General features: G+C 73.2%; 98 protein-coding genes and 1 riboswitch (2 of these 99 cut by a window edge). Of the genes, 46 read left to right on the top strand and 52 right to left on the bottom strand.

Going from position 1 to position 113,706, the window contains the following annotated elements; translation table 11 throughout:
• A protein-coding gene (locus AFM16_RS35745) for an NAD(P)-dependent alcohol dehydrogenase (RefSeq protein WP_078636463.1) crosses the window boundary here: on the bottom strand, nt 1-734 show its 5' portion. 256 nt of this gene lie to the left of the window's left edge; 734 of the gene's 990 nt are visible here — the first part of the coding sequence; it begins with the start codon at nt 732-734; its stop codon lies beyond the left edge, outside the window.
• Nucleotides 735-852: 118 nt separating this feature from the next.
• Nucleotides 853-1,551, bottom strand: coding sequence for a TetR/AcrR family transcriptional regulator C-terminal domain-containing protein (locus AFM16_RS35740; RefSeq protein ID WP_078637216.1), 699 nt, complete (start codon nt 1,549-1,551; stop codon nt 853-855).
• 287 nt (nt 1,552-1,838) lie between these two features.
• Here AFM16_RS35740 and AFM16_RS35735 point away from each other — a divergent pair, with 287 nt between their 5' ends.
• From AFM16_RS35735 to AFM16_RS35725, 3 genes are read left to right on the top strand one after another with little or no spacing between them, the layout of a single operon-like run.
• Nucleotides 1,839-7,352 (top strand): glutamate synthase-related protein, encoded by a 5,514-nt coding sequence (locus AFM16_RS35735; RefSeq protein ID WP_078636462.1) that lies wholly within the window; start codon nt 1,839-1,841, stop codon nt 7,350-7,352.
• 5 nt (nt 7,353-7,357) lie between these two features.
• A complete protein-coding gene (locus tag AFM16_RS35730) occupies nt 7,358-9,106 on the top strand; it encodes a sulfite reductase subunit alpha (protein ID WP_078637215.1) in 1,749 nt (582 codons plus the stop codon).
• Nucleotides 9,107-9,108: 2 nt separating this feature from the next.
• The gene (locus tag AFM16_RS35725) at nt 9,109-10,017 is read left to right on the top strand and encodes a hypothetical protein (RefSeq protein WP_078636461.1); all 909 of its coding nucleotides are present in this window, start codon (nt 9,109-9,111) and stop codon (nt 10,015-10,017) included.
• Nucleotides 10,018-10,084: 67 nt separating this feature from the next.
• Here AFM16_RS35725 and AFM16_RS35720 read toward each other — a convergent pair whose 3' ends face one another.
• Nucleotides 10,085-10,255, bottom strand: coding sequence for a DUF5670 family protein (locus AFM16_RS35720; RefSeq protein ID WP_078636460.1), 171 nt, complete (start codon nt 10,253-10,255; stop codon nt 10,085-10,087).
• Between the two features lie 162 nt (nt 10,256-10,417).
• Between AFM16_RS35720 and AFM16_RS35715 the strand changes: the two genes are divergently transcribed.
• Nucleotides 10,418-11,128: a vWA domain-containing protein gene (locus AFM16_RS35715; protein ID WP_078636459.1), complete on the top strand. Its 711-nt coding sequence runs from the start codon at nt 10,418-10,420 to the stop codon at nt 11,126-11,128.
• 1 nt (nt 11,129) lies between these two features.
• Here AFM16_RS35715 and AFM16_RS35710 read toward each other — a convergent pair whose 3' ends face one another.
• Nucleotides 11,130-12,005 (bottom strand): GntR family transcriptional regulator, encoded by an 876-nt coding sequence (locus AFM16_RS35710; protein WP_078636458.1) that lies wholly within the window; start codon nt 12,003-12,005, stop codon nt 11,130-11,132.
• A 229-nt stretch (nt 12,006-12,234) separates the two neighbouring features.
• Between AFM16_RS35710 and AFM16_RS35705 the strand changes: the two genes are divergently transcribed.
• Genes AFM16_RS35705 through AFM16_RS35685 form a run of 5 tightly spaced genes read left to right on the top strand, consistent with a single transcriptional unit; the run spans nt 12,235 to nt 18,416 of the window.
• Complete coding sequence (locus AFM16_RS35705) at nt 12,235-13,500, top strand: extracellular solute-binding protein (RefSeq protein ID WP_078636457.1); 1,266 nt, start codon at nt 12,235-12,237, stop codon at nt 13,498-13,500.
• 38 nt (nt 13,501-13,538) lie between these two features.
• Nucleotides 13,539-14,519 carry a carbohydrate ABC transporter permease gene (locus AFM16_RS35700; RefSeq protein WP_030782633.1) on the top strand — a complete coding sequence of 327 codons (981 nt, stop codon included), beginning with the start codon at nt 13,539-13,541 and terminating at the stop codon, nt 14,517-14,519.
• Nucleotides 14,516-15,355 (top strand): carbohydrate ABC transporter permease, encoded by an 840-nt coding sequence (locus AFM16_RS35695; RefSeq protein WP_078636456.1) that lies wholly within the window; start codon nt 14,516-14,518, stop codon nt 15,353-15,355. Before AFM16_RS35700 ends, AFM16_RS35695 begins: the two co-directional genes overlap by 4 nt.
• A gap of 39 nt (nt 15,356-15,394) precedes the next feature.
• A complete protein-coding gene (locus AFM16_RS35690) occupies nt 15,395-16,924 on the top strand; it encodes a beta-N-acetylhexosaminidase (RefSeq protein ID WP_078636455.1) in 1,530 nt (509 codons plus the stop codon).
• 58 nt (nt 16,925-16,982) lie between these two features.
• Entirely contained in the window at nt 16,983-18,416 is a 1,434-nt protein-coding gene (locus AFM16_RS35685; RefSeq protein WP_078636454.1) for a cellulose binding domain-containing protein, read from the top strand.
• A gap of 17 nt (nt 18,417-18,433) precedes the next feature.
• Here AFM16_RS35685 and AFM16_RS35680 read toward each other — a convergent pair whose 3' ends face one another.
• Nucleotides 18,434-19,339: a LysR family transcriptional regulator gene (locus AFM16_RS35680; protein WP_078636453.1), complete on the bottom strand. Its 906-nt coding sequence runs from the start codon at nt 19,337-19,339 to the stop codon at nt 18,434-18,436.
• Between the two features lie 100 nt (nt 19,340-19,439).
• Here AFM16_RS35680 and AFM16_RS35675 point away from each other — a divergent pair, with 100 nt between their 5' ends.
• Entirely contained in the window at nt 19,440-20,456 is a 1,017-nt protein-coding gene (locus tag AFM16_RS35675; RefSeq protein ID WP_078637214.1) for an NADP-dependent oxidoreductase, read from the top strand.
• Here AFM16_RS35675 and AFM16_RS35670 read toward each other — a convergent pair.
• Entirely contained in the window at nt 20,441-21,376 is a 936-nt protein-coding gene (locus tag AFM16_RS35670; protein WP_078636452.1) for an amidohydrolase family protein, read from the bottom strand. The two genes, AFM16_RS35675 and AFM16_RS35670, sit on opposite strands and share 16 nt — an antisense overlap.
• 145 nt (nt 21,377-21,521) lie before the next feature.
• On the opposite strand from AFM16_RS35670, the gene AFM16_RS35665 reads away from it, so the two are divergent.
• Nucleotides 21,522-22,403: a polysaccharide deacetylase family protein gene (locus AFM16_RS35665; protein ID WP_078637213.1), complete on the top strand. Its 882-nt coding sequence runs from the start codon at nt 21,522-21,524 to the stop codon at nt 22,401-22,403.
• A 46-nt stretch (nt 22,404-22,449) separates the two neighbouring features.
• Nucleotides 22,450-22,836, top strand: a complete 387-nt coding sequence (locus AFM16_RS35660) for a VOC family protein (protein ID WP_030782651.1) — start codon at nt 22,450-22,452, stop codon at nt 22,834-22,836.
• Here the strand turns inward: AFM16_RS35660 and AFM16_RS35655 are convergent.
• Nucleotides 22,829-23,722 carry an oxygenase MpaB family protein gene (locus tag AFM16_RS35655; protein ID WP_078636451.1) on the bottom strand — a complete coding sequence of 298 codons (894 nt, stop codon included), beginning with the start codon at nt 23,720-23,722 and terminating at the stop codon, nt 22,829-22,831. The genes AFM16_RS35660 and AFM16_RS35655 overlap by 8 nt on opposite strands.
• Before the next feature lie 12 nt (nt 23,723-23,734).
• Nucleotides 23,735-24,094 carry a winged helix-turn-helix transcriptional regulator gene (locus AFM16_RS35650; protein ID WP_030782657.1) on the bottom strand — a complete coding sequence of 120 codons (360 nt, stop codon included), beginning with the start codon at nt 24,092-24,094 and terminating at the stop codon, nt 23,735-23,737.
• Nucleotides 24,095-24,238: 144 nt separating this feature from the next.
• Here AFM16_RS35650 and AFM16_RS35645 point away from each other — a divergent pair, with 144 nt between their 5' ends.
• Nucleotides 24,239-24,889, top strand: a complete 651-nt coding sequence (locus AFM16_RS35645; RefSeq protein ID WP_030782661.1) for an FMN-dependent NADH-azoreductase — start codon at nt 24,239-24,241, stop codon at nt 24,887-24,889.
• A gap of 82 nt (nt 24,890-24,971) precedes the next feature.
• On the opposite strand, the gene AFM16_RS35640 is transcribed toward AFM16_RS35645, so the two are convergent.
• Together AFM16_RS35640 and AFM16_RS39720 are read right to left on the bottom strand one after the other, a co-directional pair.
• Nucleotides 24,972-26,030 carry an NAD(+)/NADH kinase gene (locus tag AFM16_RS35640; protein WP_030782664.1) on the bottom strand — a complete coding sequence of 353 codons (1,059 nt, stop codon included), beginning with the start codon at nt 26,028-26,030 and terminating at the stop codon, nt 24,972-24,974.
• Between the two features lie 46 nt (nt 26,031-26,076).
• Nucleotides 26,077-27,366, bottom strand: coding sequence for a TetR/AcrR family transcriptional regulator (locus AFM16_RS39720; protein WP_143648510.1), 1,290 nt, complete (start codon nt 27,364-27,366; stop codon nt 26,077-26,079).
• A 122-nt stretch (nt 27,367-27,488) separates the two neighbouring features.
• Here AFM16_RS39720 and AFM16_RS35630 point away from each other — a divergent pair, with 122 nt between their 5' ends.
• Nucleotides 27,489-28,652: an FAD-dependent oxidoreductase gene (locus tag AFM16_RS35630; protein WP_078636450.1), complete on the top strand. Its 1,164-nt coding sequence runs from the start codon at nt 27,489-27,491 to the stop codon at nt 28,650-28,652.
• Between the two features lie 39 nt (nt 28,653-28,691).
• Nucleotides 28,692-28,922 carry a hypothetical protein gene (locus tag AFM16_RS35625; RefSeq protein WP_078636449.1) on the top strand — a complete coding sequence of 77 codons (231 nt, stop codon included), beginning with the start codon at nt 28,692-28,694 and terminating at the stop codon, nt 28,920-28,922.
• Between the two features lie 15 nt (nt 28,923-28,937).
• On the opposite strand, the gene lexA is transcribed toward AFM16_RS35625, so the two are convergent.
• The gene (lexA, locus tag AFM16_RS35620; RefSeq protein ID WP_078636448.1) at nt 28,938-29,609 is read right to left on the bottom strand and encodes a transcriptional repressor LexA; all 672 of its coding nucleotides are present in this window, start codon (nt 29,607-29,609) and stop codon (nt 28,938-28,940) included.
• A 95-nt stretch (nt 29,610-29,704) separates the two neighbouring features.
• Complete coding sequence (cobN, locus tag AFM16_RS35615; protein WP_078636447.1) at nt 29,705-33,298, bottom strand: cobaltochelatase subunit CobN; 3,594 nt, start codon at nt 33,296-33,298, stop codon at nt 29,705-29,707.
• Nucleotides 33,299-33,351: 53 nt separating this feature from the next.
• Nucleotides 33,352-33,428, bottom strand: a riboswitch (cobalamin riboswitch).
• 101 nt (nt 33,429-33,529) lie between these two features.
• Between cobN and cobG the strand changes: the two genes are divergently transcribed.
• The 3 genes from cobG to AFM16_RS35600 are packed head-to-tail and all read left to right on the top strand — an operon-like array spanning nt 33,530 to nt 36,968.
• The gene (gene cobG, locus AFM16_RS35610) at nt 33,530-34,813 is read left to right on the top strand and encodes a precorrin-3B synthase (RefSeq protein ID WP_078636446.1); all 1,284 of its coding nucleotides are present in this window, start codon (nt 33,530-33,532) and stop codon (nt 34,811-34,813) included.
• Nucleotides 34,810-35,481 carry a precorrin-8X methylmutase gene (locus AFM16_RS35605; RefSeq protein ID WP_179123347.1) on the top strand — a complete coding sequence of 224 codons (672 nt, stop codon included), beginning with the start codon at nt 34,810-34,812 and terminating at the stop codon, nt 35,479-35,481. The genes cobG and AFM16_RS35605 overlap by 4 nt, the downstream gene beginning before the upstream one ends.
• On the top strand, nt 35,478-36,968 hold the full coding sequence (locus tag AFM16_RS35600) for a precorrin-2 C(20)-methyltransferase (RefSeq protein WP_078636445.1): 1,491 nt from the start codon (nt 35,478-35,480) through the stop codon (nt 36,966-36,968). Before AFM16_RS35605 ends, AFM16_RS35600 begins: the two co-directional genes overlap by 4 nt.
• A 23-nt stretch (nt 36,969-36,991) precedes the next feature.
• On the opposite strand, the gene AFM16_RS35595 is transcribed toward AFM16_RS35600, so the two are convergent.
• Entirely contained in the window at nt 36,992-37,753 is a 762-nt protein-coding gene (locus AFM16_RS35595) for a cobalt-precorrin-6A reductase (RefSeq protein ID WP_078636444.1), read from the bottom strand.
• Between the two features lie 20 nt (nt 37,754-37,773).
• On the opposite strand from AFM16_RS35595, the gene AFM16_RS35590 reads away from it, so the two are divergent.
• Complete coding sequence (locus AFM16_RS35590; RefSeq protein WP_245177890.1) at nt 37,774-38,910, top strand: cobalt-precorrin-5B (C(1))-methyltransferase; 1,137 nt, start codon at nt 37,774-37,776, stop codon at nt 38,908-38,910.
• Between the two features lie 13 nt (nt 38,911-38,923).
• On the opposite strand, the gene cobM is transcribed toward AFM16_RS35590, so the two are convergent.
• The 7 genes from cobM to AFM16_RS35555 form a co-directional block, all read right to left on the bottom strand.
• Nucleotides 38,924-39,673, bottom strand: a complete 750-nt coding sequence (cobM, locus tag AFM16_RS35585; RefSeq protein ID WP_078636442.1) for a precorrin-4 C(11)-methyltransferase — start codon at nt 39,671-39,673, stop codon at nt 38,924-38,926.
• Complete coding sequence (gene cbiE, locus AFM16_RS35580) at nt 39,670-40,926, bottom strand: precorrin-6y C5,15-methyltransferase (decarboxylating) subunit CbiE (RefSeq protein WP_078636441.1); 1,257 nt, start codon at nt 40,924-40,926, stop codon at nt 39,670-39,672. The genes cobM and cbiE overlap by 4 nt, the downstream gene beginning before the upstream one ends.
• Nucleotides 40,927-41,046: 120 nt before the next feature.
• The gene (locus AFM16_RS35575) at nt 41,047-41,415 is read right to left on the bottom strand and encodes a cytochrome C oxidase subunit I (protein ID WP_245177888.1); all 369 of its coding nucleotides are present in this window, start codon (nt 41,413-41,415) and stop codon (nt 41,047-41,049) included.
• Nucleotides 41,415-43,106, bottom strand: coding sequence for an aa3-type cytochrome oxidase subunit I (ctaD, locus tag AFM16_RS35570; protein WP_078636440.1), 1,692 nt, complete (start codon nt 43,104-43,106; stop codon nt 41,415-41,417). Before ctaD ends, AFM16_RS35575 begins: the two co-directional genes overlap by 1 nt.
• A gap of 200 nt (nt 43,107-43,306) precedes the next feature.
• A complete protein-coding gene (locus AFM16_RS35565; RefSeq protein WP_370628122.1) occupies nt 43,307-44,176 on the bottom strand; it encodes an RNA polymerase sigma factor SigF in 870 nt (289 codons plus the stop codon).
• Between the two features lie 153 nt (nt 44,177-44,329).
• Complete coding sequence (locus AFM16_RS35560) at nt 44,330-45,208, bottom strand: YegS/Rv2252/BmrU family lipid kinase (RefSeq protein ID WP_078636439.1); 879 nt, start codon at nt 45,206-45,208, stop codon at nt 44,330-44,332.
• A gap of 145 nt (nt 45,209-45,353) precedes the next feature.
• Nucleotides 45,354-46,949, bottom strand: a complete 1,596-nt coding sequence (locus tag AFM16_RS35555) for an FAD-binding oxidoreductase (RefSeq protein ID WP_078636438.1) — start codon at nt 46,947-46,949, stop codon at nt 45,354-45,356.
• A 153-nt stretch (nt 46,950-47,102) separates the two neighbouring features.
• Here AFM16_RS35555 and AFM16_RS35550 point away from each other — a divergent pair, with 153 nt between their 5' ends.
• Both AFM16_RS35550 and AFM16_RS35545 read left to right on the top strand, forming a co-directional pair.
• Nucleotides 47,103-47,765 (top strand): TetR/AcrR family transcriptional regulator, encoded by a 663-nt coding sequence (locus AFM16_RS35550; protein ID WP_107419218.1) that lies wholly within the window; start codon nt 47,103-47,105, stop codon nt 47,763-47,765.
• Nucleotides 47,762-49,375: a glycerol-3-phosphate dehydrogenase/oxidase gene (locus AFM16_RS35545; protein ID WP_245177887.1), complete on the top strand. Its 1,614-nt coding sequence runs from the start codon at nt 47,762-47,764 to the stop codon at nt 49,373-49,375. Before AFM16_RS35550 ends, AFM16_RS35545 begins: the two co-directional genes overlap by 4 nt.
• Before the next feature lie 33 nt (nt 49,376-49,408).
• On the opposite strand, the gene AFM16_RS35540 is transcribed toward AFM16_RS35545, so the two are convergent.
• A complete protein-coding gene (locus AFM16_RS35540) occupies nt 49,409-50,272 on the bottom strand; it encodes an oxygenase MpaB family protein (protein WP_078636436.1) in 864 nt (287 codons plus the stop codon).
• A 171-nt stretch (nt 50,273-50,443) separates the two neighbouring features.
• On the opposite strand from AFM16_RS35540, the gene AFM16_RS35535 reads away from it, so the two are divergent.
• The 4 genes from AFM16_RS35535 to AFM16_RS35520 are packed head-to-tail and all read left to right on the top strand — an operon-like array spanning nt 50,444 to nt 54,265.
• On the top strand, nt 50,444-52,567 hold the full coding sequence (locus AFM16_RS35535; RefSeq protein ID WP_078636435.1) for a SpoIIE family protein phosphatase: 2,124 nt from the start codon (nt 50,444-50,446) through the stop codon (nt 52,565-52,567).
• A 42-nt stretch (nt 52,568-52,609) separates the two neighbouring features.
• Nucleotides 52,610-53,566 (top strand): YihY/virulence factor BrkB family protein, encoded by a 957-nt coding sequence (locus AFM16_RS35530; protein WP_078636434.1) that lies wholly within the window; start codon nt 52,610-52,612, stop codon nt 53,564-53,566.
• A 37-nt stretch (nt 53,567-53,603) separates the two neighbouring features.
• Nucleotides 53,604-54,032, top strand: coding sequence for a phage holin family protein (locus AFM16_RS35525; RefSeq protein WP_107419217.1), 429 nt, complete (start codon nt 53,604-53,606; stop codon nt 54,030-54,032).
• On the top strand, nt 54,029-54,265 hold the full coding sequence (locus AFM16_RS35520) for a DUF3618 domain-containing protein (RefSeq protein ID WP_078636433.1): 237 nt from the start codon (nt 54,029-54,031) through the stop codon (nt 54,263-54,265). Before AFM16_RS35525 ends, AFM16_RS35520 begins: the two co-directional genes overlap by 4 nt.
• An 84-nt stretch (nt 54,266-54,349) precedes the next feature.
• Here the strand turns inward: AFM16_RS35520 and AFM16_RS35515 are convergent, their stop codons facing one another.
• Nucleotides 54,350-54,676 (bottom strand): plasmid stabilization protein, encoded by a 327-nt coding sequence (locus tag AFM16_RS35515; RefSeq protein ID WP_078636432.1) that lies wholly within the window; start codon nt 54,674-54,676, stop codon nt 54,350-54,352.
• A 238-nt stretch (nt 54,677-54,914) separates the two neighbouring features.
• Between AFM16_RS35515 and AFM16_RS35510 the strand changes: the two genes are divergently transcribed.
• Nucleotides 54,915-55,118 (top strand): cold-shock protein, encoded by a 204-nt coding sequence (locus tag AFM16_RS35510; RefSeq protein ID WP_007502648.1) that lies wholly within the window; start codon nt 54,915-54,917, stop codon nt 55,116-55,118.
• Nucleotides 55,119-55,205: 87 nt separating this feature from the next.
• Entirely contained in the window at nt 55,206-56,915 is a 1,710-nt protein-coding gene (locus tag AFM16_RS35505; RefSeq protein ID WP_078636431.1) for a DEAD/DEAH box helicase, read from the top strand.
• 598 nt (nt 56,916-57,513) lie between these two features.
• Here AFM16_RS35505 and AFM16_RS35500 read toward each other — a convergent pair.
• The 6 genes from AFM16_RS35500 to AFM16_RS35475 form a co-directional block, all read right to left on the bottom strand.
• Complete coding sequence (locus AFM16_RS35500; protein WP_078636430.1) at nt 57,514-58,338, bottom strand: L-histidine N(alpha)-methyltransferase; 825 nt, start codon at nt 58,336-58,338, stop codon at nt 57,514-57,516.
• A gap of 110 nt (nt 58,339-58,448) precedes the next feature.
• The gene (locus AFM16_RS35495; RefSeq protein WP_078636429.1) at nt 58,449-58,922 is read right to left on the bottom strand and encodes a carboxymuconolactone decarboxylase family protein; all 474 of its coding nucleotides are present in this window, start codon (nt 58,920-58,922) and stop codon (nt 58,449-58,451) included.
• Nucleotides 58,923-59,011: 89 nt separating this feature from the next.
• Nucleotides 59,012-59,461 carry a response regulator gene (locus tag AFM16_RS35490; protein ID WP_078636428.1) on the bottom strand — a complete coding sequence of 150 codons (450 nt, stop codon included), beginning with the start codon at nt 59,459-59,461 and terminating at the stop codon, nt 59,012-59,014.
• Nucleotides 59,458-60,999, bottom strand: coding sequence for a sensor histidine kinase (locus tag AFM16_RS35485; RefSeq protein WP_107419345.1), 1,542 nt, complete (start codon nt 60,997-60,999; stop codon nt 59,458-59,460). The genes AFM16_RS35490 and AFM16_RS35485 overlap by 4 nt, the downstream gene beginning before the upstream one ends.
• Nucleotides 61,000-61,076: 77 nt before the next feature.
• Nucleotides 61,077-62,348 (bottom strand): PP2C family protein-serine/threonine phosphatase, encoded by a 1,272-nt coding sequence (locus AFM16_RS35480; RefSeq protein ID WP_051780217.1) that lies wholly within the window; start codon nt 62,346-62,348, stop codon nt 61,077-61,079.
• A gap of 141 nt (nt 62,349-62,489) precedes the next feature.
• Nucleotides 62,490-63,893 (bottom strand): DHA2 family efflux MFS transporter permease subunit, encoded by a 1,404-nt coding sequence (locus tag AFM16_RS35475; RefSeq protein ID WP_209313258.1) that lies wholly within the window; start codon nt 63,891-63,893, stop codon nt 62,490-62,492.
• A gap of 168 nt (nt 63,894-64,061) precedes the next feature.
• Between AFM16_RS35475 and AFM16_RS35470 the strand changes: the two genes are divergently transcribed.
• Nucleotides 64,062-64,493 (top strand): MarR family winged helix-turn-helix transcriptional regulator, encoded by a 432-nt coding sequence (locus AFM16_RS35470; RefSeq protein ID WP_030782764.1) that lies wholly within the window; start codon nt 64,062-64,064, stop codon nt 64,491-64,493.
• Nucleotides 64,494-64,512: 19 nt separating this feature from the next.
• Here the strand turns inward: AFM16_RS35470 and AFM16_RS39610 are convergent, their stop codons facing one another.
• On the bottom strand, nt 64,513-64,689 hold the full coding sequence (locus tag AFM16_RS39610; RefSeq protein ID WP_167797312.1) for a hypothetical protein: 177 nt from the start codon (nt 64,687-64,689) through the stop codon (nt 64,513-64,515).
• A gap of 310 nt (nt 64,690-64,999) precedes the next feature.
• Here AFM16_RS39610 and AFM16_RS35465 point away from each other — a divergent pair, with 310 nt between their 5' ends.
• Nucleotides 65,000-67,546, top strand: a complete 2,547-nt coding sequence (locus tag AFM16_RS35465; RefSeq protein ID WP_030782766.1) for a discoidin domain-containing protein — start codon at nt 65,000-65,002, stop codon at nt 67,544-67,546.
• A gap of 152 nt (nt 67,547-67,698) precedes the next feature.
• Nucleotides 67,699-68,538 (top strand): DUF1206 domain-containing protein, encoded by an 840-nt coding sequence (locus AFM16_RS35460; protein ID WP_078636427.1) that lies wholly within the window; start codon nt 67,699-67,701, stop codon nt 68,536-68,538.
• A gap of 66 nt (nt 68,539-68,604) precedes the next feature.
• On the opposite strand, the gene AFM16_RS35455 is transcribed toward AFM16_RS35460, so the two are convergent.
• The 3 genes from AFM16_RS35455 to AFM16_RS35445 form a co-directional block, all read right to left on the bottom strand.
• A complete protein-coding gene (locus AFM16_RS35455) occupies nt 68,605-68,925 on the bottom strand; it encodes a hypothetical protein (protein ID WP_078636426.1) in 321 nt (106 codons plus the stop codon).
• 12 nt (nt 68,926-68,937) lie between these two features.
• On the bottom strand, nt 68,938-69,189 hold the full coding sequence (locus AFM16_RS35450) for a hypothetical protein (RefSeq protein WP_143648507.1): 252 nt from the start codon (nt 69,187-69,189) through the stop codon (nt 68,938-68,940).
• Nucleotides 69,190-69,301: 112 nt separating this feature from the next.
• Complete coding sequence (locus AFM16_RS35445) at nt 69,302-69,844, bottom strand: hypothetical protein (RefSeq protein WP_143648505.1); 543 nt, start codon at nt 69,842-69,844, stop codon at nt 69,302-69,304.
• A gap of 130 nt (nt 69,845-69,974) precedes the next feature.
• Between AFM16_RS35445 and AFM16_RS35440 the strand changes: the two genes are divergently transcribed.
• Nucleotides 69,975-71,531: a serine/threonine-protein kinase gene (locus AFM16_RS35440; RefSeq protein WP_078636424.1), complete on the top strand. Its 1,557-nt coding sequence runs from the start codon at nt 69,975-69,977 to the stop codon at nt 71,529-71,531.
• Between the two features lie 8 nt (nt 71,532-71,539).
• On the opposite strand, the gene AFM16_RS35435 is transcribed toward AFM16_RS35440, so the two are convergent.
• Entirely contained in the window at nt 71,540-72,136 is a 597-nt protein-coding gene (locus tag AFM16_RS35435) for a DUF305 domain-containing protein (protein ID WP_078636423.1), read from the bottom strand.
• Nucleotides 72,137-72,191: 55 nt separating this feature from the next.
• Complete coding sequence (locus tag AFM16_RS35430) at nt 72,192-73,145, bottom strand: DUF1996 domain-containing protein (protein ID WP_370628153.1); 954 nt, start codon at nt 73,143-73,145, stop codon at nt 72,192-72,194.
• Between the two features lie 306 nt (nt 73,146-73,451).
• Between AFM16_RS35430 and AFM16_RS35425 the strand changes: the two genes are divergently transcribed.
• The gene (locus tag AFM16_RS35425; protein WP_030782789.1) at nt 73,452-74,453 is read left to right on the top strand and encodes a LacI family DNA-binding transcriptional regulator; all 1,002 of its coding nucleotides are present in this window, start codon (nt 73,452-73,454) and stop codon (nt 74,451-74,453) included.
• 17 nt (nt 74,454-74,470) lie between these two features.
• Here AFM16_RS35425 and AFM16_RS35420 read toward each other — a convergent pair whose 3' ends face one another.
• The 4 genes from AFM16_RS35420 to AFM16_RS35405 all read right to left on the bottom strand — a co-directional run bounded on the left by AFM16_RS35420 (nt 74,471) and on the right by AFM16_RS35405 (nt 78,652).
• Nucleotides 74,471-75,679 carry a cysteine desulfurase-like protein gene (locus AFM16_RS35420; RefSeq protein ID WP_030782792.1) on the bottom strand — a complete coding sequence of 403 codons (1,209 nt, stop codon included), beginning with the start codon at nt 75,677-75,679 and terminating at the stop codon, nt 74,471-74,473.
• 112 nt (nt 75,680-75,791) lie between these two features.
• Nucleotides 75,792-76,673 (bottom strand): universal stress protein, encoded by an 882-nt coding sequence (locus tag AFM16_RS35415; RefSeq protein WP_078636421.1) that lies wholly within the window; start codon nt 76,671-76,673, stop codon nt 75,792-75,794.
• 129 nt (nt 76,674-76,802) lie between these two features.
• Nucleotides 76,803-77,690, bottom strand: coding sequence for a universal stress protein (locus AFM16_RS35410; protein ID WP_078636420.1), 888 nt, complete (start codon nt 77,688-77,690; stop codon nt 76,803-76,805).
• A 128-nt stretch (nt 77,691-77,818) separates the two neighbouring features.
• The gene (locus tag AFM16_RS35405) at nt 77,819-78,652 is read right to left on the bottom strand and encodes a helix-turn-helix transcriptional regulator (protein WP_245177886.1); all 834 of its coding nucleotides are present in this window, start codon (nt 78,650-78,652) and stop codon (nt 77,819-77,821) included.
• 120 nt (nt 78,653-78,772) lie between these two features.
• On the opposite strand from AFM16_RS35405, the gene AFM16_RS35400 reads away from it, so the two are divergent.
• Genes AFM16_RS35400 through AFM16_RS35385 form a run of 4 tightly spaced genes read left to right on the top strand, consistent with a single transcriptional unit; the run spans nt 78,773 to nt 82,834 of the window.
• Nucleotides 78,773-79,822: a FecCD family ABC transporter permease gene (locus AFM16_RS35400; protein ID WP_078636419.1), complete on the top strand. Its 1,050-nt coding sequence runs from the start codon at nt 78,773-78,775 to the stop codon at nt 79,820-79,822.
• A gap of 5 nt (nt 79,823-79,827) precedes the next feature.
• The gene (locus tag AFM16_RS35395) at nt 79,828-80,958 is read left to right on the top strand and encodes a FecCD family ABC transporter permease (protein ID WP_245177884.1); all 1,131 of its coding nucleotides are present in this window, start codon (nt 79,828-79,830) and stop codon (nt 80,956-80,958) included.
• A complete protein-coding gene (locus tag AFM16_RS35390) occupies nt 80,955-81,785 on the top strand; it encodes an ABC transporter ATP-binding protein (protein ID WP_078636418.1) in 831 nt (276 codons plus the stop codon). Before AFM16_RS35395 ends, AFM16_RS35390 begins: the two co-directional genes overlap by 4 nt.
• Nucleotides 81,779-82,834, top strand: coding sequence for an ABC transporter substrate-binding protein (locus AFM16_RS35385; protein WP_245177883.1), 1,056 nt, complete (start codon nt 81,779-81,781; stop codon nt 82,832-82,834). The genes AFM16_RS35390 and AFM16_RS35385 overlap by 7 nt, the downstream gene beginning before the upstream one ends.
• A gap of 71 nt (nt 82,835-82,905) precedes the next feature.
• Here the strand turns inward: AFM16_RS35385 and AFM16_RS35380 are convergent, their stop codons facing one another.
• Complete coding sequence (locus AFM16_RS35380) at nt 82,906-84,591, bottom strand: ABC transporter ATP-binding protein (RefSeq protein WP_078636417.1); 1,686 nt, start codon at nt 84,589-84,591, stop codon at nt 82,906-82,908.
• Nucleotides 84,584-86,281, bottom strand: a complete 1,698-nt coding sequence (locus AFM16_RS35375) for an ATP-binding cassette domain-containing protein (protein WP_051780219.1) — start codon at nt 86,279-86,281, stop codon at nt 84,584-84,586. Before AFM16_RS35375 ends, AFM16_RS35380 begins: the two co-directional genes overlap by 8 nt.
• 184 nt (nt 86,282-86,465) lie before the next feature.
• On the opposite strand from AFM16_RS35375, the gene AFM16_RS35370 reads away from it, so the two are divergent.
• The 6 genes from AFM16_RS35370 (at nt 86,466) to AFM16_RS35345 (ending at nt 92,585) form a co-directional block, all read left to right on the top strand.
• Entirely contained in the window at nt 86,466-88,364 is a 1,899-nt protein-coding gene (locus tag AFM16_RS35370) for a siderophore-interacting protein (RefSeq protein WP_245177880.1), read from the top strand.
• Nucleotides 88,365-88,542: 178 nt separating this feature from the next.
• Nucleotides 88,543-89,433, top strand: coding sequence for a glycoside hydrolase family 19 protein (locus AFM16_RS35365; protein WP_078636416.1), 891 nt, complete (start codon nt 88,543-88,545; stop codon nt 89,431-89,433).
• Between the two features lie 109 nt (nt 89,434-89,542).
• Entirely contained in the window at nt 89,543-90,160 is a 618-nt protein-coding gene (locus AFM16_RS35360; protein ID WP_078636415.1) for a dihydrofolate reductase family protein, read from the top strand.
• A gap of 93 nt (nt 90,161-90,253) precedes the next feature.
• Entirely contained in the window at nt 90,254-91,039 is a 786-nt protein-coding gene (locus AFM16_RS35355; RefSeq protein ID WP_078636414.1) for a sulfite exporter TauE/SafE family protein, read from the top strand.
• Between the two features lie 202 nt (nt 91,040-91,241).
• Nucleotides 91,242-91,700 carry an SRPBCC family protein gene (locus AFM16_RS35350; protein WP_030782833.1) on the top strand — a complete coding sequence of 153 codons (459 nt, stop codon included), beginning with the start codon at nt 91,242-91,244 and terminating at the stop codon, nt 91,698-91,700.
• 30 nt (nt 91,701-91,730) lie between these two features.
• Entirely contained in the window at nt 91,731-92,585 is an 855-nt protein-coding gene (locus AFM16_RS35345; protein WP_078636413.1) for a hypothetical protein, read from the top strand.
• Between the two features lie 25 nt (nt 92,586-92,610).
• Here the strand turns inward: AFM16_RS35345 and AFM16_RS35340 are convergent, their stop codons facing one another.
• Nucleotides 92,611-93,315, bottom strand: coding sequence for a DUF2470 domain-containing protein (locus AFM16_RS35340; RefSeq protein WP_030782837.1), 705 nt, complete (start codon nt 93,313-93,315; stop codon nt 92,611-92,613).
• Nucleotides 93,316-93,587: 272 nt separating this feature from the next.
• Here AFM16_RS35340 and AFM16_RS35335 point away from each other — a divergent pair, with 272 nt between their 5' ends.
• The 3 genes from AFM16_RS35335 (at nt 93,588) to AFM16_RS35325 (ending at nt 95,921) form a co-directional block, all read left to right on the top strand.
• Nucleotides 93,588-93,902: a hypothetical protein gene (locus AFM16_RS35335; protein ID WP_078636412.1), complete on the top strand. Its 315-nt coding sequence runs from the start codon at nt 93,588-93,590 to the stop codon at nt 93,900-93,902.
• A gap of 89 nt (nt 93,903-93,991) precedes the next feature.
• Nucleotides 93,992-95,365, top strand: a complete 1,374-nt coding sequence (locus tag AFM16_RS35330; protein WP_078636411.1) for a pyridoxal phosphate-dependent decarboxylase family protein — start codon at nt 93,992-93,994, stop codon at nt 95,363-95,365.
• Nucleotides 95,366-95,387: 22 nt separating this feature from the next.
• Nucleotides 95,388-95,921, top strand: coding sequence for a putative immunity protein (locus AFM16_RS35325; protein ID WP_078636410.1), 534 nt, complete (start codon nt 95,388-95,390; stop codon nt 95,919-95,921).
• On the opposite strand, the gene AFM16_RS35320 is transcribed toward AFM16_RS35325, so the two are convergent.
• The 9 genes from AFM16_RS35320 to betA all read right to left on the bottom strand — a co-directional run bounded on the left by AFM16_RS35320 (nt 95,918) and on the right by betA (nt 110,924).
• Nucleotides 95,918-96,511, bottom strand: coding sequence for a sarcosine oxidase subunit gamma (locus AFM16_RS35320; protein ID WP_078636409.1), 594 nt, complete (start codon nt 96,509-96,511; stop codon nt 95,918-95,920). The genes AFM16_RS35325 and AFM16_RS35320 overlap by 4 nt on opposite strands.
• Nucleotides 96,504-99,689, bottom strand: a complete 3,186-nt coding sequence (locus tag AFM16_RS35315; RefSeq protein ID WP_078636408.1) for a sarcosine oxidase subunit delta family protein — start codon at nt 99,687-99,689, stop codon at nt 96,504-96,506. Before AFM16_RS35315 ends, AFM16_RS35320 begins: the two co-directional genes overlap by 8 nt.
• Nucleotides 99,690-99,714: 25 nt before the next feature.
• Nucleotides 99,715-100,947 carry a sarcosine oxidase subunit beta family protein gene (locus AFM16_RS35310; protein ID WP_078636407.1) on the bottom strand — a complete coding sequence of 411 codons (1,233 nt, stop codon included), beginning with the start codon at nt 100,945-100,947 and terminating at the stop codon, nt 99,715-99,717.
• A gap of 16 nt (nt 100,948-100,963) precedes the next feature.
• Complete coding sequence (locus tag AFM16_RS35305; protein WP_078636406.1) at nt 100,964-103,402, bottom strand: GcvT family protein; 2,439 nt, start codon at nt 103,400-103,402, stop codon at nt 100,964-100,966.
• A 201-nt stretch (nt 103,403-103,603) separates the two neighbouring features.
• On the bottom strand, nt 103,604-104,581 hold the full coding sequence (locus tag AFM16_RS35300; RefSeq protein WP_078636405.1) for an ABC transporter substrate-binding protein: 978 nt from the start codon (nt 104,579-104,581) through the stop codon (nt 103,604-103,606).
• A 13-nt stretch (nt 104,582-104,594) separates the two neighbouring features.
• The gene (locus AFM16_RS35295) at nt 104,595-106,589 is read right to left on the bottom strand and encodes an ABC transporter permease (RefSeq protein WP_078636404.1); all 1,995 of its coding nucleotides are present in this window, start codon (nt 106,587-106,589) and stop codon (nt 104,595-104,597) included.
• Nucleotides 106,586-107,674 (bottom strand): quaternary amine ABC transporter ATP-binding protein, encoded by a 1,089-nt coding sequence (locus AFM16_RS35290; protein WP_078636403.1) that lies wholly within the window; start codon nt 107,672-107,674, stop codon nt 106,586-106,588. Before AFM16_RS35290 ends, AFM16_RS35295 begins: the two co-directional genes overlap by 4 nt.
• Nucleotides 107,675-107,694: 20 nt before the next feature.
• A complete protein-coding gene (locus AFM16_RS35285; protein WP_078636402.1) occupies nt 107,695-109,164 on the bottom strand; it encodes an aldehyde dehydrogenase family protein in 1,470 nt (489 codons plus the stop codon).
• Nucleotides 109,165-109,250: 86 nt separating this feature from the next.
• Entirely contained in the window at nt 109,251-110,924 is a 1,674-nt protein-coding gene (gene betA / locus AFM16_RS35280; RefSeq protein ID WP_078636401.1) for a choline dehydrogenase, read from the bottom strand.
• Nucleotides 110,925-111,075: 151 nt separating this feature from the next.
• On the opposite strand from betA, the gene AFM16_RS35275 reads away from it, so the two are divergent.
• The gene (locus tag AFM16_RS35275) at nt 111,076-111,873 is read left to right on the top strand and encodes an IclR family transcriptional regulator (protein WP_179123346.1); all 798 of its coding nucleotides are present in this window, start codon (nt 111,076-111,078) and stop codon (nt 111,871-111,873) included.
• A gap of 4 nt (nt 111,874-111,877) precedes the next feature.
• Here the strand turns inward: AFM16_RS35275 and AFM16_RS35270 are convergent, their stop codons facing one another.
• The gene (locus AFM16_RS35270) at nt 111,878-113,011 is read right to left on the bottom strand and encodes an aromatic ring-hydroxylating oxygenase subunit alpha (RefSeq protein WP_078636400.1); all 1,134 of its coding nucleotides are present in this window, start codon (nt 113,009-113,011) and stop codon (nt 111,878-111,880) included.
• Nucleotides 113,012-113,067: 56 nt separating this feature from the next.
• Nucleotides 113,068-113,706 carry the 3' portion of an NAD(P)/FAD-dependent oxidoreductase gene (locus tag AFM16_RS35265; RefSeq protein WP_078636399.1) on the bottom strand. Its footprint extends 522 nt past the window's final position, so the window shows 639 of its 1,161 coding nt (coding positions 523-1,161); the start codon falls outside the window, past its right edge; its stop codon occupies nt 113,068-113,070.

The raw sequence follows: 113,706 nt of genomic DNA, 5'->3' as shown, positions 1-113,706 counted from the left end.
CGGCCGGGCGATCCGCCGCCGTTGGCGACGAGGGTGCCGGTCGGGGTGAGCGCCCGGCGCAGGCGGCGCAGCGGGTGGTTGCCGACGTTGTCCAGGATCACGTCGTAGTGCGCGTGCCGGTCGGTGAAGTCGTCCCGCGTGTGGTCGAGGACGTGCGTGGCGCCCAGCGAGCGCACCAGGTCCGCGTTGCGCGCGCTGCACACGCCGGTGACCTCGGCGTCCAGGGCGGCGGCGATCTGCACGGCGAACGTGCCGACGCCGCCGCCCGCGCCGTTGACCAGCACCCGGTGTCCTGCCCGGACCCGTCCCACGGTCCGGATGCCGCGCAGGGCCGTCACCGCCGCCATCGGTACGGCCGCGGCCTGCTCGAAGGTGAGGTGCGCGGGCTTGGGCACGAGCAGGTCCGCGGGGGTGCGCGCGTACTCGGCGAAGGAGCCGCGGCAGAACCCCAGCACCTCGTCCCCGGGCCGGAGCCCCCGGACGCCGTCGCCGACCGCCTCCACCTGCCCGGCCGCGTCGATCCCCGCGACCCGGGAGAGCGGCCGGGTGCGCCCGACACCGCCCAGCAGCCGCGCCACGTACGGGTCGCCGCGCAGCATGTGCCAGTCGTAGGGGTTGAGCGCGGCCGCGCGCACCCGCACCAGGACCTCGCCTGCGCCCGGCTCGGGCCGGTCGGTGTCCACCAGCCGCAGCACGTCCGGCGGCCCGAACCTCTCCTGGACGATCGCCTTCATCGGTCTCCCCCATCCCCTCGCCGGCCACGTCGAGGTGTACGGCGTACACCTCCTTCTGGGCAAGGTAGGTGTACGCCGTACACCCGTCAAGGGGACGAGGACCGCGAAGGTGGGCCGGTCAGGTCCTGGCGAGCAGCCGTTCGAGGCCGTCCAGGGTCAGGTCCAGGGCGAACTCGAACTCGGCCTGGTCGTCGCAGCCGGAGCCGACGACGGAGTCCTCGTCGTGCGCGACGGCCATGGCCAGGGCGGTGATGTGCGGATAGCGCGCGGCCATCTCCTCGGGCGGCGGCGCGTCCGGGTCCGGCTCGCCGCCGGGGGTGTCCTGGAACAGTTCCTGCGAGAAGCCGAGCAGCCGGCTGCCCATGACGTGCATCGCGTGATGGACCAGGGCGATGGAGAACCCGCCGGCCCGGAACAGGCCGATCATCGAGTCCAGGTAGGCCATGACCGCGGGCGTCGGGGTGGCCCGCGCCTTCATCCGGGACTCGATCACCTCGGGCGCCCACGGGTGGCGCAGCAGCATGCGGCGGGCCGACAGCACGCGCCCGCGCACGGCGGTCTTCCAGTCGGCGCCCTCGGCGGGCGGGTCGATCTCCCCGACGAGGACGTCGATCATGCCGTCCAGCAGCGCGTTCTTGTGGGCCACGTGCTTGTAGAGGGCCATGGGGACGACGTCGAGGGCCTGGGCGATCCGGCGCATGCTGAGCGCGTCGACCCCGCCCTCGTCGGCCAGCGCGACGGCGGTGACCAGGACGCGCCCCTTGCTCAGCGGGGTGCGGGAGCGCGGGGCGGACCCGGTCCGTGCGGCTCTCTCCACGGTCCCCTCTCCCACCTGCTCCGCCTCCTCGGTCTCGTCCCGGTCGAAGGTACAGCGTCCACCGGGCGAGACGGGTGGGCGGGAGGGGCGCGGGTCGGCGTAGTCTCGGCGTCACATACATGCAACACACACTTGCCATGGAAGTAAGGCAAGCCTTACCGTTCTCTATCGCACCCCTCTCCACCGCACCACCCAGGGTCCGGACCGTCGCACGGTCCGCCCGCGGCGAGCGCTTCACCGACGCAGCCTGGCCGTTCCGCTGCCGGAACCCGCTCTCAGGACCGCTCTTGAATCACTCGACCTCGGGTCTGTACGACCCTGCCCGCGACCACAGTGACTGCGGCGTCGGTTTCCTCACCCGTCTCGACGGCACGCCGAGCCATGACGTCATCCTCAAGGGCGACGAAGCGCTCCGCGCCATCCCGCACCGTGGCGGCAGTTCGGCCGAGGGTGTCGGCGACGGCGCGGGCGTGAGCGTCGACCTGTCGGTGGAGTTCTTCGGCGCCCTCACCGGACAGCCGCTGCGCGCCGGGCACTTCGGCGTCGCCAACTGCTTCGTGCCGGCCGACGCGGACCGTCGCGAGGCCGCGGTGGACCTCGTGGGCCGCGGCATCGCCGCGCAGGGCTTCGAGGTGCTGCTCGTCCGTGACGTGCCGGTGGACCACAGCGTCGCCCGTCCCGCCGCCGAGCAGTACCAACTGCCCATCGTGCAGTGGGTGTTCCGCGCGCCCGAGCAGTGGGAGCGGGCCGAGGTCGACGCCGCCGCGCACCGCGCGCTGCTCGCGGTCGAGGCCGTCGCCTACGCCGACGACACCTGCGCCGGGCTGTATCCGCTGTCGCTGAGCGCGCGCACCCAGGTGCTCAAGGGACGGCTCAACTCCGGTGAGGTCATCGGCTACTTCACCGATCTGTGCGACCCGCGGCACTCCGTGCGCTCGCTGTACTTCCACACCCGGTTCTCCACCAACACCGAGCCGCACCCCACCATGGCGCAGCCGTTCCGCCTCATGGCGCACAACGGCGAGCTGAACACCGACCGCAAGAACCGGCTCTCCGACGAGGCGCTCGCGCGGGCCCGCACCCGCAGCATCGTGCGCCCGCCGGGGCAGTCCGACTCCAGCCGGCTCGACCAGACCTTGCAGAGCCGGGTGTTCGACGACGGTCTCGACCTCGTCGAGGCGGTCGTGTCGCTGATGCCGCCCGCCTGGGAGAACGACGGCACCCTGCCCGACGCCGTCCGCGACATGCTGGAGTACTTCTCGCTGTACGAGGAGAAGAACGACGGTCCGGCGGCCGTGATCTTCAGCGACGGCGACGTGGTCGGCGCCCGGCTCGACCGGCTCGGCCTGCGCCCGCTGCGCACCGTCGAGACCGCCGAGTACCTGATGGTGGCGTCGGAGGCCGGGCAGGTCGCGTTCCCCGACGACGAGGTCGTCCACCGGGGCCGTATCGAGGCCGGCGGCATGCTCGTCATGGACCACCGCACCGGCCGCCGGATGCGCACCCGCGAGGTGCTCGACGCCCTCGCCGCGCGCCGCCCGTACAGCGAACTCCTCGACGCGGCCCGGGTGAACCTCGACGACCTGCCGGCGCCGGACTACTACCGGGGCACCACGACACTCGGCTACGACGGCGATCTGAGCCTCGCGGGCCGGTACGTGGCGTACTCGCTGAACCAGGAGAGCTTCCGGTTCATGCTCGACCCGATGCTCGCCACCGGGTCGGAGCGGATCTCCGCGATGGGGTACGGCAACGCCATCAACGCGCTCAGCGACACCGAGGGCGGTATGGCGAAGTACTTCTCGCAGCGCTTCGCCCAGGTCACCAACCCGCCGCTGGACAGCATCCGCGAGGCCGACGGCATGAGCATGCGCGTCGCGCTCGGCCCCAAGCCGGACGGCACCGGCAACACCAACGGCCGTCAGCTCGTGGTGAGTTCGCCCGTGCTCGGGCATCTCGACATGGTGCGGCTGCGCGACCAGCGGATCGTGCCGCTGGAACGGTTCGCCATGCTCTACGCCCCGGTGTCCGGGGACGAGACGGCCAACGCCGACGCCCTCCGCACCGCGCTGGGCCAACTCTGCGACGACGTGGAGCGGTTCGCGGCCGGCGGGGGCGGGATCGCGCTCCTCACCGACCGGGCGATCTCCTCGACGCGCGCCCCGCTGCCGGTGATCCTGGCCGTCGCCGCCGTCAACCAGCGGCTGATCGAGACCGGGCTCAGGCTGCGGGTCTCGATCGTCGCCGAGAGCGGCCAGCTCGCCTCGTCGCACCATGTGGCGACCGCGCTCGGCTTCGGCGCCTCGGCCGTCTACAGCCTCAGCGCACGGCTGCGCGCCGAGGAGAAGTACCCGAGCGCCGCGGCGCCCGCCGGTGAGATCACCGAGACCGACCGGGCCCTCGCCAAGTTCCGCAAGGCGGCGGAGAAGTCGCTCGCCAAGACCATGGGCCGGGTCGGACTGTGCACCGCCGAGAGCTACATCGGCGGCGAGTTCTTCGAGCCCAACTACCTCGACACCCGCGACGACGTGTTCGCGCGGACCTTCCCGCACATGGAGGCCCCGGTCGGCGGGGTCGGCTTCGCCCGGATCGCGCAGGCCGCGACCGACTGGCACGAGCGGGCCCGCGCCGTGGAGACCGAGCAGCAGATCCCGCTGCTGGGCCTGTTCAAGGAGCGGTCGGACGGCGCCGGACACTCCTTCGGCGTCACCGCCGTGCGCGGCTTCGGCGGAATGACCGAGGAGCGGCCGGAGTTCGGGCGTCCCGGCGACCCGGAGGCCCTGCGCCTGCTCACCCTCGGCCAGCTCGACGACGCGTTCGGCATCACCGACGCCGCGTACCGCAACACCGGGTACGACGCGCTGAGCGACGCCGAGATCGACGCGTTCCGGATCACCCCCGGGTACCGCGACTTCCTGCGCACGACGCACGAGGAGCGCTCGCGCCGCCCGGCCGCGCTGCGGGACGTGCTCGCGCTGCCCGCGGACGTCACCGGGCTGCGCACGGCGGAGGACTTCGCCCGCGAGCTGGGCCGGTTCTCCACGACCGGCAACGCCAGCGTCACGGCCCGTGGGGTCAGCGTCTCCGCCCTCGACGGGACGGCCGTACGGCTGAGCCTGACCGTGCCGGGACCCGACGGCGCCGAACGTCATGCCGCGCTGGCCGCGGGGCTCGCCCTCGCGCACCCCGGCGAGGTCGAGACGGTGGACGTGCGGGCCGACCGCGTGGACGTCACCGCCGTCGGCACGGCCGCCCGGCTGCTCGCGCTGCTGGACGGCGCCCCGGACAGCGTCCCGCTCGACGAGGTGCAGCCCGCGCACGAGATCACCCGGTCGCTGGCCTCCGGCGCGATGAGCCACGGCGCGCTGGTGGCGACCGCGCACGAGGCCGTCGCGCACGGCACCAACATGGTCGGCGGCATGTCGAACAGCGGCGAGGGCGGCGAGCACCACTCCCGCTACGGCACCATCCGCGGCTCGCGCATCAAGCAGTTCGCGTCCGGCCGGTTCGGCATCTGGGCGGGCTATCTCGCCGACCCGATGCTCCAGGAGCTGGAGATCAAGATCGGTCAGGGCGCGAAGCCGGGCGAGGGCGGCCAGTTGCCCGCGCCGAAGGTCACCGTCGACATCGCGGCCGCGCGCGGCGGCACCCCGGGCGTCGAGCTGATCTCGCCGCCGCCGCACCACGACACCTACTCGATCGAGGACCTCGCGCAGCTCATCCACGACTGCAAGGCCGCCCGCGTCCGGGTCGTCGTCAAGCTGGTGTCCTCGGAGGGCATCGGCACCATCGCGGTCGGCGTCGCCAAGGCCGGCGCGGACGTCATCAACGTGGCCGGGAACACCGGCGGTACGGGTGCCGCGGCCGTCACCAGCCTGAAGTACGCGGGGCGTTCGGCGGAGATCGGGGTCGCCGAGGTGCATCAGGCGCTCGTCGCCAACGGGCTGCGGCAGAAGGTCGTGCTGCGCTGTTCCGGCGCGCACCAGACCGGCGGCGACGTCGTCACCTCGGCCCTTCTCGGCGGCGACAGCTTCGAGTTCGGCACCACGGCGCTGATGATGCTCGGCTGTGTCATGGCGAAGAACTGCAACGTGAAGTGCCCGGCCGGACTCACCACGAACGCCGAGGCGTTCGAGGGCGACCCGCGCGCGCTGGCGCAGTACCTCCTCAACATCGCGCACGACGTCCGGCAGATCCTCGCCCGGCTCGGACTGCGCTCGCTGCGCGAGGCCCGCGGCCGCACCGACCTGCTCCAGCTCCTCGACCACCCGGCGAGCGTCGGCCGGCTCGACGTGCGCCGGCTGCTGGCGCGCGTCCCCGAGAAGACCGTGGCGGACCCGGAGTACCTGGAGAAGGACTTCACCACCGACGACGCGCTCATCGAGCGGGTCCGGGCCGCGCTCGTGGACCGGCGCGAACCGTCCGTGCTCGTGGACGGCATCCGGCTGCGCAACAGCGACAAGTCGGTGGGCGGCCAGCTCGGCATCGACGTCGAGCGGCTCCTCAACCACGAGTTCGACGGCGACGTGCCCGCCGTCGTCGCCGACGACCGCGGCCGCCGCCGGCTGGTCGACGGCGCCGTCCGGATCCGCACCAACGGCTCGGCCGGCCAGTCGTACGGCGTCTTCTGCAACGACGGCATCACCCTGGAGCACACCGGCACCGCGAACGACGGCGTCGGCAAGAGCCAGAGCGGCGGCCGGATCGTCGTCCGCGCCCCGGGCGGCGGCAGCGCCGAACGCGGCGGCAACGTGCTCGTCGGGAACTTCGCGCTGTTCGGCGCGACCGGCGGCCGGACCTTCGTCCAGGGCGAGGCCGGCGACCGGTTCGCCGTCCGCAACTCCGGCGCCACCGCCGTCGTCGAGGGCGTCGGCGACTTCGGCTGCGAGTACATGACCGGCGGCACCGTCCTCAACCTCGGCGGGTTCGGCAAGGGCCTCGGCAACGGCATGAGCGGCGGCTTCCTCTACCAGTACGACCCGGAGGGCGAGCTGGCCGGGCGGGTCAGCGCGGACTCGCTGCTGGTGTTCCCGGTGACCGACACCGGGCACGGCGCCTTCCACGAGCAGGCCGTACGCCTGCTGCTGGCCTGGCACGCCGAGGCGACCGGCTCGCCGCTCGCGGCCCGGCTGCTGGCGGACTGGGAGAACGAGCGGCGGCACGTGTACTGCGGGATGCCGCGGGCGCTGCTGCTGTCCCAGGACGCCGGTGAGATCCTCGCCGCCGCCACCCGCTCCGAACTCCTGGACGAGCTGGCGACCTCGATCGCCACGGACAAGCTGCGCGCGTTCAAGGTCGACTACCGCGACCGCCGTACCGTGCTCGGCGGCCGGGCCCCGGCCTTCGGCGACCAGGGCAGCGACGACATGTTCTCGCTGCTGTCGTCGTACGCGGTGCTCGGCGCGGCGCAGGACCTCGCGCTCCAGCGGGTGCCCGGGGCGAGCGGCCCGGACGATCCGCGGGTCGCCGAGGCCGTCCGCAACCTCGTCCTCACCGAGGACTTCTTCGTCAAGCAGCGCGTCGTGAAGTATCTGCGGGGCACGCTGGACCGCTTCGACGACGGCGAACTCGCCACGCTCATCGCGATCAAGCGGCTCGACGACTACAAGAGCGCGCTGCGGCAGCGCAACAACCTCAGCGTGGACGCCCCCGGCACCTACGGCTGGATCCTCCACCAGAACGCCAAGAACGCCGGCCGCGTGCGCGCCGCCCGGTTCGACGAGCTGCTCGCCACGGCGGCGCTCGACGACATCGCCGGACGCCGCGTCCCGCAGGCCCCGACCGAGACGGTGACCGCGTGAAGCTCATGCCCCCGAGCGGGACCCTCATCCCGGCCGACGCCCCGTTCTCCGCCGCGCAGGAAGCCTGGCTCGCCGGGTTCATCGCCGGTATCGCGGCCGCCGGACGGCGCGACGCCGCGGCCGGTGACGCGCCCGCGGCGACCGTCGACGTCCTGTTCGGCACCCAGACCGGCAACGCCGAACTCCTCGCCGGTGAACTCGTCGCCGGGGCCCGCGCCCGCGGCCTGGGCGCGAACGCCCTCGCGCTCGACGCCGTCACGCCCGAGCGGCTCGCCGCGATGTCGCACGTCCTCGTCGTCACCTCGACCTACGGCGAGGGCGAGATGCCCGACAACGCCGGACTGTTCTGGGAGGCGCTCCAGGCCGACACGGCACCCCGCCTGGAGGGGCTGCGCTACTCGGTCCTCGGCCTCGGCGACCAGGGCTACGACGACTTCTGCCAGGCCGCGAAGCTGATCGACACCCGTCTGGAGCAGCTCGGGGCGACCCGGCTGCACGACCGGGTGGACTGCGACGTCGACTTCGAGGAGCCGGCCGGGGTGTGGTCGGCGGCGGTCCTGGAGCTGATCGCGGCGGAGACGGGTGCGAGCGGCGGCGAGGGCCGTGCGGAGCCGGGCGCGGAGGCGCCCGCCCGGACGCGCTCGCCCTGGAACAAGCGCAACCCGTACCCCTCCCGGCTCGCGGTGAACCGGCTGCTGTCCTCGCCGGGCAGCGCGAAGGAGATCCGTCACTTCGAGTTCGACCTCGGTGACAGCGGCATCACCTACACGGCGGGCGACGCGCTGGCCGTCGTCCCGGTGAACGACGACGCGCTGATCGGCACGCTCCTCGAACACCTCGGCGCGAGCGGCGAGGAGGAGGTCGACGGGCGGCCGCTCGTCGAGGTGCTGCGCACCGGCCGCGAGATCCGCACCCCGTCGAAGGAGCTGATCGCCGACCTCGTCGAGCGGGCGCCGTCCAGCGACCTCGCCTCGGTCGTCGCGCACGGCGACCGCGGCGACCTCGACTCCTGGCTGTGGGGGCGCGACGTCCTCGACCTGCTGCGGGACGCCGGGTCCGCCGCCCCGGGACTGGCCGAACTGCTGCCGCTGCTGCGGCCGTTGCAGGCCCGCCAGTACTCGATCTCGTCCAGCCCGCTCGCCCACCCGGACCGGATCCACCTCACCGTCGCCTCCGTGCGCTACGCGAACGCGCTCCGCCGGTACGAGGGGGTCGCCTCGACGTACCTCGCGGACCGCACCGCCGAGGGCACCACGGTCGGCGTCCACCTCCAGCCGAACGCCTCCTTCGGCGTCCCGGCGGACGACGACGCCCCGATCGTCATGATCGGCCCCGGCACGGGCATCGCGCCGTTCCGCGGCTTCCTGCACGAGCGGGCCGCGCGGGGCGCCTCGGGCCGCAACTGGCTCTTCTTCGGCGACCAGCACCGCGCCACGGACTTCGTGTACGAGGACGAGCTGACCGCGCTGCGCGAGCGCGGCGTGCTGACCGAACTCGACCTGGCGTTCTCCCGCGACCAGGCCGAGAAGATCTATGTGCAGACCCGGATGCGGGAACGCTCGCGCGAGCTGTACGCGTGGCTGGAGGACGGCGCGTACGTCTACGTGTGCGGCGACGCCTCCCGGATGGCGAAGGACGTCGAGGCCGCGCTGCTGGGCGTCATCGGCGAGCAGCGCGGACGCGGCGAGGACGACGCGGCGGAGTACCTGGCGGACCTGCGCCGGGCGAAGCGCTACGTACGGGACGTGTACTGAGGATGACGGACCATCACGCCGACCGCGGCTGCGTGTTCGAGGGCTGCTGCGGCCGGCGGAACAGCAGTGTGCGGCTGATCGACGCGCGGATGCCGGAGCTGGCCCGCTGTCTGACGCTGTTCCAGTACGTGCAGGCGGTCACCGGGGGGCCGGTCGCCCGGATCGACCAGGCCGGCAGTTACGCGGTCCCGAGCCTGCGCGGCGAGGCGTTCGCCGTGCGGCCGGGCTCGATCACGCTGCGGCTGGACGGCGACGGGATCGCGTCGGCGGTGGTCGCCCGGGACGACGGCACCGGCACGGTCGCCCTGCACCTCTTCGACGAGGACGGCCGCACCGCGCACCAGGGCCGGCTGCTGTCCGACGGCGACCGCCTGCTGGCGGGCCTGGCCCGCACGGTGGACGCGGGAACGCGGCTCGCCGACCCGTCCGCCGTGTGCGAGGTCCCGGCCTGGGAGAACGGCGACCAGCTCGCCCAGCTCGACGCGGTCCTCGCGGACGGCGGGGCGGCGCGGCGCCGGGCGTTCGCGCGCTACGGCGCCGAGCACCGCCCGGTCGACGTGGACGTCCTCCCCTCGGTCCTCGACCACGTGTGCTCCGTCGGACTCCCCGTCGGCGTCGCGGTGTTCGCCCCGGCGGCCGTGCAGGCGTGCGCCGGCCGGGTCCACGTCACCGACCGGACCGTGGGCGGGCGGGTGTTCGCGGCGATCGCCGACGCGTCGTTCGAGTTCGACCTCACCGCCGTCCACGCCTGCCACCTCGTCCGCTCCCCGGCGGCCCACGGACTGACCTCGGCCCTGGAACTGGACGACGCCGACGGCCACTGCGTCGCCATGATCACCCAATTCGGAATCGTCGGCGAGGACGTCCACGGCGCGTGGGAGGACCTGACGGCGTCGCTCCCGGACGCGTAATTCCCGTAAAACCGCCGAAGGGCCCTCTCCGCCTTCGCGGACAGGGCCCTTTCCGTTGGGGCGTCACTCACCAGCGGTACCAGCGACCCCTACGGCCACCGCTCCCGGCGGGCCGCACCACGAAGCCGAGCAGCCACAGCACCAGCACGATCACCGCGATCCACCACAACGCCTTGAGCGCGAACCCGGCACCGAAAAGGAGCAGAGCGAGAAGAAGAACTACCAGAAGGGGAACCATGTTTATCAACCTCCGCTCACTCAAGTGCCCCCCGAATTCTTCTTCACGCCTTCAAATTCGCCGCGCATGTTTCCGCGGTTTCGGGGAAATCGCCAACGCCCGGACGTGACGGCCCCCGCCCTGCCAGAGTGGCTCCCCACACCCACAAGGAGCCGCCCCGTCATGCCGATCGACTTCTCCAAAGTGCCCGCCGGTCTCGTCGACCTCACCAAGACCGCCGCCGTCTCCCTCGAGAAGCGCGGACTCGCCGGGCAACGGGCCGCCGTCTACCTGGTGCTGGACCGGTCGGGCAGTATGCGCGGCTACTACCGGGACGGCAGCGTCCAGCATCTCGCCGAGCAGGCGCTCGCGCTGTCCGCCAACCTGGACGACGACGGCATCGTGCCCACCGTCTTCTTCGACACCGACGCTCATCCCGTCGTCGACATCGGGCTCGACGATCATGTGGGCCGGGTCGCCGCGATCCATGACGCGCTCGGGCACATGGGGACCACCAACTACGCCGCGGCGATGGACGAGGTCATCGATCACTACCTCGACGCCGGCACCGACGACCCGGCGTTCGTGATCTTCCAGACGGACGGCGGGCCGGACTCGCGGCGGGCCGCCGAGCAGACCTTGTGCAAGGCCGCGCGGCTGCCGATGTTCTGGCAGTTCATCGGGTTCGGACCCGACCGTTTCGACTTCTTGCGGAAGCTCGACGAACTGGCGGTGCCGCGCAAGCGGGTGATCGACAACGCCGGGTTCTTCGCCGCCGGGAAGGACCCGAAGCGTATGTCCGACGCGGTCCTCTACGACCGGCTGATGGGCGAGTTCCCGGACTGGCTGGTCGCGGCGCGGGCGGCCGGGATTCTCGCGATGGCCGGGGTGTGAGTCAGCGGGGCGGGTGGATGTCTCCCTGGGTGGTGAGGGCGACCGTGTCCTGGTGGGCGAAGGCGCCGGGCGGGATGCCCGGGAGATGGCCGGCGGCCGGCTCGTGCGTGGCCTTGGGGCCCAGGGTGAGGCGGGAGACGATGCGGTAGCGGTCGCCGCGGTAGACCGAGTGGACGTACTCGACGGGCCGGCCGCCGGTGTCGCTGGTGAGGCGTTCGAAGAGGAGTGCGGGTGACAGGTGCGGCACCCCGAGGAGTTCGGCCTCCGCCTGGCTGACGACGGTGGGCTCGATGGTCTGCACGGCCTCGCTGACCTCGACACCGTGCCCGTCGCGCAGGTGGTCGTACAGGTCGCCCGTCTCCAACTCCCCCGCGGTCAGGGCGGGTACGAGGTCCGCGCGGATGTGGAGGTGCTCGATGGCCATGGGCTCGCCGTCCACGAGCCGCAGTCTGGCCGCGAAGACGACGGGTGCGGCCGGTGACAGCCGGAGCTTACGGCCGACCCGGGCGCCGGCGGCGACGGTGGTGAACTCCAGCAGCCGGCTCGACCAGGCCCCCGAGGCCCGCGGAAGGGCCATGGCCCGCTGGTCGGAGACGAGTTCCTGGGTGATCTTCTCCGGCGCGACGAACATGCCCCGCCCGTGCTCGCGCACGAGCAGCCCGGCGGCCACGAGTTCGTCGACGGCCGCCCGCAGTGTCGGCCGGGAGACGTCGAGGGTCGCGCACAGGGACCGTTCGGAGGCGATGGCGTCGCCGGGGCGCAGCGACTCGATGAGTTCGAGGAGGTAGTCGCGGACCCGCTCCCGCTTGAGGACCGCCCCCGACGCACCGGAAGCCCCCGCCCCGCCCGCCTGCCTGTCACCCTGCCGCGCTGTCACCTGACCACCTTCTCACTGTTGACCACCCGCCGTCACTGGTCAGGTGCAGTGTAACCACTCCGGGAGGGCAGCGAGACGATCTCTCGTCGCAAGTCTCCCCAAAACCCGTTCGTACACAAGGGGTTGACGCCCCTATTGGTCTATGCCACCTTCATCGACCAACAAGAGGTCACCTATCCAGTTCATCAACTGGTCAGGTGGTCCGGCGCCATTCTCCCAGGGGTGAACTGTGAAGCTCCGCATGCTTGCAGGTGTCTGCGCACTGGTCCTCGCCGGAGGCATCAGTGCCTGTGGCGGCTCCGGGTCGTCCGGCGACTCCGCCGACGGCACCACGACGATCGACGTCTGGCTGATGCGCGACAGCGTGTCGGCCCGGTTCCAGAAGGAGTTCGTCGCCGGCTTCGAGTCCGCGCACCCGGACATCAAGGTGAAGGTGCAGATCCAGGAGTGGGACGGCATCGGCGAGAAGGTCACCGCCGCCCTCGCCAGCAACGACGCCCCCGACGTCATCGAGACGGGCAACACCCAGGTGGCCCAGTTCGCGCAGAGCGGCGGACTGCTCGACCTCAGCGACAAGGTCGACGAACTCGGCGGCAAGGACTGGCTGCGCGGTCTGGCCGAGCCCGGCGCCTACGAGGGCAAGCAGTACGGCATCCCGTACTACGCGGCCAACCGCGTCGTGATCTACCGTACGGACCTGTTCGAGAAGGCCGGCGTCGATCCGGCCGCCATCAGGACCCGCGACCAGTGGATCACCGCCACCGAGAAGCTCAACCAGGCCGGTACACAGGGGATCTACCTGCCCGGACAGACCTGGTACGCGCTGGCCGGGTTCATCTGGGACGAGGGCGGCGACCTGGCCACCGAGTCCGGAGGCTCCTGGAAGGGCACCCTCGACACCCCCGAGGCCCTGCGCGGCATGGACTTCTACAAGGAACTCCAGGCACTGGGCAAGGGCCCCCGTGACTCCGACGAGGCCGAGCCGCCGCAGGCCGAGGTCATGGCCCAGGGCAAGGTCGCGCAGATCATCTCCACGCCCGGCGGCGCCAACGTCGTCATCGAGAGCAACCCCGAACTCAAGGGCAAACTCGGCTTCTTCCCCATCCCCGGGAAGACGGCGGACAAGCCCGGGTCCGTGTTCATCGGCGGCTCCGACCTCGTCATCCCCGCCGCCTCCGGCAAGCCGGACGCCGCCTTCACCTTCGTCAAGGAACTCACCGGCGACACCTGGCAGCGCAAGCTCGCCCAGGCGATGAGTTACGTCCCCAACAAGACGACCCTCGCCGACGCGGTCGCCTCCGACCCCGGCACCGCGGCCATGGCGGCGGGCGCGGCCGTCGGCCGGGCGACCCCCAACACCCCGGGCTGGGCCGCCGTCGAGGCGAAGAACCCGATCAAGGACTACATGACGGCCGTGCTCACCGGCGCCGACGCCCGCACCGAGGCGGCCAAGGCGTCCGAGTCGATCACCAGCGCCATGAAGTCGGGCTCCTGAAAAGGGACGTGCGGCCCGACACCGGAAGGAGAGACGTCGTGTCGACAGTCCGCGACCGCCCGGCGAAGCGCCTCCCGGACGCCCGGCCGGTGCGGCGGTCCGCCCGGCCGGCCCCCGGCAGCCCCCGCACCCCCGGCAGGGCGTGGCCGTATCTGCTGGTCGCCCCGACCGTGCTGGGGATGCTGTATCTGCTGGTCTATCCCCTCGCGCGCGCCGTGCTGATCTCGTTCCAGGACTTCCGGCTCCGCCAACTCATCCGGGGAGACGCCGAGTTCGTGGGCCTGCGGAACTACCGCACGCTGCTCACGGACGCCCGCTTCTGGGAGGTCGTGCGCCGCACGTTCCTGTTCATGGCGATCAACGTCGTCCTGATCATGGTGCTCGCCACCCTGGTCGCCCTGGTGATCGAGCGGCTGGGCCGGGTGGGCCGTACGGCGGTGCTCAGCGCGCTGGTGCTCGCCTGGGCCATGCCGGTGCTCGCCGCCACCACCGTGTTCCAGTGGCTGTTCCACTCGGAGTTCGGCATCGTCAACTGGACGCTGACCAGCCTGGGTTTCGAGTCGTTCGACCGCTATCCGTGGTTCGCGCACGGCCCGGCCGCCTTCACGATCCTCGTCGTCCTGATCGTCTGGCAGTCCGTGCCGTTCGCGGCCGTCACCCTGTACTCGGCGCTGACCACGGTGCCGACGGAGCTGTACGAGTCCGCCCGGCTCGACGGCGCCTCGGCCCCGCGCATCTTCCGCTCCGTCACCTTCCCGACGATCCGGCCGATCTTCATGCTGGTGTTCTCGCTGGAGGTGATCTGGACGTTCAAGGCGTTCGTGCAGATCTGGGTGATGACGAACGGCGGTCCGGGCGACGCCACCACCATCCTGCCGGTGTACGCCGTCCAGACCGCCCTGTCGAGCCAGCGCTACGACCTCGGCTCGGCGGCCTCGATGGTGACCGTCGCGCTGATGGCCGCCGTGCTCGTCCTGTACTTCCGCCAGATGTTCCGCCAGGAGGGCGAGGCCCTGTGAGGTCGGCACGCGTGCGTCTTCGACGCCTTCCCCTGCACATCGCGGCGGGGCTGACGATCGCCGTCTGTCTCTTCCCCGTCTACTGGATGGTCACCACCGCGTTCAAGCCCAACCGGGACATCCAGTCCGACACCCCTCAACTGCTGCCGCAGACCTGGACGCTGGACCACTTCCGCACCGCCGTCCACGCGGACGGGTTCGGGCTGTTCTGGCGCAACAGCATCCTCGTCACCCTCGGCGCGGTCCTGCTCGCGCTGGTCGTGGCGCTCGGCGCCGCCTTCGCCGTCGCACGGATGCGGTGGCGCGGCCGGCGGCAGTTCGTCCTCATGGTGTTCATCGCGCAGATGGCGCCGTGGGAGGCCCTGATCATCCCGGTCTACATCATCTCCCGCGACACCGGCATGCTCGACCGGCTGCCGACGCTCACACTCATCTACTTCATGATGACGCTGCCGTTCACGATCGTGGTGCTGCGCGGTTTCATCGCCGCCATCCCGCCAGAGCTGGAGGAGGCGGCGCAGGTCGACGGCTGCACCCGGGGCGGCGCCTTCCGGCACATCGCGTTCCCGCTGCTCGCCCCCGGTCTGATGGCCACCTCGCTGTTCGGCTACATCACGGCCTGGAACGAGTTCACCTACGCCAACTTCCTGATCATCAAGCATCAGGACAGCCGCACGCTGCCGGTCTGGCTCTCCTCGTTCCAGAACGTCTTCGGTACCGACTGGGGCGCCACCATGGCCGCCTCCACCCTCTTCGCCCTGCCGGCCCTGGCCGTGTTCCTGCTGCTCCAACGCCATGTGACCTCCGGCTTCGCCGCCGGTGCCGTCAAGGGCTGACCGACCGGCCCCGCACGCCGACCCCTCCGGGAGACCTCTGTGCCCGCACCCCCACCGGACGCCACCCTGCTGCCCCGGCCCACCAAGTCCCGTGCCCGACAAGGAACGTTCACCTTCTCCCCCACCACCTCCCTGCGCGTCACCGAAGGAGCCGAACCGGCCGCGGAGCTGCTGCGCACGCTTCTGACCCCCGCGACGGGACTGCCGCTGTGCCCCGCCGGGGACGGGACCGTCGTCCTCGCTCTGGACCCCGGTCTGACGGGCCTCGGCGACGAGGGCTACGGCCTCACCGTCGGCCCCCGTTCCGTGCTGCTGCGCGCCGCCCGGCTCACCGGACTGCTGCGCGGGGTGCAGACCCTCCGCCAGCTCCTGCCCGTGCGGGCGCTGGCGGGGACACCGCAGCGCGGGGTGCGGTGGACCCTGCCCTGTGTCGAGATCACCGACGTCCCCCGGCATCCCTGGCGCGGCGCGATGCTCGACGTGGCCCGGCACTTCCAGCCGGTCGCGTATCTGCGCCGCTATGTCGACCTGCTCGCCCTCCACAAGATCAATGTGTTCCATCTGCATCTGACCGACGACCAGGGCTGGCGGATGCCGGTCGCGGCCTACCCCAAGCTGACCGAGATCGGCGGCCACCGCGCGCAGTCCCTGATCGGGCCGACGGGCGACACCTTCGACGGCGTCCCGCACGGCGGCGCCTACACCCGCGCCGAACTGGCGGGCCTGGTCGAGTACGCGGCCGCGCGGGGGGTGACGGTCATGCCGGAGATCGAGATGCCCGGCCATGTCCGGGCCGCCCTGGCCGCCTACCCGCGGCTGGGCAACGATCCCGGCCGGACGCCGGACGTCTGGACCCGGTGGGGGGTGTGCGACACGGTCCTCGGCGTGCACGACGAGGTCCTCGACTTCTGCCGCACCGTCCTGGAGGAGGTCATGGACGTCTTCCCGTCGCCGTACGTCCACGTCGGCGGGGACGAGTGCCCGCTGACGGAGTGGGAGCGCAGTCCCGTCGCGCAGGCCCGGGTCGCGTCCGAGGGGCTGGGCGGGACCGCCGGACTGCACCGCTGGTTCCTCGGCCGGATCGGGGACGTCCTCGTGCGTGCCGGGCGGCGGCCGGTCGGCTGGGCCGAGACCGGCACCGAACTGCCCGCCGGCTTCACGGTGATGGCCTGGCGCGACCCCGCGCACGCCCTCGCCGCCGCCGGCCGCGGCCATGACGTGATCAACGCCCACTACCGGGCCACCTACCTGGACTATCCGCAGCGCGACGACCCGAGCGAGCCGCCGGGCCAGCCGGGTGCCGTGGTCGGCCTGCGGGACGTCCACGGCCACGATCCGGTGCCCGAGGGCGCGGACCCGTACGCCGCCGCGCGGGTGCTGGGGACCCAGGCGCAGCTCTGGACGGAGTTCGCCGCGACGCCCGAGCGCCTGGAACACCTCACCTTTCCCCGGCTGTGCGCCCTCGCGGACCGCGGCTGGAGCGGGCCCACCGCATGGGACGACTTCCGGTCCCGCCTCGACCGGCACACCCCGCGGCTCGACGCGCTGGGAGTGGGCCGCCGTCCCTGAGATCCGACGGCCCCCTCCCCGCCCGGCACCGCGACAACCCCACATGAGAGGAATCAGCATGACGTCACGAACCCGTCCGGGCAGGCCACGCGCCAGTGTGGCCGCGGCCGTCGCCGTGGTCCTCGGCGCGGCCGGCCTCGCCGCCCTGCCCGTCACCGCCGGAGCGGCCGCCGCCGATGTGGCCGTCCAGTACCGCACCAGCGCCTCGGGCGCCACGGCGGACCAGTCCGAGCCCTGGCTGAAGGTCAGGAACACCGGCGACGGCGCCGTCCAGCTCAGCACCGTCAAGGTCCGCTACTACTTCAAGGCCGACGGCGCCGGCACCGCCTACCGCTTCGCCTGTTCCTGGGCGGTCAAGGGCTGCGGCAACATCACCGGCACCTTCGGCACCCTCGCCAACCCCACCGCGACCGCCGACCGTTACCTGGAGATCGGCTTCACCCCGGGCGCGGGCAGCCTCGCGCCCGGCGCCGACACCGGGGACATGCAACTGCGCTTCCACCGCGCCGACTGGCAGGTCCTGCGGCAGAGCGACGACTACTCGTTCGGGCCCGCGCAGACGACGTACGCCGACTGGTCGAAGGTCACCGCCCAGTTGTCCGGCAGCACGGTGTGGGGCACCGCCCCCGAGGGCAACGGCCCGACCGACCCGCCCACCGATCCGCCGACCGACCCGCCCACCGGCGGACAGAGCCTGTTCGACGACTTCACCTACACCACCTCCAGCGATCCGAGGATCGCCGCGCACGGCTGGAGCGTGCGCGCGAACGCGGGCGGCCCCGGCGTGCCCGGCGCCACCTGGGCCCCCGAGAACGTCACCTTCGCCGCCTCGGCGGGCAACACCGTGATGAACCTGCGGACCTCGACCGCGGGCACGGCGGCGAGCACCAAGCACACCGAAGTCCTCACCCAGGCAACGAAGTTCAAGAACGGCACCTACGCGGCCCGGGTCAAGTTCGCCGACGCGCCGGTGTCCGGGCCCGACGGCGACCACCTGGTGCAGACGTTCTTCACCATCAACGACCTCAAGGCCCCGATGGCCGACGACTACGCCGAGTACGACTTCGAGTACCTGCCCAACGGCGGCTGGGGCGAGCCGTCCAACATCCTCTACACGACGTCCTGGGAGACCTACAACCCGGACCCGTGGCAGGCGGTCAACCAGCACACCGAATCCCGCCAGAGCTACACCGGCTGGCACGACCTGGTCCTGACCATCGACAACAGCGCCATCACGTACTACGTCGACGGTCAGCTCTTCGGCACGCACGACGCCGCCTATCTGCCCGAGCGGCCCATGTCGATCAACTTCAACCAGTGGCTGATCGACCTGGCCGGGCAGACCTCCACGACCCCCCGCTCCTACGACCAGCAGGTCGACTACGTGCTCCACGTCAAGGACCAGGTGCTGACCCCGGCCCAGGTCACCGCCAAGATCAACGCCTATCGCGCGGCCGGGACCGCCTTCGAGGACACGGTCCCCGCCAACTAGCCCACGCGGAACGGGACTTACGGCGCTCCCCGGTCGGCGGGGAGCGCCGCCCGCAGTTCCCGTACCAGCGCGCGCACGACGGCCGAGCCGGCCAGTTCGGAGGTGGTGACGTAGCCGACCCGGCGGGTCGGGCGGCCCGGCCCGAGGTCGGTGACCGCGACCGAGTCGGGCGCTCCGGTCAGGGAGAGGGCCGGCATGATCGCCATGCCGTGACCGCCGCTCACCAGGGCGAGCACGGCCCCGTCGTCCTCGGCCTCGATGGTGGCCTTCGGGATCCAGTCCTGCGCGGCCCACCAGTCGCGGGTGTACGAGCCGCAGTTCTCGGCCCAGTCGACCAGCGGCAGCGAGCGCGGGGCGGGATGCCCCGGGGTGTGCACGAGGGCGTACGGCTCGTCGAGGAGTCCGTGCGCGACCAGTCCCGGCGGCAGCGGCGCCGAGCCGCCCAGGGTGGCGATGGCCAGGTCGGCCTTGCCGTCGGCCACCTCGCCCGCGGTGCCCCGGCCCACCTCGCGGACGACCCGCACCCGCGGCTCGATGCCGGGGTGCCGGTCGCGCAGCCGCCGCAGGACGGGAGGCAGCAGATGGAGGGCGGCGCTGCGGAACGCCGCGATGCGCACCACCCCCTCCGCCGCGTCGGGGCGGGCCGCGCCGCGCGCCTCGGCGGCCAGGACGTCCAGCAGCCGCAGCACCCGGCGGGCGTGGGTGACGGCCCGCTCACCGGCCGGCGTGGTCCGGGCGCCGGCACGGCCGCGGTCGAAGAGGACGGCGCCGATCTTGCGTTCGCTGCCGCGCACCGAGTGGGAGACCGCGGACTGGGTCAGTCCGAGGGCGCCGGCCGCCGCCGAGAAGCCGCCGGTGTCGGCGACGGCCACCAGGACCCGCAGTTCCTGCGGGGCGAGATCGGAGTCGGTCGTGCGGGCCACGGGGCGCTCACCTCGGTGTATGAGGACGGCTCATGAAACGGCGGGTCGCATGAACCCAACCGGCTGCCGGGGCACGGCATTCCCGGCCTACGGTCCCGGCATGAACGACATCGCGCTCACCGTGCAGCAGACCGCCCGCCCCCACGGCTTCCCCACCACCGGCGACTTCGCCTTCGTCGAGTCCCCGCTGCCCGAACCCGCGCCCGGCAGCGCGCTCGTGGAGAACCTCTACTGGTCCGTCGACCCCTACCACCGCGAGATGATGGACGACGTGCCCGGCGGCTTCACGCTCGGCGCGCCCCTGGAGGGCCGGACCCTCGGGCGGGTGGTCGCCTCGCGCACGCCCCGGCTGCGCGAGGGCGAGATCGTGTTCCACCGGCGGGGCTGGCGCACCCACTCGGTGGTCGCCCCGGAGGAGAGCCGGCCGCTGCCCCGGTTCGACGGGGTGCCCCTGACCGCGCACCTGAGCGTCCTCGGCGGCACCGGCCTCACCGCCTATGTGGGTCTGACCCGGATCGCCCGGCTCCGGGAGGGGGACGACCTCTTCGTGTCGGCCGCGGCGGGCGGTGTCGGTACGGCGACGGGCCGGTTCGCCCGGTTGCTGGGCGCCGGACGGCTGGTGGGCAGCGCGGGCTCGGCGGCCAAGGCCGGATATCTGACCCGGGAGGTGGGCTACGACGCCGTCTTCGACCACCATGCCGGGCCCGCCGCCGAGTTGCTCGCGCAGGTCGCGCCGGACGGGTTCGACGTGTTCGTGGACAACGTCGGCGGTGAGCAACTGGCGGCAGCGGTCGGCGCGTTGCGGGAGTTCGGGCGGATCGTCCGGGTCGGCACGATCAGCCAGTACAACACCCCGGACGCGCCGCCGCCGCGCTTCGACCACGCGGACATCGTGGAGAAGAGCATCCGCATGGAGGGCTTCCTGGTCAGCAACTACCGTGACGTACAGGAGGAGTTGGAGGCGTTCGCGGTGCCGCACCTGCAGAGCGGGCGGCTCGCCCTGGACGAGACGGTGGTGGACGGCTTCGAGCACATCGTGGACGCGTTCCTGGGGATGCTGCGCGGCGAGAACCTCGGCAAGATCATCGTGCGGGATATCTCTCAGACCCCGTCCTGAGCCGGCCCGGCCGTGCCGAACAGCTCCGCCGCGTTGTCGTGGCACACCGCGCGCAGCCAGTCCGCGCCGAGGTCCAGCCGTTCCAGCGCGTGGAGCTGATGGGCGTACGGATAGGGGATGTTGGGGAAGTCGGTGCCGAGGAGGACGCGGTCGCCGAGGTCGGCCAGGCGGGGCAGGGCCGTGCGCGGGAACGGCATGAAGGACTCGGTGAAGTCGGTGAACGCCATCGTCGTGTCCAGCCGCACCTCCCGGTACCGCTCGGCGAGGCCGAAGAACTCCTCGAACTCGGGCATCCCCATGTGCGCGACGATCAGGCGCAGCCGGGGGTGCCGGGCCAGCACCCGGGCGATCGGCTCGGGGCCGGTGTGCTTCCCGGGCGCGGGCCCCGAGCCGCAGTGGATCACCACGGGCACCCCGGCCTCGGCGAGCAGTCCCCAGGCGGGCAGGAGGAGTTCGTCGGCGGGGTCGTACGCCCCCACCTGCACATGGGCCTTGAAGACGCGCGCACCGGCCTCGACGGCCTCCCGGACGTACGCCTCGACGCCCGGTTCGGGGTACAGGGTGGCGGTGTGCAGGCAGTCGGGGGTGCGGCGGGCGAAGTCGACCGCCCAGCCGTTGAGCCACCGGGCCATGCCGGGCTTGTGCGGGTAGAGCATGGCGGTGAAGGCCCGTACGCCGAACCGCCGGAGCAGGTCCGCCCGTTCCGCCTCCTCCTGGCGGTAGGTGATCGGCCACTCCAGCCCGCCGGTCATCGGCCCGAGCGCGTCGAAGTACTCCCAGACCTTGCTGTGGACGCGCTCGGGCATGAAGTGCGTGTGGACGTCGATCAGCCCGGGCAGCCCCAGCCGCTCCCAGAAGCGGCGGACCTCTTCGACCTCGGCGGCGGGGGTGTCGACGGGGACCGTGTGGTGATCATTCATGCCGCCCACGATCGGTCAGGACCGGGCCCCGGGTCCACTCCCCCGCGTCAGGGATCCCTCCCGGTGTGACAGGGTTCCCTCCGGACGGAACCTCGGACACATGTTCGCCGTCAAGCAGTGCGAACGGTGCGAGCGGACGAACGGCATGGGGTGGCACGCGGTGGACAGGCGGATCATGGGGGCGGCGCTGGCCGGTCTCCTGCTGGTGTCGGGGCTGGCGACGGGCTGCGGGACCGGGCGCGCGGCGGACTCCCCCGCCTCCTCCCCGCGCCCCTCGACGCCGGAGGCCCGGCCGTCCCACACCGAGGCGGGCGCGCGGACCGGCACCGAGGCGGCCTACCGCAAGTGGGGGATCGAGCCGCTGGCGGCACCCCCGGCCCCGCCGGCCGACAAGCCCGCCAGCCCGGGGGCGGCGGGCGGAAGGGCGTCCGACGGCGGGGTGCCGGTGATCAGCGACATACCCACCGAGGAGAAGATCGTCTTCCTCACGTTCGACGACGGGGCCGAGAAGGACCCGGAGTTCCTGAAGATGATGGAGGAGCTGAAGATCCCCTTCACGATGTTCCTCACCGACTCCGCCATCAGCTCCGACTACGGCTACTTCGAGAAGCTCCAGGACCTCGGCGCCGGCGTCCAGAACCACACGCTGACCCATCCGAACCTGCGCACCCTGGGCGCGGCCGCCCAGAAGCAGGAGATCTGCGGCCAGCAGGAGAAGCTGAGGAACCGGTACGGCACCGCGCCCCGGCTGCTGCGCCCGCCCTACGGCAACTGGAACGAGGACACCCGGACCGCCGCCGCGTCCTGCGGCGTCGAGGCGATCGTCCTGTGGCGCGAGTCCATGCAGATCAAGAACATGCAGTACCAGCGCGGCGACCGGAAGCTCCACCCCGGTGACATCGTCCTGGCCCACTTCCGGGGACCTTCCGAGCTGAAGGGCACGACGATGACCGAGATGACGGCGAACATGCTGCGCCGCATCCAGGAGCAGGGCTTCACCGTGGCCCGCCTGGAGGACTACCTGTGAGGCCGGCCGGGTAGCGGACCGGGCGCCGCCCGACTTTGATGGGCCCATGAGGATCCATCTGTCGAGCGTCTTCGTCGACGACCAGGAGAAGGCCCTGCGCTTCTACACCGATGTGCTGGGCTTCGTGAAGAAGCACGACGTCCCGCTGGGCGTGGACCGGTGGCTGACCGTGGTGTCCCCGGAGGACCCCGACGGCACCGAACTGCTGCTCGAACCCTCCGGCCATCCCGCCGTACGGCCGTACACGACGGCGCTGGTCGCGGACGGCATCCCGGCCACCTCCTTCGCCGTGGACGACGTCCCGGCGGAGTTCGACCGGCTGCGCGGCCTCGGGGTGCGCTTCACCCAGGAACCGGTGGAGGCGGGGCCGGTGACGACCGCCGTCCTGGACGACACGTGCGGCAATCTGATCCAGATCGTGCAGGTCAAGTAGCGCGGCCCGCCGCCCGGCGGGCGAGGACCAGGGCGAGGGTGAGCCGCAGCGGCGGCGGCACGAGGGCCGTCAGGACGCGTACGGCGCGGGCGAACCGGCGCAGGGCGCGCTCCTGCCGCGGGCTCCAGCTCAGGTGCAGCCGCTCGCGCAGGACGGGCGGCAGGGTGCCGACGGTCACCAACAGGGCGTAGTGCGCGACGAGTCGGGCGACGGGGTTCCAGAGCGGGTCGGGCAGACGGCGGAACGGCTTGGCGGGGTGGGCGAGTTCGGCGAGGACGTCCCGCACCGACGCGTTGTACTCCAGCCGGTGGGTGACCATGTCGTCGTAGTAGGCGAGGAACGACGGCCAGTCCGGGGGCAGATGACGCTCCTTCAGGCCCCACACACGGCCCACATCCCGCATCCCCCGGTAGTACTCCTCCAGTTCGTCCGCCGGCATGCCCTTGCCGAACACGGTCAGCGCGTCCACGGGGCCCTTGACCAGGGTGGCGTGCACCCAGTGGTACGCCTCGGGGTCGAGCGCGCGGTACGGGCGGCCCGTCGCGTCGGTGCCCTTCATCCCGGCGTGCATCCGCAGCAGTCGGCGCGCCTCGGCGGTGGCCGCCTCCTGGCCGCCGTAGACGACGGTGGTCAGGGAGAGCAGGGTGCGGATCAGGCGGGGCCAGGGTTCGGCGCGGAAGTTGCTGTGGTCGGCGACCCCGGCGCCGACGACGGGGTGCGCGACCTGGAGCAGCAGGAGGTGCGGAGCCATGAGCGTGCCGCGGATGTCACCGAAGCGGCGCCAGACCACCTCGCCCCTGCGCGGTGCCCGGATCCGCGCGATCTCCTCGACTCGTGCCGCGGGTATCGGAGCCGGCCGGTCCGACGGGCGTGATACGCCGGTCATGTCGCCTCCGTCCTACTCGGTGCAGGGCCCGCTCTCCGGCAGGTGCTCCTCGGCCCACTTGCCCAGCGCCCTGAGGGCGGGTTCCAGCGCGGCGCCGGACGGGGTCAGCCGGTAGGACACCCGCAGCGGCGGCCCTTCGTCGACCTCACGGACGACCAGGCCCGCGGCGCCGAGTTCGGTGAGCCGGTCGGACAGCATGCGCTCGCTGATGCCGGGCACGGCCCTGCACAGGTCGGCGAAGTGGGCGGGCTGTTCCACGAGCACGGCGACGATCGGCCCGGTCCAGCGCTTCCCGAGCAACTGGAAGACGCGGGTGATGCCTCCGTCGACCTGCCTGCATGCCGCTTCGTCGTGCCTCTGCTCCACCGCCATGACCCCAGGATACTGCCCCTGACGTAGGGAGGTGAAAAAAAGTAAGTCCATGTGCTATCTATAGCTAGGTACGAATGGTCAGCGGGTCGGGCCCGTCCCGGCGCGGCCCGCGGCGCCTTCCCCTTCCGCTCCGTTGGAGATCACATGGCCACCCTTCTGCACATCGACTCGTCCGTGTTCCCCACGTCCGCGTCCTCCTCCCGCGCCGTGGCCGAGGCGTTCCGCTCGGCCTGGGCGGAGCAGCACCCGGACGGCACGGTGATCCACCGTGACCTCTCCGCCGCACCGGTCCCGCACCTCACCGCCGACGCCCACACCGCGGGTCTGTCCGATCCGTCCGGGCACACGCCCGGCCAGGCCGCGGCCTTCGCCGAACGGCTGACGCTCATCGAGGAGCTGGAGCGGGCCGACGCCGTGCTGATCGGCGCCCCGATGTACAACTTCGCGATCCCGTCCACCCTCAAGGCATGGCTGGACAACGTGATCCTCTTCGGCCGCACGGCGGGCGAGACCCCCACGGCCAAGGGCACCCCGGTCACGGTCATCGCCAGCCGGGGCGGCTCCTACGAGCCGGGGACACCGAGGGAGTCGTACGAGTACGTGCGCACCTACCTGACGACGGTCTTCGCCGACACGCTCGCCATGGACCTGGACTTCATCGTCCCGGAACTCACCATGGCCCCGCACAACCCGGCCATGTCCGAGCTGGTGCCGCTCTACGAGGCGTCCCGCGAGCGGGCCCTGACCGCGGCGGCCGCCAAGGCCAAGGAACTGGCGGACCGACTGGCCGCGTAGCCCCGGCCGCCCCACCCGAGCAACGTGGTCCTGCCGAAGGACAGTCGGCAGGACCACGCGCACCACCCTAGGTCGACAGGGCCTAGGGTCCGTCCCACACCGAGGACAGCTCCAGGTGGGCCAGGTCTCCCGGTGGGGGTGTCGTCACCGACCACAGGGGGGCGGAGGTGCCGTCGGCGACCGCGGCCGGGGCGTCGGTGAGGTTCATGCGCCGGCGCAGGCGGCCGTAGAAGTCCATCGGTCCGAGGCGGACCGCGCGCAGCCGGCGCGGGGACGCGTACACCGCGATCCACTCCCCCGGCCGGACCACTCCGCGCACCTGCCCGTCGACGCTGACGGCCGCCGAGCCGGACCGTTCGAGCAGCCGCAGCCCGATCGGCTCGTCCGGCGCCGCCACGACCGAGCGGTTGAACGCCATGTGCGGCGCCACCGGCGTGAAGATCAGCGCGTCCGCCCGCGGTGACACCACCGGGCCGCCCGCCGCGAAGCTGTACGCCGTCGATCCCGTCGGGGTTGCCACCAGCAGCGCGTCGGCGGAGTAGGCCGCCAGCAGCCGTCCCGCGAGGTAGACGCCGACGGACACCTGACGGTCCCGGGAGATCTTCTCCAGGACGACGTCGTTCAGCGCGGCGACCTGGAGGGCGACCCCCCAGTCCGCGTCCGCCTCGCAGTCGTCCCGCACCTGGGGCGGCGGCGGCACGGGGCCACGGCCGTACGCCAGCAACGCCCCCATGTCCGGCGGCATTTCGAGGCGGCGCGAGGCACGCATCGTCAGCAGCATGCGGCTGTCCACCGTCATCCGGCCCTCGTGCACGGCGTCCAGCGCGGACCGCACCGTGTCCGCCGGCACCTCGGTCAGGAAGCCGACCCGGCCCAGGTTCACGCCCAGCACCAGCGCGTCGTCCACCGCGGCCAGCCGGGCCCCGCGCAGGAACGTGCCGTCCCCGCCCAGGGTGACGATCAGATCGGGGTCGGCGGCCTCGGCCATCTCCTCGCGCGCGCTGTGCCGTCCGCTGCCCCACACGTCGATCTCCGCGCACGCCACCCCGTGGTCGGCGCACCACCCGTGCACCACCTCGGCGGCGGTCCGCGCCTCGGCGCGTCCTCCGTGCACGACAAGACCGACACGTTCCACCGCCACGACCGCTCCGCTCCGCTGCCGACGACCAGACCGACAGCCGCCATCGTCACAGCGCGGGGCGCCCCGCATCCGGGCGCCACGCCGGGCCGGTCGCGGCCGCCGCCGTTCCGGGGGCCAGGCAGGCCGGCCACCCCCGGGCGAGCAGGCCGAAGACGACGTCCAGCGTGTGGCGGGCGTCCGGCTCGGTACGGGCCAGGTCGGGGATCTGGAGGACGTAGCGGGCGAGGAGCCGGGCGGTGAGGTCGCCGTCGGGGAGCCCGGCCTCCTCGGCCACGGCGACGGCGAGGTCGTCCTCGGCCGCGGTCCAGGTGCGGAGGGCGTGGTCCGCGAGGTCGGGGGTGGCCCGGACGAGATCCAGGGTCCGCCGGACGTCCGGGTCGGGGTTCCGTTCGAACGGGCCCCGGGTGGCCATGTGGTCGTGCAGGGCCCGCAGCACGCCGTGTCCGACGGGACGCTCCCGGACCGCGCGCACGAGGGCGGCGACATGGTCGGCCCGGCCGCCGGGGAAGACCAGGCTGGCCTTGCCGTCGGGGAAGTGGGCGAACAGGGTCGCGAGGGAGACTCCGGCGGCGTCCGCCACCTCGCGGACGCCGACGCCGTCGTACCCGTGCTCGCCGAACAGGTCCAGGGCGGCCCGGTTGACGGCGGCGCGGGTCTCGGCCTTCTTCCGTTCCCGCAGCCCCGGCGGGCGGGCGGGCGACGCGGCCGCCTCGGGCGGTGCCGTGCGCGGCGGTCTGCGGAGTTCGGGGGCGGGCCAGCCGTCGGCGAGCAGGGTCACCGCGGCGTCGAGGGTGCGGCGCGGGTCGACGTCGTGTCCCGGCCGGGCGCGGTCCAGGAGGAAGCGGGCCAGGGCCCGGCCGGCGACATCGGCCCCCGGCGCGTCGGGGCCCGCCTCCGTGATCGCCCGGCCCAGCTCCTCCTCGTTGCGCAGCCACATGCGGCGGGCGTGGTCGGCCAGGGCGGGGGTGTCGGACACGAGCCGCTGGAACTCCGCGTGCCGGGGGTCGCCGGACGCCGCCTCGATCCGCTGGAGCAGCCAGGACCGGAGCGCCGCCAGGACCGGGGTCCCCTCGGGCCGGTCGCGCACGGCGCCCGTCAGGCTCGCCTGGAGGTCGTCCTCGATGTCGAAGACGAGGGACTCCTTGGTCGGGAAGTGCTTGAACAGGCCGCTCATCGACACGTCGGCGGCCTCGGCGACGTCCTTGACCGTCACCCGGTCGTAGCCGCGCTCCAGAAACAGCCCGAGGGCGGCCTCGGCGATCGCCTGCCTGGTCGCGGCCTTCTTCCGCGCCCTGCGCCCCACTGCCGCCTCGGTCACCCCGGTCACGTCGGTCATGTCCGCAGTCTACCGAACCGAACAGAACGACTTCGAAAGTGAAGCTGTTATGGTTTTAGAGCGACTGCACGAATGAACCTGTCTCGGTTTCCGAGCAGGTGGCCACGCAGAGGAGAACGACCATGACCACGCACCCGCACCCCCACCACCCCATCGCGATCATCGGCGCAGGACTGGGCGGTCTGACCCTGGCCCGCGTCCTGCACACCCGCGGCATCGAGGCGGCCGTGTTCGACCTCGAGGCCGGTCGGCACGTCCGCACCCAGGGCGGCATGCTCGACATCCACGAGGACTCCGGGCAGACCGCGATCCGCGCCGCCGGCCTGTACGAGCCGTTCCGGGCGCTCGTCCACCCCGGCGGCGAGGCGATGCGGCTCCTCGACCGGGACGCCGCCGTCGTCCTGGAGCGCGGGGACGACGGCGACGGCGGCCGTCCCGAGGTCGACCGCGGACACCTGCGCGACCTCCTGCTGGACTCCCTCCCCGACGGCACGGTCCGCTGGTCCCGCAAGGTGACCGGCGCCCGCGCCCTGGACGACGGCCGGCACGAGGTGACCTTCGACGACGGCACCGCCGTCACCACCGATCTGCTGGTCGGCGCCGACGGCGCCTGGTCCCGGATCCGCCCCCTGGTGTCCTCCGCGGGCCCCGCCTACACCGGGATCAGCTTGGTCGAGCTGGACCTGCTGGACGCCGACACCCGGCACCCCGACAGCGCGGATCTGATCGGCGGCGGCTTCTTCATCGCCCTGGACGACCACAAGGGCTTCCTCGCGCACCGCGAGACCGACGGCAGCCTGCACGTCTACGTCGCCCACCGCGCCGACGAGGACTGGCTGGACGGCATCGACTTCACCGAGGCCGGCGGGGAGACCCCGCTCGCCAAGAAGGCGCTGCTCGACTCCTTCGCCGGCTGGAGCCCGCGCTTCCGGGCCCTGATCGCCGACGCCGACGGCCCCCTCGTACCGCGCCGTATCCACGCGCTGCCCGTCGGCCACCGCTGGGACCGGGTCCCCGGCGTCACCCTGCTCGGCGACGCCGCGCACCTGATGTCACCCTTCGCGGGCGAGGGCGCCAATCTGGCCATGCTCGACGGCGCTCTCCTCGGCCTGGCGCTCGCCGATCACCCTGACGACACCGAGGCCGCGCTGACCGTCTACGAGAAGGAACTCTTCCCCCGCGGCGAAGCCTCCGCGGCCGAGTCGGCGACCTGGCTCACCCAGATGTTCGGCCCCGACCCGATGACGGGCCTGGTGGAGCAGTTCACGGCGCACGAGCGGAGCTGACGGCATGCGCGCCGCCCGGACAGGGCACAGGCTGGTGCCATGGCTACCCCGTACACAGTCGTGGTCTACCCGCCGGCGGCGGACGGCGGCCGCCGGGTGCGGTCCGGCGCGCACTTCCTGGGCATGGCGTACGGCCTGCTGGACATCGCCGAATTCCTGCGCGACGCCGGTGTGGACGACGCGGACGAGGCGTACGTCGAGACGTCCCCCCGCATCGAATGGCGCGGCGGCGGCCCGAAGGCGTGGGACGCCGAGCAGACCCCGGGCTGAGCGCGGGGCCGCCGGTTACAGCAGGCGCAGTACCCCGACCACCTTGCCCAGGATCTGCGCCCCGTCGCCGGGGATCGGGGCGTAGGCCGGGTTGCGGGGCATCAGCCAGACCTGGCCGTCCTGGCGGCGCAGGACCTTGACCGTCGCCTCGTCCTCCAGCAGGGCGGCGACGATGTCGCCGTGGTCGGCGCTGTCCTGGCGGCGGACGGTCACGATGTCGCCGTCGCAGATCGACGCCTCGATCATGGAGTCGCCGGAGACGGTCAGGGCGAACAGCTCGCCCTCGCCGACCACCTGGCGGGGCAGGCAGTAGACGTCCTCGATCATCTCCTCGGCCAGCAGCGGCGCGCCCGCCGCGATCCGGCCGACGAGCGGGACGTCGATCCGGGTGTCGTCCCGGCCCGCGAGGTCGGGTGCCCAGGAAGGCCGTAGGCGGTAGGCGCGCGGGGTGTGCGGGTCGCGGTAGAGGACGCCCTTGCGTTCGAGTGCCGTCAACTGGTGGGCCACCGAGGAGGTGCTGGCGAGCCGGACGGCCTGGCCGATCTCCCGCATGGACGGCGGGTAGCCCTGCCGCTCGACGGTCTCCGTGATGAAGCGGACGATGGCGGACTGCCGCTGCGTCAGCTCGCCCCGCGGGGACTGGGGGCCCGGGGGGCGCCCCCTGAGGGCGGGCACGGTGTTCTCCATCCTGGCACCTCCGTACAAGATCGTCGGAACGACCTTAACCCGCCACCCGCCATAAATGGAACATCCTGTCGAATCAGGAGCCCCCCGGCCGTTCGTCAGCCGTCCCCTTCGAGGTCACCCTCCGTCTCCAGGAACACCCGCCGCAGCTCCTCAAGGACCGCCGGATCCGGCTTCGCCCACATACCGCGCGACTCGGCCTCGAGGAGACGCTCGGCGATGCCGTGCAGGGCCCAGGGGTTGGCCTCCTGGAGAAATTCGCGGTTGGTGGGGTCCAGGACGTACGTCTCGGTGAGCTTGTCGTACATCCAGTCGGCGACCACACCGGTCGTCGCGTCGTAGCCGAACAAGTAGTCCACGGTCGCGGCGAGTTCGAAGGCACCCTTGTAGCCGTGGCGGCGCATCGCCTCGATCCACTTCGGGTTGACGACCCGGGCGCGGAAGACGCGCGAGGTCTCCTCGACCAGCGTGCGGGTGCGGACCGTCTCCGGGCGGGTGGAGTCGCCGATGTACGCCTCGGGCGCCGTGCCGCGCAGTGCGCGGACGGTGGCCACCATGCCGCCGTGGTACTGGAAGTAGTCGTCGGAGTCGGCGATGTCGTGCTCACGGGTGTCCGTGTTCTTGGCGGCCACCGCGATCCGCTTGTACGCCGTCTCCATCTCGTCGCGGGCCGGACGCCCGTCGAGTTCACGGCCGTAGGCGTAGCCGCCCCAGACCGTGTAGACCTCGGCGAGGTCGGCGTCGGTGCGCCAGTCGCGGGAGTCGATGAGCTGGAGCAGCCCGGCGCCGTACGTGCCGGGGCGGGAGCCGAAGATCCGGGTGGTGGCGCGGCGTTCGTCACCGTGCTCGGCCAGGTCCGCCTGGACGTGGGCGCGGACGTGGTTGACCTCGGCCGGTTCCTCCAGCGACGCGGCCAGGCGTACGGCGTCGTCGAGGAGGCCGACCGTGTGCGGGAAGGCGTCGCGGAAGAAGCCGGAGATGCGCAGGGTCACGTCGATACGGGGGCGGCCCAACTCCTCGTGCGGGACGGCTTCGAGGCCGGTGACGCGGCGGGAGGCGTCGTCCCAGACGGGGCGGACGCCGAGCAGGGCGAGGGCCTCGGCGACGTCGTCGCCCGCGGTGCGCATGGCGCTGGTGCCCCACAGCGACAGACCGACGGAGGTGGGCCATTCACCGTTGTCGGTGCGGTAGCGCTCCAGGAGGGAGTCGGCGAGGGCCTGGCCGGTCTCCCAGGCGAGGCGCGAGGGCACGGCCTTGGGGTCGACGGAGTAGAAGTTGCGGCCGGTCGGCAGGACGTTGACCAGTCCGCGCAGCGGCGAGCCGGAAGGACCGGCCGGGACGAACCCGCCGTTCAGGGCGTGCAGGGTGTGCTGGAGTTCGGCGGTGGTGGCGGCAAGCCGCGGGACGACCTCGCGGGCGGCGAACTCCAGGACGGCGGCGACCTGTTCACCGTGCTCGTCGGGCACCGCGTCGGGGTCCCAGCCGAGTTCCTCCATCCGCTCGACCAGGGCGCGGGCCTTGGCCTCCGCCTCGTCGGCGGTGGTGCGGGTGGCCGCGGACTCGTCCAGGCCGAGCGCCTCGCGCAGTCCGGGCAGGGCGGTGGTGCCGCCCCAGATCTGGCGGGCGCGCAGGATCGCCAGGACGAGGTTGACGCGGTCGGCGCCGGCCGGCGGATTGCCCAGCACATGCAGGCCGTCGCGGATCTGGGCGTCCTTGACCTCGCAGAGCCAGCCGTCGACATGCAGGAGGAAGTCGTCGAAGCCGTCGTCGTCGGGGCGGTCGTCCAGGCCGAGGTCGTGGTCGAGCCGGGCGGCCTGGATGAGGGTCCAGATCTGGGCGCGGATCGCGGGCAGCTTCGCCGGGTCCATGGCCGAGATCTGCGCGTACTCGTCGAGGAGTTGCTCCAGGCGCGCGATGTCGCCGTAGGAGTCGGCGCGGGCCATCGGCGGCACCAGGTGGTCCACGAGGGTGGCGTGGACGCGGCGCTTGGCCTGGGTGCCCTCGCCGGGGTCGTTGACCAGGAACGGGTAGATCAGCGGCAGGTCGCCGAGGGCGGCGTCGGGGCCGCAGGCGGCGGACAGGCCGGCGTTCTTGCCGGGCAGCCACTCCAGGTTGCCGTGCTTGCCGAGGTGGATCATCGCGTCGGCGCCGAAGCCGCCGTCGGCCGCGGGGGCGGCGATCCAGCGGTAGGCGGCGAGGTAGTGGTGCGAGGGCGGCAGGTCCGGGTCGTGGTAGATGGCGATGGGGTTCTCGCCGAAGCCGCGCGGCGGCTGGATGAGGATCAGCAGGTTCTCGAAGCGGAGCGCGGCGAGCACGATGTCGCCCTCGGGATTGCGGCTGCGGTCGACGAACATCTCGCCGGGCGCCGGGCCCCAGTGCTCCTCGACGGCGGTGCGCAGTTCCTCGGGGAGCCCGGCGAACCAGCGCCGGTAGTCCGCCGCCGGGATGCGCACCGGGTTGCGGGCGAGCTGCTCCTCGGTGAGCCACTCCTGGTCGTGGCCGCCGGCCTCGATGAGCGCGCGGATCAGCTCGTCGCCGTCGCCGGAGACGAGCCCGGGGACGTCGGCGCCGCCGAAGTCGTAGCCCTCCTCCTTGAGGCGCCGCAGCAGGGCGACGGCGCTGGCGGGGGTGTCCAGGCCGACCGCGTTGCCGATGCGGGAGTGCTTGGTGGGGTAGGCGGACAGCACCAGCGCGAGCCGCTTGTCGGCGGCCGGGATGTGGCGCAGCCGGGCGTGGCGTACGGCGATGCCGGCGACGCGGGCGGCGCGCTCGGGGTCGGCGACGTAGGCGGGCAGGCCGTCGGCGTCGATCTCCTTGAAGGAGAACGGCACGGTGATCAGCCGGCCGTCGAACTCGGGCACGGCGATCTGGCTGGCCGCATCCAGCGGGGAGACGCCCTCGTCGTTGGCGTCCCAGTCGGAGCGGGACGAAGTCAGGCACAGGGCCTGGAGGATGGGGACGTCGAGGGCGGTGAGGGCGCCCGCGTCCCAGGACTCGTCGTCGCCGCCGGCCGACGCCTCGGCGGGCCGGGTGCCGCCCGCGGCGAGGACGGTGGTCACGATGGCGTCGGCCGGGCGGAGCCGGTCGATCAGTTCGGGCTCGGGGGCGCGCAGCGAGGCCACGTACAGCGGCAGGGCCCGGCCGCCGGCCGCCTCGATCGCGTCGCACAGGGTGTGCACGAAGGCGGTGTTGCCGCTCATGTGGTGGGCTCGGTAGTAGAGCACGGCGATCGTCGGGCCGCCCTCGGGCAGCTCGCGCGCCGGGCGCTCCAGCGGCCCCCAGGTCGGGGCGGGCGCCGGGGGTTCGAAGCCGTGGCCGGTGAGGAGCACGGTGTCGGAGAGGAAGCGGGCGAGCTGTTCCAGGTTGGCGGGGCCGCCGTGGGCGAGGTAGGCGTGCGACTCGGCGGCGATGCCGACCGGGACGGTGGAGGCGGCCATCAACTGGGCGTCGGGGGCCTGTTCGCCGGTGAGGACGACGACCGGGCGGCCGTCGGCGAGCAGCAGATCGAGGCCGTCCTGCCAGGCGCGCAGCCCGCCGAGGAGGCGTACGACGACCAGGTCCACGCCGTCCAGGAGGGCGGGCAGGTCGTCGAGGGGGAGGCGGGCCGGGTTGGCGAAGCGGTAGGTGACCGGGCCGGCGGCGGCGCGCGCGCTGAGCAGGTCGGTGTCGGACGTCGACAGCAGGAGGATCATGCGGCGTCGGCCTTCCTCGGGGTGTCCGCGCCCCGGGTGGTGTCGGACGGCGGGAGTTCCTGGCTCACCCGTCCCCTGGGGGACGGGCTCACAGTGGCGGGACCGCGCCGGAGTCGCACCGGGCTTCCTCCCCTGTCGCCGTCGTGGCGATGGCGGACCGGGTGATCCACCAGGGAGCATAGTAAGGGTCGGCGAACTGGGGCGTGGCATACGTCCACCGGGGCGGTGGGTATGCTCGCCGCCGTGTCCACCCCTGCCGTCCCCTCATCGCCCCAGGCCACAGCGGTCTCCCGGAACCGCGGTGACGCCTGCCCGGGAACACTGCGGCTGCACGCGGCGGATGACGGGGCGCTGGCCCGGGTCCGGCTGCCGGGCGGTGTGCTGACCGTCCGCCAGGCCCGCGCGCTGGGCGAGGCGGCCCGGCTCCTGGGCGACGGCGATCTGCATCTGACCTCGCGCGGCAACGTCCAACTGCGCGGTCTGGACGGCGGTTGCGGCGCCGAACTGGCCGCGCTGCTCGGCGCGGCCGGGCTGCTGCCCTCGCCGGAGCACGAACGCGTGCGCAACGTGGTGGCCTCGCCGCTGTCCGGTCTCGACGGGCGCGGTCTGTGTGACGTACGGCCCTGGCTCACCGGGCTCGACGCGGCGCTGTGCGCGAGCGGGCGGGCCCGGGAGTTGTCGGGACGGTTCCTGTTCGCGCTGGACGACGGCCGCGGGGACGTGGGCGGGCTCGGTGCGGACGTGACGCTGCGGGCCACCGACGACGGGGGCGCCTGGCTCGGTCCTGGCGGGGTCCGGGTGTCGGCGCAGGACGCGCCGCGGGCCGCGCTGGTGGCCGCCGAGACCTTCCTGGACGCGGCGCGCGAGACCACGGGACGGGCCTGGCGGATCTCCGAACTGGGCTTGCCTCAAGAGGAGTTGGCCGACCGGGTCCGGCGGGGACTGACCGCCGCCGGCATCGCCCACGAGGAGCGCACCGGCTCCACCGCGCGCACGGACGGGCCGGCGCCGGGCGTGACCGGCGGCGCCCTGTGCGCGCACATCCCGCTGGGCCGCCTCTCGGCCGGCCAGTGGAGCACGCTGACCGCCGTCGCCGACGACGAACTGCGGCTGACGCCGTGGCGCGGGGTCGTCGTCCCCGTCCCCGGCAGGAGCCCGGCCCGGGTCGCCGAGTCGCTGGCCCGGCTGTCCGCCGCCGGGCTCGTCACCGACCCGGACTCCCCCTGGCCGCGCGTCGGCGCCTGTGTGGGACATCCCGGGTGTGCGAAATCCCACTCCGACGTCCGCGCGGACGCGGCCTACGCTCTCGACGCGGCCCGGCTCAGCCCCCTGCCGCTGTACTGGTCCGGCTGTGAACGCCGTTGCGGTCGTCCGCACGGCGACCGGATCGACGTGGTCGCGGCCGAGGGCGGCGGCTACCGGCTCACCACCGCCCGGCCGGGCCGGGAACCGCGCACCGCCGCGACGACCGACGCTTCCCATCTCGCCGCCGCCCTGGCGGCGATCACCTCATGAGCCGTCCGACCACCGAGAGCAGCGAGACGAACACCGTGACCAGCTACGACTACGAGAAGGACGGCGCGGCCATCTACCGTCAGTCCTTCGCCACCATCCGCGCGGAGGCGGACCTCGCGGGGCTGCCCGCCGACGTCAGCCAGGTCGCGGTGCGCATGATCCACGCCTGCGGCATGGTCGACCTCGTGCGGGACCTCTCGTACTCGCCCGCCGTGGTGGCCCGGGCCCGCGCCGCGCTGCGGGCCGGCGCGCCCATCTTCACCGATGTGCAGATGGTGGCCAGCGGGGTGACCCGCAAGCGGCTGCCCGCCGGCAACGACGTGCTGTGCACCCTGTCCGACCCGGCCGTTCCCGAGCTGGCGGCGAAGCTCGGCACCACCCGCAGCGCCGCCGCGCTGGAGCTGTGGCGGGACCGTCTCGAAGGCTCGGTCGTCGCGGTCGGCAACGCGCCCACCGCGCTGTTCCGGCTGCTGGAGATGATCGACGAGGGCGCTCCCCGGCCCGCCGCCGTCATAGGCGTGCCCGTCGGGTTCATCGGGGCCGCCGAGTCCAAGGACGCGCTGGCCGCGCACCCGTCCGGTCTTGACCACCTGGTGGTGCGGGGGCGCCGGGGCGGCAGCGCCCTGGCCGCCGCCGCTCTCAACGCGATCGCGAGCGAGGAAGAATGAGCGGGAAGCTCTACGGGGTGGGGCTCGGCCCCGGTGACCCGTCCCTGATGACGGTGCGCGCGGTCGAGGTCATCGGCGAGGCCGATGTGATCGCCTACCACAGCGCCCGGCACGGCCGGTCCATCGCCCGCTCGATCGCGGCCAAGCATCTGCGCGACGACCACATCGAGGAGCGGCTGGTCTACCCGGTCACCACGGAGACCACCGACCATCCGGGCGGCTACCAGGGGGCGATGGAGGAGTTCTACGCCGAGTCGGCCGCCCGGCTCGCCGCGCATCTGGACGCGGGCCGCACGGTGGCGGTCCTCGCCGAGGGCGATCCGCTCTTCTACGGCTCCTACATGCACATGCACAAGCGGCTCGCGGACCGCTACGACACCGAGGTGATCCCCGGTGTCACCTCCGTGTCGGCCGCCGCCGCCCGGCTGGGCGCGCCGCTCGCCGAGGGCGAGGAGGTGCTCACGATCCTGCCGGGCACGCTGCCCGAGGAGGAGCTGACCGCGCGGCTGGCCGCCACGGACGTGGCGGTGGTGATGAAGCTGGGCCGTACCTTCCCCAAGGTGCGGCGGGCGCTGGAGCGTTCGGGCCGGCTCGCCGAGACGCGGTATGTGGAGCGGGCCACGATGAGCGGGGAGCGGGTCGCCGAACTGGCGGACGTGGACGCGGAGTCGGTGCCGTACTTCGCGGTGGCGGTGCTGCCCAGCCAGGTCGACGCCGAGCGGCCCGCGGCGCGCGAGCGCGGCGAGGTCGTCGTGGTCGGGACCGGTCCTGCGGGGCCGCTGTGGCTGACGCCCGAGTCGCGGGGGGCGCTGGCCGCCGCCGACGACCTGGTCGGCTACACCACCTACCTCGACCGGGTGCCGTCGCGGGCCGGGCAGGCCCGGCACGGCTCGGACAACCGGGTGGAGTCCGAGCGCGCCGAGTTCGCCCTGGACCTGGCGCGGCGCGGGCGGCGGGTGGCCGTCGTCTCCGGCGGCGATCCGGGCGTCTTCGCGATGGCGACCGCCGTCCTGGAGGCCGCCGCGCAGAAGGAGTACGCGGACATCCCGGTGCGGGTGCTGCCGGGGGTGACCGCCGCCAACGCGGCGGCCGCCCGTGCGGGCGCCCCGCTCGGCCACGACTACGCCACGATCTCGCTCTCCGACCGGCTCAAGCCGTGGGAGGTCATCGCCGAACGCCTGCGGGCGGCCGCCGCGGCCGACCTGGTGCTCGCCCTGTACAACCCCGGCTCGCGCAGCCGCACCTGGCAGGTGGGCAAGGCCCGTGAACTCCTCCTGGAGCACCGGGCCCCGGACACCCCGGTGGTGGTCGCACGCGATGTCGGCGGCCCGGAGGAGCGGGTGCGGATCGTCCGGCTGGCCGACCTGGACCCGGCCGAGGTCGACATGCGCACGATCCTCCTCGTCGGCTCCTCCCAGACGCGGGCCGTACGGCGGGACGACGGTCAGGACATCGTCTGGACGCCGCGCCGGTACCCGGAGGCGTGAGCGGACGGCAGGGCCGGGTCTTGTCAGCCGGGCGGAAGGCGGTGACCCGGGTGGGCGAGGAGCCAGGTCACCGCGTCCTCCGGGGTCGGTACGACGGGGACGCCCTCCGGGGCCGGGGGTCTGCGGACCACGACCACCGGGACGCCGGCCTCGCGGGCCGCGGTGAGCTTGGGGGCGGTGGCCGCTCCCCCGCTGTCCTTCGTCACCACCACGTCGATCCGGTGACGGCGCAGCAGGTCGCGTTCGCCGTCGAGGGTGAAGGGGCCCCGGTCGAGCAGGACCTCCGTGCGAGCCGGGTACGGCGGTTCGGGCGCGTCGACGGAGCGGACCAGGAACCACAGGTCGGCGGGGAGGTCCGCGAAGGCGGCCAGGCCCATGCGGCCGGTGGTGAGGAAGACACGGCGGCCGAGCCCCGGCAGCGCCGCGGCCGCCTCCGCCAGCGAGTCCACCTCCCGCCAGCGGTCCCCGGGGACGGGCACCCAGCCGGGGCGGCGCAGGGCGAGCAGGGGAACGCGGGCGTCGGCGGCGGCCTCCGCCGCGTGGAAGCTCATCGTCCCGGCGAAGGGGTGGGTGGCGTCGACGAGCACGTCGGCCGCGTGCTCGCGCAGCCAGGCCGTCAGCCCCTCGGTGCCGCCGAAGCCGCCGACCCTGACCTCGCCCGGAGGCAGCCGGGGCGCGGCGACGCGTCCGGCGAGGGAGCTGGTGAGGCGCAGGCCGGGCGTGCCGTGCAGCAGTTCCGCGAGACGGCGGGCCTCCGTGGTACCGCCGAGAATCAGTACATGCACGAGAGAGTCCGGTTCCGATCGTGAGCGGTGACGTGACAGGCGAGGGTGCGGCCCGGGGCGGCCGCGCCGCCCAACTCAAGCACACCGGGCTGCGGCCCGGCTGGACCACCGGTGCCTGTGCGACGGCGGCGACGACCGCCGCGTACACGGCCCTGCTGACCGGCGCGTTCCCCGACCCGGTGACGATCACGCTGCCCCGGGGGCAGACGCCGTCGTTCGCGCTGGCCGCCGAGGAGCTGGCGGACGGGTCCGCGACGGCGGGGGTCGTGAAGGACGCGGGCGACGATCCGGACGTCACGCACGGGGCGCTGATCCGGGCCACCGTACGGCGGCTGCCGGCCGGGGCCGGGGTGGTGTTCCGGGCGGGTCCCGGGGTGGGCACGGTCACCCGCCCCGGACTGCCGCTGCCCGTCGGCGAGCCGGCCGTGAACCCGGTGCCGCGCCGGATGATGAGCGAGCACGTCGCCGAGGTCGCCGCCCGGTACGGGGCGCCGGGGGACGTCGAGATCACCGTGTCCGTCGACCACGGCGAGGAGATCGCCCGCTCCACCTGGAATCCGCGCCTGGGCATCCTCGGGGGCCTGTCCATCCTCGGGACGACCGGGATCGTGGTGCCGTACTCCTGCTCGGCGTGGATCGACTCGATCCGGCGGGGTGTCGACGTGGCGCGGGCGGCGGGCCGTACGCATGTCGCCGGGTGCACCGGGTCGACGTCGGAGAGGACGGTCGTCGCCGAGTACGGGCTGCCCGAGGACGCCCTGCTCGACATGGGCGACTTCGCGGGGGCCGTGCTGAAGTACGTCCGCCGTCATCCGGTGGAGCGGCTCACCGTCTGCGGCGGTTTTGCCAAGCTGTCCAAGCTGGCCGCCGGGCATCTGGACCTGCACTCGGCGCGCTCCCAGGTCGACAAGGGCTTCCTCGCCGGTCTGGCCCGGCGCGGCGGCGCGGACCCGGCGCTGGCCGCCGAGGTCGCGGAGGCCAACACCGGTCTCGCGGCGCTCCAGTTGTGCCGGGCGGCCGGGGTGCCGCTCGGCGATCTGGTGGCGACGGCGGCCCGCGACCAGGCGCTGGCCGTGCTGCGGGGCGCGCCGGTCGCGGTCGACGTCATCTGTATCGACCGGGCGGGCACGGTGGTGGGGCGCAGCACGGTGGCCTGAGCCCGGACGGCGGTCAGCAGACGTGGCGTTCGCGCTCCGGCGAGTACAGGTGGCTGTCGCGGAACTGCTCGGCGCCCAGCGTCCGCCCGACCATGATGACGGCGGTGCGCAGCACGCCCGCCTCCTTCACCTTCCCGGCGATCTCGTCGAGGGTGCCCCGGATGATCAGCTCCTCCGGGCGGGAGGCGTACGCCACGACGGCCGCCGGGCAGTCGGCGCCGTAGTGCGGCAGCAGTTCGGCGACGACCCGGTCCACGTACCGGGCGGCCAGGTGGAGCACGATCAGGGCGCCGCTGCGGCCCAGGGTGGCCAGGTCCTCGCCGTCGGGCATGGCGGTGGCCTGCTGGGCGACGCGGGTGAGGATGACGGTCTGGCCGACGGTCGGCACGGTCAACTCCCGCTTGAGGGCGGCCGCGGCGGCGGCGAAGGCGGGCACACCGGGCACGACCTCGTAGGGCACCCCGGCCGCGTCCAGGCGGCGCATCTGCTCGGCGACCGCGCTGAACACCGACGGGTCCCCGGAGTGCAGCCGGGCCACGTCGTGCCCCTCCTCGTGCGCGCGCACCAACTCGGCGACGATCTGGTCCAGATCGAGCTGGGCGGTGTCCACCAGGCGGGCGTCCGGCGGGCATTCGGCGAGCAGTTCGCGCGGGACCAGGCTGCCCGCGTACAGGCAGACCCGGCAGGCGGCGAGCGTACGGGCGCCGCGCACCGTGATCAGGTCGGCGGCACCGGGTCCCGCGCCGATGAAGTACACGGTCATTCGTCTGCTCCTGACAACGTGTCGGGGGTCTTCTGTACCGACCACTGGGTGACCGGCATGGCCTGCCGCCACCCGGTGAAGCCGCCCACGGGCACGGCGTGCGCCACCGCGAGCCGGACCAGTTCGCCGCCGTGGCGCCTGCGGGCGTCGGCGAGGAGGGCCTCGGACTCCAGCGTCACGGTGTTGGCGACCAGCCGTCCGCCGGCCGGCAGGGCCGCCCAGCAGGCGTCGAGGAGACCGGGCGAGGTGAGTCCGCCGCCGATGAACACGGCGTCGGGGGTGGGGAGTCCGGGCAGCGCGTCGGACGCGGAGGCGGTGACCACGCGCAGTCCCGGCACGCCGAGCCGGTCGGCGTTGCGCGTGATGCGCTCCGCCCGTACGGGGTCGCGCTCGACGCTGACCGCCCGGCAGGAGGGGTGGACGCGCATCCATTCGACGGCGATCGAACCGGACCCGCCGCCGATGTCCCACAGCAGTTCGCCGGGGGCGGGGGCGAGCGCCGCGAGGGTGGCGGCGCGGACATGCCGTTTGGTGAGCTGTCCGTCGTGCTCGTAGGCGTCGTCCGGGAGTCCCGGTACGGCGCCGAGGCGCAGGGCGTCCGGGGCGCGGCGGCAGTCGACGGCGACGACGGCGAGGGGGTCGCCGGGCGGGCGCTCCCACCGGGCGGCGGTGTCCTCGTCCGTCACGTGTTCCTGCGGGCCGCCGAGCTGTTCGAGGACCCGCATCCGGCTCGGGCCGAAGCCGTGGTCGCGCAGCAGGGCGGCGACGGCGGCGGGGGCGGTCGCGTCGGCGCCGAGGACGAGGATCCGGCGGCCGTGGTGCAGGGCGGCGGCGAGCCGTGCGGCGGGCCGGCCGACGAGCGTGACGACCTCGACGTCCTCCAGCGGCCAGCCGAGCCGGGCGGCGGCGTAGGACACGGAGGAGGGGTGCGGCAGGACGTGCGGGGCGGCGCCCTCCTCGACGAGGGCGCGGCCGATGCCGTAGAACATCGGGTCGCCGCTGGCCAGGACGGCGATGCGGCGGCCGGCGTGGGCGGTGAGAAGGTCGGCGACGGCGGGGCGCAGCGGCGAGGGCCAGGCGACGCGTTCGCCCGTGCACGGGGGAGGCAGCAGGTCGAGCTGGCGCGGGCCGCCGATCAGTACCTCGGCGTCGCGCAGGGCGGCCCGGGAGGCGTCGGTGAGGCCGTCCCATCCGTCGGCTCCGATCCCGACGACGGTGACGGCGAGCGGCGGTCCTGGACGTACGGGAGTCACTGCGCGGTACCTCGGGTCTCGGGGGCGACAGTGCCGCACTCTACCCGGCGGTGACCAGCGCACTCGTGCTCGGCCCCCGCCCTGCCGCGGTGGGCGGGGCGGGGGCCGGGGGCGGCGGTGTCAGCGCAGGAGCGGTACGGCCGCCAGGGCGGTGAGGCCCGCGCCGCCGGCCAGGGTCCAGGCCACGCAGCGCAGCCGCAGGGTGCGGTAGCGGCGCTCGTACTCGCCGCGCAGCGAACGGCAGCGGGCCGCGATCCGTTCCAGGTCCTGGCGGGCCCGGAGCAGGCTGTCGTCCACGTAGTGGCGTTCGATCTCGTCCTTCTGGGAGGTCGTCAGCCAGTCCATGGGCCGTACGAACTCACGCGCGCGTTCCTGCGCGACCGCGATCGTGGCCTGCCACAGGAGGTAGCCCTCGACCTCGTCGCCGAGACCGGTCCGGGTGGATCCCTGTTTCGACGCCCCGCTCATGTCCGCGCCGGGGCCGGCCATCAGTGGGCCCCCGCGGCCTCGGCCTCGGCCCGCGCGATGTCGGGGTGGTGGAGGTCGAACGCCGGGGACTCGGAGCGGATCTTGGGCAGCGCGGTGAAGTTGTGGCGCGGCGGCGGGCAGGAGGTGGCCCACTCCAGGGAGCGGCCGTAGCCCCACGGGTCGTCGACCTCGATCTTCTTGCCGTACTTGCCGGTCTTCCACACGTTGTAGAGGAAGGGCAGCATCGACAGGCCGAGGACGAAGGAGCTGATCGTGGAGATGGTGTTGAGGGCGGTGAAGCCGTCGGCCGCGAGGTAGTCGGCGTAGCGGCGCGGCATGCCCTCGGCGCCCAGCCAGTGCTGGACCAGGAAGGTGCCGTGGAAGCCGACGAACAGCGTCCAGAAGGTGATCTTCCCGAGGCGTTCGTCGAGCATCCTGCCGCTGAACTTCGGCCACCAGAAGTGGAATCCGGCGAACATCGCGAAGACGACGGTGCCGAAGACGACGTAGTGGAAGTGGGCGACCACGAAGTAGGAGTCGGAGACGTGGAAGTCCATCGGCGGTGACGCGAGGATGACGCCGGTCAGGCCGCCGAAGAGGAAGGTGACGAGGAAGCCGGTCGCCCAGAGCATCGGTGTCTCGAAGGAGATCGAGCCCTTCCACATGGTGCCGATCCAGTTGAAGAACTTCACGCCCGTGGGGACGGCGATGAGGAACGTCATGAAGGAGAAGAACGGCAGGAGCACTCCGCCGGTGACGTACATGTGGTGGGCCCACACGGTGATGGACAGGCCCGCGATCGCCGTGGTGGCGGCGACCAGGCCCATGTAGCCGAAGATCGGCTTGCGGGAGAAGACCGGGATGATCTCGGTGACGATGCCGAAGAACGGCAGCGCGATGATGTACACCTCCGGATGGCCGAAGAACCAGAAGAGGTGCTGCCACAGGAGGGGGCCGCCGTTGGCCGGATCGTAGATGTGGGCGCCGAACTTGCGGTCCGCCATCAGCGCGAACAGCGCGGCCGCCAGCACCGGGAAGGCCAGCAGGACCAGGACGGCCGTCAGCAGCACGTTCCACACGAAGATCGGCATCCGGAACATGGTCATACCGGGCGCGCGCATGCAGATGATGGTCGTGATGAAGTTGACCGCGCCGAGGATGGTGCCGAAGCCGGAGAAGGCCAGGCCCATGATCCACAGGTCGGCGCCGAGCCCGGGCGACCGGATGGCGTCCGACAGCGGGGTGTAGGCGAACCAGCCGAAGTCGGCCGCGCCGTTCGGGGTGAGGAAGCCGCCGACCGCGATCGTGGAACCGAACAGGTAGAGCCAGTAGGCGAACATGTTCAGCCGGGGGAAGGCCACGTCCGGCGCGCCGATCTGGAGCGGCATGATCCAGTTGGTGAAGCCGGCGAACAGCGGGGTGGCGAACATCAGCAGCATCACGGTGCCGTGCATCGTGAACGCCTGGTTGAACTGCTCGTTGGACACGATCTGCTCGCCCGGACGGGCCAGTTCGGCGCGCATCACCAGCGCCAGGACGCCGCCGATCAGGAAGAACGCGAACGACGTGACGAGGTACAGGGTGCCGATCGTCTTGTGGTCGGTGGTCGTCAGCCACTTCACGACGACATTGCCCGGCTGCCTGCCCCTGACCGGCACTTCACTGTCGTAGGGAGCGACGGCCTGCCGCTCAGGGCCGTTGAGAGTAGTCACAGGGTGTTTCTCCGATGCTCACGCTTCACCCCCGCAAAGGTGGAAGTCATCGGACATCCTGGCGGCTGGGGCGCGGGAGGGAAGCGCCGCGCGGGGCGACATACGGCCGTTCGGGCGGTCTCCACCCACGGGTGGAGCAATCCCGCGAGCCGCCCGCGCGGGCCGGTCAGACGAGCGGACGGGTCGGTCGAGCGGGCGGGTCAGTCGACCATCATGCCCGCGCGCAGCCGGGCGAGGGTGCGCGACAGCAGGCGGGAGACGTGCATCTGGGAGACGCCCAGACGTTCGCCGATCTGGGCCTGGGTGAGTTCCTCCACGAACCGCATGTGGATGATCCGCCGGTCGCGTTCGCCGAGTTCGGCTATCAGCGGGGCCAGGGCGTGGAAGTCCTCGACCAGGGCGAGGTCGGTGTCCTCGTTGCCGATGAAGTCCTGGAGGGCGCTCTCGCCGTCCTCGCTGCCACCGATCGCGGCGTCCAGGGAGGAGGAGTTGTAGCCGTTGGAGGCGAGGCGGGCCTCGCGCACCTCGTCCTCGGACAGCGACATCAGCTCGGACAGTTCCTTGACGGTCGGTGTGCGGCCCAGCCGGCTGCTGAGTTCCTCCGTGGCGCGCGCCAACTGCACGCGGGCCTCCTGGAGGCGGCGCGGCACGTGCACGGCCCAGGTGGTGTCGCGGAAGAACCGCTTGATCTCGCCCACGATGTAGGGGATCGCGAACGAGGTGAACTCCGCCTCGCGGGACAGGTCGAACCGGTCGATCGCCTTGATCAGGCCGATCATGCCGACCTGGACGATGTCCTCCATCTCCTCCGGTCCCCGGCTGCGGAACCGGCCGGCCGCGAAGCGGACGAGGGACATGTTCATCTCGATCAGCGTGTTGCGGGCGTAGGCGTGTTCGGGCGTGCCCTCCTCCAGGACGGCCAACTGGTCGAAGAAGAGGCGGGACAGTTGCCGGGCGTCCTTGGGCGCGACCTTGGTGGGGTCGGTGATCTCCGGCAGGTTCCCGGTCCGCGTGTCCGTCGTGGCCGCCTCGGCCGTCGTCGCCGTCGTGGCCGTGCCCATGAGCGCCATCGTGTTTCCCCTCCCGGATTCAACCGACCGTGTCGGTCCGCCGCTTCGGGGCTCGTACGGCCTTTCGGCGGCGGACGTCACTCCGGGTACCCCGGCCCGCGGCGATCATGCCCGGCGGATGCCCGCGGGAACGTCCGTGCCGTCGCGGCCGGTTCAGCGGAGCACGGACAGGGCGCCGGGGAGCACCCGGGCCGCGACGGGCAGGACGGCGTCGACCTCGCCGTCGGTGCCGTAGGGGACCGGCCGGTCGGCCTCGATGCGGATCTCGCGGCCGCGCAGGATCCGCACCTCGGGGCGGTGGACGTGCGCGCCGGTCTTGAGTTCGTTCATCAGGGTGAAGAACAGGTGCCGGGGCGCGTGCCGGATCATCACCACGTCGAGGAGCCCGTCGTCGAGCCGGGCGTCGGGGGCGATGAGGCGGCCGGAGCCGTAGTAGGCGGAGTTGGCGGCCACGACGGTGTAGCCCCGGTGGGTGTGCTCCTCGCCGTCGACGGTGACCCGGTAGGCGGCCGGGCGCCAGGTGGTGACGGCGCGCAGACCGCCCAGGTAGTAGGAGGCGGAGCCACGCAGCACCTTGGTGTGGTTGGCGTGGCGGTTGGCGAGCGCGTCCACGCCTGCGTAGACGCTGCCGAGGGCGACGGCGCGGCCCTGCGCGGACTCCACCTCGATGGTGTCGACGGGGCTGGGCTCGTGCTCCAGCAGCACCTTGGCCAGCCCTTCGGGGTCGGTGGGCAGTCCCAGGGCGCGCGCGAAGTCGTTGCCCCGGCCGGCCGGGATCAGGCCGAGCACCGTGCCGGTGCCGCTGAGGGTGCCGCCGATGCCGCCGGCGATGCCGTCGCCGCCGACGGCCAGTACGGTCCGCCCGCGCCCGCCCGCCTCGCGGGCCAGCTCCTGGGCGTGGGCGAGGCTGCGGCTGTACTCGGTCTCCAGCCCGGCCCCGGCCTCGCGCAGCAGCCGGGCCACCCGCAGCAGTGCCGCGACCCCGGTGGAGCCGCCCGCGGTGGGGTTGACGATGGCGGTGAACTGTCGCATCGGTTGTGCCTCCGAGGGCGGCTGACGGGTCGTGCGCGGACTGGGCGGGTGGCGCTGGGTGGAGCGCTGTGTGTGGAGCGGGGTGGAGCCGGGTGGAGAACCGGGTGCGCCGGGGTGCACCCGGGGGTGGGTTCAGTCGATGGGTTCAGTCGGTGGGCAGCAGGATCCCGGGGTTGAGCACCCCCGTGGGATCCAGCCGTCCCTTGACCGCGCGCAGGGCGTCGATGCCGAGGGGGCCGGCCTCCCGGACGTACCAGTCGCGGTGGTCGCCGCCCACCCCGTGGTGGTGGCTGATGGTGCCGCCGGCGGCCAGGATCGCCTCGTTCGCCGCGTGCTTGGCGGGCGTCCAGTGGGCCACCGGGTCCTCGCCCTGCGCCGAGACGACGGTGAAGTACAGGGAGGCGCCGTTCTCGTAGACGTGCGAGATGTGGCACATCACCAGCGGCGGGGTGCCGGACTCGGTGAGGGTCGTGGTGAGCGCGGTGCGCACGGCGGCGTACAGCCCGGGCAGCGCGGACCAGAAGCCGGCGGTCTCCAGCGTCTCGGCGAACGCCCCGGCGTCCAGCAGGCTGTCGCGCAGGTAGGGCGCGGAGTAGCGGCCGTGCGCCCAGCGGTCGCCCGGCTCCTCGCCGAGGTACGTGCCACCGCAGTCGCGCAGCACGGCGGCGGCCCGCTCACGGCGGTACGCGGTGTCCTCCGCGGTGCCCTCGTAGCCGGCGATCGCCATGCAGCCCGCGTCCTGGGGCAGTCCGGAGGAGCCGATGGCGTCGGGCTGGGCGAGGCCGATCAGGGTCTCGGTCTCGTCCGACAGCCGCAGCACGGTCGGCCGGGGTCCGTCCTGGGCGAGGCGGCGCAGGGCGGCGGCGCCCTCCTCGAAGGAGGCGAACCGCCAGCCCTCGTAGATCCGGGTCTCGGGCAGCGGGCGGACCCGGACGGTCACCGAGGTGATGACGCCGAACGCGCCCTCCGAGCCGAGGACGAGCTGACGGAGGTCGGGGCCCGCGGCCGAGCGCGGCGCGCGGCCGGTGTCGAGGGTGCCGGCGGGGGTGGCGACGGTGAGGCCGAGGACCATCTCGTCGAAGCGGCCGTATCCGGCGGACGCCTGTCCGCTGGAGCGGGCGGCGGCGAACCCGCCGATGGTGGCCCACTCGAAGGACTGGGGGAAGTGGCCGAGGGTGAAGCCCTGTGCGGCCAGCAGCGCTTCGGCCTGCGGGGCCCTGAGGCCGGGTTGCAGGGTGGCGGTGCGGGAGACCGGGTCGAGGGCGAGCAGGCCGTCCATCCGGGCCAGGTCCAGCGCGACGAACGGGCCGCGCGCCTCGGGGGCGAGGCCGCCGACCACCGAGGTGCCGCCGCCGAACGGCACGACGGCCAGCCGGTGTGCCACGCACACCCGCAGGACGGCGAGGACCTCGTCGTGCGTGGCCGGCAGGACGACGGCCGCCGGGGTGTCGGAGACGTCGCCGGTGCGGATGCGCAGCAGGTCGGGGGTGGACTTGCCGCGGGTGTGCCGGACGCGGGTCTCGGCGTCGGTGCGGACATGGTCCGGGCCGCCTACGGCGTCGGCGAGTTCACGCAGCGCGGCGGGGTCGAGCGCCGGTTCGGGGACGGTGATGTCCGCCAGGGCGACCGGCTCGGTGCCGCGGGGCTTGACCCCGAGCAGGTCGCGCAGCAGCCCGGTCACCGTCTCGGTCAGCGGTGTCGCCCTGGCCGGGTCGCCCCAGCCGCTCCACAGCATGTCCATCTCTTGTCCTCACCGGTCGTCGCGGGTCGTCGCGGGTTCGCACAGGCTACGAAGTCGCCCGGTCACGGAGTCGCGGGGGTCGCGTACTCGCGGAACCTGCGGAAAACGAAGTGCCGTCTCCTGCACGGCCGTGCAGGCGTTACACTGTGACACATGACGCCTATTCGTCACAACGCCCAGAGCAACGCCCAGAGCGGCGACGGTCAGGGCAACGCTCAGGGCGGTGCCCAGGACAACGGCTCGGCCAACGACCCGGTGCTCGACGCGGTGCGCGACTGCGTACTGGCCGTCGGCGTCCGGCGCACCACCCTCACCGACGTGGCCCGCCGCGCGGGCGTCTCCCGTATGACGCTCTACCGCCGCTGGCCGGACGTGCGCTCCCTGGTCGGCGACCTGATGACCCGGGAGTGGATCGACGCGGCCACCGGCGCGATGCCCGACCCGGTCCCCGGCTCCGGCGCCCGCACCCGGATCGTCGACGGCCTGGTGAGCGGGGTGGCCGCCTTCCGGGCGCACCCCCTCTTCCGCAAGATCGTCGACGTCGACCCCGAACTGCTCCTCCCCTACGTCCTGGACCGGCGCGGCGCCAGCCAGGAGGCCCTGCTCGCCCTGCTGCACGACGCCCTGCGCGAGGGGCACGCCGACGGATCGGTGCGCCCCGGCCATGCCGAGCGCCAGGCCCGCGCCCTGCTCCTGGTCGCCCAGTCCTTCACCCTGTCGCTGCGCACGATGACCGACGAGGACGACCCCGATCTGAGTGCCGAGGCGTTCTCCGCCGAACTGCGCACCATCCTCGAGAGGACCCTGACGCCATGAGCCCCACGAGCCCCATGAGCCACAGCAGCACGGCCCCGTCCGCCGGCCCGGCTCCGGGCTCGTCCCTGACCGCCGCGCGCCGGCGCGCCGACCTCGAACGCGCCGTCGGCGGCCCGGCCGTGGACGTCCTGGTCGTCGGACTCGGCGCGACCGGCGCCGGGGCCGCCCTGGACGCCGCCGCGCGCGGTCTGTCGGTGATCGCCGTCGACGCCCACGACCTGGCCTTCGGCACCTCGCGCTGGAGCTCCAAGCTCATCCACGGCGGACTGCGCTACCTCGCCTCCGCCCAGCTCGACGTCGCCCACGAGAGCGCCCGCGAACGCGGCGTCCTGATGGAGCGCACCGCACCCCACCTGGTGCGCGCCCAGCCGTTCGTGCTGCCCCTGACCCCGCTGGTCTCCCGTCCCCAGGCGGCCCTGGCCTGGGCCGGTTTCCGGGCCGGCGACACCCTGCGCCTCGCCGCGCGCACCGCGCGCGCGACCCTGCCCGCGCCGCGCCGGCTGTCGGCGGCGGAGACCCGCCATCTCGCCCCCGCGCTGCGCTCCGCCGGGCTGCGCGGCGGCCTGCTGTCCTGGGACGGCCGGGTCACCGACGACGCCCGTCTGGTCACCGCCGTCGCGCGCACCGCCGCGGCCCACGGCGCCCGGATCCTCACCCGGGTACGGGCCCTGGAACTGACCCGTTCCGGCGCCCGCGTCCGCGACGAACTCACGGGCGAGGAGGGCGAGATCAGGGCCCGCGCCGTGATCAACGCCTCCGGGGTGTGGGCGGGCGGTCTGGTGGACGGCGTCCGCATCCGGCCCTCGCGCGGCACCCACCTCGTCCTGCGCACGGCACGGCTCGGCGCCCTCCCGGCCGGGCTGCACATCCCGATCCCCGGCGAGACCAACCGTTTCGTCCTCGTCCTGCCCCAGGGCGACGGCCGCACGTACGTCGGGCTCACCGACGAACCCGTCGGGGACGACATCCCCGACGTCCCCGAGGCGCCCGAGACCGACATCGGCTTCCTCCTCGACGTCCTGGGCTCGGCCCTCGACATCCCCGTCCACCGGGACGACGTGGTCGGCGCCTTCGCCGGACTGCGCCCCCTGCTGGACACCGGCGGGGCCGCGGGCTCCGGCGCGCCGGGCGGCACCGCCGACATCTCCCGCAGGCACGCGGTCCTCACCTCGTCCGAGGGCGTGATCACCGTGGTCGGCGGCAAGCTCACCACCTACCGGCGGATGGCCGAGGACGCCGTCGACACCGCCGCCGCCGTCCACGGCCTGACCTCACGCCCCTCCCCCACCGCGTCCCTGCCGCTGATCGGCGCCGCGTCACCGCAGGTCCTCGGCGCGCTCCGGGCACCCCGCCGTCTCGTCCACCGCTACGGCACCGAGGCCCCGGCCGTCCACGCGCTCGCCGCCGCGGACCCCGACCTCGCCGCACCCGTGCTCGACGGCCACCCCGTCACCCGGGCCGAACTCCTGTGGGCCGTCCGCCACGAGGGCGCCCTCGACCCCGCCGACCTCCTCGACCGGCGCACCCGCATCGGCCTGGTCCCCGAGGACCGCGCCACGGCACTGGACATCGCCCGGGGTGCGCTGGAGGCGGAGGCGGCTGCCACCTGACGTACCGTCACCTGCCGTTGCCGTAGGGCTGGTTCAGTCCCCGTCGCGACGCTGCGGGGGCGGGTTCATCGCCCAGCGGATGGTCCGGGTGAGCGCGTGCCCGGCCGGGCGGACGGCGAGGGCGTCCACCACGGGGAGCCGGGGCAGCCACAGCATCGACCGGGCCCACGGCGGCAGCAGCGCCACGGCGTTCGCGGCCAGCCCGCCGTAGAACGGGCGTGCCGCCAAGGGCAGCGGCGGCCGCACCAGCAGGAAGCGGGCGGCGGCCCGGGCGTCGGCACCGGCGCGCAGCTCGGGCCGGTAGGCGGCCAGACGCTCGGACAGCTCCCGCAGGTCACGGGGCGGGTCGAGGACCCCGAGGGCCTCGGCGACCCGGGCGGTGTCGGCGACGTAGGCGTCGTAGCCGGCGGTGTCGAGGGGGTGGGCCCCGTAGCGCCGGTGGGCGCGCAGGAAGCAGTGGGTCTCGGCCGCGTGCACCCAGCCGAGCAGATGCGGGTCGCCCGCGTGGTACTCCAGGCCCTCGGCGGTCCTGCCCCGGATCCGCTCGTGGATGGCGCGGACGTGGTCCACCGCCCGCTGGGCGTCGTCGGCGGTGCCGTAGGTCGTCACGGCCAGGAAGGTGCTGGTGCGCTGGAGCCGCCCCCACGGGTCGCCGCGGTAGCCGGAGTGGGCGGCGACGGCGGCCATGGCCTGCGGGTGCAGGGACTGGAGCAGCAGGGCGGCGATGCCCCCGATGAACATGGAGGCGTCGCCGTGGACCGTGCGGATCGGGCGGTCGGGGCCGAACCAGCGGGGTCCGGGTGTGCCGTGGATGCGGGCGCGGGTGGCCGGTCCGTCGGGGCCCGCCACCCGGTGGAACAGGCTTCTGCCCAGCAGCTCACGCACGTCCGTCAGCATCGCCGCTCCTCCCGAGCCTCTCGCCTCGCCTCCAGTGTCCGGCATGGGCGCGCGCACGGGGAGGGGCCGGGCGCGGGGCGGGCGCCGGGTGACGTGCCGGGGGCACGGCGGGGGCGTAGCGTCCCCCTATGGGCAGCCCTACGGGCATCAGGTCGGGTGCGGAGGTGTCCGGTGTCGAGCGCGGATGATCCGGGCCCGCGGGACGCTCCCCCGGACGCCGCGCTCGCGGACACGGTCCGGGGCACCGGCGCGTCCCTGGGCGCCCTGTATCTGCTCGCCCCCGACGAGCGGGTCCTGCGCCTGTCTTTGCTGTGCGGGGCGTCGGCCGAGGTCGCCGCGCCGTGGGCGACGGTCACGGTGAACGCGCCCTCCCCGGTGGCCACCGCCGTCCGCGAGGAGCGTCTCGTCTGGATGGCGGGCCGGGACGAACTGGTGCGGGCCTATCCGCGCAGCGCGATGGCGCTGCCGTACCCCCTCTCGCTGGCCGCCGCGCCGGTCACCGGGGCACGGCGGTGGGGCGCGCTGCTGCTGTTGTGGCCGACCGACAGCCGCCCGCCGCACATGACCGCGCGCGAACGGGCCAACATCATGGCCGGCTGCCGTCGGCTGGCCCGACTGCTGGAGGACGCGGACGGGCCGGCCGATGTGTCCGGCCGGGGTGCCGGTCCGCCGCGGGTGGTCCCGGTCGCGGCCGGCGGCCGTCCCGCGAGCCCGGCGGCCGCCGCGGCCGACTTCGCCGAGCGGCTGCCCGGCGGGAGCTGCGCCCTGGACCTGGAGGGCCGGTTCACCTATCTCAGCTCGGGCGCCTGCGAACTGCTGGGCCGTGACGCCGACCATCTGCTCGGCACCCTGCCCTGGCACTCCCTGCGCTGGCTGGACGATCCGGTCCACGAGGAGCGCTACCGGGCCGCCCTGCTCAGCCGGCGGCCGGTGACGTTCACCGCGTGCCGCCCGCCCGACCGGTGGCTGGACTTCCACCTCTACCCCGACGCCAGCGGCATCAGCGTCCGCGTCACGCCCACCGGCACACCGGAGCCGGTGCCGCCCGTCGAGCAGCGGCCCGTGTGGCCCGCCGGGGTCGGCCGGCTCTACCAACTCGTGCACCTGGCGGCCGGGTTGACCGAGGTCGTCGGGGTCCAGGACGTCATCGACCTGGTCGCCGACCAGATCATGCCCGCCTTCGGCGCCCAGGGCCTGGTGCTGTCCGCGGCCGAGGGCGGCAGGCTGCGCATCACCGGCACCCGCGGCTATCCGCCGGTGACCGTCGGCCGCCTCGACGGCCTGCCCGTGGACACCACGCTGACCCCCGCGGGACAGGCCCTGAGCAGCGGCGTGCCCGCGTTCTTCGGCGACCCCGAGGAACTGCGGCGGGCCTACCCCGAGGCCCAGCGGATGAGCGACAAGCACGCGTGGGCGTTCCTGCCGCTGATCGTCTCCGGCCGCCCCGTCGGCTGCTGCATCCTCTCCTACGACCGTCCCCACACGTTCACCGCCGAGGACCGGGCCGTCCTGACCTCGCTCGCCGGGCTCGTCGCCCAGGCCATGGACCGCGCCCGTCTCTACGACGCCAAACACGCGCTCGCCCACAGCCTCCAGGCGGCGCTGCTCCCGCGCACCCTGCCCACGGTCCCCGGGCTGCGGGTGGCCGCCCGCTATCTGCCCGCCACCCGGGGCATGGACATCGGCGGCGACTTCTACGACCTGATCCCGCTCGGCGACGGCGCCGTGGCCGCCGTCATCGGGGACGTCCAGGGCCACAACGCCGCCGCGGCCGCCCTGATGGGACAGGTCAGCACCGCCGTGCACGCCTACGCGGCCCGCGGCGCGGACCCCGACGAGGTGCTGTCCGCCACCAACCGGCTGCTCGCCGGCTTCGGCCCCGAGCTGTTCACGAGCTGTCTCTACGCCCATCTCGACCTGGCGTCGGGACGCGCCGCCCTGGCGAGCGCCGGGCACCCCCCGCCGCTGGTGCGGCGAGAGGGTTCCGCCCGGCCGCTCGACGTCGTCCCGGGGCCGCTGCTGGGCGTCGACCCCGACGCGTCCTTCCCCGTGACCGATGTCGCGCTCGGCGCGGGTCACGTCCTCGCCTTCTACACCGACGGGCTGGTGGAGACGCCGGGGGCCGACATCGAGGAGGCGATCGCCGACCTGGCCGTGGAGCTGGGCCGGGCCGGCCCGCGGGCCCCTGACCTGCTGATCGACCATCTCCTCGGACACTCCCCGGCGGCCGGCCGGCGCGCCGACGACATCGCCGTGCTCGTCCTGCACTACGCGCCGGACGAGCAGGTTCCGTGAGGAAACCGGATACGGACGGCCCGATCCGGATACCCGGCGGGAATGGCACGGACACTCAAGGGGCCGACCGACCTGCCCAAGCACTCCTGGGGCGCGGCCCTGAAGGGCACGCTGAAGGAGTTCAAGAAGGACGAGCTGACCGACCGGGCCGCCGCCCTGACCTACTACTCGATCCTCGCCCTGTTCCCGGCGCTGCTCGCGCTGGTGTCGGTGCTGGGTCTGACCGGCGAGTCGGCGACCCGGGCGGTGCTGGACAACATCCAGAAGCTGGCTCCGGGGCCCGCGCAGGACATCCTGCGCGGCGCCGTGCAGCAGATGCAGGGCCGGGGCGGTCTGGGCTCGGTCATGGCCGTCGTGGGCGTGGTGCTCGCGGTGTGGTCGGCGTCGGGCTATGTCGCCGCGTTCATCCGCAGCGCCAACGCGGTCTACGACCTCCCCGAGGGCCGTCCGGTGTGGAAGGTGCTGCCGGTGCGGGTCGGGGTGACCGTCGTGCTGATGGTGCTGGCCGTGTTCAGCGCGCTGATCGTGGTGTTCACGGGCAGTCTCGCCCGGCAGGCCGGCAGCACGCTCGGGGCCGGTGACACGTTCCTGACCGTGTGGTCGTACGCGAAGTGGCCGGTCCTGGTCGTCCTGGTCACGCTGATGATCGCGCTGCTGTACTGGGCGACCCCCAACGCCAAGGTCCGCGGCTTCCGCTGGCTCACGCCGGGCAGCTTCCTGGCGCTGGTGATCTGGATGGCCGCGTCGGCCGGCTTCGCGCTCTACGTGGCGAACTTCGCCTCCTACAACAAGACCTACGGCACCCTCGCCGGCGTGATCGTCTTCCTGGTCTGGCTGTGGATCACCAATCTGGCGATCCTGCTCGGCCTGGAGTTCGACGCCGAACTGGTGCGTCAGCGCGCCGTCGCCGGGGGCCGGCCGGCCGACGAGGAACCGTACGTCGAGCCGCGTGACACGAGGACGTGGGACGACGAGGACCGGCGCCGGCTCGGCGGATGACCTCCCTTCGAAACGGACGAAAGACAGGTGAGCACTCATGACCCAGGTGACCCAGGACGCGCCGCACCGCACGGAGGCCGGGGCGCAGGAACCGGTGGGCGAGCTGGTGCAGCGCGCGACGCAGCAGTTGTCGCAACTGGTGCGCGACGAGATGCGTCTGGCGCAGGCCGAGATGACCGTGAAGGGCAAACGCTTCGGACGCGGCGGGGGCCTCTTCGGCGGCGCCGGCCTGATGGCCGTCATCACCCTTCAGGCCCTGGTGGCCACGGCGATCGCCGCGTTGTCGCTGGTGCTCGACGTGTGGGCCGCCGCGCTGATCGTCACGGGTGTCCTGGCGTGCGTCACCGCCGTCATGGCGGCGCTCGGCAGGAAGGAGTTCGCCAAGGCGTCCCCGCCGAAGCCGGAACAGACCATGGACAGCGTCAGGGCCGATGTGGCCGAGATCAAGGAGAAGGCACACCGATGACCAAGGACGAGCGGCAGACACCCGAGGAGCTGCGCGGGCAGGTCGAGGCGACCCGCGAGGAGCTGGGCCGGACCGTGCAGGCGCTCGCGGCCAGGACGGACGTCAAGGCCCGGGCGCGCGAGAAGGCGGACCAGGGCATGCGTCTGGCGCGGTCGCACCGTACGCCGCTGATCGCGGCGGCGAGCGCGCTGGCGGCGCTGCTGGTCGCCCTGGAGGTCAGGAAGCGGCACTGACGGCCGTGCGCGCGTCGGCCCGTCCGCACCCGGGTGTCCCGGTGCCGGACGGGCCGACGCGTGTCCAGTCCGTCGTGTCGTGGTTCAGCGGCCCAGGGCGTCGGCGAGCTGCTGCTTGCTCATCGAGGAGCGGCCGTGGATGTCGCGCTTCCTCGCCTCCTCGTAGAGCTGGTCCCGGGTGGGGCCCTGGGCGCCGCTGTGCGAGCGCTCGCCGCCGCGCCGGTACGCGGACTTCGGGTCGCGGGTGGAGGTCTTGCTCGCGGTCTTCGACTCGCCCGACCTCGCCCGCTCCTTGTTGACCGTGCGAGCCGCGATCTCCTTGGCGCGCCCGGCCGGCTCTCCGCGGTCCTCGGCGCTCTTCCTGATGTGCTCGTACTGTCGCTCGCGCTTCGCGTTCGATCCGGCAGGCATGGTGCCCCTCCTCGCGATGGGATGCGTCCGGGACGCCGGGTTCCCTTCCGCGACCCGCCCACACGCGGTGCGACGCGCCGATGATCCGCATTCGGGCGGTGGGGTGTGTTAGGCTTGCAGAGTTGTAGTTGTGGTACCCATGAACCTTTGCGCCTGGGGGGACCGATTCTCCTCCGGGCGTTTTCGTTTTTTCCGGCTTCTCCGGATGGGGCCTCTCTGCCTACAGAAGGAGAATGTCATGGCACAGGGAACCGTGAAGTGGTTCAACTCTGAAAAGGGTTTCGGTTTCATCGAGCAGGACGGCGGCGGCCCCGACGTCTTCGCTCACTACTCGAACATCGCGACGCAGGGCTTCCGTGAGCTCCAGGAGGGCCAGCGGGTCTCCTTCGACGTCACGCAGGGCCAGAAGGGCCCGCAGGCGGAGAACATCGTCCCCGCCTGATCCCCGGACGCGAGTCGCAGACCGGGGTCCGTACCAGCATTGGTGCGGACCCCGGTCTCTGTTGTTGTCAGAAAGGCAGAGCACCGCATGGCCCGCAGGTTCCAGAAGCCGAACCGTCGTTCCTCGTCGCCCCGGCCGGCCGCGACGCCGTCCAGGGAATTCCAGTTGCCGGTGAGCACGACCCCCGGCCTTCCCGCCGTCGAGGACTTCGCCGACCTGGACATGCCCGCGGCGCTGCTCAAGACCCTCACCGCGCAGGGGGTGACCACCCCCTTCCCCATCCAGGCCGCCACGCTGCCGAACTCGCTCGCGGGACGTGACGTGCTGGGGCGGGGGCGCACCGGGTCCGGCAAGACCCTCGCCTTCGGCCTGGCGCTCCTGGCCCGCACCGCCGGGCTGCGCGCGGAGCCCAGGGCGCCGCTCGCGCTCGTGCTGGTGCCCACCCGGGAACTCGCCCAGCAGGTGACCGACGCGCTGACCCCGTACGCGACGGCGGTGAACCTCCGGCTGGCCACCGTGGTCGGCGGGCTGTCCATCACCAAGCAGGCCGCCACGCTGCGGCGCGGCGCCGAGGTGCTGGTGGCGACGCCCGGCCGTCTCAACGACCTCGTGGAGCGCGGCGACTGCGTGCTCGACGGCATCGGCATCACGGTGCTGGACGAGGCCGACCAGATGACCGACATGGGCTTCCTGCCGCAGATCACCAAGCTGCTCCGGCAGGTGCGGCCCGACGGGCAGCGCATGCTGTTCTCGGCGACGCTGGACCGCAACATCGACCGTCTGGTCCGGGACTTCCTCTCCGACCCGGTCGTGCACTCCGTGGACCCGTCCGCCGGGGCGGTGACGACCATGGAGCACCATGTGCTGCACGTCCTGGACGAGACGGACAAGAAGGCGGTCACCACCCGCATCGCCGCGCGCGACGGGCGGGTCATCCTCTTCCTCGACACCAAGCGGTCCGCCGACCGGCTCGCCAAGCGGCTGCTGTCCGTCGGCGTCCGCGCGGCCGCGCTGCACGGCGGCCGTTCGCAGCCGCAGCGCAACCGTGTCCTGGAGCAGTTCAAGAACGGCCAGGTCACCGCGCTCGTCGCGACGAACGTCATGGCCCGCGGCATACACGTGGACGATCTCGAACTGGTCGTGAACGTCGACCCGCCCACCGATCACAAGGACTATCTGCACCGCGGCGGCCGTACGGCCCGCGCGGGCGGCTCGGGCAGCGTGGTCACGCTGGTCCTGCCGGAGCAGAAGCGGGACGTCACCCGGCTGATGTCGGACGCGGACATCACCCCGCGCACGGCCCGCATCACCTCCGGCGACCCGGCCCTGACCACGATCACCGGCGCCCGTGAGCCCTCGGGCGTCCCGGTCGTCATCGAGGTCCCCGCTCCCCCGGCGGCGGAGGCTCCCCTCCCCGGCACGGGCAAGCGCCCCAACCGCCGGCGCCGTTCGCGTGGCGCGGCGGGTGCGGAGGGCGCGTCCGGGGCCGCGGCCGGCGGTGCCTCCGGCGGCCGCGGCCGCGCCGGTCGGCCCGCCGCCGCGGACGGTGGCGGCGGCCGCCGCGCCTCGGCGGGCACGACGGGCGGCAACGGCACCCGGCGAACGGGACGCTCCGCGTCCCCCGACGCGCCCACCGCCAAGCCGACGGGCAACGCGACCGGCACGAGCCCCCGGGGCACGGGCCGCCGCACGGCCTCCAACCCGCCCGCCAACGGCACCGGCCGCACCGGCAACCCCGCCAACGGCCGCGGCGGCCGGGGCCGGGGGCGAGGCCGCGGCACTTCGTCCGCCGCGTAGTCGACGACACGTCCGCCTTCCGGCCCCGCCGACCGGGGGCCGGGAGGCGATGCGGCGGCGCCGGACGCCGATCACCGGCCACAGCGCGGCACGGGCCCCCGTCGCCCAGGGCGCGAACGGCGGCCGCAGGACATCACGCTCAGCCTCGATCCGGGTATCGCCGCCCTCCCCGGCTCCGTCGACCGCGCCGACAGGGAGCCGGGAGACGATCCGGCGCACCAAGACGCTGCTCACCGGCCACAGCGCCGCACCGGGTCCGCGTCACCCGGGACTTCGCGCTCAGCCTCGGTCCGGCATGGTCGGGTGGGCCTGCCCGGGGGTGTCGCGCCGGCGGACCCGGCTCCCGTTCGCCGCCCGGCCGGGTGGGGTACGTCGGTGGTCGCGTCGGTCGGGCCGGGGCGGCCCGGGTGCATGGGGCCTGGCTGACCCGCCCCGGCCCGCAGTGATCGCCGCCCCCCAGGGCTCCCACCGGTGTCACCCGACTGCCCACCGCACCGCGGGAGTCCGTCCCTCGGCCCAGGCCCGTCGCTTTCCCCTCCTCGGGAGGGCTCACCGTCGGCTCGGGCCCGGGGCGCAGCCCCCGCCGGGCGATCCCCGCTCAGTCCGACTCCGGGCGGACCGCCTCGCCCTTGAAGAACGTGTAGTGGAACGTGCCGTCCGCGTCCGTCGTGCGGTGCAGGTCCGTGATGCCCCGGTCCCAGTCGGCGGCGGTCGTCAGGCCCGCGGCCACCGCTCGGTCGCGGACCGCTGCGATCATGCCGATGAAGGTGCTCCGGGTGAAGCCGCCGACCAGCGCCGGGCGGGAGTTGTCGGCGTAGACCGTGCGGGGGCGGACCGTCACCCGGGTGTAGCCGGCGGAGGTCAGCAGGGGGTACAGCTCGCGGCCGATCAGCGCGTTGCCTCCCGCGTCGGCCTGGAGGCGGACCTGGCAGTCGATCGCCGCGCGGGCGTAGGCGCTGTGGGGGTGGAAGAACGCCGAGCCGTGATCGCCCTCGATGACCGTGAGGGTACCGCCGGGCTTGAGGAGGCGGCGCAGGGTGGTGAGCGCCCGCTGCGGGGCCGTCAGGTGTTCCAGGACGAAGCAGACGAAGATGTGGTCGAAGGACGCTTCGGGGAAAGGGAGTTGGAATAGGTCCGCCCGCAGCCAGGTCACCCGGGCCGCCGGGGTCTGGTCCGTCACCCGGGCCCTGGCCTCGGCGAGGGACTCCGCGGAGATGTCCACGGCGACGAACTCGGCCTCGGGGCTCGCCGCCACCAGGTGCACGGTCTGCGCGCCGACCCCGCAGCCGACCTCCAGGACCCGGCTTCCCGCGGGGTAGGACGTGCCCCCGTGGAGCAGGGCGGCGAGGGTGTCCGCCTGGTCCTCCAGGCGGCGGGCCTCGTGGTCGGAGTAGCCGTGGACGTAGGAGAGGGATGTCGTCATGGGGGGAGTCTGGTGGGGGCGGGGGGCGGTCGACAGGGCCAATCGGGCGTGGTCTTCCAGGGCCACTCCGCAACCGCCACGCGCCCCTGCCGGCCCGCCCCCGCACTCCCTCAGTGGAGCTGGCCCGCCTTGTAACCGCCCGCCGGCTGGCGGGTGATGACGTTCAGCCGGTTCGCGGCGTTCATGAAGGCGATCATCGCGACCAGCGCGGCGAGCTGCTCGTCGTCGTAGTGCTTGGCGGCGGCCGCCCACACCTCGTCGTCGACCCCGCCGGCCCCGTCGGCGACCCGGGTGCCCTGCTCGGCCAGTTCCAGCGCGGCGCGCTCGGCGTCGGTGAAGACCGTGGCCTCGCGCCAGCCGGCGACCAGGTGGAGGCGTACCGAGGTCTCCCCGGCCGCCTCGGCCTCCTTGGTGTGCATGTCGATGCAGAACGCGCAGCCGTTGATCTGGCTCACGCGCAGGGCGACCAGCTCGTGCGTCGAGGCCGGCAGCGGCAGTGACTTGATCGCCTTGCCCGCCGCCATGAAGGGCTTGAGGACCTGACCGACGGCCGGGTCTCCGAAGAAGTTCAGTCGCGCGTCCATGGGGTGCTCCTCGTGGTGGTGAGTGTCTGTGTTCACTCACTGGACGAGACGGGCCCGGCGCTTTGTGACACCGGCGAAAGTGACCCGCGTCACCCCTGGGCGCGGGGCAGCCGGACCACCTGGACGAAGAAGTCGTCGATCTGGCGGACCGCGGCGATGAACTGGTCCAGATCGACGGGCTTGGTGACATACGCGTTCGCGTGCAGCTTGTAGCTGCGCAGGATGTCCTCCTCGGCGGCGGAGGTGGTGAGCACCACCACCGGGATGTGGGCCAGCGCCGGGTCGGACTTGATCTTCTCCAGGACCTGACGGCCGTCGTACTTGGGCAGGTTGAGGTCGAGCAGGATGAGATCGGGCCGGGGCGCCCCGGTGTGCGCGCCTCGCTGGTAGAGGAAGTCGAGCGCCTCCTCGCCGTCGCGGACGACGTGCAGGGTGTTGCCGATCTTGTTGTCCTCGAACGCCTCGCGGGTCATGAGTTCGTCGCCCGGGTCGTCCTCGACCAGGAGGACGTCGACCGGGGTGGCGGCGGGAGTGGTCATGTCAGGGCCTTCTCGGGGGTGTGCTGTGCGGGGTCCGGCGTCGCGGTGAGGACGGGCAGGGTGAAGCGGAACCGGGTGCCCTCCGTGTGGTCGGTGTCGATCCGGATCAGCCCGCCGTGGTACTCGACGATCTTCTTGCACAGGGCGAGTCCGATCCCGGTGCCACCATAGGCGTCCCGGCCGTGCAGCCGCTGAAAGATGACGAACACCTTCTCGGCGAACTCCGGCGGGATGCCTATGCCGTTGTCGGTGACGTCCAGCAGCCAGGTGCCGGGCTCCTCGGGATGGGGTGCGCAGGTGATCCGTACGTGCGGGGTGCGGTCGGGGCTGCGGAACTTGACGGCGTTGCCGATGAGGTTCTGCCAGAGCATGGCGAGCAGCAGCGGGTCGCCGAGGACGCGGGGCAGGTGCTCCGGCCGTTCGAGGCGGGTGCCGGTCTCGGTGAGGGCGGTGTCCAGGTTGGTGAGGGCCCGGTCGAGCGCCTCGTCGAGGGACACGGGCAGCCGGGCGTCGTTGACGCGGCCGACCCGGGAGAAGGTGAGCAGGTCGTTGATGAGGATCTGCATGCGCTTGGCGCCGTCCACGGCGAAGTCGACGTACTGGCGGCCGCGGTCGTCCAGTGTGTCGCCGTACCGTTTCTCCAGGAGCTGGCAGAAGGAGGCGACCTTGCGCAGGGGTTCCTGGAGGTCGTGGGAGGCCACATAGGCGAACTGTTCGAGTTCGGCGTTGGAGCGGCGCAGTTCGACGGCCTGGGCGTCGAGGGCGGCGGTCTGCCGGGCGAGGTTCTCCTGCTGGCGGCGTGAGGCGTCGAGTTCGGCGACGATCTGCCTGCGCATGTACTCGACGTCCGTGGCGACGGCGGTGAGGTCGCGTGGTCCGGCGCCGGTGATGACATGGCCGAAGTCGCCGCGCGCGACCCGCCGGGAGGATTCGCGCAGAACCGCGAGCGGGCGGGCGACGAGCAGCCGGATCAGGACGGCCAGGACGGCGCCGGTCAGCAGGAACACCACGACGAGGGCGCTGAGGATGACGGTGCGCAGGGTCCGTACGTGCTCCAGCCGGTCCTTGCCGTCGCGGACGGCTTGGGTCAGGCCCGCGTTCTGGTCGGCGGCCCGGGCGCGGACCTCGTCGAACAGCTTCTTGCCGCGCTCGGCGGTCGCCGCGTCGATGGTGCCGGGCTCGCCGGCGGTGACACCGGCGACGAGGGGTTCGGCGTAGGTGCGTCGCCAGGCGGCGGCTCGCTGTTCGACGGCCTCGAGGTCGTGCAGGAGCGCGGCCCGGTCACCGACGAGGGCGCGCAGCCGGGCGGCCGAGCGGGCCTCCTCGCGGGTGCCCTGTGTGTACGGCTCCAGGAACCGGGGGTCGGCGGTGATGACGTAGCCGCGCACGCCCGTCTCCTGGTTGACCAGCGCGGACTGGAGGCGGTACGCCTCGGTGCGGGCCGGCAGGGTGCGGTCGGCCAGTTGGTCGCTGGTCTCCCCGGTGCGGCTGAGCAGTCTCGCGCCGACGACGCTGCCGACGAGGACCAGCAGGGTCATCACGGCCAGGGCCAGATGGAACCAGCCCTGAACCGTCAGCCTGCGGCCGATCCACGGTGTGCGGGCTTCGTTCCTGGTCACCGCCGCTCCTGTGTCCCTTCCCACGTCTCTTCCCGTGTCTGTTCCGTGTGCCGGCGCAGGTGCACCACGGCCACGTCGTCGTCCAGACCGCCCTGCGCCTCGGCGAGCCCCTCGGCGCGCTCGATCAGCCCGTCGACGAACTCCTCGGGCGGCCGCCCGGCGAACTCGCGGGCGAGGCGCAGCAGTCCGTCCTCGCCCAGCCGCTCCCTGCCGCGGCCGACGTATCCCTCGAAGAGGCCGTCGGTGAAGAGCACCAGCGCCGCCCCGTCCGGTACGGCGAACTCCTCGACCGGCCAGGTGGCCAGTCCGGGGATGACGCCGAGGGCGGGGCCGCCGGGTACCTCGACCCATTCGACACGGCCTGCGGAGCGCAGCAGCATGCCGGGGTGTCCGGCCCGGGTGATCCGGACCGCGCGGGCGCCCGGCGCGGCGGTGAGGCTGGTCAGGGTGGCGAACGCCTCGCTGCGGACGCGTTCGGCCACGAGGATCTCCTCCAGGCGGGCGACCTGTTCGGCGCCCGTGACCCCGCTGAGGACCAGGGTGCGCCAGGCGATCCGCAGGGCCACGCCGAGGGCGGCCTCGTCGGGGCCGTGCCCGGAGACGTCACCGATGAGCGCGTGCAGGGTGCCGTCGGTGCTCTGCACGATGTCGTAGAAGTCGCCGCCGAGGAGGGCCTGGGAGCGGCCGGGGCGGTAGCGGGCGACGGCCTCGATGCCGTCGCCGCGCAGCAACGGGCGGGGCAGCAGGCCGCGTTCGAGGCGGGCGTTCTCCTGGGCCTGCATCTGGCCGGCCTGGAGGGCGACCGCCGCCTGTTCGGCCTGCTTGCGCTGGATGGCGTAGCGCACGGCCCGTCCGAACAGGTCGGGTTCGACACGGCCCTTGACCAGGTAGTCCTGGGCGCCGGCCGCGACCGCGGCAAGGGCGGTCTCCTCCTCGGCCAGGCCGGTCAGCACCACGACGGCGATCCGGTCGGCGTGGGTGCGGACCTGCGAGACCGCTTCGAGGCCGTGGGCGTCGGGCAGGTTGAGGTCGAGCAGGACGCAGTCGGGCGTCTCCTGGGCCAGGACGTGCCGGGCGTCGGCCATCGAACGCACCCATCGCAGGCGCATCTTCAGGGCGCTGTCGGCGACGAGTTCCTCCACCAGCAGGGCGTCGCCCGCGTCGTCCTCGATGAGCAGGACCGACGGCTCACGCCACTCCCACACCGTGTCGGGTCCGTCTCGCTCGGGAGAGGCCGAACCGACGATTTCCGCTTCCGACGTCACCATTGTCCTGGTTTTCCCACTCCGCTTGCCCGCCCCCATCGGCGGCCCGAACGGCAACTGGCATGAGCAGAAACGCTATCAGGCTCTTCACCACGCGCCTTCGACTGGTGAACACGCTGACCGATCGAGGACTGGTACCCCGTTTCACGCTTTCCGCACACCGTCGCGCGGAACATTCCGCGCCGCTTGCGCGGCACGGTTCCGGGACCCGGCCGCGGCGGCGGCGCGGGCCGGGCCGTCCGGGAGGGTGAACGCGAAGACGGCGGTCACGGCGGCGATCACGGCCAGGACGTAGTAGGCGGACTGATAGGCGCCGAGCGGGGGTTCGGCGGCGGCTCCCGCGGGGGTGCCCAGGACGAGGACGGTGGTCACGGCCGCCGGGGCGAGGGCGCCGCCGGTCTGGCGTACGACGGTGTTGAGCGTGGACGCCTGGGCGAGGTCGCCCCGGGCGATGTTGGCGAGCGAGGCGACCGTGGTCGGCATGAACACCCCGCCCATCGCGACGCCCAGCAGGAACATGTAGGCGCGGAAGGTCCACAGGCCGGTGTCCTCGTCGCACTGGGCGAAGAGCACGAGGACCGCGCTGACGCCGGCGAGGCCGCAGCCCACGATGATCCGGGGGCCGACGCGGGCGTAGAGCACTCCGGCCACCTGGACGGTGAGCAGTACGCCGAACGCCTCGGGGAAGGTGCCGGTGCCGGACTCCAGGGCGGTGCGGCCCTGCGCCTGCTGGAGGAAGAGCGGCCCGAGATACATCGCGCCGAGGATCGGGATCAGGCCGACCAGGTTGATCAGGTTGGTGTCGCGGAACAGCCGGTCGGCGAAGAGCCGGAGCCTCAACAACGGCTCGGCGGTGCGCAGTTGGTAGACGACGGCGGCGGTGAGAAGTACGGCGCCCAGGGCAAGCGCGGCAAGCACGGCGGCGGAGGACCAGCCCCGGTTGGGACCCTCGCTGACGCCGAACATCGCGGCGCCCAGGCCGGCCGCGCTCAGCAGCAGGCCGGTCAGGTCGAACCGGCCGGGCCGGTGGCCGCGGTGCTCCGCCAGGAACAGCACACCGAACAGGACGACGGGCACGCCGACGGGCAGGTTGACGTAGAAGACCCAGCGCCAGGACAGCTGGTCCACGAGCAGTCCGCCGAGGACGGGCGCGGCCGCCGGGGCGATCTGCTGCGGGATGATCATGTACCGGGCTATCCGCACCTGTTCGAAGGCGTCGAAGGTGGCGAACAGCAGGGCCGCCGAGGCCGGGAAGAGCACCCCGGCGGACAGTCCCTGGACCGCGCGGCAGGCGATGAGCTGGGGCAGGTCGGCGGCCGCGCCGCACAGGAGCGAGGAGCCGAGGAAGGCGGTGAGCGCGGTGAGCAGGACCCGTTTGCCGCCGAACCGTTCGACCAGCCAGGCCGAGGCGGGGATCGCCATCGCCAGACAGACCGGGTAGACGACGACCACGCCGTCCAGGGCGGCCGTGGTCAGCCCGAACTGGCGGGCGATGGAGGGCAGCGCGACCGTCGTGATCGCCCCGTCGGCGATCGCGATGAAGGTCACGCTGGCACACATGACGGGGACGACCAGCCGCTGGCTGAGGAGACGGCGGGCGGACGGGCGGGGACGACGCGTGAGCACATGCTGAGCATACTCACTATGTGCTTGCTCAGTAGAATCGGTTTCCGGAACGCCCCGGGACCGTCCGGGGCCACGGGGAGCGGAGCGGCGATGGCAGTGCAGGGCAGCAGTGACGTCCTGATCGACGAGCTGTACGAGACGACCCACCGGCTGCGCCAGTTCGTGGAGGCCCGGCTGCGCTCGGGCGGCGCCTCGGTCGCCCGGCTGCGCGCCATGCGGATGCTCGCCCGCGCCGAACAGCCTTTGCGCATGCGGGACTTGAGCGAGCTGACGGGGGTCGCGGCGCGGACCGCGACCAGCATCGTGGACAGCCTGGAGCGGGACGGTCTGGTCGAGCGGCTGCCCCACCCGACCGACCGGCGCGCCTTCCTGCTGCGGCTGACCGAGGAGGGTCTGCGCTGCCACCGCGAGGCGGAGGAGGTGGACCGCCTGGCGCTCGCCGAGGCGACGGCCGCGCTCGACGCGGACGACCGGGCCCGACTGCGCGGCCTGCTCGCCCGCATCCGCGAGGCCACCGCCTGACGGCCGGCGGCCGCGCGCGTCAGCGTCTGCGGCCGCGCACCGACCAGCCGCCACCGACGCCGGCCAGGTGCAGCGCCAGCGCGGTGAGGCCGAGCAGCATCAGGTTCACCGAGGTGAACGCGTCGTTCGTCGAGATCTCGGCCGCGTTGATCAGGAAGGCGATGAAGAACAGGATCGCGGCGCCAACAGCCAGCATGAGGCCGTCCCTTCGGTCGTGACGGGTGTGTGCAGACCGGTTGCCCCCGACGCGCCGGCTCACACCCGCGCGCACTCCCGGCGTCACGCACTGAACGCTGTCCTCGTGTCAACACTCCCCCGGTGTGCACAAGTTGCAGGAATTCTGGTGTCAGAGGGCTTGCCGATCGAGGAAGTCATTATTTAAATCAAGTCGTGAACTAAGTGGTGTGCCCGCTTCGTTGCACGTTCCATCTCCCGCACCGCACGACTGTCACGGCACGGCTCCCGTTCGCGTCCATCCCTCCATCGCACCCCCAGGGGAACATGGCATGAGATTCAGATCCTTGGGTGTCGCGCTCGCCAGCACGGCGGCGCTGATCACTCTGCCGGTCTTCGGACCACCGTCGGCCGCGGCGGCCGACGCCAATCTGTCCCAGGGCAGATCGGCCACCGCGTCCTCCACCGAGACCGCCGGGACTCCCGCGGCCGCCGCCGTCGACGGCGACCAGGGAACGCGCTGGTCCTCCGCCGCGACCGACAACCAGTGGCTCCAGGTCGACCTCGGGGCCACCGCCTCGATCAGCCAGGTCGTCCTCGACTGGGAGGCGGCCTACGCCTCCGACTACAAGATCCAGGTCTCCGCGGACGGCGGCTCCTGGACCGACCTGCGCACGGTCACCGGCGGGGACGGCGGCAACGACACCCTCGCCGTCTCCGGCCAGGGCCGCTACGTCCGGATGCAGGGCGTCCACCGGGCCACCCCCTGGGGCTACTCCCTGTGGGAGTTCCAGGTGTTCGGGACCACCGGCGGAACCCAGCCCGGCACCTGCGGCACCGCCAACGCCGCCCAGGGCAAGGCCGCCACCGCGTCCTCGACGGAGAACGCCGGCACCCCGGCGTCCGCCGCGTTCGACGGCAACGACGCCACCCGCTGGTCCAGCCAGGCGTCCGACCCCCAGTGGGTGCGGGTCGACCTCGGCTCGTCCCAGGACATCTGCAAGGTCGACCTGAACTGGGAGGCCGCGTACGGCAAGGACTTCCAGATCCAGGCGTCCGCCGACGGCCAGAGCTGGAACACCCTCAAGACCGTGACCGGCGCGACCGGCGGACGGGCCTCCTACGACGTCAGCGGCTCGGGCCGCTACGTCCGCGTCCTGGGCACCGCACGCGGCACCGGCTACGGCTACTCCCTGTGGGAGGTCGCCGTCCACACCACGTCCGGCGGCACGCCCCCGGTCGAGGGCGGCGGTGACCTGGGCCCGAACGTGATCGTCGTGGACCCCAACACCCCCAACCTCCAGCAGAAGTTCGACCAGGTCTTCGCGCAGCAGGAGTCCGCGCAGTTCGGCAGCGGGCGCTACCAGTTCCTGCTGAAGCCGGGCACCTACAACGGCATCAACGCCCAACTCGGCTTCTACACCTCGGTGTCGGGGCTCGGACTGAACCCCGACGACACCCAGATCAACGGTGACATCACCGTGGACGCGGGCTGGTTCAACGGCAACGCCACGCAGAACTTCTGGCGTTCGGCCGAGAACCTCGCGATCACACCGTCCAACGGCACCGACCGCTGGGCCGTCGCCCAGGCCGCGCCGTTCCGCCGTATCCACGTCAAGGGCGGCCTCAACCTCGCGCCCAACGGCTACGGTTGGGCCTCCGGCGGCTACATCGCCGACTCGAAGATCGACGGCACGGTCGGCCCGTACTCGCAGCAGCAGTGGTACACCCGGGACAGCTCGGTCGGCGGCTGGACCAACGGCGTGTGGAACATGACGTTCACCGGTGTCCAGGGCGCCCCGGCGACCAACTTCGACACCGGCCCGTACACCACGCTGGACACCACCCCGATCTCGCGCGAGAAGCCGTTCCTCTACCTCGACGGCAACGAGTACAAGGTCTTCGTCCCCGCCAAGCGCACCAACGCCCGGGGCGTGTCCTGGCCGGCCAACGCGGGCACCTCGCTCCCGCTGAGCCAGTTCTACATAGTCAAGCCCGGCGCGACGGCCGCCACCATCAACACCGCGCTCTCGCAGGGCCTCAACCTGCTGTTCACGCCCGGTGTCTACCACCTCAACCAGACCATCAACGTCACCCGCGCCAACACGGTGGTGCTGGGTCTCGGCCTCGCCACGATCATCCCCGACGGCGGTGTCGACGCCCTGCACGTGGCGGACGTCGACGGGGTCCGGCTCGCCGGGTTCCTGATCGACGCGGGCGCCACCCGGTCCGACACCCTGCTCCAGCTCGGCCCGGCCGGCGCGAGCGCGGACCACTCGGCCAACCCCACCACGATGCAGGACGTGTTCATCCGCATCGGCGGCGCGGGCCCCGGCCTCGCCACCGACTCGGTCGTGGTCAACAGCGACGACGTCGTCATCGACCACACCTGGATCTGGCGCGCGGACCACGGTGAGGGCGTCGGCTGGGAGACCAACCGGGCCGACTACGGACTGCGGGTCAACGGCGACGACGTGCTCGCCACCGGCCTGTTCGTCGAGCACTTCAACAAGTACGACGTCGTCTGGAACGGCGAACGCGGCCGCACGATCTTCTTCCAGAACGAGAAGGCGTACGACGCCCCGAACGCCGCCGCCATCACGCACGACGGCATCGTCGGATACGCCGCCTACAAGGTGGCCGACTCGGTGAACGTCCACGAGGCGTGGGGTCTGGGCAGCTACTGCAACTACACCTCCGACCCGTCCATCGTGCAGCAGCACGGCTTCCAGGTCCCCGTGAAGCCGGGCGTCAAGCTGCACAGCCTCCAGGTGATCTCGCTCGGCGGCATGGGCCAGTACGCCCACGTCGTCAACAACACCGGGGCACCCACCTCGGGCACCTCCACCATCCCGTCCAAGATCACCCAGTTCCCGTGATCCCCGGCGGGTGAGCCGATCACCCGCCACCGACACCCATCAGCTGCGGGCCGGCCGTCGTCGGCCCGCAGCGCCGTCATGCCCGCCCGGGTGTGTCCCACCGGTCGCGGGGCAGTCGGACTCCGAACTCACGCAGAGCAGGGGAGGCCGCGATGGACGCGAGCGTGTCGGTGCGCAACAACGGCGGGGCCCAGGTGGAACGGGCCGCACGCGGCTCCGTGATGAAGGGCGCCGCGCGGGCCGGTTTCGCCGCACGCGGGGTGATCTATCTGCTCGTCGGGGTGCTCGCCCTCCAGATCGCCTTCGGCGACGGCGGCGAACAGGCCGACCGGCAGGGCGCCCTCGGCGAGATCGCACAGCGGCCCTTCGGGGCGGTCGTGCTGTGGGCGCTGGGCGTCGGCCTGGCCGGGATGGCGCTGTGGCGGCTGTCCGAGGCGGCGTTCGGCTCGGCCGGATCCGAGGGCCGCACCTGGAAGAAGCGGCTGCCCGCCCTGGCCCGGTCCGTGTTCTACGCCTTCGTCGCGTACTCCGTGCTGGCGCTCGCCGCCGGTTCCGGGGACGGCGGCGGCTCCAGCGACCAGCAGTCCAAGGACGTCACCGCGCGGGCGCTCGAACTGCCCGCCGGACAGTGGCTCGTGGGGCTGGCGGGGGCCGGAGTCGCCGTCGCCGGACTGTGGATCGGCTTCCGTGCCGTGACCCGGTCGTACCACGACAAGCTGCGCCTCGGCACGATGTCCCGGCGCACCCGGCGCCTGGTGGACGTCACCGGGGTGGGCGGCGGCGCGGCGCGCGGTCTGGTCTTCGCGGCGGCGGGCGGCTTCGCGATACGCGCCGCCGTCGACTACCGGCCGGACCAGGCCAAGGGGTTCGACGACACGCTCCGCTCCTTCGCCCACACTCCGGCCGGGCCGGGGCTGCTGGCCGGGGTCGCGGCCGGGCTGGTGCTCTTCGGGGTGTTCTCGTTCTTCATGGCCCGCTGGCGCAAGGTCTGACACCCGGGCCGGTGTCGACAGGGGGGCGCCCCCTCGCCACAGCGAGGGGGCGCCCCCACACCCGTGTCAGCTCTCGTCGGAGTCGATGCCCGTGACCACGGCCGGGCCCAGGGGCGCGGCGCCGTCGTCCAGGCCGATCGCGGTCAGCGCCGACCGGGCCAGCCGGTGCGCCTCCCGCTCCGCCTCCGGACCGCTGCCGGCCTCCACGGTGAGCCGGACCGTGAACGTGTCGTCGTCGTTCACCGTCAGGACGTCGAGATCCTCCTCGTCGCCCAGACGGGTGCGGTGCGGGTCGGCGGGGCGCAGCGCCCGCGCCAGTTCGGCCCGGGTCCGCGGCCCGGCCGTGCCGGTGAAGGTTCCCGGCACCGAGATGACGTATGTCGTCATGGCTTTCCTCCCTCAGGCCCTGTCGGTCCCCTTCCGGCTACCCGCGTCCGACGCCAAGATCCCCGACAGGGACCGGCTCGACCAGAACAGCAGGACGAGAAAGACGGTGAGCAGGCCCAGCAGCGTCACCGTCTGCCGGGCGGACCCGTCACCGCGGAGCGCGGTCAGCGCCAGGCAGAGCGTCCAGGCGACCGCGCCGCCCGCGTAGACGGCCCTGAGCTGCCGCAGTTGGCGCACCTGACGCACCTCACGTGCCGATTCCATCGTCACCCTCCCCGCACCGTCCGTCACTCGTCGCCCTGCCCGTACCCGAACGGGGCGGGTTCAGGCCGACGCGAGGAGGCCCGTGTCGGGGGCGGCGGCGCCGGTGCCGTGCTCAGGAGAGGTCGTGCACCGGGGTCCCGGGCGCGAAGTGGGCGACCGCACCGGCCAGGCGGTTCCTGTCCAGGTGCCATCCCGTGAGCGCCCGCGAGGACACGGCGACCTCTGGCGGCACCGGTACGAGATGCGGGAGGACGGCACGGGCCGTCGGACCGTCGCCGGGCAGGACCGGGGCGCCCTCTCTCCGGGCGACTCCCACATACCGCACCGACGCGCCGCCCGCCTGCTGACGCCAGAGGATGAACCCGGTGATGTCGGCCCAGGGCACGTGGGCGGTGGTCGCGCCGTAGCGGGCGGGGCTGCCGCCGAGCAGGACACCCGTCTCGTCCACCCGGAAGGCGACCTTGCGGCTCAGCGCGACGTACGCCATGAACAGCCCGCCCAGGCCGAAGAGCGGCAGGCCGAGGACGCGGGCGATCAGGGGTATGCCGGGGAGCAGCAGCGCCGCGGTGAACACGGCGCTGAGCGCGACGACCCCGACGGTCCTGCGGTCCCAGCCGTAACGTGCCTCGTACACCGGTGAGCTGTCTGTCCCCATGGGTGGATCATGACAAGCCACGGGCCCTCGGGGGAAGTCCCCGCGTCCTCGGTTCAGTCTCCGGTCCGGTCTACGGTCCGGTCTCCGGTTCGGTCTCTGAGGGGCCGCGTCCTGCCCTACCCTGACCCGCATGAACGCACCGGGGGACATGATCGACGGACGCTTCGAGCTGATCGAACGGCTCGGCAGCGGGGGGATGGGCACGGTGTGGCGGGCCACCGACACCATGCTGCACCGGGACATCGCCCTCAAGGCCGTACGCCCCGACGCGGATGCCTCCCCGGTCGTACGGGAACGGGTCCTGCGGGAGGCCAGGGCGCTGGCCCGGCTCAACGACCCGCACGTGGTGACCGTGCACCAGATCATCGAGGCCGACCCGCACCCGTGGATCGTGATGGAGCTGGTGCCCGGCCGGTCGCTGCAACAACGCCTGTCCGAGGGCCCGTTGCACCCGTCCGAGGCAGCGCGTCTCGGCCGTCAGGTGCTCGCCGCGCTGAGCGCCGCGCACACGGCCGGGATCCAGCACCGGGACGTCAAGCCGGCGAACATCCTGCTGCGCCCCGACGGCACCGCCGTGCTCACCGACTTCGGCATCGCGGCGCTCCAGGGCACGACCGGGCTCACCGTCACGGGTGAACTCGTCGGCTCCCCCGAGTACATGGCACCCGAGCGCATCCGGGGCCACGGCGACGACCCCGCCGGCGACCTGTGGTCCCTCGGACTGGTGCTGTACGTGTGCGTGGAGGGCGTGAGCCCGCTGCGCCGCGAGACCACGCTCGCCACCCTGGCCGCCGTCCTCGACGACCCGGTGCCGCCGCCGGTGCGCTCCGGTCCGCTGGCCCCGGTCCTGGAAGCCCTGCTGGTCCGCGACCCCGCCGCCCGCCCCGACGCCGCGCGGCTGGACGCGCTGCTCGCGCGGGCCGAGTCCGGCGCGGCCCCGCGCTGGGACCCGCCGACGGTGACGGCACCGGCGCCGCCGACACCGCCACCACCGCCCGCACCCACGCCGACGCCCACGCCGACACCGACGTCTCGGACCCGGATCGATCCTCCTCCGCCGCCGGTGGGGCCGTCCCGCCGTCGCGGACCGGTGCTCGTCGCCGTGACCGCCGCCGTGGCCGTCGTCGCGGCGTCCGTCGACGTTCTGACGCTGCGTCCGTTCGACGACGACAAGCCCGGCGGCCGGGCGGGCGCCGGAAGCAAGGCGAGCGTCTCCGCCGGTTCCACGGCGCCGCCCCGGTCCTCGTCGCCTCTGCGCAGCACGACGCCCGGCACGGCGGCCGCCGTGCCCCCGCCGTCGGCGTCCCCCTCACCCTCGCCCACCCCTTCGCCCTCGTCCGAACCGCCGGTGGCAGGTGGCCGCTGGATCGCGCAGTTGCACTCCGAACCCGTCTCCTCCGGGACCGCGGCCCGCGACCGGCGTCTCGCGGTCGTCCGGGCCACCGTGCCCGAGGCGCTCGTCCTGCGCAGCGACGACTACGCCTCGCTGCGCCCCGGCTACTGGGTGGTCTACGCGCCCGGCCCGTTCGCCGACGGCCGTGCCGCGCTGACGTTCTGCGCCGAGCGCGGCCGGACCTCGGCGAACGGCTGCCTCGGCCGCTACCTCAGCACCGACCCGGCCGACACCCCGCTCCAGTGCCGCCCCCCGGCCGCGAACCCGACGGGCCGCTGCACCAGGACGACGTAGCAGGACCGTCAGTCCGTACCGGCGGGTGGCAGGCGGCGCCGGGAGTCGGACGTGGTCGTTACGACCTCGCGCGCCAGCTTCTTCACCTCCGGGTCGGCGTCGGCCTGCTGCACGGCCCCGGCCAACTTCGCGGCCTGGGTCAGGTGTTCGTCGAGGGCGGCGCGCAGCAGCCGGTCGAAGTCGGGGCCGTCGGCGTGCTCCAGGGCGCGCAGTTCCGCCGCGTTCACCATGCCCGGCATGTCGTGGCCGGCGTGCGGGTTGTCGTCGGCGACGCCCGCGTCGGCCAGCAGGCCCCGCAGGGCGGCGAGCGCGTGCCGGTGGTCCTCGGCGACACCGGTCGCCCAGGTGACGAGGCGCGGGTCGCCGGACCGGTCCGGTGCGAGGGCGAGGATCCGGCGGGCCTGGTCGTCCATGGCGATCATGAGCTGGATCCAGCCGATGTCGGTGGCGTTGAGCCGGCCGCTCGCGGCGACGGCGGCGGTGCTCGTCGCCGGGCCCGCGGCAGGTGCGGGCCCCGCGCAGGCCGCCGTCAGGACGGTGAGCGCGCACAGCAGCACCGCGGCCGGCGGGCGCTTCCTCGGCTCGCCGGCCGCGGTGTCCGCCATGTCCGCTCCTTCGGGTCGGCACCGCGCCGGGGCGTCCGGCGCGGTGGAGGGGTGGTCAGGACGGGTTGCCGTCGGCTCCGCACTTGACGATGACGTTGATGCAGTTGGTGACGCGGCGGGCCAGCTCGTTCTCGGGCCAGGCGTTGAAGAAGTCACCGTGCATCGTGTAGCCGGGTCCGGACGCCAGCCGCAGGCCCTGGGTGCCGCCCGAGACGGGGTAGCGCAGGACCTGCCGCAGTTTGGGCACCGGCACCGGGTGGCTGGCGGGGCACTCCCCGTTCACCGGGTAGGACATGTGGCTCTTGTGGTCGGCGGCGTCGAGGTCCCGGCCGTTCCAGCACTGCGGGAAGTCCAGGTAGGACTCCAGCATGGAGCCGGGCGGGCAGGTGACGAAGTCCTTGGACGGGTTGACCTCGCCGTGGTGGAGACACGACCAGCGCGCCACCGAGGAAGGATCATTGACGCCGGTCGCCTTGGCGTTGCCGGCCACGATCCGCAGGCCCTGCGGGAAGGGCCGGATGCGCTGGATCACATCGTCGCGGACGCCTTCGCCGAGGTAGTAGAAAGTGGTGCCGGTCGGCTCGACGGGCTGGTTGTCGCGGTACATCGTCGGCACCCAGTACGACGACGTGTCGATGGCCGGACTGCACGTGGACGACGAACCCAGCAGGTCGGTGACGTCGGTGTGGGCGTTCGTCACCCGGCTGCCGAAGAAGCTGTGCATGTGGGACGCGCCGGGCAGCCCGGGGAAGACGATCGGGTCGTCGGGCAGCCGGTGGCTGTAGGGGCACTCGGCCAGGAACTCCGCGACACGGACCACCTGGGCGCCCTGCGGTACGGCGTCCAGGTCGTCGGCGCCCGCCCGGGAGCCGGCGGTCGAACCGCCGTACAGGGTGGCGAGTAACAGGCCGAGTGCCGCGAGGGCGGTCGGCCAGACGCGTCGCCTTCGGGGACGGTCGGGGGACGGGTGGGGGGAACGGCTCGGCACAGCACTCCTCCTGGAGATCAGGGATGTGGTGGGGCTGCACGGCCGGAACCGGTTCCGGAACCGGTTCCGTCCTTGGCGAGAGTGAAGCGATGTGTCATGCAGGCGTCAATACTTCTCGTAGGGATTGGTACGGTCCGGACCATCGGTGCCTTCACAAGTTGACGGCAGCGGTGGGTACTTCTGTCTTCGGCCTGCGAACGCGGCCCGCTTCGGGCGGTGTTGACGGCTCCGGGATCCCGCTGTTTCACTCGGGCGTCGCACCGGGAGCGGTACCGGTCACCGGTGGCGGCGATGGGTCCGGGGGTCCCGCACGGCGGAGGGGTTGCGATGCGAGTCACCATCGCGGACGTGGCCCGGATGGCGGGCGTGAGCAAGACGACCGTCTCGCGGGTGCTCAACACCCGTGACGAGGTGGACCGTTCGACCGCGGCCAGGGTCCGGGACGTCATCGACCAGCTCGGCTATGTGCCCAGTTCGGGCGCGGTCGGCCTGGCCCGGGGGCAGAGCCGCACGGTGGGCATGCTGGTGCCCTCGCTGACCTGGCCGTGGATGGGCGAGGTCGTGCAGGGAGTCGTCGACACGGTGGAGGCGGCCGAGTTCGGGCTGCTGCTGTTCACCTGCAACCGGGGCACCGAGTCCGTCGAACGGTTCACCAGCCAGGTGTCCGCCCGGGCCTTCGACGGGCTGCTCGTGGTGGAGCCCGAGAACACCCTCGCCATGCTGACGGCCCTGCACCGCCGGGGACTTCCCGTCGTACTGATCGACGACCGCGGCCGCCACCCCGAGTTCCCCTATGTCACCGCCGCGAACCGGGAGGGCGGTGCCTCGGCGGCCCGCCACCTGCTGGCGGTGGGACGGCACCGGCCGCTCGTGCTGGCCGGTCCGCTGCGCTTCGGCTGTGTGCGCGAGCGTCTCGACGGCTTCCGCGCCGCCTACGCGGACGGCGGGCATCCGCTCGATCCCGCGCTGATCGTGGAGAGCGACTTCACCGAGGCGGACGGGCGCGAGGTGGTGCGCCGGCTCCTCGCCGAGGGGCGGGACTTCGACGCCGTGTTCGCCCACAACGACCTGGCGGCCGTGGGCGCGATGGCCGCCCTGCGCGCGGCCGGGCTGCGGATGCCCGAGGACGTCGCGGTGATCGGCTTCGACGACATCCCGCTGGCCGGGCACACCGAGCCCGCGCTGACGACGGTCCGGCAGCCGATGCGGGAGATGGGCGAGACGGCGGCCCGTATGCTCCTCGCCCGGCTGACGGGCGGGGCGCCGCCGGGGCCGCCGGCCGTCCTGCCGACGTCGGTGGTCGTGCGCCGCTCGACGACGAACGGCTGACGGCTCCCCCGGCTGTCTCAGAGGAACCCGGCGAGGCCGTCGAGCAGCCGGTCCACCTCGGTGGCGGTGGTGTAGGGGGCGAGGCCCACCCGCAGGGCGGGGTCGGGGAGTTTCAGCGCGGCGAACGCCTCGTGGGCGTAGAACGATCCGGCGGGCGCCACCACGCCCCGGGCGGCGAGATGGGCCTGCGCGTCCCGGGCGTCGCGGCCTTCGAGGGTCATCAGGACCGTCGGGGTGCGGTCGGCGGCCCGCGTGTGCACGGTGACGGCGTCGCCGAGGGCCCGCAGCCCGTCCGCCAGCCGGGCGCTCAGGGCGCGTTCGTGCGCGTGCAGGGAGTCCAGGGACCGTGCCAGCCGCTCCCGGCGCGAGGCCGGGGCCGCCGCCGTACCCGGGTCCATCGCCGCGAGGAAGTCGACGGCGGCGGTGGCACCCGCGAGGGTCTCGTAGGGCAGCGTGCCGAACTCGAAGCGCTCGGGCACGGTGTCGGGCGAGGGCAGCAGCTTGTCCGGGCGGATGCCCGCCAGCAGATCGGGCGACGCCGCGAGGACACCGCAGTGCGGCCCGAGGAACTTGTACGGCGAGCAGACGAACAGGTCGGCGCCGAGGGCCGGGACGTCCACCAGATGGTGGGCGGCGTAGTGCACGCCGTCCACGTACACCAGGGCGCCGACCTCATGGGCGCGGTCGGCGATCCGGCGCACGGGCGGCTTGGTGCCGAGCACGTTCGAGGCGGCGGTGACGGCCACGAGCCGGGTGCGGGGTGAGAGGGCCCGCTCGTAGGAGTCGAGGTCCAGGTCGGTCGTCAGCGGGTCGATCTCGATGTGACGGACGGTCACGCCGGCGCGCTCGGCCGCCTGGTTCCAGGGGCGGACGTTGGAGTCGTGGTCCAGTCGGCTGACGACGATCTCGTCCCCCGGCCGCCACTGCTTGGCCAGGTGGCGCGAGAAGTCGTAGGTGAGCTGGGTGGCGCTGCGCCCGTGCACGACGCCGTCGGCGGGGACGTGCAGCAGATCGGCGTAGGCGGCGCGGAACTCATCGACGGCGCGCGCGGCGTTCCGCTCGGAGACGCTGACGGACCCCCGGTTGGACAGCGGGCCGGTCATGGTCGCGGCGACGGCCTCCGCGACGGGCCGGGGTGTCTGGGTTCCCCCGGGCCCGTCGAAGAAGGCGAGGCCGCTGTCGAGGGCGGGGAAGTGCGCCCGGAGTGCGGGGAGGTCCAGCGCCATGGCCTCGGCTTTCTGTCGCGGCGGTTCGGACTCGGACGGGCCCGGGGCCGACCCTATAGGGGCGCGTCGGAGGCCGCCGACGGAGGTGCGCCTCCGTCGGCGGCCCCTCCCTTCACAGATGCGGGACGACCGCCACGGGACAGCCGACGTGCTGGATCGCGGCGTGCGTGACGGGCCCGGTGCGGGGGCCGACCGCGCGTTCGGCGAGCCGGTGCCCCACGACCAGGAGACCCGCTCCGGCCGACGCCCTCACCAGCGCGGTCGTCGGCTTGTCGGCCACGACGGTCTCCAGGACCTCCACCTCGGGGAACTTGTCGCGCCAGGGCTGGAGCACGGCCTTGAGGAAGCCCAGCCACTCCTCGCCGCGCCGGACCTCCCCCACCAGGGCGATGTCGCCGGGGCCGAGGCCCAGCGCGCCGGGCTCCTGCCAGGCGTGCACGGCCCGCAGCCGCGCCCGCCGGATCCTGGCCGACTCGAAGGCGAACTCGATCACCTCGTCGCACGCCTCGGTGAGGTCGACGGCCAGCACGACATCGGCGTAGGCGGTGTCGGTCGAGGCGGTGCCGTCGTCCGCCGGCAGATGTTCGTCCGCGGCCTCCTCGCCGGCGCGGACGAGGACGACGGGACGGGTCGACCGCGCGACCACGCCGAGCGCGACGGACCCCACGAGGAACCCGGTGAAGCCGCTGAGTCCGCGCGAGCCCACGACCGTCAGCTCGGCCTGGTCCGCGGCCTTCACCAGCGCGGCGACGGCCGGGCCGTCCGTCTGCTCGTCGGACAGCCGGACGTCCGGGCACTCGGCGCGGACGGTGTCCTCCGCGCGCCGCAGGGCGCCCCGGGCGAGATGCCGTCCGGCGGCGCCCGCGGCCCCGCCCTCCCGGGCGTGCACCAGGTGCAGCCTTCGGTCACGGCGCCGGGCCTCGCGGGCCGCCCACGCGGCGGCGGCCAGGCTCTCGGCGGATCCGTCCACTCCGGCGACAACGGGAAGAAGCATCGCGGCACCCCCAACGACGACTGTGACGACGGCAGTTCTACCGTCCACGACCAGCCTGCGACCGGGGGCGACGCACCGTCAGGGGCCGAGAGGTCCCGTTGCGGGGCCGACCGGTACACAGGGCACCGTTCAGTGGCGCGGGTCCGTGCCGCGCACCACGACGACCGGGCAGTGGGCGTGGTGCAGCACGGCCTGGCTCACCGAGCCGAGCAGCATCCCCGCGAACCCGCCCCGGCCGCGGGCGCCGACCACCACGAGCTGGGCGGAGCGGCTCGCCTCGATCAGCGCCTCCCGCGTCCTGCCCTGGACCACCCGGTGCTCCACGGCCACGTCCGGGTACTTCTCCCGGTGGCCGGCCAGCACCTCGTGGAGCAGGCGTTCCTCCTCCTCGGCGAGCGCGCCCGGAGGGTTGGCGTACGGCGCCCGCGCGTCCTGCGGCGGGGGCAACAGCGGCGCGTTCCAGGTGGTCCAGGCGTGCAGCGCCAGCAGGGGGGCGCCGCGCAGCGCGGCCTCGGCGAAGGCGAAGTCCACCGCCGCCTCGCCCGCGGCCGACCCGTCCACGCCGAGCACGACGGGGCCGTCCGCGCCGGGCTGTTCGCGCACCACCAGCACCGGGCAGCGGCCGTGCGTGGCCAGATGGACCGCCGTCGACCCCACCAGCAGCCCGACGAACTCGCTGGTGCCGCGGGATCCGACGACCACCAGGTCGGCGGAGCGCGACTGCGCCTCCAGGACGCCGAGCGGGTCGCCGGTCACCAGGGCGTGGCCGACCTCGATCCCGGGAGCCACCGCGAGCGCGCGTTCCACCGCGTCGGCCAGCAGACGCTCCGCCGACCCGCGGATCTCGGTGGCCGGGCCGGGCTGCGAGGGGCCGAGGGGCACGTGCGAGGAGGGCCAGGCGAAGGCGTGCACCACCCGCAGGGCCGCCCCGCGCAGTTCCGCCTCCCGTGCGGCCGTCTCGACCGCGGCCAGCGCCGGCGCCGAACCGTCCACTCCCACGACCACCAGGTGGCTCATCGCGTCTCCCGCCTTCGGATGCCTTGTCCCGCACCTCCAGACTCGCCCCGCCGGCCGTCCGCCGCCACGGGACTTCGGGGCCGTGGCGAGGGCCGACCGGCCCTGGTGGCAGCGGACCGGTGCGCCCGCTACGCGGAGCGTTCGTGGCCCTCGCGCACATACGCCCCGGGGGTGCATCCGAAGTGGCGCCGGAAGGCGAGGATGTAGCCGTTGGTGCTGACGAAGCCCACCCGGGCGGCGACCGCGCCCACCAGTTGGCCCTGGTCGAGCAGGGACAGCGAGTGGTTCAGGCGCAGCCGGGTGCGCCATTCGGAGAACGCCATGCCGGTCTCGGCGCGGAAGGCACGGCGCAGGCTGGTCGAGCTGGTGTAGAGGGCGGCGGCCCATTCGGTCGCGGTGCGGGGGTCGCCGGGGGTGAGGGTGAGCGCGCCGGCGACGGCCGCCGCGGCCGGGGTGACGGGCTGGGGCAGCGGCAGGCTGTCGGGGTGGCCCGCCGACAGGGCGGCGAAGACGGCCGGGTCGTCGCAGTCGGCCTCGGAGGCGCGGGTCCGGCCGAGCAGCAGCAGCCGCTGTGCCTCGGTCACGTTGACCGGCGCGGGCCGGGCGCAGTGCAGGGTGAACCGGTCGGCGTCGAAGGTCTCGACGACGATCACGGCGTCCGGGCTGAACCGCGCGCTGTGCTCGATGCCCGCGGGGATCCACAGGGCCACCGAGGACGACAGTTCGTGGTCGCGGCCGAGGGCGGACACGGTGATCCGGCCCAGGGCGGGATAGAGGAACTGGTGGAAGTCGTGGACGTGCGGCGGGTGGCCGCCCGCGGCGATGAAGTCGTCGTCCATGAGCGCCGCCTGCGCCGGCACCGCCGGGCCCGCCGCAGCGGCCGGGTCCGCCGTCGGATCCGTGGTGTCACGGACGCTGCGCAGAGTGCTCGTGGTCATGTACGCCCCCAGGTCTCCGTTCACGGGGGGCCTCCTTTTCTGACCCCTCGCTGCGATCGCTCCGACTCCGCCCTTGGACCGGACGACGCGTTGGTAAGGCTAACCTAACCGCCACCGCACCAGCCGAGGAGCCCCGGAACCATCATGAAGTCAACGGCCCCGCCGACGGTGCCACCGCCAAAGACCCCCGCGCACACCCGTGCCGCACGCGGGTCGACCGCGCTGGTGCTCGCCGGCCCCCTCCTGGTGGCGATCCTGGTGGCGAGTGTCGGGCTGGGTGCCCGGGACATCTCGCCGCTGGAGATCGTCCACATCGTCCTCGACCCCTGGGGCTCCGGCTACGACCACGACGTGCTGTGGACCGAGCGGATCCCGCGGACCCTGCTCGGTCTCGCGGTCGGGGCCTCGCTCGGCGCGTCCGGGCTCATCATGCAGGCCGTGACGCTCAATCCGCTCGCGGATCCGGGGATCCTCGGGGTGGAGCAGGGCGCGGCGATGTCGGTCGTGCTCGGCATCCTGTACCTGGACGCGCAGGACGCGGGCACCTACTTCTGGCTGGCGCTCGCCGGTGCCGCCGTCACGGCCGCCGTGGTCCATGCGATCGGCACCCGGACCAACTCCGGGAGCAGCACGGTCGGGCTGGTCCTGGCCGGGGTGGCGGTGGCCGCCGTCCTCGCCTCGGTGGTGACCCTGCTGGTGGTGCGGGACGAGGCCGTCTACGCCTCCCTGCGCTTCTGGTCGATGGGGCAGCTCAGCGGCCGCTCCCAGGTGCTGGACGAGATCGCGCCGTTCGCGGCCGTCGGGCTGCTGCTGGCGCTGCCGTTGGGCCGCACCCTGAACATCCTGGCGCTCGGCGACGACACCGCCCGGGGCCTGGGCGTCCGCGTGGAGCGGGCCCGGCTGGTGAGCGCGGCGGTCGCGGTCCTGCTGTGCGCCGCCGCGACGGCCGCGGTGGGTCCGGTGGTGTTCGTCGGCCTTGTGGCGGCCCACGGGGCCCGGCTGCTGGTCGGCGCCGACCACCGCTGGGCGCTGCCGCTGTCCATGGCGGTCGGCGCCGGACTGCTGGTGGGGGCCGACACCGTGGGCCGGCTGGTGCTGGACCACGGGGAGATCCAGGTGGCGGTCATGACGGCGGTGGTCGGTGTGCCGTTCTTCGTGTGGCTGGCCCGCCGCCGCGACCTGGTACGGATGTGACGGCCGTGCGGAATCCCCTGAACGACACGGCCACGGCCACGGCCGCGCCGTACCGCCCCGCCTCCGTGCGGGACACCGCCTCCGTGCGGGACAGCGACTACGCGCACCGGACGGCGGCGCGGTTGCGGGCCGCGCGGCGGGCCGCGGTCCGGCGTACGGTCCTCACCGGCGCGCTGCTGACCGTCGTCCTCCTCGCCCTGCTCGCGGCGTCCCTGCTGCTGGGCGGGCTGCGCGGGATGTCCGGGCGGGACGTGGTGCCCGCCGCGCTCGGGATGCGGACCGGGCTCGCCGACTACGTCATGCACGGCATCCGGTTCCCGCGCGCCCTGGTGGCGCTGCTCTCCGGCGCGCTGTTCGGGCTGTCCGGCGCGCTCTACCAGCGGCTGATCCGCAACCCGCTGGCCACCCCGGACATCGTCGGCATCTCGGCCGGCGCGGGCGCCGGGGCGGTCACGGTGCTGCTCTTCGCGCCGCTGGTCCCCTTCGGTGTCGAGGCCGGTGCGATCGGCGGATCGTTCGTGATGGTCGGCGCGGTCCTCGCGCTGAGCCGGCGCGGCGGCCGCGTGGACACCTACCGGCTGGTGCTCATCGGCATCGGCATGGCCGCCGTCTGCACGGCGTACGTCAACTACCTGCTGACGCTGGCCGGGGACCAGAGCCTCGCCCAGGTGATGCGCTGGCTGGTCGGCAGTGTCAGCGGCGCAACCTGGGACGGGGTGACCACCCTGGCCGCCGGGTTCGCGCTGTGCGCGCTCGCCGCGCTGCCGCTGAGCCGGGCGCTGGGGACGATGGCGCTCGGCGACCACCTGGCCGCCGGGCTCGGCACCCGGGTCCCGGCGGCCCGGATCGCCACCCTGCTGCTGGGGGCGGCGGCCGCCGCGCTGGCGACCAGCGTCACCGGCCCCGTCGGCTTCGTCTCGCTCATCAGCGGCCCGATCGCGGCCCGGCTCGCCGGTACCGAACGCGCCCTCGTCCTCGCCGCGCCGGTGGGAGCGGTGATCGTGCTCGGCGCGGACGTCGCGGCCCAGCACGCCCCGCTGGTCTCCCCCGTGCCCACCGGCGCCCTCACGGCGCTGCTCGGCGCCCCGTACTTCGTCTGGCTGATCCTCCGGCGCCGATCAGGAGCCCCCTCATGAGCACCGCGTCCTCCCCCGCCCTCGCCGCCCGCTCGGTCACCGCCGGATACGACGGCCGTACCGTCCTCGACTGTCTGTCCCTGGACGTCCCGCAGGGCCGGATCACCGCGCTGGTGGGTCCCAACGCCTGTGGGAAGTCGACCCTGTTGAAGTCGCTGGCCCGGCTGCTGCCGGTCGCCGCCGGGACGGTCCTGCTCGACGGCCGGGACATCCACGCGCTGCCCACCCGGGAGGTGGCCCGGCGGCTCGGCATCCTGCCGCAGTCGCCGCTCGCCCCGGAGGGCATCACGGTCGCGGACCTGGTCCAGCGAGGCCGCCATCCGCACCAGCGGTTCGGCGTCCGGCGCGGCACGGCCGACGACCTCGTCATCGCGCGGGCGCTGCAGGCCACCGGCACCGAGGATCTCGCCGGGCGGCCCGTGGACGAGCTGTCCGGCGGTCAGCGGCAGCGGGTGTGGATCGCGCTGGCCCTCGCCCAGGAGACGCCGACGCTGCTGCTGGACGAGCCCACCACCTATCTCGACATCGCCCACCAGATCGAGGTCATGGATCTGCTCGCCGATCTCAACGAGCGGACCGGGAAGACCATCGTCCTGGTGTCGCACGACCTCAACCAGGCGGCCCTGTACGCGTCGACGATCGTCGCGATGCGCGACGGCCGGATCGTCCGGCAGGGCACGCCCCACGAGGTCCTCACCGAGCGGACGGTCTCCGAGGTCTTCGGACTCGACTGTCTGATCGTTCCCCATCCCCGGTCCGACCGGCCCCAGATCTTCCCGATGGGCCGCCGGCACCTCGACACCACGCAGGAGAACCACCCGTGCTGAACCGTCCCGCCGGCAGAACCCCCGGCCGCCGTCTGCGCCGCGGCGTCCTCGCCCTGACCACCGCCCTCTCGCTCGGGCTGCTCGCCGCCTGCGGCGGCTCCGACTCCTCCTCCGACACCGGTGCGGCGAACTCCGGCAAGGGGAACGGCGGTTCGTTCCCGGTCACGATGAAGAACGCCTGGGGCACCACCGAGGTCAAGAAGAAGCCGGTCAAGGTGGCCACGCTCTCCGACGGCGACACCTCGATCGCGCTCGCCCTGGGCGTCGTCCCGGTGATCAGCCCGGACGTCGAGGACGGCGCGAAGCTCCCCGCGTACAAGCAGCGCGCGCTCGACAAGCTCGGCGTCGGCAAGCTGAAGACGTACGACGACACCGACGGCACCGCCTACGAGGACATCGCCGCCGAGGCCCCGGACGTCATCCTCGGGGTCAACACCTGGGAGATGGACAAGGACTACGACAAGCTCACCCCGATCGCGCCGGTCGTCACCTTCACCGACAAGAAGCAGGCCGACACCATGACCTGGCAGGAGCGGCTGGAGACGGCCGCCCGGGCGCTGGGCCTGGAGGCGGCGGCGAAGAAGGTGATCGCCGCGACCGACAAGGTCACCGCCGACGCCGCGGCGGCGCACCCGGAGTTCAAGGGCAAGTCGTACACGTACGCCGTGGTCCACCCCGAGCAGATCAGCTTCATGTCCTACGCCGAGCAGGACCCGGGCGTCTTCGAGCAGCTCGGTCTCACCAAGACGGACAAGGCGAAGAACTACGCGCCCGACAGGAACGGCGTGAGCCTGGAGAACATCGACCAGCTCGACGCCGATGTCCTGCTCGTCTCCTACCCGTTCGGCGACCGCGGGGTGCTCAGCCCCGAGGAGCTGGAGAAGAACAAGCTGTTCCGCTCCCTGGAGGCCGTGAAGAACGGCCACTTCGTGGTCGTGCCGTGGGAGAACATGCTGGCCTCCGCCCTCGCCTACCCGGACGCGCTGAGCGCCCCGTGGGTGGTCGAGGAGCTGACGCCGCTGCTGGCGAAGGCGGCCGCCGGCGCGTAACCGCTGGGCGTGCGCGAGGGGGCCCGGTCACCACAGGGGAGTGACCGGGCCCCCTCGCGTGTGCGGGTCCGTCAGTCCGGCGGGGCGAGCGTGCCGTGCGGCAGGGTGAGGGTGCGGTGGGCGCGGGCGATGGTGTCGGTGCGGTGGGCGATGACGATCAGGGTGCGGTCCTCGGCGGCCGCCGCGAGCGCCTCCTCGATGCGGGCGGCGGTGTCGTGGTCGACGCCCGCGGTCGCCTCGTCCAGGACCAGGACGGCCGGGTCGGTGAGGAAGGCCCGTACGATCGCGACGAGTTGGCGTTCCCCGGCCGACAGGCTCCGGTCCGTCACCGGGGTGTCGAGACCGTCCGGGAGGGTCCCGGCCCAGGCGGTCAGGCCGAGCCGTCCGACGGCCTCCGTGATCCGGGCGCGGCCGGGGACGCCCGCCGTCATCGCCAGATTCTCGGCGAGCGTGCCTTCCACGAGGGCCACTTCCTGGGGGACGAGCGCGATCCGGGCGCGGACCGTCTCCGGGTCCAGCGTGGCCAGATCGTGTCCGGCGAAGGTGATCCGGCCGCGGTCGGGCGGATACAGGCCGGTCAGCAGCTTGCCGAGGGTCGACTTTCCCGAGCCGGTCTCCCCCACGACGGCCAGCCGGTCGCCCGGCGGCACGGTCAGGGTGAGGCCGTCCAGCACCGTGCGGCCGCCGGGCCGGTAGGTGAACGAGACGCCCTCGGCGCGGAGTTCACCCCGCACGGGCACCTCGTGACGGGTGACCGAGGGTGCCTCGGGGGCGACGGCGTCGATCAGGCCGAGCAGCCGGCCCAGCCGGACATGGGCCTCGCGGGCGTCGCCCACCGAGCCCGCCAGGTCCTCGAAGCGCAGCAGCACGTCACGGGTCGCCAGCACGAACACCACCGCCGTACCGGCACCGAGCAGCCCCCGTCCGGCGAGCGCGGCGCCGAGGACCAGCACCAGGGCCAGCGCGCCCGCCTGCACCAACGCCAGCCGGTTCAGGACGAGTTCGGCCCGGACCTGGACCGTGCGGGCCGCGAGCAGCCGGTCGTTGTCCCGGCCGAAGCGCTCCAGCCAGCGCGGCACACTGCCGCTGGTCCACAACTGCTCGCGGGCCGGGAGGGATTCGCCGAAGGTGGCGGCGACGTCCGCCTCGGCGTCGGCCAGCCGCTCGTACGCGGGCCCCGAACGGCGGTGGAACGCCCGGACGACGGCCAGGGCCGCCGGCACGAACAGCGCCAGCAGGGCGAGCGCCAGCGGCCAGGAGGACACCAGCAGCAGGACGACGGTGAAGAGCAACACCGCTGCCGCGGCGACGAGATCGGGCAGAGTGCCACCGGCGAACGCGGCGAGCCCGCTGATCTCCCCGGTGAGCCTGCGGTGCAGTTCGCCGGCGCGCTGCTGTTCCAGGAAGCGCAGCGGCGCGCCTCCGACGGCGGCGGTGGCCCGGTCCCGCAGGACGGCGAGGATCCGCTCCCCCACCCGGACCAGGGTGGTCCGGGACAGCCAGACCAGCGCCGAGGCCACGAGGGTGAGGACCAGCAGGAGGAGCAGCCCGCGCAGCAGGGCGGGCGGGTCGCCGGCCGCGACGGCGTCCACGACGAGACCGGTGACGGCGGTGGCGCCGACGGCCAGGGCGGCTCCGGCGAGGGTGAGCAGGCTGGTGCCGACGACGGCGAGCCGCAGCCGGCCGGGCACCAGCCGCAGCACGCGGCGGAAGACAGGGGCCCGGGCCGCGTCGGTGGTGGGGGCCGTGTCAGACATGGAGGTGCTCCGTGAGAGGGAGGGTGAGGGCGAACTCGCGGTCGGCCAGGGCGCGTACCGCCGGTGAGTGGGTCGCGAACACGACCACGCGCCCGGCGGTGGCCCGGCGCAGCCGGCGCAGCACCTCCGCCTCGGTGCCGGTGTCGAGCGCGGAGGTGACGTCGTCCAGCAGCAGGACGGGACTGTCGTGGAGCAACGCCCGGGCGAGGGCGACGAGTTGCCGCTGACCGCCGGACAGGGCGCGGCCGCGGTCGCCGACGTCGGTGTCGGTGCCGTGCGGGAGCCCGGCCAGCGCCAGATCGAGTCCGGCGGTACGGCAGGCGCGGGCGAGGGCGTCGGGCGGGTGGTCGCCGGTGAGGAGCAGGTTGTCGGTGACCGTGCCGCGCATCAGCAGCGGCGCCTCGGGCACCAGGCCCACCGTGAGGTGCGGCCAGGCGTGCGCGGGCCGTCCGGCCAGGGTGACGGAACCCTCGGCGGGCGCCAGTCCGGCGAGCGCGCGCAGGAGGGTGGTCTTGCCGCTGCCCGTCGGCCCGGTGAGGGCGATCCACTCGCCGGGGCGCGCGGTGAGGGTGAGGGGGCCGAGGGGTGGCCGTCCGGGACGGGTGACGGTCAGACCGGCGACCTTCAGGACGGGTTCGCCGGTGACGGGGCCGGGCCGGTCGGCCCGAGGCGCCGGGACCGTTCCGGTCGCCGCGATGTCCAGGACGACGGCGACCCGGCCCGCGGCGACCAGCGCGTCCGTACGGTCGCCGAGGCGTGCCACGGCGGCGGTCACGGCGACGGACACCGTGCCCATCCACAGCACGAACGTGGTGAGCTGGCCGACGGTGATCCGGCCGTCCAGGGCGGCCCGCCCGCCGGTGAGCAGTCCGGCGACGACGGCGAGGCGGGGCACGGCGAACGCGGTCGCCTCCCACAGGGCGGAGACCGCGCCGAGGCGCAGGGTGTGCCGGGTGACGTCGGCGCTGTGCCGGTGGTGGCGGGCGACCATCAGCCGGTCGGCGCCGACCCCGCGCAACGGCAGCAGGGCCGACAGCAGTTCCTCGACGGTTCCGGAACGCCGGGCGTGGGCGCGGGCCAGGGCCTCGGCACGGACGCCGTACAGGGGCGGGAAGACGCGGTTCACCAGCAGCAGGACGGGCACGGTGGCGGCCGCGACCAGCAGCAGCGCGGGGTCGAGGCCGGCCAGGGACGGCACCAGGACCAGGACGGTCGTGCCGATCACCACCCAGGTGGTGAGACCGTGCACCCAGTACACGACCGTCTCGACGTCACGGCCGGCGCGGGTCGCGAGGTCCCCGGCGGCTTCCCCCTCGTCCCCTCCGTCGCGGTGCGCGGGCCGGGCGGCGTTCTCCAGGACCGAGCGCAGCAGGCGGGTGCGCAGCCAGGCACCGGCCCGCGCCTCGGCGAGATTGCTCCAGAGCTGCCAGCCGCGCATCCCCGCGTACTCGGCGAGCGCTACGGCGCACAGCGCGGCGGCGTACCCGGCGGCCCGTGCCGGGTCCGCGCGGCGGACGGCGGCGTCCAGGGCGAGGCCCAGCAGCCAGGGCAGGGCGAGGAAGGAGCACTGGCGCAGGACGGCCCAGGCGACGGAGCGCAGGACCTGCGGGCGGGCGTGGCGCAGACAGTGCCGCAGCAGCGCCGCGCCCGCCGTGCGGGACGCCGCGCCGGGGCGGGTGGGGAGGGGCATCACCGCACCGTAGGGGCGTTCGGGCGGGCCGGGTCGAAGCGGCCGGGCCGATCCGTCGAAGCGGGCGGCCGGGCGTCGGAGCGGGTGCCCGCGGTGCGAGGGATCGGGACGGCGGGTTGGATCCGCGCGCGTCCGCCCCGCCTAGCCTGGGCCGGTCCGTCCGGATGTCCAAGGAGCCGCCCGTATGTCCGCCCGTATGTCCGCCCGTGTGCCCACCCGCAATCCCCGCTCGGTCGTCACGTTCCCCATCGTGCTCCGGGAGCTGACCGTGCTCGGCGTCGAGGACGTCACACCGGGCATGCGCCGGGTGACGCTCGGCGGCCCGCAGTTGGGGGCGTTCCACAAGGACGGTCTGGACCTGCCCGCGCTGCGCAGCGAGGGGTTCGACGACCATGTGAAGTTCTTCTTCGCCGAGGAGGGCGCCGACGCCCCGGTCCTGCCGGGGCAGAACGTGTCCAGCCTCGACTGGCCGGCCGACGCCCGGCCGCTCGCCAAGGACTACACGCCGGTGCGGTACGACCCCGAACGCGGGGAGATCGTCTTCGACTTCGTGAAGCACGCGGGCGGTGTCGCCTCGGCGTGGGCGCAGTCGGCCCGCCCCGGGGACGTCACCTGGATCGCCGGGCCCAAGATGTCGCACCGGCATCCGGAGGGCGCCGACTGGCTGCTGGTCCTGGGCGACGAGACGGCGCTGCCGGCGATCGGGCGGTGGCTGGCGGAGATGCCGGCCGGCACCCGGGCGCGGGTGTTCGTCGAGGTCGGCGAGGACAGTCACCGGCAGGAGCTGCCGACCCGGGCCGACGCCCAGGTCACCTGGCTGGTGCGGCACGGGGCCCCGGCGGGCACCACCACCCTGCTGGAGGACGCCGTACGCGCCATGGAGTGGCCGCCCGGTGAGGTGTTCGTGTGGGCGGCCGGGGAGAGCGTCACGCTGAAGGGCATCCGCCGTCATCTCCGGGTGGACCGCGAGGTGCCCCGGGAGCGGACCGACATCACCGGGTACTGGCGCCGCGCCGAACAGCCGGCACCGCCCGCGGGACGGCCGGACGCGGCGGCGGAGGCGCCGGTCGAGGACGAGGAGGCGGACCCGCACGGCCGGCTGCACGAACTGACCGACCTGGCACCGGGGTTGGCGATCCGGGCGGCGGTCACGGTCGGCCTGGTCGACCACGTCTACCGGGGCGCCCGCACGGTGTCCGAACTGGCCGCCCGGACCGGCACACGGGAGCGGACCCTGCCCGCGCTGCTCGCGTACCTGGTCGATCTGGAGGTGTTCGCGCTCGACGCCGAGGGCTACCGGCTCACCCCGGTCGGGGAGGAGTTGGTGGAGGACGACCACTCCCTGGAGGAGTACGACCTGACGGGCGCCCAGGCGGCGTTCGACCTCGCGCTGTCCGGACTCCCGGAGGCGCTGCGCACGGGCCGGCCGGGTTTCCGTACGGCCTCCGGGCTGCCGTTGGCCGGGGCGCTCGCCGGTGACGAGCGGCTCGGCGGGTCGGCGCGGGCGGCCGTGGAGGACGAGGCGGCGTGGATCGCGCCGGGGGTGCGCGACGGGTACGACTGGGCGTCCGCCGGCTCGGTGACACTGGCGGGGAGCGGGGCGGGCGCGGTGGCCAACGCCCTCGCTCCGGCCTTCCCCGAGCTGCGGATCCGGATCTCGGCATTGCCGTCGGTGCTGCGGACGGTGGCGGAGAGCGTCCTGGACTCGGCGGTGCTCCCGCGCGTCGAGCTGGTCGCGCGGACCGGGCCCGTGCCGTCCGGGGCGGAGACGGTGCTGCTGTGCAAGGCGCTGGACGTGTGCGCGGACGACGACGCCGTGCTGACGCTGCGGGAGAACGCGGCCGCGCTGGTGGCGGGCGGGTCTCTGCTCCTCGTCGAGCAGGTCGGGGGCCCGGACGGGTTCGGCGCGGACGGCGAGGCGGCCCTGCACCATCTGCGGCTGGCGGCGGCCCTCGGGTCGGGTCTGCGCTCCGAGCGCGAGGTCGCGGGACTCGTGGAACGGGCCGGTCTGCGGGTCCGTTCGCGGCGGGACATCGGCTGGGACCACCGGCTGTGGGAGCTGGCACCGGCGACGGACTCCTGACGGTCCCTCAACTCCCTTCGTGTTTACTCCCGTCGCGTTTACTTCCGTTACGTCTGCTTCCGTTCCCTCGGTCGCCAGATCCCATTGGTCTATACCCTTGACTGGTACATACCAAAGCGGTTGAGTGGGCTCCACACCCCCCACACCCCCCACTGCACCACCGCGAGGAGCTGATCCCGTGTCGAAGCGCCGACTCTCCGCCCTGCTCGCCGCCGTCGCCGTGGCGACCGCCGTACCGGTCCTGACCACGGCCACCGAGGCGTCCGCCGCGTCCTGTTCGAGCTACCCGAGCTGGCAGGCCGGCCGGTCGTACGTCACCGGCGACATCGTCCGGTACACCGACGGCAAGGCGTACATCGCCGAGCACGACAACCCGGGCTACGACCCGATCATCAGCACCTGGTTCTGGGAGCCCTACGCCTGCGACAACGGCCCGACGAACCCCTCCGGCGGCTTCGTGGTGAGCGAGACGCAGTTCAACCAGATGTTCCCGAACCGGAATTCGTTCTACACGTACAGCGGTCTCAAGGCCGCCCTGAGCGCCTACCCGGGCTTCGCCACCACCGGCAGCGACACCGTCAAGAAGCAGGAGGCGGCGGCCTTCCTCGCCAACGTCAACCACGAGACCGGCGGTCTGGTGCACGTCGTCGAGCAGAACACCGCCAACTACCCGCACTACTGCGACTGGAGCCAGTGGTACGGCTGCCCGGCGGGCCAGGCCGCCTACTACGGGCGCGGCCCCATCCAGTTGAGCTGGAACTTCAACTACAAGGCGGCGGGCGACGCGCTCGGCATCGACCTGCTCGGCAACCCCTGGCTGGTCCAGAACGACGCTGCCGTCGCCTGGAAGACCGCCCTCTGGTACTGGAACACCCAGAACGGCCCGGGCACGATGACCCCGCACAACGCGATGGTCAACGGCGCCGGATTCGGCCAGACGATCCGCTCCATCAACGGCTCCCTGGAGTGCGACGGACGCAACCCGGCCCAGGTGCAGAGCCGGGTCGACGCCTATCAGCGGTTCGTCGGGATCCTGGGCACCTCGGCGGGCGGCAACCTCTACTGCTGAACCGGATCCGGGTGCTCCGGAGTTCCGGGTGCTCCGGAGTGTCGAACCGCCCGTCCCCCGATCGACGGGAGAGTGAAGGCAGCACACCCGAGCATCCCAGGAGCCCCCCATGACCGTGACCGCGGACCTGGCCATCTCTCTCGACGGCTACGTCGCCGGCCCGAACGTCAGTCTCGACAACCCGGGCGGCGACGGCGCCGAGCCGCTCTTCGAGTGGATCCACGGCCTGGCGAGCTGGCGGGAGCGCCAGGGCCTGGCCGGCGGGGCGGAGAACCGCGACTCGGAGCTGATGCGCGAGTGGTTCGACGCCACCGGGGCCGTGGTCATGGGCCGGACGATGTACGAGACGGGCGCGGACTTCTGGGGCGAGGATCCGCCCTTCCGCGCCCCGGTCTTCGTCCTCACCCATCGCCCCCACCCGGTCCTGGTCAAGCAGGGCGGCACCACGTTCACCTTCGTCACCGACGGCGTCCACGACGCGCTCGACCGGGCGCGGGCCGCCGCCGGGGACCGCAACGTCGACATCGCCGGCGGCGCCAGCACCGTACGGCAGTACCTCGGGGCGGGGCTGATCGACGAACTGCATCTGCACGTGGTCCCCGCCCTCCTCGGGGGCGGGCTGCGCCTCTTCGACGGTCCGGCCGCGGCCGGGCCGCGCGCCCTGGAACCGCTGAGCGTGATCCACACGCCGCTCGCCACCCACCTGAAGTACCGCTTCCCGAAGTGACCCCCGCCCGCGAGGCGGTCCCGCGCCGCGCTCTACGGTGGTGCCGCGCGACAGGGCGACACCAGGATCCGACGGCGGCACGGGGGCGACGGGATGGAGTGGGGACCGGCCACGGCCGGGGTCGCGGTCGGCATGCTGATCGCCGTGGTGACGGCGCCGGTCGGGGTGTCCGGGGCGGTGTTCCTGCTGCCGGTGCAGCTCAGCGTCTTCGCGGTGCCGAACCCGGCCGTCACCCCGACGAACCTGCTCTACAACGTGGTGGCGGGACCCGGCGCCCTGCTCCGCCACCGGCGGGCCGGCACCCTGGGCGGGCCGCTGGTGCGCCGGCTGGTGCTGGGCACCCTGCCCGGTGTGGTCGTCGGGGCGGTCGTCCGTGTCTTCGCCGTTCCCGGCCCGTACGTCTTCCGGCTGCTGGTCGCCGCGCTCATGCTGCCGCTGGGCGTCTGGCTGATCGTACGGACCCTGCGCCCCGCGCCCACCGGCGTCCGGCGCCCGCCGCCCGCGCCGCGGACGGTGACCGGTCTGGCGCTCGTGGTCGGGGTCGTGGGCGGTGTGTACGGCATCGGCGGCGGCTCGATCCTCGGCCCGGTCCTCGTCGGGCGGGGCGTGCCCGTCGCCCAGGTCGCCCCCGCCGCGCTGGCCTCCACGTTCGCCACCTCGGTGGTCGGCGCCGGCACCTACGCGCTGCTGTCGCTGGCCTCCACCGGCAGCATCGCCCCCGACTGGTCCCTCGGGCTGGCCTGCGGCCTCGGCGGTCTGCTCGGCGGCTATCTCGGCGCCCGGCTCCAGCCGCATCTGCCCGAGACGCTGCTGCGCCTGCTGCTCGGCACCCTGGCCACCGCGCTCGGCGCGCTGTACGCGCTCGACGCCCTGAGCTGACGGGGCGGATCGGCTCCCGCGCGCCGTGGACCGCGGGGCCGTTCGTTCGCCGCGCGGGACACCCGGCGATCCCGTAGGGTCGCGGGTGCACGCGGTGCCGCCGCTCCAGGACGGACGGTACGGCGCGTTCTCGTGCGCGCGGGCACGGACGGCGGCTCGGACCGATCATTCGACACACCACTCGACCGATCAGGAGTGCCCCATGTCAGGACAGTTCGAAGCGATCGTGGACGTCGACCGTCCCATCGACGAGGTGTTCGCCTATCTCGCGGACGGGCGCAACGATCCGCAGTTCAGCCCCCGGGTGCTCAAGATCGAGCGGGTCCCGGACGGTCCGACCGCCGTGGGCACTGTCTTCCGGAGCACCGTCAAGGACGCCGGGATGAAGAGCGCCAGGGAGTTCCGTATCACCACCCTGGAGGCGCCGGTGACGCTCCGGTGGGCCGAGATCTCCAAGAACACCGTGATGGCGCGTGAGGGCGGCTACGACCTGGAGTCGCTGGGCGAGGCCAAGACGCGCGTCCGGATCTTCAACGTCCTGGAGGGCCACGGTCTGGGCAAGCTCCTGATCGGTCTGGCGCTGTCGGCCGCCCGCAAGGACGCCGACGCGTTCGGGCAGCGGATCAAGAGCGCCGCCGAGGCCGCCATCCCCGCGCGCTGACGCCCCGGCACGACAGGGCACGGCACGCGCATGGGCCACGCCGAACAGCGCACCGAGCAGCGCGCCGAGGGTGCGGGACCGTTCACGACCCGGCTCACCTGGCGGCTCGCCGACGGCGGGACGGCGGTGTGGGAGTCACGGCTCGCCCGTCGGCGCGGGGTGCTCGCCGTCCGCGCGCTCGGTGCGGCGGACAGCCGGCACACCCGGGCGGACGCCGTGTCGCTGGCCCGGCTGCGCCGGCTCGACGTCATCGCCTCGCTCGCCTTCGTCGTCGGCGGGGCGCTGTTCGCGGTGGGTGCGGGCGTCGCGCAGTTCGGCTCCGGCGATGCCACCGAGTGCGCCTCGATCTACTTCGCGGGCGGGCTGTTCTTCAACACCGGCGGATACGTCTCGCTGCTCCAGGTGGTCAACGCGCCGCGCCATGTCGGCGGCGGCGAGGGCCGACTGGTCACCCGGGAGTGGCGGTGGTGGAGCTACGAGCCGATGCGGGTGGACTGGCTGAGCGCGTTCGTGCTGTTCGCCGGCACCCTCGTCTTCGCCGTCGACCTGCTCGACTCCTTCCTGCACGGGCTGAGCGTCCAGCAGGTCAACCGGCTGATCTGGGTGCCGGACGTGGTCGGCTGCATGCTCTTCCTGGTGGCCGGGCACCTCGGTTTCGTCGAGGTGTGCCACGGCCGCCCGCGCGTCCTGCCCCGCAGCCTCGGCTGGTGGATCGTCGCCGTGAACCAGCTCGGGTCCGTGCTGTTCATGGTGTCGGCGGTCACCGCGTTCACCCGCCCCACCACCGACAGCCTCGTCAACGCGGACATCGCCAACTGGGGCACCCTCACCGGCGCGGCCTGCTTCTCCCTGGCCGGTGTCCTCCAGCTCTACGAACGGCCGTGAGCGCTTCAGCCGTCGCGGAGGCGGGTCAGGGCAGCAGATGGGCCGTGTGGGAGAGGCGGCGGGCGGCGGACAGCAGGGCGTGGATCTGGGGGCCGATGTGGTCGAGGTGGGCCAGCGGGGTCCGGAAGGGGACGCGGACGTCGCGGTGGGTGCGGGGGTATTCGAGGCGCAGGGTGAGGCCGTAGCGGTCGAGCGCCACCGGGAGGGCGCGCAGGACGCCGGTGTCGGGGGCGGGGCGGACGAGGCGCAGCAGCCGGGGGACGAGGTCGCTGTGGTCGTCGAGGAGATGGGTCAGCAGGGACGCCTCGCTGGTCGCCACGGGGTCGAGTTCGGCGTCCTCCAGTTCCTGGAGGGTGATGTAGGTGCGCCCGGCGGCGTCCTCCAGGATGGCCTGGCCGAACTCCATGCAGGTGCTGCCGGTGGCGGCGGGGTCGTAGGGGCCGGCGAGCAGTCCGGTCAGGGTGACGCGGGCGCGCAGCCGGTCGCGCACGGGGGTGGGGGCGATGTCGGTGAGTTCCAGTTTCACCGGGAAGGGCGTGCCGGTGCGGTGCTCGCCGGTCTCCAGGGGCGCGTGCAGGTGGACGTGTCCCATGGCGCCCTCCCCGTCGAGCCGGTGGACCTCGGCGTGCCGGCCGTCACTGACGACGGTCATGGAATGGGCGGCGGCCAGGATCGAGCGGGTGCGCTCGGCGGCCGTCGGTGCGGTGGCGAGGGGGTGGGAACGGCGCATCCGGGCTCTCCAGACCGTATAGCTACTTAGGTATGCCTAACCTAACCCATCGGGACCTCCGCTGCCCAGATCCCCGGCTCAACGGCCGAAACGCGTGTGGCCGTTGTCGAGACCCGTGTAGCTGTTGCCGAGACCCGCGTGGCTGTTGTTCGGACCAGACGATGACCCGCCGATGACGCCGTCAGCGTGACTTCCGCTCCGGTCCGCAACCGGGGACCGCCCCGCGGCCCTCTCATCCCGCACAACCACCCGCTGCCGGTGAGGAGACACCCGTGACCACCACCGTTGAGCACCACTCGCCCCGCGCCTTCGTCGACCCGTACGCCGTCGACGCCCCCGAGGTCGTGTGGCCGGTCCCGGCCGGAACGCACCCCGACGCCGACTTCCTGCTGCCGCCCCCGCGGCCCGCGGACCGTCTCCACTACACCCTCCACCCCAGCGACCAGCGCCGGCTCGACCTGCACGCGGCGCTGACGGCGGCGGGCATCCCGCCGCACCCGGAGGACCAGGAGGCCATCGACCAGCTCAGCACCCTGTCCGAGAGCATCAACGCCGCCCTGCACCGCTGGCTGCACCACAGCGCCTGACCGCGGGCCGCGAGCTGCGAGCCGCAGGACAGGGGACGGCGGGCCGCGGCCGGTTGCGGGGCCGCGGCGGCCGTCCCATAGTCCGAGGTATGGATGAGCGCGAGGCGGCGCTCCGCAGGGCGCACGACCACGCGGTGCGCTGGCTGGCGAGCCTGTCCGACCGGCCGGTTCCGGCCCGCGCCCCGGTCGAGGAGATCGTGCGCGCGCTCGGCGCGGAGCTGCCCGCGGGGCCGAGCCCGCCCGGCGAGGTCGTCGACCTGATGGCCACCGCCTGCGAACCGGGGCTCACCGCGTTCCCCGGCGGACGCTTCTACGGCTTCGTCGTCGGGGGCACCGAACCGGCCGCGCTGGCCGCGGACTGGCTGGTCGCCGCCTGGGACCAGAACAGCGTCATGCGCGCCGTCTCCCCCGCGCACTCGGCGGTGGAGGACATCGCCGGGGCGTGGCTGCTCGACCTGCTGGGGCTGCCGGGCGGCAGCGCCGTCGGGTTCACCACCGGCGCCACGATGGCGAACTTCACCTGCCTGGCCGCCGCGCGCGACGCGCTGCTGGGCCGGTCCGGCTGGAACGTCGCCCGGGACGGCCTCACCGGCGGCCCGCGCCTGCGGGTCCTCGCCGGCGAACACCGCCACCTGGCCGTCGACCTGGCCCTGCGCTACCTCGGCCTCGGCGAGCCCGAACCGGTCCCCGCCGACGCGCAGGGCCGCATGGACCCGACGGCGCTACGGCGGTCCCTGACGGACGGCGGACCGGAACGGCGCCCCACTCTCGTCGTCCTCCAGGCCGGAGAGATCCACTCCGGCGCCTTCGACCCCTTCGAGGAGACGATCCCCGCCGCCCACGAGGCCGGCGCGTGGGTCCACGTGGACGGCGCCTTCGGACTGTGGGCGGCCGCCTCCCCGCGCCACGCCGCCCTGACAGCGGGCTGCGCGGCCGCCGACTCCTGGGCGACGGACGCCCACAAGACCCTCAACGTCCCCTACGACTGCGGCCTCGCCGTCGTCCGCGACCCGGCGGCGCTGCGGGCGGCGATGGGCCTGCACGGCGCCTACCTCATCCACGACGAGCACGGCGACCCCGTCGACAAGGTGCCCGAACTCTCCCGGCGCGGCCGGGCGTTCACCGTCTGGGCCGCGCTGCGTTCCCTGGGCCGCTCCGGCGTGGCCGACCTCGTGGACCGGCTCTGCCGCCACGCCCGCGCCTTCGCCACCGGCATCGCGGACATCGACGGCGCGACCGTCCTCAACGACGTGGTGTTCACCCAGGTCTGCGCCCGCTTCGGCGACGACGCCCGCACGGACCGCGTCCTCGAACGCCTCCTCGCCGACGGCACGGCCTGGATCACCGGCTCCACCTGGCACGGCCACCGCGTCCTGCGCATCTCGGTGAGCAACTGGTCCACGACCGACGACGACGTACGCCGCACCCTGGACGCGATCCGCCGCGCGGCGACCGCCACCTGACGGCCTGCGGCAGGATGACCGCATGCCCACCGAGCCGGACAGGACCGAGCCAGCGAAGATCGAGCTGAGCGAACGAGAACTGCGGGACATCACGGGCTACGCGGCCGCGTGCGCACACCGCGCCCTGCCGATCTTCGAGGGCGCCGAACCCACCGACCCACGCCCGCGCGAAGCCCTCGACGCCGCCCTCGCCTTCGCCGCGGGCGGCCGCCGGACGGCCGATCTCCGGGCGCGCGCCTGGGCGGCGTTCAAGGCGGCACGGGAAGCGCCCACACCCGCGGCGGGCGACGCGGCACGCGCGGCGAGCCACGCGGCCGCCGCCGCGTATCTGCACCCCCTGGCCGACGCCCACCAGGTCAAGCACATCCTCGGCGCCGCCGCCCACGCGGCCCGGGCGGAGGAGCTGGCGCTCGCCGCCCCGGAGACCCTCGACTGGGCCCGCCGCCACGCTCCCCGCGCCGTCACCGACGTCCTCGCCCGCCTGCCCGACGCACCCGCCGGCGGCGGCCGGGTGGGCCACCTCCTCCGCGAACTGGACGCCGCGCTGCGGGTCTAGAAGGGGTCGTGGGGATCGGGGCGGAGGTACTCCGTCGCCGCGTCCAGGAGCCAGTTCGTCAGGTAGGGGGCGTAGGAGGAGCGGACCAGGAGCCAGAAGCCGGGGCTGGGGTGGTCGCGGGAGATCAGGGTGACGTGGGTGCGGGCGAGGGTGGTCTGGGCGCAGCGGCGGGGGGTGAAGGCGCGGGGGTGGAGGTCCAGGGAGCAGCCGTGGGACAGGAGGTCGCGGGCTCGGGGGCCCGAGACGAGGAACGTGGTGCGCTGGGCGGAGACGTCGGTGACGGAGACGGGTGCCTCGCCCGCCGCCTCGCGGATGCTCGCCTCCGTCGTCTGTTGGGTTCCCGGGCGGCCGAGCAGCAGCCATTCGTCCGGGCCCAGCCAGAGTGCGGAGGAACGGCTCGTGTGGACCGCCGAGTTGGGTTCCAGGGGGAGGTCCAGGCCCAGTGCCCGGTTCACCGCGTCGGCCGCCGGGTCCTTGGGGTCGAGGCGGATGTCGAGCTGGGCGAGGAAGGGGAGTTCGGCGAGCCGGATCGCGCCCCGGGAGGCGCGGGTGGCGGCGGCCAGCGCGCGGCGCCGTGTCGGGTCAGCCATCGCGGCGGGCTCCCTCGGGGTCGTAGTGGACGGGGCTCGTGACGGTCACCGGAACCAGTCGGTCGCCCACCGGGGCGTACAGGCGCTCGCCGACGCGTTCGCGGCCGGACTCGACCAGGGCGAGCGCGAAGGTGCGGCCGAGGGCGGCGCTGCGGTAGCTGGAGGTGACATGGCCGAGCATCGGGACGGGCGGGGCCGGCAGCACGCTGTCGGCGACGAGTTGCGTGCCCTCGGGGAGGAGCGTGCCGGGGTCCTCCGGCACCAAGCCGACCAGGTGCTTGCGGTCGGCGCGGACGGTGTCGGCGCGGCTGTGGGACCGCTTGCCGATGAAGTCGGGCTTCTTCTTGGAGACCGCCCAACTCATGCCGAGGTCCTGCGGGGTGACCGTGCCGTCGGTGTCCTGGCCGATGATCGGGTAGCCCTTCTCGGCGCGCAGCACATGCATGGTCTCGGTGCCGTAGGGGGTGATGCCGTACGGGGCGCCGGTCTCGTACAGCGCCTCCCACAGGGCGAGGGCGTGCCACGGTGACACGTTGATCTCGTAGGCGAGTTCGCCGGAGAAGCTGATCCGGCAGACGCGCGCGGCGATCCCCGCGACGGTGGTGTCCCGCCAGGCCATGAAGGGGAAGTCGGTGCTCGAGACGGCCAGTTGGGGCGCGAGGGCGCCCAGCACCGCGCGCGAGCGGGGGCCGACCAGGGCCACCGTGGCCCATTGTTCCGTCACCGAGGTGCAGTGGACGCGCAGTTGGGGCCACTCGGTCTGGAGCCACTCCTCCATCCAGTCGAGTACGGCGGCCGCCTTGCCGGTGGTCGTCGTCACCAGGAACCGGTCCTGGGCGAGGCGGATGACGGTGCCGTCGTCGAAGACCATGCCGTCCAGCCGGCACATCACGCCGTAGCGGATCATGCCGACCTTCAGGGTGCTCATCAGGTTGGTGTAGAGCAGGTCGAGGAAGGCGGCGGCGTCCGGGCCCTGGACGTCGATCTTGCCGAGGGTGGAGGCGTCCATGAGGGCGACCCCCTCGCGGGCGGCGGCGCACTCGCGCAGTACGGCGGCCGTCATGTCCTCGCCGTCGCGCGGGTAGTACCAAGGGCGTTTCCACTGGCCGACGTTCTCGAACAGCGCGCCGTGCGTCTCGTGCCAGGCGTGCAGGGCGGTGGTGCGCACGGGGTCGTGCAGCGCGCCCCGGTCGCGGCCCGCGAGGGCGGCGAAGGAGACGGGGGCATAGGGCGGGCGGAACGTGGTCGTGCCGAGCGCCGAGACGTCCACGCCGAGCAGTTCGGCGACCACACCACCGGCCAGCAGCCCTGACGTCCGGCCCTGGTCGGCGCCGGTGCCCGCCGTGGTGTACCGCTTGGTGTGCTCGACCGAGCGCAGACCGGCGCCGGTCGCGCGTGCCAGGTCGTCGACGGTCACGTCCCGTTGGAGGTCGACGAAGCGGGGCGCGCCCGGGGTGCCGGGGACGGCGTACACGTGCCGGGCCGGGGTGTGGGGCCCGGTGGCCGGGACCGGGAGGCGGGGGGACCCGGGTGTGTAGCCCTCGGCCGCCACCGCCCGGGCGCCCGCGGCCGCGCCCTGGGCCAGGACCGTGGCCGCGTCGAACGCGCCGTTCGCACCGCCCGCGACCTCGACGGCCTGCCGGCAGGTGTCGGGGACGAACGCGCCGAGCGTCTCGTCGTGGCGCAGGGTGCCGCCCGCCTGGCTGAACAGGTGCACGACCGGGTTCCAGCCGCCGGAGACCAGCAGCAGATCGGCGTCGACGTCCCGGCCGCCGGTGGACTGCCCGTACGGCGCGAGGGTCACGCCGGTGAGGCGGTCGTCGCCCCGGGTGCCGATGACCGCGTGGCCCGGCAGCACCTCGATGCCGGCCGCCCGGGCGCGGCGCGCCCACTCCCCCGGGTCCGCGCGCAGATCGGCGACGGCCGCGATGTGCACGCCCGCCGAGGCCAGGTCCAGGGCCGCCGCGTAGGCGCTGTCGTTGGTGGTGAGGACGACGGCCCGGCGGCCGGGCAGGACCCCGTACCGGTTGACGTACGCGCGGGCCGACGCGGCCAGCATCACACCGGGCCGGTCGTTGTCCGCGAAGGCGAGGGAGCGTTCGTGGGCGCCGGTGGCGTGGACGACCCGGCGGGCGCGGATCCGCCAGACGCGTTCGCGGGAGACGTCGGGCGGGGCGGCGGCGCCGAGGTGATGGGTGCGGCGTTCCACGGCGAGGAGGTGGTTGTCGTCGTAGTGGCCGAAGACGGTGGTGCGGCGCAGCAGGCGTGCCTCGGGGGCCGCGTCGAGCCGTGCGGTGATCTCGTCCGCCCAGTCGAGGTGTTCGGCCGTGTCCAGGAGGCTGCCGCCGGGCCGCGGCCGGTCGTCGGCGACGATGACCCGCGCGCCGCTGTCCGCTGCCGCCGCCGCGGCGGCGAGGCCGGCCGGGCCCGCTCCGACGATCAGCAGGTCGCAGTGGGTGTGTACGGCGTCGTAGCGGGCGGGGTCCGGTGCCGTGGCGAGGCGGCCGCGCCCGGCGAGGCCGCTCGCGACCAGGCCGTCGTACAGCTCGACCGTGGTGGCGGGGAGCATCGGTTCGGGGAAGGGGGCCTCGATCTGGACGAGCGCGTTGGGTTCCTCCACGCCCGCCGAGAAGATGCCGCGCGGGCGGCCGAGTCTGACGCTGGTGCCGGTCCGGACGACTCCGTTGGCGAGGAGGGCGGAGGCGAGGGTGTCGCCGCGGAAGCCCTGGTAGGCGGTGCCGTCGAAGTGGAAGGTGAGGGGCTCGTCGCGGTGGACGAGGCCGCGGGTGGGATGGCGGAGGCCCGTCGCCGGGGGCGCGGCGACAGGGTCCCGGGTGGGTTCCGGAGCTGTCTGACGTGGTGCTGGGGCGGCCGTCGGGCGCGAGGGCACCGGCCTTCGCGGCACCGCCTCCGGTCGCGCCTCCCCCACCCGGTACACGGCGAGGATCTCGTTCGTCGACGTGTCGCGCACGGCGTTGAACCAGCGGCGGCAGCCCGCCGTGTGGCTCCAGCGTTCGGCGAAGGGGCCCTTGGGGTTGGCGCGGAAGAACAGGTAGCGGGCCCATTCCTCGTCGCTGAGGGCGAAGGGGTCCTGCGGGTAGGGCACATGGGCCTGGCCGCCGTGGTGGAACTCGGTCTCGTCGCGGGGCCCGCACCACGGGCACGGGATCAGCAGCATGGTTCGGCTCCCATGGTTCGGTTCCCTAGTGGGCCACGGCGGCGGCGCCGTGCTCGTCGACGAGCGCGCCGGTGGTGAAACGGTCGAGCGAGAAGGGGGCGTTGAGGGTGTGCGGGCTGTCGTGCGCGATGGTGTGGGCGTACACCCAGCCGACGCCCGGCGTGGCCTTGAAACCGCCCGTCCCCCAGCCGCAGTTGAGGTACAGGCCGGCGACGGGCGTGAGTCCGACGACCGGCGAGGCGTCCGGGCTGACGTCGACGATGCCGCCCCAGGTGCGCAGCACATGGGCGCGGGCGAACACCGGGAACAGTTCCAGGGCGGCGGCCATCTGGTCCTCGATGACGTGGAAGGCGCCGCGCTGGGTGTACGAGGTGTAGGCGTCGATGCCCGCGCCCATCACGAGTTCGCCCTTGTGGGCCTGGCTGACGTACACGTGCACCGCGTTGGACATGACGACCGTCGGGTGGACGGGTTCGAGGAGTTCGGAGACCAGGGCCTGCAACGGGTGGCTCTGGAGCGGGAGTTCGATGCCGGCCATGCGGGCGAGGACCGAGGTGTGGCCGGCCGCGCAGAGCGCCACCTTGCCGGCCGCGACAGTGCCCAGATTCGTCCGTACTCCCATGACCCGGCCGCCGCGTACGTCGAGGCCCGTGACCTCGCAGTTCTGGATGATGTCGATGCCCGCCGCGTCCGCCGAGCGGGCCAGGCCCCACGCCACGTGGTCGTGCTTGGCGATGCCGCCCCGGGGCTGGTACGTGCCGCCGAGGACCGGATAGCGCACGTCCGGGGAGGTGTTGACGATCGGGCAGACCTCGCGCACGCCGTCCGCGTCCAGCCACTCCGCGTCCACGCCGTTGAGGCGGTTCGCCTCGACGCGGCGCACGCTGTCGCGGACGTCCTGGAGACCGTGGGCCAGATTGAGCACGCCGCGCTGGGAGAAGAGGAGCGGGTAGTCGAGTTCCTCCTCCAGGCCCTCCCAGAGCTTGAGGGCGTGCTCGTAGATCCCGGCGCTGGCGTCCCACAGGTAGTTGGAGCGGATGATCGTGGTGTTGCGGGCCATGTTGCCGCCCGCGAGCCAGCCCTTCTCCAGCACGGCGACGTTCGTGATGCCGTGGTTGCGGGCGAGGTAGTGGGCGGTGGCGAGGCCGTGTCCGCCGCCGCCCACGATCACCACGTCGTAGGACTTCCGGGGCTCGGGGTTGCGCCACAGCCGGTCGGGGTGCTCGGGGAGGTCGGCGCCGGGGGTGCGGGGGCTCATCGGACGTCTCCCTCTGTCAGCCACGGAGCCGGGACATCGCCGGGTCGAACAGCGGCTCCTCGGCGACGACGGCCGGCACCCGCCGGTCGAAGTAGCCGATGTCCAACGCGGTTCCGGGGACGGCGAGTTCGGCCGGGAGCCAGGCGTAGGCGATGCCCTTGCCGATCGTGTAGCCGTAGGCGGCGCTGGTGACGTAGCCGACCGCGCGCGGGCCGTCGTACACCGGTTCCTTGCCCATGACCACCGATCGCGGGTCGTCGATGGTGAGGCAGGTCAGTCTGCGCCGGACGTCGGCTCTACGGCGTTCCAGCGCGGCCCTGCCGATGAAGTCGCCCTTGTCGGGCCTGACGGCGAAGCCGACGCCGGCCTCGTAGGGGTCGTGCTCGTAGGTCATGTCGGTGCCGAAGGAGCGGTAACCCTTCTCCAGGCGGAGGCTGTTGAAGGCGCCGCGCCCGGCGACGACACCGCCGAGCGGTTCGGCCGCGCGCCACAGCGTGTCCCAGAGTTTCAGGCCCTGGTCGGCGGTGGTGTAGAGCTCCCAGCCGAGTTCACCGACGTAGGAGAGCCGCATCGCGGTGACCGGGACGCTGCCGATGTAGGTGTGCCTGGCGCGGAAGTACTTGAGGCCGTCGTTCGTGAAGTCGTCGTCGGTCAGGGGCTGGAGGACCTCGCGGGCGAGCGGGCCCCACAGGCCGACGCAGCAGGTGCCCGGGGTGAGGTCGCGGACCTGGACCGTGCCGTCGGCGGGGAGATGGCGGCGGAACCAGTCGAGGTCGAGGTTGCCGTTGGCGCCGACCTGGAACCGGTCGAGGGCGAGGCGGGCCACGGTGATGTCGCTGCGGATGCCGCCGTCGTGGCCGAGCAGCAGGGTGTAGGTGACCGAGCCGACGGACTTGGCGACCTTGCCGGTGCACAGCCGCTCCAGGAAGGCGGCGGCGCCCGGACCGGTCACCTCCAGGCGTTTGAGAGCGGTCATGTCGTACATCGCGACGGTCTCGCGGGTGAGTTGGGCCTCGGCGCCGACGATCGGCGACCAGTACCGCGCGGCCCAGTCGTTCGGGGTGGGGATGTCACGGCCCTCTACCAGCCGGGCGTTGGTCTCGTACCAGTGCGGGCGTTCCCAGCCGTTCGCCTCCAGGAAGAAGGCGCCGTGCGCCTGTTGGCGCGGGTGGAAGGGGCTGGTGCGGATCGGGCGCGGGTCGCCGGAGGGCTGGAGGGGGTGGAGGATGTCGTAGACCTCGACGAAGTTGCGGCAGTCGCGGGCCAGAACGTACTCCGGGGCGAGCTGGTGCGGTTCGAAGCGGTTGACGTCGCACTCGTGCAGGTCGAACGAGGAGCAGTGGCCGTCGACCAGCCATTCGGCGACGGCCCGTCCGACGCCGGCGGAGTGGGTGACCCAGACGGCCTCGGCGACCCAGAAGCCCTTGAGGTCCGGGGACTCGCCGAGCAGCGGGAAGTTGTCGGTGGTGAAGGAGAACAGGCCGTTGACGCCCTCCTCGATCGCCGCGTCCTTCGTGGCGGGCAGCAGGGAGGTGGTCTCGGTCCAGGCGTCGGTGAAGTCGTCCTCGGTGAACTTCAGGACCGAGGGCATGGTGGCGGCGTCGTCGAAGGGGAGGATGTCGTCGGCGGGGACCGGCATGGGGCGGTGGCCGTAGAAGCCGACGCCGAGGCCGTCGAAGCGGTCGCGGTAGTAGAGGTCGGCGTCCTGGTGGCGCAGGATCGGGCGGACCGCCTCCTCCTTCTGTCCGGCGAGGGCCGGGATCGGGCCGGTCCAGGCGAGCTGGTGGGCGAGCGGGGTGAGCGGGAGGTCCAGGCCGGCCATGCGGGCGATCCGCGGGCCCCAGATGCCGGCGCAGCACACCACGACGTCGGCGGGGATCTCGCCCCGGTCGGTGCGGACGCCGGTGACGCGGCCGTCCTCCCTCAGGAGGTCGAGGACTTCGTGGCGGGCGAGGCAGCGCACGCCGCGTGCGGTGGCCCGGCGGAGCTGCGCCTCGACGGCGAGGACGGCCTTGGCGATGCCGTCGGTGGGCACCAGGAGGCCGCCCAGGACGCGGTCCGGGTCGAGCAGGGGGTGCTGTGCCACGCACTCGGTGGGGGTCAGCAGCCGGGCCTCGACGCCCCAGGCGGTGATCCAGCCGTGCCGGCGGTGCAGTTCGGTCAGGCGCTCCGGGGTGGTCGCGACTTCGAGGCCGCCGACCTGGAGGAAGCAGGGCTCGCCGTCGACGTCGAGGGAGCCGAACTTCTCGACGGTGTACCGGGCCAGCTCGGTCATGGTCTTGGAGGAGTTGGTCTGGAAGACCAGGCCGGGGGCGTGCGAGCTGGAGCCGCCGGTGGCGGGGAGCGGTCCCTGGTCGACCACGGTCACGTCGGTCCAGCCGAGTGCGGAGAGTTCGTCCGCGAGTGCCGCGCCGACGACCCCCGCTCCGATGATGACCACGCGGGGTCCCGCCATCGCCGCACCTCCGGTCCGAAGCGAAGTTGCTGTGTGCGCAACATGACTCAGGTTGCGCAACTCAGCGTGCCCGCCTGGGGAAGGGGGTGTCAAGAGGCCCGTGACGCGGGGGAACGGTCCCGGACACGAGGACGCCCGGCGGGCGGTGCGCAGCTCTGCGCACCGCCCGCCGGGCGTCGTCGAACGGCCTTGCCTCATGCCCTACTTGAGCCAGGCGTCGACCTTCGCGCGGTTCGCCTCGACCCACTTCTTCGCGGCCGCCTCCGGGGTCAGCTTGTCCACCGCGATGTACTTCGCCACCACGTTCTGGTCGTCGTTGGTCCAGGTGAAGTTCTTGACCAGGTCGTAGGCCGGGCTGCCCGACGTGGCGAACTTCGCGCTGACGAGCTTGTCCAGGTCGTAGACGGGATAGTCGCAGGCGACCTTCTCCGCGTCGGCGTCACAGCCCTCCTCGTACGGCGGCAACTCGACCTTGACGAGCGGTACTTCGGACAGGAACCACTGGGGCTCGTAGAAGTAGCCGATCACCCATTCCTTGTTCTTCTCGGCCTTGCGGAACGCCTGGATGAGCGCGGTCTCGCTGCCCGCGTACACGACCTTGAAGTCGAGTTTCAGATTCTTGACGAGCGCCTCGTCGTTGGTGACGTACGACGGGTCGCCGTCGAGGAGCTGGCCCTTGCCGCCCGACTCCGAGGTCCTGAACTTCGCCGCGTACTTGTTGAGGTTCTTCCAGTCGGTGATGTCGGGGTGGGCCTTCGCCAGCCACGGCGGCACGTACCAGCCGATGATGCCCTTGTTGCCGGTCGGGCCGGCCTCCACGGCGGTCTTCTGGCCGGTGACGTACTTCTTCTTGAGGTCGTCGTGGCCCCAGTTCTCCAGGATCGCGTCGACCTCGCCGGTGCCGAAGCCCTGCCAGGCGATCTCCTCCTTGAGGTCCTTCTGGGTGACCTTGCAGCCGAGGTCGTGTTCCGCGACGTACGCGACGACCGCCGCGTCCGCCTCGTACCCCACCCACGGGTTGACCGCCAGGTTGAAGGTGCCGCACGAGCCGGAGCCCGACGAGCCGTCCGCGCCCGAGGAGCCGTCGCCGACCTTCGCGCCGCCGCAGCCGGCGAGGGCGAGGGCGAGGACCGCCACGCCGACCGCACCGGCTCTGAGGTGTTCTGCCTGCCTTGCCATGGTCCGTAGCTCCTTACGCGCTGGTACGCCGCGCCGCTGCCTGGGTGATCCGGTCGAACATGACACCGAGAAGGACGATGGCCAGCCCCGCGGCGAGCCCCTTCCCGTACAACTGGCCCTGCGAGAAACCGGCCACGACGTCGTAGCCGAGGGCGCCCGCGCCCACCAGACCGCCGACCACGACCATCGACAGGACGTAGATCAGCCCCTGGTTGGTCGCGAGGGTCAGCGCGCCGCGGGCCATCGGGAGCTGGACCTTGGTGATGAGCTGCCAGGTGCCGCATCCGGCCGCGGTGGCCGCCTCCACGGTGGCGGCGGGCACCTGCCGCACCCCGTCCGCGACGATCTTCGTGGCGACGGGGGCGGCGTAGACGACGGCGGCGACGATCGCCGTGAAGCGGGTCGCCCCGAACAGCGCGAGGAACGGCACGAGATAGACGAACGGCGGCATCACCTGGGCCGCGTCGAGCGTCGGCCGGATCAGCCGGTCCACCAGCGCGCTGCGCCCCATCCAGACGCCGAGGGCGACGCCGAGCAGCATCACGAGCACCGTGGCGACGAGCGTCGAGGCGAGGGTCGTCATCGCGTCCGACCACAGGCCGGTGCCGACCAGCAGACCGACGCACACCGCCGCGGTGATCCCGGCGCGCCGCCCGCCGAACACGGTGCCGAGCGCGACGAGCACGGCGCCGACGAGCCACCACGGGGAGTCGGTGAGCAGGGTCTGGAACGGGTTGAGCAGTCCCTCGGTGAGGGTGTCGCGGACGGTGTTGGTGAGCCCGGAGAGATGGTCCTGCACCCAGAGCGTGGCGGTGTCGGCCGCGCTCGCGACGGAGCGTCCGACGCCGCCCTCGCCGGGGAACTCCGCCGCCCACACATAGGTGTGCGAGAGATAGACCAGGACCAGGGTGATCGCCGCGCCCGCGCCCAGCAGCGGCCGCCGCCAGGCCGCGAAGCGGCTGCCGGACCGCCGGGCGGCCTCCGCGCGGACCCCGGCGGCGGTGGTGACCCGGTCGAGGACGATCGCCATGACGACGATGGACAGGCCCGCGTTGAAGGCGGTGCCCACGTCGAGCGACTGGAGCGCCTGGACGACGGTCTTGCCGAGGCCGGGCGCGTCGATGAGGGCCGCGATGGTCACCATGGCCAGCGCCGCCATGATCGACTGGTTGACGCCGAGGATCACGGTCCGCCGGGACAGCGGCAGCAGGACCTTCAGCAGGGCCTGGCGGCGGGTCGCGCCGAGCGACTCGGCGGCCTCGACGGTGGCCTCGGGCACGGACCGTACGGCGTGCGCGGTGATCCTGATGGCGGGCGGTGCCGCGTAGATCACCGTGGCGATGGTGGCGGAGGCGGGGCCGATGAGGAAGAACAGCGTCAGCGGCGCCAGGTAGACGAAGGTCGGCATGGTCTGCATGAAGTCGAGGAACGGCTTCAGGATCCGGTCGACGCGGTCGGAGACGCCCGCCCACACGCCCAGCGGGATCGCGAACAGCAGTGCCGTCAGGACCGCCGAGAGGGTGAGCGCCAGGGTGTCCATGCTCTCCTGCCACAGGCCCTGGAGCCCGAGGAAGGTGAACCCGGCGACCGCGAGCAGCGCGACCCGCCAGTTGCCCACGGCCCAGGAGACATAGCCGGCGAGGCCGACGACACCGAGCCAGCCGATCTGCGGCAGGGGCCGGCCGGCGGAGGGCTGGGAGATCAGTTCCTGGACGAAGGTCACCAGGGTGTCGACGACGAGGCGGATCTCGTTGAAGAAGTACAGGAAGAGCGGGTTGGAGTCGCGGTCGGCGCCGATCGCGTCGTTGACGTCGTTGAACCACCGGTGCAGACCGGTGAGATCGGCCGCCGCCAGGGACAGGGTGTGCCGGCCGCGCAGTACGGCGAAGAGCACCAGCCAGACGCCGAGGATCACGGCGACCAGCAGGGGCCGGCCGATCCGCCTCTCGCGCCGGACGGGGGCGGGTGCGGGGTCGGCCGCCCGCGGTTTCTCGACGACGGCGGTCACCCGTCGCCCTCCCGGCCGGCGACCACCGCGAGGATCTCCTCGTCGCCGACGATGCCGAGCAGTTCGCCGTTCTCGACGACCTTGACGGGTTTCTCGGCGGCGAGCACCGCGCGGGTGGCCTCCCGTACGACGACGTGGGGGCCGAGTTCGGGGCCGTCGAGGGCGTCGTCGTCGGTGGGGGCGCGCATGATGCGGCGCAGGGTGAGGACGTCGCCGCGGGGCACGTCCTTGACGAACGAGCGGACGTAGTCGTCCGCCGGGGCGCCTACGAGATCGTCGCCGGTGCCGCACTGGACGGTGCGGCCGTCGCGCATGATGAGGATGCGGTCGCCGAGTCTGAGGGCCTCGGAGAGGTCGTGGGTGATGAACACCATCGTCTTGCCGACCTCGCGGTGCAGACGGACGACCTCGTTCTGCATGTCGCGGCGGATCAGCGGGTCGAGGGCGGAGAACGGCTCGTCGAAGAAGAGGACGTCGGGGTCGCCGGCCAACGCCCGTGCGAGGCCGACGCGTTGTTGCATCCCGCCGGAGAGCTGGTCGGGGTAGGCGTGTTCGTAGCCGGCGAGTCCGACCAGTTCCACGACCTCCCTGGCCCGCCGGGTGCGTTCGGCCCGGCCGGTGCCGCGTATCTCCAGGCCGAAGGCGACGTTGTCCAGCACCTGACGGTGCGGCAGCAGGCCGAAGTGCTGGAAGACCATGGAGAATTTGCTGCGCCGCAGCTCGCGCAGGCGGGCCCGGTCGGCGCGGCGGATGTCCTCGCCCTCGAACTCGATGCGGCCGGCGGTGGGTTCGACCAGCCGGGTCAGACAGCGCACCAGGGTGGACTTGCCGGATCCGGAGAGTCCCATGACGACGAAGACCTCGCCGGGCCGGACGTCGAAGTCCACGGCGCGGACGGCGGCGGTGCAGCCGGTGCGGTCCAGCAGTTCGCGGCGGGTCAGCCCGCGCAACTCCTCGGAGTCGGGGACCCGTTCGGCCTTCGGCCCGAACACCTTCCACAGATTGCGCACGGAGACGACCGGGGTGGCGGACGCGTCCCGCGCTGTGCCGCGCGGCGGGGGGACCTCGGTCCGGGTGGGGGTCACGATCGACCTCTTTTCGGCGTTCAGCCGCGGAACCAGCGCTGCGGCCGGGGTTGGATGTTCTGCCAGATGTGTTTGGGTTCCCGGTATTCGTCCAGGCCGGTCGGTCCCAGCTCCCGGCCCACGCCCGAGTGCCCGAAGCCACCCCATTCCGCCTGCGGCACATAGGGGTGGTAGTCGTTGATCCACACCGTGCCGTGGCGCAGCGCGCGGGCGACCCGCTGGGCCTTTCCGGCGTCCTGGGTCCAGACGGCTCCGGCGAGTCCGTAGTCGGTGTCGTTGGCGATGCGTACGGCGTCGTCCTCGTCGGTGAAGCGCTCCACGGTGAGCACGGGTCCGAAGGACTCCTCGTGCACGACGCCCATGTCCTGCCGGCACTCGTCGAGGACGGTCGGCGGGTAGTAGTGGCCGGCGGCGAGGGCGGGGTCGTCGGGACGGCGGCCGCCGCAGCGCAGGACGGCGCCCTCGGCGAGGCCGGCCGCGACGTACGCCTCGACCTTGTCGCGGTGGGCGGCGGAGATCAGCGGTCCGGTCTCGGCGTCGGGGTCGAAGGGGCCGCCGAGGCGGATCCGCCGGGCGCGGCGGACGACCTCGTCCACGAAACGGTCGTGCAGGCAGTCCTCGACGATCAGGCGGGCGCCGGCGGAGCAGACCTGGCCGGAGTGCAGGAAGACGGCGGTGAGCGCGAAGTCCACCGCGGTGTCGAAGTCGGCGTCGGCGAACACCACGTTGGGGTTCTTGCCGCCGAGTTCGAGGGCGACCTTCTTCACGCCCGCCGCGGCGGCGGCCATGATCCGCCGTCCGGTCGCGAGGCCGCCGGTGAAGGAGACGAGGTCGACGTCGGGGTGGTCCGCGAGGGGCGCGCCCACCTCGGGTCCGGCGCCGAGGACGAGGTTGGCGGCACCGGCCGGGAGCCCGGCCTCTTCCAGCGCCCGCATGAGCAAGATCGCGGTGGAGGGGGTCAGTTCACTGGGTTTGAGGACGAGCGTGTTGCCGGCCAGCAGGGCGGGCGCGACCTTCCAGGACGCCTGGAGCAGCGGGTAGTTCCAGGGGGTGATCAGCCCGCACACGCCGACCGGTTCGTGGACGACGCGGCTCACGGCGTCGTCGCGGCCGGTGTCGATCACCCGGCCCGCGTCGGTGCCCGCGATGCCGCCGTAGTGGCGCAGACAGGAGACGACGTCGGCGATGTCGTACTCGCTCTCCACCAGCCGTTTGCCGGTGTCGAGGGATTCGGCGCGGGCGAACTCCTTGGCGTCGCGCTCGATCAGGGCGGCGGTGCGCAACAGCAGGGCGCCGCGCTCGCGTTCGGGGGTGCGCGGCCAGGGTCCCGTGTCGAAGGCCCGGCGGGCGGCGGCGATGGCGGCCTCCGTGTCGGGGCGGGTTCCCTCGGAGACGGTCGCCGCGAGGGTGCCGTCGGCGGGACATCGGATGTCCCGGAGGCCGCCGGCCACCGGGGCCCGCCATGCGCCGTCCACGTACAGGTCTGCCACGCGCCGAGCCTTTCCACGGAAGTGCGTTGCGCATTGTGCATCCGATTGCTTGTGGTGGAACACCTTGGCGAATGTCCTGACAGACGTCAAGGGGTTGTCTGTTTCCGGCCGTCGGGGTGGCGGTAGTACACGGCCCCGGACGGCGCCAGGGGTTCGTTGCCGAGGATCAGGTCGGCGGCCTTCTCGGCGATCATCATCACGGGCGCGTAGATGTTGCCGTTGGTGACGTACGGCATCACCGACGCGTCGACCACCCGCAGTCCGTCGACTCCGTGGACACGCAGGCTCGTCGGGTCGACGACGGCCATGTCGTCGGTGCCCATCCGGCAGGTGCAGGAGGGGTGCAGGGCCGTCTCGCCCTCCCGGGCGACCCAGGCGAGGATCTCCTCGTCGGTCTCCACCGACGGGCCGGGCGAGACCTCGCCGTCGTTGTAGGGGGCGAGCGCGGGCTGCGCGAGGATCGCGCGGGCCACCCGGATCGCCTCCACCCATTCACGGCGGTCCTGCGCGGTGGAGAGGTAGTTGAAGCGCAGCGCCGGGTGTTCGCGCGGATCCCTGCTCTTGATCTTCACCGAGCCGCGGGCGTCGGAGTACATCGGCCCGACGTGCACCTGGTAGCCGTGGCCGCCGGCCGGGGCGGAGCCGTCGTAGCGGACGGCGATCGGCAGGAAGTGGAACATCAGGTTGGGGTAGGCGACGTCGTCGTTGCTGCGGGCGAATCCGCCGGCCTCGAAGTGGTTGGTCGCGGCGGGGCCCTTGCGGAAGAGCCACTGGAGTCCGATGAAGGGGGCGCGCCACTTGGCCAGGTACGGCTGCACGGAGACGGGCTGCCGGCAGGCGTACTGGACGTAGACCTCCAGATGGTCCTGGAGGTTCTCGCCGACGCCCGGCAGATCGTGGACGACGTCGATGCCGAGGGCGCCCAGTTCCGCCGCGTTGCCGATGCCGGAGAGCTGAAGAAGCTGCGGGGAGTTGATCGCCCCGCCGCACAGGATCACCTCGCGGGCGCGGACCTGGCGCGGTGCGCCCTTGCCGCGCCGGTACTCGACGCCGACGGCGCGTTTGCCCTCGAACAGCACGCGGGTGACGAGCGCCCTGGTCCGCACGGTGAGGTTGGGGCGCCGCCTCACGGGCTTGAGGTACGCCTTGGAGGCGGACAGCCGCCGTCCGCGGTGGACGTTGCGGTCGAAGGCGGCGAAGCCCTCCTGGCGGTAGCCGTTGACGTCGTCGGTGGGGGCGTAGCCCGCCTCCTGGGTGGCGGCGAGGAAGGCGCCGAACAGGGGGTTGGTGGCCGGGCCGCGTTCCAGGACGAGGGGGCCGTCGTGACCGCGGAACTCGTCGTCGGGGCCGGCCGCGAGACAGTTCTCCATCCGCCGGAAGTACGGCAGACAGTGCGCGTAGTCCCAGGTCTCCATCCCGGGACCGGCCGCCCAGCGCTCGTAGTCCAGGGGGTTGCCGCGCTGGAAGATCATGCCGTTGATGCTGCTGGAGCCGCCCAGCACCTTGCCGCGTGCGTGATAGATGCGCCGGCCGCCCATATGGGGTTCGGGCTCGGACTCGTACTTCCAGTCGTAGAAACGGCTGCCGATCGGATAGGTCAGCGCCGCGGGCATGTGGATGAAGACGTCCCACGGACGGTCCGGGCGGCCGGCCTCCAGGACCAGCACCTTGTTCGCCGGGTCCGCCGAGAGCCTGTTCGCCAGTGCGCTGCCGGCCGATCCGCCGCCGACGATGACGAAGTCGTACTGCAAGGGAGCCATGGGGCCTCGTCTCGCTCGCGCCGTCGATACGCCAGGCATGCTAGTACCGGCATCACAATGTGCACCAGGTTGCGGACCGCGCAACCTACCGGCCCTGTATTTCGGGGCCGTTACTTGCGATCGCGTTGTTTACTACGCGTATAGTTTCACTGTGAGCAACTACAGCACTGACACCGAATCGTCGAATCCGCAGGCCGGCGGGGTCCAGTCGGTGGACCGCGCCATCAGCGTCCTGGAGATCCTGGCCCAGCGCGGCGAGGCGGGCGTCAGCGAGGTGGCGGGCGAGATCGACGTTCACAAGTCCACCGCCTTCCGGCTGCTCGGCGCCCTGGAGGCACGCGGTCTGGTGGAGCAGGCGGGCGAACGCGGCAAGTACCGGCTCGGGTTCGGCATCGTCCGCCTGGCCGGCGCGGTGACGGGCCGTATCGACATCACCCAGCAGGGCCGCCCGGTCTGCGAACGCCTCGCGGAGGAGATCGGCGAGACCGTCAACATCGCGGTGATGCAGGAGCGCTACGCGATCAACCTGTACCAGGTGCGCGGCCCCGGCGCCGTCACCGCGCACAACTGGGTGGGCCAGCTCACCCCGTTGCACGCCACGTCCAGCGGCAAGATCCTGCTCGCCCATCTCCCGGCGAAGGAGCGGGCCGCGCTGCTCACCGACGCCGGGCTGAAGAAGGTCACCCCGCACACCATCACCGCGAAGACCAAGCTGGAGAAGAACCTCGCCGAGGCGCGGGAGCGGGGCTACGCCTGGACGCTGGAGGAGCTGGAGATCGGCCTGCACGCCATGGCCGCGCCGATCCGCGACCGGGACGGCCTGGTCGTCGCGGCGCTCAGCGCTTCGGGGCCCTCGTACCGCTTCACCGAGGAGCGGCTGCACGAACTGGCGCCGCTGCTGCTCAAGGGCGCGGAGGAGATCAGCCACCGGATGGGCCACCTGGGCTGAGCGGCTACGGTCGCCCCGCCGTGCCCAGGCGTTCGGTCACCCAGGTGTGGAAGGCGCCGATGTGGTGCTCGCTGGGCACCAGCACACCGCCCTTGGCGTACAGCCGGGACCTCATCCCCGGCTGGGTGCGCTCGCACGCCTCGAAGTCCTGCCGGTTGACCCGGTCGAACAGCTCCACGGACCGGCTGACGTCCTTGCCGCTCTCCACGACGTGCGGGAGATACAGCCAGTCGCACTCGACGATCGTGCGGTCGACGGCCGCCGGGTACATCCGGTGGAGGATGACGTGGTCGGGCACGAGGTTGATGAACACCTGCGGTTTGACGGTGATCGCGTAGTAGCGCCGGTCCTGTTCCTCGGCGACGCCCGGTATCCGGTCCAGGCCCGCCGAGCCGTCGACGGTGAAGCCCTCGATGTCCGCGCCGAACTCGGCGCCGTGGCCCACGTAGTACTGGGCGGCGTAGCCGTCGGCGAACTCCGGCAGCACCTCGGTGAGTTCGGGGTGGATCGTGGCGCAGTGGTAGCACTCCATGAAGTTCTCGACGATGAGCTTCCAGTTGGCCTTCACGTCGTACACGATCCGCCGGCCGACGGAGAGGTTCTCGATGCCGTAGTGCTCGATCGACTCGACGTCGCCGAGCCGGCCGACGACCTCGCCGACGACGTCCTCCTCGAAGGACGGCGGCCGTTCCGCGAGGCAGACCCAGACATAGCCGAGCCACTCGCGGGTGGCCACGCTCACCAGGCCGTACTCGGTGCGGCCGACGTCGGGCATCCTGGTGAGGTTGGGCGCGGCGACCAGTGTGCCGTCCAGGCCGTAGGTCCAGGCGTGGTACGGGCATTGGAAGGCCCGTCTGACCTCGCCGGACTCCTCGGTGAGCAGTTTCGCCCCGCGGTGCCGGCAGACGTTGAAGTAGGCGCGGATCGAGTGGTCGCGGGCCCGGGTGACGAGGACGCTCTCGCGGCCCACGTCGACCGTGCGGAAGGCGCCGGGCCTGGCCAGGTCGGAGGAGCGCGCGACACAGAACCACATGGTCTCGAAGATGCGCTCCTGTTCCTGGGCGAAGATCCCGGGATCGGTGTAGGAGGCGCCGGGGAGGGTGGCGATCAGGCTGTCGGGCAGGCCGGTCGAGGTCACGGTGCACTCCTCGGGGAACGTCGTTGGGAGTGGGAGCGAACGGGTTGCGCCCGTGGTCAGGCGAGTTGCTTGCGCCAACGGGTGAACAGCCGGGGCTGGTTCATCCCCAGGACGGCCACCGGCCGTCCGGCGCTCCGGTAGACGGCCAGGACGTCACGCCCCTCCGGGGTGCCCGCCTCGACCGTCACGCTGTCGGCGCCGGCCGCGTGCCCGGCGAACTGGACGCGTACGCCGTACTGGTCCGACCAGAAGTACGGCGCCCTGGGCACGCCGGGTGCGACCGCGCCGCCCGTCAGCAGGGCGGCGACGGCGGCGGCCGGCCGCTCCCGGGCGCCGGTCCAGTGCTCGACCCGGCGGTGGGCGCCGGTGCGCGGGTCCCACCAGGCGGCGCAGTCGCCGACCGCGACCACCCCGGCCAGGTCGGTCCTGCCGTCCGCGCCGCAGACCACGCCGTCGTCCAGGCGGAGGCCGGAGCCCTCCAGCCACTCGACGCACGGCCCGGCCCCCACGCCGACGACGACGATGTCCGCCGGGACACTGCGGCCGTCCTCCAGCAGGACGGCGTCGACCCGGGCCTCACCGCCGAGCCCCTTGACGCCCACCCCGCACCACAGCCGTACGCCGTGGTCGGTGTGGAGGGCGGAGACGAGGGCGCCCATGGTCTCCCCGAGCGGTCCGGCGAGCGGAGTCGGAGC

The organism is Streptomyces antibioticus, from assembly GCF_002019855.1.
Lineage (GTDB): Bacteria > Actinomycetota > Actinomycetes > Streptomycetales > Streptomycetaceae > Streptomyces > Streptomyces antibioticus_B.
This window is presented reverse-complemented; position numbering and strand designations above follow the sequence as displayed.

Bases quoted from the DNA above. Each gene is read 5' to 3' on its own strand.
- AFM16_RS35450 (WP_143648507.1), bottom strand. From the start codon at position 69,189: ATGGAATCGGCACGTGAGGTGCGTCAGGTGCGCCAACTGCGGCAGCTC.
- AFM16_RS35455 (WP_078636426.1), bottom strand. From the start codon at position 68,925: ATGACGACATACGTCATCTCGGTGCCGGGAACCTTCACCGGCACGGCC.
- cobM (WP_078636442.1), bottom strand. From the start codon at position 39,673: ATGACCGTGTACTTCATCGGCGCGGGACCCGGTGCCGCCGACCTGATC.
- AFM16_RS35575 (WP_245177888.1), bottom strand. From the start codon at position 41,415: ATGGCCGGCCCCGGCGCGGACATGAGCGGGGCGTCGAAACAGGGATCC.
- AFM16_RS35515 (WP_078636432.1), bottom strand. From the start codon at position 54,676: ATGCCTGCCGGATCGAACGCGAAGCGCGAGCGACAGTACGAGCACATC.
- AFM16_RS35485 (WP_107419345.1), bottom strand. From the start codon at position 60,999: ATGACCCTGCTGGTCCTCGTCGGCAGCGTCGTCGGCGCGAGACTGCTC.
- AFM16_RS35310 (WP_078636407.1), bottom strand. From the start codon at position 100,947: ATGAGCCCCCGCACCCCCGGCGCCGACCTCCCCGAGCACCCCGACCGG.
- AFM16_RS35435 (WP_078636423.1), bottom strand. From the start codon at position 72,136: ATGGCGGACACCGCGGCCGGCGAGCCGAGGAAGCGCCCGCCGGCCGCG.
- AFM16_RS35330 (WP_078636411.1), top strand. From the start codon at position 93,992: ATGGATGAGCGCGAGGCGGCGCTCCGCAGGGCGCACGACCACGCGGTG.
- AFM16_RS35660 (WP_030782651.1), top strand. From the start codon at position 22,450: ATGAGGATCCATCTGTCGAGCGTCTTCGTCGACGACCAGGAGAAGGCC.
- AFM16_RS35525 (WP_107419217.1), top strand. From the start codon at position 53,604: ATGACCCAGGTGACCCAGGACGCGCCGCACCGCACGGAGGCCGGGGCG.
- AFM16_RS35445 (WP_143648505.1), bottom strand. From the start codon at position 69,844: ATGGGGACAGACAGCTCACCGGTGTACGAGGCACGTTACGGCTGGGAC.
- AFM16_RS35470 (WP_030782764.1), top strand. From the start codon at position 64,062: ATGGCAGTGCAGGGCAGCAGTGACGTCCTGATCGACGAGCTGTACGAG.
- AFM16_RS35340 (WP_030782837.1), bottom strand. From the start codon at position 93,315: ATGCGCCGTTCCCACCCCCTCGCCACCGCACCGACGGCCGCCGAGCGC.
- AFM16_RS35560 (WP_078636439.1), bottom strand. From the start codon at position 45,208: ATGCGACAGTTCACCGCCATCGTCAACCCCACCGCGGGCGGCTCCACC.
- AFM16_RS35325 (WP_078636410.1), top strand. From the start codon at position 95,388: ATGCCCACCGAGCCGGACAGGACCGAGCCAGCGAAGATCGAGCTGAGC.
- cobN (WP_078636447.1), bottom strand. From the start codon at position 33,298: ATGATCCTCCTGCTGTCGACGTCCGACACCGACCTGCTCAGCGCGCGC.
- AFM16_RS35460 (WP_078636427.1), top strand. From the start codon at position 67,699: ATGGACGCGAGCGTGTCGGTGCGCAACAACGGCGGGGCCCAGGTGGAA.
- AFM16_RS35530 (WP_078636434.1), top strand. From the start codon at position 52,610: ATGGCACGGACACTCAAGGGGCCGACCGACCTGCCCAAGCACTCCTGG.
- AFM16_RS35605 (WP_179123347.1), top strand. From the start codon at position 34,810: ATGAGCCGTCCGACCACCGAGAGCAGCGAGACGAACACCGTGACCAGC.
- AFM16_RS35720 (WP_078636460.1), bottom strand. From the start codon at position 10,255: ATGGTTCCCCTTCTGGTAGTTCTTCTTCTCGCTCTGCTCCTTTTCGGT.
- AFM16_RS35465 (WP_030782766.1), top strand. From the start codon at position 65,000: ATGAGATTCAGATCCTTGGGTGTCGCGCTCGCCAGCACGGCGGCGCTG.
- AFM16_RS35495 (WP_078636429.1), bottom strand. From the start codon at position 58,922: ATGGACGCGCGACTGAACTTCTTCGGAGACCCGGCCGTCGGTCAGGTC.
- AFM16_RS35500 (WP_078636430.1), bottom strand. From the start codon at position 58,338: ATGACGACATCCCTCTCCTACGTCCACGGCTACTCCGACCACGAGGCC.
- AFM16_RS35350 (WP_030782833.1), top strand. From the start codon at position 91,242: ATGTCAGGACAGTTCGAAGCGATCGTGGACGTCGACCGTCCCATCGAC.
- AFM16_RS35440 (WP_078636424.1), top strand. From the start codon at position 69,975: ATGAACGCACCGGGGGACATGATCGACGGACGCTTCGAGCTGATCGAA.
- AFM16_RS35670 (WP_078636452.1), bottom strand. From the start codon at position 21,376: ATGAATGATCACCACACGGTCCCCGTCGACACCCCCGCCGCCGAGGTC.
- AFM16_RS35625 (WP_078636449.1), top strand. From the start codon at position 28,692: ATGGCTACCCCGTACACAGTCGTGGTCTACCCGCCGGCGGCGGACGGC.
- AFM16_RS35315 (WP_078636408.1), bottom strand. From the start codon at position 99,689: ATGCTGCTGATCCCGTGCCCGTGGTGCGGGCCCCGCGACGAGACCGAG.
- AFM16_RS35555 (WP_078636438.1), bottom strand. From the start codon at position 46,949: ATGGACATGCTGTGGAGCGGCTGGGGCGACCCGGCCAGGGCGACACCG.
- AFM16_RS35420 (WP_030782792.1), bottom strand. From the start codon at position 75,679: ATGGCGCTGGACCTCCCCGCACTCCGGGCGCACTTCCCCGCCCTCGAC.
- AFM16_RS35415 (WP_078636421.1), bottom strand. From the start codon at position 76,673: ATGCTTCTTCCCGTTGTCGCCGGAGTGGACGGATCCGCCGAGAGCCTG.
- AFM16_RS35655 (WP_078636451.1), bottom strand. From the start codon at position 23,722: ATGACCGGCGTATCACGCCCGTCGGACCGGCCGGCTCCGATACCCGCG.
- AFM16_RS35400 (WP_078636419.1), top strand. From the start codon at position 78,773: ATGAAGTCAACGGCCCCGCCGACGGTGCCACCGCCAAAGACCCCCGCG.
- AFM16_RS35650 (WP_030782657.1), bottom strand. From the start codon at position 24,094: ATGGCGGTGGAGCAGAGGCACGACGAAGCGGCATGCAGGCAGGTCGAC.
- AFM16_RS35665 (WP_078637213.1), top strand. From the start codon at position 21,522: ATGGGGTGGCACGCGGTGGACAGGCGGATCATGGGGGCGGCGCTGGCC.
- AFM16_RS35300 (WP_078636405.1), bottom strand. From the start codon at position 104,581: ATGGCAAGGCAGGCAGAACACCTCAGAGCCGGTGCGGTCGGCGTGGCG.
- AFM16_RS35730 (WP_078637215.1), top strand. From the start codon at position 7,358: ATGCCCCCGAGCGGGACCCTCATCCCGGCCGACGCCCCGTTCTCCGCC.
- lexA (WP_078636448.1), bottom strand. From the start codon at position 29,609: ATGGAGAACACCGTGCCCGCCCTCAGGGGGCGCCCCCCGGGCCCCCAG.
- AFM16_RS35715 (WP_078636459.1), top strand. From the start codon at position 10,418: ATGCCGATCGACTTCTCCAAAGTGCCCGCCGGTCTCGTCGACCTCACC.
- AFM16_RS35505 (WP_078636431.1), top strand. From the start codon at position 55,206: ATGGCCCGCAGGTTCCAGAAGCCGAACCGTCGTTCCTCGTCGCCCCGG.
- AFM16_RS35490 (WP_078636428.1), bottom strand. From the start codon at position 59,461: ATGACCACTCCCGCCGCCACCCCGGTCGACGTCCTCCTGGTCGAGGAC.
- AFM16_RS35645 (WP_030782661.1), top strand. From the start codon at position 24,239: ATGGCCACCCTTCTGCACATCGACTCGTCCGTGTTCCCCACGTCCGCG.
- AFM16_RS35305 (WP_078636406.1), bottom strand. From the start codon at position 103,402: ATGGCGGGACCCCGCGTGGTCATCATCGGAGCGGGGGTCGTCGGCGCG.
- AFM16_RS35540 (WP_078636436.1), bottom strand. From the start codon at position 50,272: ATGCTGACGGACGTGCGTGAGCTGCTGGGCAGAAGCCTGTTCCACCGG.
- AFM16_RS35480 (WP_051780217.1), bottom strand. From the start codon at position 62,348: ATGGTGACGTCGGAAGCGGAAATCGTCGGTTCGGCCTCTCCCGAGCGA.
- AFM16_RS35425 (WP_030782789.1), top strand. From the start codon at position 73,452: ATGCGAGTCACCATCGCGGACGTGGCCCGGATGGCGGGCGTGAGCAAG.
- AFM16_RS35520 (WP_078636433.1), top strand. From the start codon at position 54,029: ATGACCAAGGACGAGCGGCAGACACCCGAGGAGCTGCGCGGGCAGGTC.
- AFM16_RS35370 (WP_245177880.1), top strand. From the start codon at position 86,466: ATGTCCGCCCGTATGTCCGCCCGTGTGCCCACCCGCAATCCCCGCTCG.
- AFM16_RS35345 (WP_078636413.1), top strand. From the start codon at position 91,731: ATGGGCCACGCCGAACAGCGCACCGAGCAGCGCGCCGAGGGTGCGGGA.
- AFM16_RS35380 (WP_078636417.1), bottom strand. From the start codon at position 84,591: ATGTCTGACACGGCCCCCACCACCGACGCGGCCCGGGCCCCTGTCTTC.
- AFM16_RS35375 (WP_051780219.1), bottom strand. From the start codon at position 86,281: ATGCCCCTCCCCACCCGCCCCGGCGCGGCGTCCCGCACGGCGGGCGCG.
- AFM16_RS35550 (WP_107419218.1), top strand. From the start codon at position 47,103: ATGACGCCTATTCGTCACAACGCCCAGAGCAACGCCCAGAGCGGCGAC.
- AFM16_RS35320 (WP_078636409.1), bottom strand. From the start codon at position 96,511: ATGGCTGACCCGACACGGCGCCGCGCGCTGGCCGCCGCCACCCGCGCC.
- AFM16_RS35675 (WP_078637214.1), top strand. From the start codon at position 19,440: ATGAACGACATCGCGCTCACCGTGCAGCAGACCGCCCGCCCCCACGGC.
- AFM16_RS35390 (WP_078636418.1), top strand. From the start codon at position 80,955: ATGAGCACCGCGTCCTCCCCCGCCCTCGCCGCCCGCTCGGTCACCGCC.
- AFM16_RS39610 (WP_167797312.1), bottom strand. From the start codon at position 64,689: ATGCTGGCTGTTGGCGCCGCGATCCTGTTCTTCATCGCCTTCCTGATC.
- AFM16_RS35410 (WP_078636420.1), bottom strand. From the start codon at position 77,690: ATGAGCCACCTGGTGGTCGTGGGAGTGGACGGTTCGGCGCCGGCGCTG.
- AFM16_RS35510 (WP_007502648.1), top strand. From the start codon at position 54,915: ATGGCACAGGGAACCGTGAAGTGGTTCAACTCTGAAAAGGGTTTCGGT.
- cobG (WP_078636446.1), top strand. From the start codon at position 33,530: ATGCTCGCCGCCGTGTCCACCCCTGCCGTCCCCTCATCGCCCCAGGCC.
- AFM16_RS35355 (WP_078636414.1), top strand. From the start codon at position 90,254: ATGGAGTGGGGACCGGCCACGGCCGGGGTCGCGGTCGGCATGCTGATC.
- AFM16_RS35600 (WP_078636445.1), top strand. From the start codon at position 35,478: ATGAGCGGGAAGCTCTACGGGGTGGGGCTCGGCCCCGGTGACCCGTCC.
- AFM16_RS35360 (WP_078636415.1), top strand. From the start codon at position 89,543: ATGACCGTGACCGCGGACCTGGCCATCTCTCTCGACGGCTACGTCGCC.
- AFM16_RS35725 (WP_078636461.1), top strand. From the start codon at position 9,109: ATGACGGACCATCACGCCGACCGCGGCTGCGTGTTCGAGGGCTGCTGC.
- betA (WP_078636401.1), bottom strand. From the start codon at position 110,924: ATGGCTCCCTTGCAGTACGACTTCGTCATCGTCGGCGGCGGATCGGCC.
- AFM16_RS35685 (WP_078636454.1), top strand. From the start codon at position 16,983: ATGACGTCACGAACCCGTCCGGGCAGGCCACGCGCCAGTGTGGCCGCG.
- AFM16_RS39720 (WP_143648510.1), bottom strand. From the start codon at position 27,366: ATGACCGACGTGACCGGGGTGACCGAGGCGGCAGTGGGGCGCAGGGCG.
- AFM16_RS35565 (WP_370628122.1), bottom strand. From the start codon at position 44,176: ATGGCGCTCATGGGCACGGCCACGACGGCGACGACGGCCGAGGCGGCC.
- AFM16_RS35545 (WP_245177887.1), top strand. From the start codon at position 47,762: ATGAGCCCCACGAGCCCCATGAGCCACAGCAGCACGGCCCCGTCCGCC.
- AFM16_RS35630 (WP_078636450.1), top strand. From the start codon at position 27,489: ATGACCACGCACCCGCACCCCCACCACCCCATCGCGATCATCGGCGCA.